Below are 115,343 nucleotides of genomic sequence, written 5' to 3'. Positions count from 1 at the left end.
TGGCTAAAAATCCCCTGAAGGGCTTTGTTGATATAACTTGCATGATTATAGGTAATCATACAAACACTTACCCTGCTAGTGGCCATTGCCCATGGGATTAATTTTACCTACCACCCTACCCGGGACGCCGATCACTTTGGAGAAGTCCGGAATATCCCGGGTCACAATCGAACCAGTGCCAATCACCACATGGTCCCCAATTGTGACATTCGGCAAGATGACTGCTCCACTTCCTACCAACGAAAAATTACCGATGCTTGCCCGACCGAGGACGATCGCACCGGGACTTATTTCACAAAATCTACCAACCACCGCCTCATGATGTACCTGCACACCAACATTTACCAGCGTCGCCGTACCGATTGACACCGAAGCCCCGATATAGGTAAAATGCAGAACATCACAATCTTCGTACCGACTGTGTTCACTCAGAACCGTGTTTTGACCGACGATGCCTCGGTACTGCCCACCGATGCCGGATAAAAAGGCGTGCAAGGCATGCCTGATTTTGGGGTTTCCGACACCCAAAACGAAATCAAAACGAGAACTGAATCTTGCCTGAATCTCGGCTGCCGATTTCAGGACCGGACGGTTGCGCAACAAACGCAGCTCCGGTTGAATGTTATCAAAAAAGAACAGCGAGGATTCCGGATGGTCAACAAGCAACGCGTCGTACACTTCCAGGGCATGCCCGCCTGCACCGGCAATAATCATCTTTCCTTCAGTTTAAATACGAATGGCACCCTGTATGAATAAAAATTCATTTGTTTCATACGCATCTTGCGCAAGTTTCGATTGATACCATTTCCGGGGCTGAATAATTACCCGGCCCTCATAGTCGTTCAGATAAGCCGCCCACCAGCTAAAGGTGCTATTGGATATGATATGGTGCTTGCAATACCTCATCAGATCAAATTCATGATAGTCTTCCAAATGCTCCTGCTCACTGACCAGAAAATACTCCTCTTCGAAGGAAAAAAAATTCTTTACCCAGGCAGGATCGTCCGAAAAAACGAAAAATCGGGGATGGTCGACTTTTCGTTTGATCCGTTCCACTCCGGCAAGGTAATATTCTAGGGGCAAGACACCGAACAGTTCGTTGAATTGTTTGTTCGATACATAATCTCCCCTGCGGATATGAATAGCTACCGCCTCCGTTTTTTGAATTCGCTCTCGTACCCTCAAATAGGGCTCGTTGAAAAAAACTTCCTTAACCCGATAGTTTGAAAGAAGTTCCCTCCGTATTTCATCAAAATAGCTATTAAACGACCAATAGCCTATCAAAACTAAGTTCGGCCTCCCAGTCAGTTCCAGGCGTTGCCATTTGGGGTCCCTGACAACGCTATGGTAAAAATTGCAACGAAGCCGTTTGGATAGGAAACGAATGACATCCGAGGAGAGGAATCGTAATTTAATTTTCGATACGGTATCGTACTCGCATTCAAAAAAGCGAAGTTTGGGCTTCCTGTTGCTCCGATGGAAGAGACTATTGTCTAAAAAAAGTGGGCTATTGCTTTTCCTGGATAGATGCAAACCTAGCGCATATTGGAATAGCTGGTTTCCGAGCCCACTTTTCAGCCTGACGATTATCAATGGATTTTTACTTTTAGAAAGCGCGGATGAACAAAAATGGAGTTTATGAAGGTATCGGAATGATGTATGTAGCCAAAACTCTTCAAATGTTCCACCAATACCAGGTCCTTCTGCCACTCCCCGGCGCCAAGTTTTTTGATGGTCTCTACGCATATGACCTTCGGAAGGCCGAATTCATCGCTTACGGAAAAAATAGCCTCCAAAATCTCTTTGTCCATACCTTCTGTATCCAAACTTAAAAAATCAGGGATCGCCGAAAATTGATGATGCCTCAGAACATTTGCAATGGTTTCCACCTGTACCTCTTCGGTAGCCACCACTCCGCCTTGTATGTGCGCAACCTCTCCATCAAACGTATTCAACATGGAATTCTCGAAAATATAAAACTTTTTCGTTTCCTTTTTACGACCGATGCCACAGTGGATATTAATATCGTTTTTTCGCTTTCTATTGAACGAATTAATGGATTCCTTATTGGGGTCGATGTTTATACCCCGACACCCATTCCTATAGAACCGAAACGTGTTATTAAATACAATTGGGTCGTTCGCACCAATATCTAAAAAGGTCGGCTTCTCTATTCTCAAAAGGTTTTTGAAAACAAAATCTATCAAAAGATCTTCGCCGCATTGAGAAAAACTGATCTTATTTTTCGGAAGTAAACTACTTAGTGAAAACATTCATTTAACAAAATGGAATTCAACGGATTATTTCTTGGAATAGTTGATGCCGGAAAGCACATGCTATTCCCCGTCAACCAAATCTGACATGCTGGCTCGTTGGATAATCAAAAAGGTTTGATGCAGGAAAAATTCCGGATGTCGCAACGTTCGCAGATTTGTTGTGTCTTTTGGGGAGGTTACTTGAAAATCGTACACCAAATGCTAGGGAGAGGAAACGTTTTCTAAAAACCCGTTCTCAGTGAAAAGCACGTCAACCTGTCGTAAACTACCATCGGTCGCATACGAATGATTGTAAATACCGTAGAGCGAATAGTTGAGATCTGCCAGATAGTGAAGTATATCCGGAAATTTGGCCTGCTCTTGATACGTAGGTTTTAAAAGTACTTCTAAGTAAATAATCTTAATTTTTCGAAGTTTTAGTGCCTGAAGGGCTCCCTTTAGTATTTGTAGCTCAGAACCTTGGGCATCAATTTTGAACAAATGCACAAGATCTATGCTTCCTCCCAAAGAAAAATCATCGAACGAGTACGTACGCACCTGCGTTTCTTCACAGTGTCTCAAGTTCGATGCAGGCCAACTCTTTTCTGTTTCGGCATCCAATGAGAGCAAGGAGTTGGTTCGAAAATTCTCATTGACAAAAAACCTGGCTGTTTCGCTTTTATCGCTCAATGCGGCATTGATCGTATGGATTTTGGAATCATTTTGAAACCTATTCTTTAAAATCGAATACGTTTTTTCGTAAGGTTCGAAGCAATAAATGCTTGAGCTCGGAAATAGTTTCCGATAGGATTCTGTGATGTCACCTATGTACGCGCCAATATCGACGATGACCGGGTGACTGACCTCCCGCAACAAGGTGCGTTTAATGTTAAACGGATCCTTACGTAAAACGTGCGGATTGTTTTTCGAAAGAATTTCGTAACCAAACGACGAAAATAACTTTTTTATGTTTCTGGTAAAATTCACCTGACGCCTTGACTTTTGTGTTTTTTCAGCTTCAAATCGTTACCTATTACGATTCCTATCCACTACCTATCGCTTCTTTTAAACAGAAGGGATGGAGAAAATGGTGTTCAAAAAAAATCTTCTACTCGTTTTTTCCCCGGTGCATCGGTAAGATCGTCCATCGAAAGTTCCAGCCGAACGAAAGATTCTTTAGTAAGCTTCAGACAGCCAACACCTTCCAGGGGGATTGACCGGGCATTTTTCGGATAGATATTATCGACCTCTATTCGTTAAGACGCTTTTCGATCAGTCAATAGTTTGTTGGATCTACACCGATTCAATGTCGCCGTACTGGTAATTGAAGACCCCTGACCGATTCGAGGATACAAGCCATTTTTGCCGGGGGGAACCGGTACTCGGCACCCGGAAAGGTACCGTTTCAACGACAGGCAGATAGCAGGAATCACAAAGCCAGCCCTTTCCTGAGTACGAATTCAGCCTTGATTAAATGGCTACATTTTCCCGAACCGTTACCCGACCATTTTTTATCGAAATCACCTTATTGCAGTTTTCAACGGTTGTCGGTCGATGCGTGGCAATAATCATGGTTACAGATCCTTTCAGGGATTCAATATTTTTCTGAATCAAGCTCTCCGCCTCTGCATCCAGAGAAGAAGTTGCCTCGTCCATCAAAAGGATTTCTATCTCCTTGAACAACTCCCGCGCAATTGCTATACGCTGTCTTTGTCCGCCACTTACCATCATTCCGTTATTTCCTAACCTACTCTCCTCCCGGAGTTCCAGCCCCAATACAAAGTCTTCAATCAAGGCCCTCCTACATGCCTCGTCGAACCTTCGCTTATTCTCTTCCGATTTTTCGGCCCAAAAGGTCACGTTATTGTAGACCGTATCGTCAAAAATAACCGGCTCCTGCGTGATGTACCCGATGCGGGAATTAAAGGTGTGAATATCAAACTCGCTTAGTCTTTTTCCATCCAACAAAATCTCCCCCTGATCTGGAGGAATCAATCCGGAAATCATATTCATCAGGGTTGATTTTCCACTTCCACTCGGACCTAATAGCGCCACATTGTCGTATTTATTGATCGAAAAGGTAAGGTCTTTAAACACCGTCTTTCCATTGAATCCGATACCTACGCTCTTAAAATCCATACTTCTCTGAAAACCACTAAAAACCAAGTCCCCCTGCTTCTCTTCTCCCCGCGACAATTCTCGATTAAAGGCCTTCATGTTTTCCAAAGAGCCATACGAAGCCATGTACAAATTCCAATAATTCTGAAGATTCATCAGATGGGTAAGCGCACGGTAAAAAAACAAAAGACTCAAAACAATCAAACTCAATTCACCGCCAAACAATTCAACTTCTATCAGTATCATCAGTACGATCACGAATACCACCAGAGGCTCCCTCAAGGCGTTAATGATGGCATTTAATTCGCCAATTTTCATCTGATTGACTTCTATTTCTGAAATCTTTTCGATCAATTTCTTTTTGTAGCTATTGATCGAGCCGGAAGCTTTGAGGTATTTAAACGAGGCCACGTGCTGAATCAACAAGCCCTGAAATTCGCTGGTCGATTGGGTAAAAGCGATAGAGTACTTTTTCGTTTTCCGATAGATTACTTTGTAAATAACGTTCGTGCACCATCCGCCAACTACCACCAAAAATGTAAATTGAAAATCTACGGAGAATGCTAAAGAAATGTAAACCAACACCACTAAAACACCGTGAATCGTCTGAAAATAGGCAGTGTAAGCGGTGAGAACACGATACACCTCACCACTAACGGTATTCTGAATTTTCCCACTATCTACGGCTACGAACGAACGGTAACTTACCTGACCTAGTAGCTCGACATGAGACAGCCTCAAGCTGGTAATGAACTGTCTTTGGAGGAGGGTCTTGTAGATACCCTCCCCGTATTTTACCAATCCCTTTACAACAAAAAAGAAAAGCATGATGGACAAAATTCCCATTAGGTTCATCGGGATGCGTAGCGTTTCCATCCAGGTTAGAATAAAACTCAGCTTGCCTAAACCAGCCATTTCCTGGGTACTACTGAAACTTTTCATCAGCGGCAAAAACATGGCGATTCCAAAACCATCCAGGATAGCAACTAAAATATTCAACAAAAAAGAAATGATCAGCTTATTTCCTAAGTAACCGTAGAAATAACTAAAATCTGATATATTTTTCTCCAATATTCTCTTCAAACTACTCATTCCCCGTAGATTTTTCTCCTGCCACCCGACTAAATCCTGAGCAATCTGGCATCGATCGCGTGCTACACCAACGGTCGGAGTAGCGATTCATCAAAAAATAGGAGTTGGTTTTTTGCCGTATTACCATTCCAAGCCTTTATTCAGGACCCGGCGCTTTCCTTCCAAAGGCGGTATTCACAAACCCGGGCTATACATTATTTTGCACCCGCAATAACAACCTCGCGACCATCCGTTGCTCTTCCTTTGTTAACGAATGGTACAGCGGCAAACAAAGAACCCGCTCGGAAATACGATCCGAAACAGGGCAAATTCCCTGAGTAAACCCAATGTTATTCAAAGCGGGAAAGAAATACCTTCTACTGCCAATACCATTCTCCTCCAGCACGTGCATGCATTTTTTTAATAAAGCGACCTCGTTGAAAATAATCGGAAAATAAGCGAAATTGTATCTTTCGATTTGATTCGTCTCCGGATACTTCACATCTAATCCTCGCAATAGCTCTTTGTAGTACACGAATTGATTTTGCTTCTTCTTCTGAATTTCGTCCAGATAAGGAATAACGGCCAGCCCCATTCCAGCATGGAATTCGGAATTTTTCCCATTGATGCCAATGCCATTAAATTTTTCAAATCCATCGTGCCCAAAGTTCCTTAAATAGGCCATTTTTTTAAGGGTTTCCGGACATTTGGTCATGACCGCCCCTCCCTCTATGGTATGAAAGAGCTTGGTAGCGTGAAAACTACAGGTGGAGATATCCCCGTATTCGAAAATGGATTTCCCCTTGACCTGCACACCAAAGGCATGTGCCCCATCGTAAATTACCTTCAACCCGTGCGCATCAGCTATCTGCTGTATCCGGTCAACCTCACACGGAATCCCATAGACATGAGTCGCCAATATCGCAGTTGTATCGGGGGTAATCGCCGCTTCGATCAAATCGGGATCCATGGTCAATCGGTCTCCCAGGATATCAACGAACACCGGCGTACAACCCTCCCAGATAATCGAGGTGGTCGTTGCCACGTACGAAAATGGAGTCGTGATGATTTCCCCCCCGAGACCCAGCGCTTTAATCGCCAGCTGAAGGGCAATGGTGCCGTTCGATACAAAAAGCAAATGATCCAGGTTCAAGTGTTCCTTGAGTTGGAGTTCCAGTTCATTGACAAGCGGACCATTATTGGTTAGCCAGTTTCTTTCCCAGATACCGTCCAGGTACCGGGCGTATTCCTCCTTTGGAGGTAAAAATGGTTTGGTAACAGGAATCATCGCTGTATTATCTTTTTAGCAACACTTACACTTTTATACGAGGCATGAACTATCCGTTTGGCTTCCAGTCCGGCGTTTTTTTTAAGCCGGATGTTTTTCAATAACCGCAGGTAATAAACCCTTCCAATTCGGCGAAACCGCCGGGACCGCCTCACGCTGGTTTCTAGCAGAAAGCTATCCAACGGGGGACTTGGTAGGGCAGGCAGCTTTCGTTTGGCAACCGTACTGAATTCGTTGGCACTCCGGTATCAGGCAATCCGGAAATCTTCACCGACTTTTCTCCCCGATTCCAGTCTCAGATCGCTCACCGAACCTCCCCCTTCCAGCCGCTATATACCCTCCCAAAACCTTTTACCATCGCAATGACATGCCTCGCCAACAGGGAGGGATTGGTATTCTCGCCCACAAACCTGCCCAAAAAATGCGCCATTCGTCCGGGGTGATGCCGGGCGATGTCTTCTGTAAGATGAGGCACTTTGTGCGGCGGCAGGAGTTCAACAAAACCAGCAGCAAGGCCCGTGGGGATAAGCATGTGGGAACCATGGACCCCCATTACCACCTGACTCCTTCCATAGATTTCATTCCACCTTCTCTCCACCGCGGGATCTATTCGCTCGACCCGTTCGTCTATCCAGCTTTCGGGAAGCCTGCCTTCCTTTCCCAGGCCCGTCACGTAAAAACGGGCCCCCGGGAGGGCGCTCCGGAGCCTTCGGATCAGACCTGCCAACAGCCTGCGCTGCCGGTAGCACAGCAAGCTCCTTACCAGAGGCTGGAACCCAAACTTAATGGAAGCCTTGTCGATCAGGTCTAGTAAGGGGCTGTCCAACCAAAACCGGTCGGAACGCCAGACAAACGTTAGCTGCAGCGGAAGCCGTGTAAAGTCCCCGAGGTCAAATGGCCTTGCCTGCAGGACTTCTTCAAGGTCCGATTCCTCGATAGTTGGATGTACCGGTACGGGACTCAATGCCACCGAACGAAATCGGCTGCATTGTTTCTTTACCCAGGCATCCAGTCCTTTAACTCCGTTGTCAAGCGCTTCCAAAGGTAAATCTATCGACCAAATCTCCACCCTCGGATCGGTCACCAGCCAGGAAAAGCGGGAGGGTAGCAAGACCGCCAGTGTTTTGGAGGGAAACTTCTTCTTCAGCAACATTACGTTCCATAGTTTGCTAAGCACATGTCCAAAACAACTGTCCAGACAGTTGACCAAAACCAGGTCTCCTCCGGGATTTGCCTGCAACAGCCGCATGCCGGCATCAACTTCCAAATTCCTCCGAAAGGAACGAATCAGGGGTAGGGCCATCCATGAACCTTCCTTTCTGTCAAACCGGGTATGTCTTCCGTCGCGGCTAAAGGCAACAGGAAACAAGGCAGCGTGACCAACGGGCAGGGTCGCAAAAAACTCCAGTCCACACGTGGAGCAAGCATGTACTGCCAGCACATGGGGGCCTTGAAAAAAGGGCGTTCTACCAGGTATTTCCTTCTCCCCACAACCGGGACAGTCTGAAGCAAATGAATCGGTACGAGGAAATAGCTCAATCACAGGTTACCATTTTCGGATTCCCCACCGATTGAGCAAATAGGCCAGTAGCGTTTTATGTCGGGACCAGGCAGCCGTGCTGCTTTCTACCAAAGAATAAGGCAATTCAGGCTGAAAAATCAGCGCTGCGTAGGATAAATTCGAGGGAGAAAGAATTAATTCTTGACAAAAAGACAGCGAAAGGCAGTCCAAAAGGGCCTGCTCGCCCAATAGTTTGCCATTCTTTTTGCCCCTAAAATCATGAACGGCTTGACTGGTCTCCGACCGACAAAAGTCATGCGCAATTACCCGACCGGGATACAACCGCTTCAGGCTTTCCAGAAAATACGCATCGTCCGTGGCCACAAACAAACGGTCAAATCCCTGCATTTTTTTCCGAATGCTCCTGAGAAGTGTCTCTTCGTCAGCGGCTGGTACTTCCAGATGGTGATCCGTTCGCCGGGCGTGCACGCCCAAAACCCGGAAAGGTTCTAATGCTTTCTTTATCGTTACTAGTTTACTGGCTAAATTTTTCTGAAAGCGTATTTCCGACCGGCATGTTTTATGTAAACTTCTTAAGAACCCACGATGCCAAATGCGGAGTGGATAGGTTTCATACTTAAGATTATATATCGGATTGAGTCCGGGAGGAATAACTTCCGACACCATCAAATCCTCCCAAAAATTGGTAAGGGCATCGTCTTTCGGCTCGCTGTAGGGATAGGAAACGTTTGAAAAATCGACCTTATAGGGCAACCCGTAGGACTTTGCAAAGCTCATTCCGTAAAGAGCCTGGATAAAAAGAGAAAAAAATCCTCTCCGACATTTTCCATCGGGATGATCGCCACAGTAAAATTCATCGTTATAACAGGTGATGTGGTAGTAGGAATTTTCCCGAAGCAGTTGCGCTAACCGTTCCCTGTCCGGTTGGGATCTTTTGGGCATTTTTAGCTTATGTTGAGGAAATCGGCATCTAGCTGCCTCCAGGCCGATGTTCGTAACCGATAGTTTACCTGAGGATAGGGTTTGGCACCAAAGCTCTGTTTCCACCGAAAAAGAGACCAATTGATCGCACCTCCTTCCGGCCAATGGGAATGACCGAAATCCAGGTACCGCTTTTCCCTGCCTACTTCGGTAGCCAGATGGTAGACAAGTAAATCCATTGCGTGCAACTCCCTTCCCCGTGAACTAGTGGCCAGGTATTGCGTGTGTAGGCAGTTGGGTGTCTCGTAGACTGTAGCACCGGCCACCGGATTTCCGTTCTCAAATGCGGTATATTGATGAATGCAGTTCGGATGCATGGATTTCAGGTAACGCATTTCTTCCCGGGTATGGGTAGGTTTTTTGCCGTAGCGGTTTTGCAAATTGGGCACCAGTAAAGCATCCCAAAACTCATCCACTTCCTCCTGTAATCGAATTTCCAGACCCGCTTCGCGCGCCCTACGAATGGCAGACCGTCTTCCTTTATGGCGTATAGCAAGTGGTAGCAATACGGCCTGCGTCAACTTCATCCCGACAGTCTCCGCTCCGGCCAGGTGCATCAGGTAGGGAAAAGGATCTCCAGGTTCACTCGTATACACCATCGGCATAGCGTTGATCGAAAGCAGGGAAAACCCCTGCTTCCAGTAATATTCAAGCAGATACCGGTACAATTGTAATGTTTGATGAAACGAGCAGCGACGGTGGATCAATCCGGCGTAACTCAGTCCTTGGTGAGAATAGACGTTGCTGCCTTTCTGGTGTGCGGGAAACACTGCCATCGGACGTTCGTTTGCAAAAATCACTACCGAAACGTCTCGAAACCGGTCCCTGTGGTATTCCAGATAGGAACGGCGGTGAAGAAGCGTAGCGTTTGGCGCGTCGCCCAGTACTTCCTCCCAGGCCTTGGCAAACCGGGAAGAATAGGGTACGACCCGAAATCCTGTATCGGTATTTGTAATCAACCAGGCAAGGTTTTTAGTGGGGAACATCCGGTCTCCAGTGGGCAATCAGGGTTTCTTTCATCGGCTGAAATCCCGCTTTTCGGTAAAACGTCATGGCTCGTTTGTTCGCTTTTTGCGTTGAAAGTCCGACTTGTACAAGCCCGCTGGCATACACCTCCCGAAAGACTTTTAGCATCAGTAGTCTACCGATCCCTTTTCCCTGTGAATTGCCTTCTACTGCGAAAAGGTCTACATAGCCACGCCCCCGCAGCAGGCGAAAGGTGATAAAACCCTGCAATCGGCCGTCTTTTCGTGCCACGATGACCCGGTGCTTTTGACGGGTGATGGTTTCCCACCAAGTACTGTAAAGCTTTTCGTATTCCTTGTTGGCAAGCAAGGGATCCTGCCGGAAACGGGAACACTGGCCGCTGGTGAAGACCAATTCCCGAAGTTGCTGTTGGTCCGCATCAGAAAGAGAGGCGGAAGATCCTGCTCCGCTACCTCCACATTCCCGGTGTTTTCGGAATCGATTTCCAGATCTGATTTCAAAATTGCTTTTACCAAATCCACCCGGGTACTGATCGGTGGCCAGCCCCCCAATTTTACCAGCCCAGGCTTTCCCATCACATAAATCAACCGATAACCGCAGGCCGCCGATTGGATACGTTCCATATCCGGAAGCGACTTCTCGAGCAAAAGCTTGCCTACCCGGTAGCCAAACAAGGAAGAGTCAAAAGGTAAAAACTGTATCATGTCATGTTTGCTGGGCTACTACATACAGGGGACGCTTTTTAACCCCTTCGAATATTTTTCCCACGTACAAACCAACCATTCCGACCGTCATCAGGATGATTCCCGACAAGATCCAGATAGAAACGATGAGGCTGGCATATCCCGGTACCACAATGCTTCCCGAGAAATACCGAACCAGGGTGAGCAGGGCAAAGATAAACCCGATGGAGGCAATTACAAAACCCAATTTTACCGTAAATCGCAAGGGTTTATCCGAAAAAGCCAGCAAAGCATTTACGGCGAGACGAACCTTTGACTGGAAAACATAGTTCGATTTCCCAGCGGAGGATTGCCCGTGTTCCACATCAAAGGTACCCTGCCGAAAGCCGATCCATTGAACCATCGCGGGGAAATACCGGATTGATTCCCGCATTTGCACCAATTCTTGAACCACCTTTTTGTGGTAAATACCAAAATTACCGACCGCCGGATCCTGAGGAAAACCACTCATGTAACGAAAAATTCGATGGAACAGGGCCGATAATAACTTTTTATGCCAGCTATCTGTCCTGCCGACCCGTCTCCCCCATACCACCTCGTACCCGTACTGCGCCTTGCTCAACAAATGTGGAATTTCTTCCGGTAGATCCTGCAAATCGGCGTCCATCACCACCGTCCATTCTCCACCGGAGGCATCCAATCCTGCAGCAATGGCATGGTGTTGCCCAAAATTCCTACTCAGGCGAAATCCCCGAATCCAGTCATTGCTGACGGCGGCCTTTTGGATCAAATCCCAACTCCCGTCCGAACTGCCATCGTCTACCAGAATTAGTTCCACCTGCCGGCTTATCCCTTTGAGTACCTCTCCCAAACGCCGGATCAGCTCCTCCAGACTGGAGGCCGACTGATATACCGGTATCACTACCGACAGAAAAATATCCGTTTTTTCGTTCATGGGCTTTCTCTTTCAAATACCACCAATCCGGAATTCGCTTCCTCTGGCACGTAGTTTTTTACTTCCACCCGTAATTTTCGCTGAATCTTTTCTTCGGTTTTCTTAATCAAAAACGCCAGGTAATCCGAATTGATCGCTTCCCCTACCAACAGCAACTCAATGGTCCCGGAATCTTTGCCCATGGCATAGTCTCCCATTATGATGGCCTTTTTGACATTTCCCAAATTGTGGACCACCTGTTCAATCAAATGATCAAATCCCAGATATTTGCTAACGATGCTCCGGATTTCCTTGTACAAAGGATGCGATTCATTGGCCTGGTATCGCTTGGTCTTTCCGTGGTTGTGCCAATGCAACAAGCCCGCTTCGGAAAGCCGGTTCAACTCGATACGAACCGAATTAGTGGATTCGTTGAACTCGTCCGCAAGGCCACGCAGGTATCCCCGGTTTCCTGCGTTGGAGAAAAACTTTACCAGTAATTTAATCCTCGTTTTGGAGGTGATGAGGGAATCAAGCAAGGGAAAGAATAGCTGCTTTGCTAAACATTTAACGGTGTGAAAAACAATAAATTAGACATGAAATTCATTAAAGTAGCGACTGGTGAAACAAGCTCGGAAATCCCTACACAGCTTCGCCAGGTGAGGCACAGTCTAAGAGTAACAAAATTACTCGACGAAGGGGAAAATGCAACTATTACGCATTTTAATTTACATTTAATGACTTTTCATATATATTCCACGCAGGTCCTTATCCGACATGTACCTGCGGTTTTCGCGAACTTCGCTTCTCCTACCGTGCTTTTGCAAGCGTCAGAGGAAAAACGCGCAGAGGGGGTATACCCAAGCCTGGATCCTAGCGTAAGAGAAGGGTTCAATCAACCAGTATCCACCGTTGGAAAAATCCAGCTAAAAAGCTATTGCTGCTTTTTGGAGAAGCAAATAGGACTTGCCGGAAGGCCGGGACCGTAGCGAAAAATCAGTGCCCTTTCAAAGCTTCCGCAGGTGAAAACCTCCGTCCACATTGATCACTTCGCCGGTGGAGTAGGGCAAAAATCCCTGAACGAGCGCCGAAACGGCTTTTGCCACATCGGCTGGAGTGCCCCACCTGGAAATAGGCAGACCTCCTTCCCCGATAAACCGGTTGTATTTTTCCCTGACAGCTGAAGTCATATCGGTTTGAATGATTCCTGGGCGTATTTCGTAGACCGCTATGCCATGCGGCGCCAGTCGGTGCGCAAAGAGCTGCGTCATCATGCTTACTCCTGATTTTGACAGACAATAGGGTGCCATGTGGACCGAAGCCGCATAGGAAGTCAGCGAGGCAATGTTGATAACGATTGGATTTCGATCAGGGAAGGCCTCCTTTTGCCTGATCATCCACCCAGCGATTTTCTGTGTAAGAAAAAACGGACCCCGTAAATTGGTGTCCATCACCCGATCGTATGCTTCCGCCTCTACTTCCAATAGATCTTTTCGTTCCTGAACGTTGATACCGGCATTATTTACGAGTACGTCTAGTCTGCCGACACGGGTACCAATGGTCTGCACCAAATCTTCTCGTTGGGCAGCATCACGAATGTCGCACCGAATGAACTCCGCTTCTGCTCCGAGCGCTTTGCATGCCTGCAGCGTTTCGTTCGCTTCGGTCGATAGGTCTGCAAGAAAAAGGTAAAAACCCTCCCCTGCCAAAATTCGGGCGATTTCCTGCCCAATCCCCCTGGCCGCACCGGTAACCAGTGCTGTTTTTCGGTCCGTATTCATGCGTCAAAAATAGACATTTCAACGCATGCCGGCGGCAAAAATTAGAAAAAATGACGGTACAGGAGCACCTTGCTGCACCTGCAACTGCGGGAAAACTACGGGAGCATTGAAAAATACAAAAGTACCTTCTATCTTTAAGGCTATCTTTTACAATAAACCAATCATTATGGAAAAAATACAAGTAGCGGTAGTTGGTACCGGATTCATTGGCCCTGCGCACATCGAAGCGCTGAGAAGAAACCCCAATATTGAAGTTGCCGCGCTTTGTGAGGTAAACGAGGAATTGGCGCGAACCAAAGCCGCCCAACTGGGCATTGAAAAAGCAATGGTATTTGAAGAGATGCTTCGGGATCCATCCATTTCCGCCGTGCATATTTGTACCCCAAACTTTCTGCATTACGCGCAGTCCAAGGCCGTACTGGAGGCGGGGAAACATGTAATCTGCGAAAAGCCACTGGCGACCAAAATCGAAGAAGCCGAAGAACTGGTGGCGCTGGCTAAAAAAACGGGACTGGTGAATGCCGTCCATTTTAACCTGCGCTATTATCCCATGGTACGGCAAATGAAAACCATGCGAGAAAACGGGGAACTTGGAGACATCTACTCGATCATGGGTTCTTACCTGCAAGACTGGCTATTTCTACAAACAGACTACAATTGGCGGCTGGAACCCGACAAATCGGGTGACTCCCGGGCCATCGCAGATATCGGTTCTCACTTACTCGACCTGACCGAATACGTCACCGGGTTGAAAGTAACGGAGGTAATGGCCGACTTTTCTACGGTACACAAAACCCGACTGAAGCCCCTGAAAGCCATTGAAACCTATAGCGGAAAAATGCTTCAGGAATCGGATTACGAAGAGGTTCCCATCAACACCGAAGACCACGCCACCGTGATGTTACGTTTTGACAACGGCAACAAGGGATCGGTCACCGTCAGCCAGGTAAATGCCGGGCGCAAAAACCGGCTTACTATCGAAATAGCGGGTTCTAAATCCAACTTCGAATGGTGTAGCGAAAAACCGAACGAACTCTGGATCGGGAAACGGGAAACCGCAAACCAACACCTGATGAAAGACCCCTCGCTGTTTAGCCCTGAGGCTGCTAAATTGATCGGCTTTCCGGGAGGCCATAACGAGGGATTTCCTGATACGTCCAAGCAAATGTTTAAAGAGGTCTATGCCGCCATTAGCGAAGGCAAACAACCTGAAAACCCCAGCTTCCCGACGTTTGAAGACGGATACCGGGAACTACTGATTTGCGAACGCATCATTGAAAGTCATAAAAAACAGGCCTGGGTGAAAATTTAAGGGAGAAAATACTAACCATCCCCTGCCAATTACCGTTACGTTATCCAAATTCTAACCAAAAATTTATAGTCAAAATGAAAACATCAACCTTAAAATTTTATGGTCTCACGGCAGTACTCATGCTGTCCATGGTCTTTTTTGCCAAGGCCCAGGAACGAGCCAGCCCGCCAAAAACGGCGGAAGGTACCATCAATGGCGCCAAAATAACAGTAAACTACAGTAGTCCCTCCGTCAAAGGAAGGCAGATATTTGGTGGCTTGGTGCCGCTGGGCAAAGTCTGGCGAGCCGGCGCGAACGAAGCGACCCTTTTTGAAACCAGCAAGGACATACAAATAGAGGGAAAAACACTGCCCGCCGGCAAGTACAGTTTTTTCATCATCCCGGATGAGTACAGCAGTACTTTTATTTTCAACAAACAAACCGGCCAATGGGGTACTCAATACGACGAAAGTCAGGACGCCCTTCGGGTACAAGTACCTTCCGGACAAACCCAAACCCTAACTGAAAGTCTCGTTTACGATATTGTTTCTGACGGGATGGAAGTGAAATGGGAATACGGACGTGCCAAAGCATCGATAAAATAAGCGCGCTCTCCTACAGCCGGTACTATCGGAAATACCGGCTGTAGGTTATTTTTAGCCCAAAATCTCCTTCTTTCCTTATCTTGAATTCACTCCCTTCCTTACCCATACTGGAAGTCATTCCGCAGCTGAAAGCTCTGCTGTTCGAGAAACCCTTCTTGCTGCTACACGCCCCTCCTGGTGCCGGAAAAAGTACCCTCCTTCCCCTCACGCTACTGGAAGAAACCTGGCTGGCTGGTAAAAAGATCTTACTTCTGGAGCCTAGGAAGCTCGCTGCAAAAAGTGTGGCGCAACGAATGGCACAACTCCTTGGCGAGCCCTTGGGTGAGCGGGTTGGCTACCGTGTTCGATTCGATACTTGTGTGGGGAAAAACACCCGCATCGAGGTCGTGACAGAAGGAATCCTTACCCGGATGATGCAAGCAGACAATTCCCTGTCCGATACCGGACTGGTAATTTTCGACGAATTTCATGAACGAAGCATTCACGCCGATTTGGGGCTAGCCCTATGCCGGGAGGTGCGGCAGGTACTCCGCCCAGACCTGAGAACTGTTGGTGATGTCGGCCACCCTGGATAGCCGCAAGCTGGCCGAAACGCTTCAGATTCCTTTACTAGAAAGCGTGGGAAGGCAGTATCCTGTGGACCTGCGTTACTGCGAAGGGACAGACCTGTATGCGCTGCCCTCCGCCATAAGTTCGGTGATTGGCGACGCTCTCGCTGGTGGAGACGGGGATATCCTGGCCTTTCTGCCAGGACAGGGAGAAATTAAAAAAACAGAAAAAATACTTCGGACGCGGTACCCGGACCTGGCAATTCTCCCTCTCTATGGGCAGCTACCGTTCGGCCGGCAGCAAGCAGTACTCCTTCCTCATCCGGAAGGAAAACGGAAAATAGTACTTGCCACCGCCATCGCCGAGACCAGTCTTACCATCGAAGGAATTCGCACGGTGGTGGACGGAGGCTTTATGCGTAGTTCCCGGTACAATCCGAATTCCGGACTCAATCGGCTGGAAACCCTACCCGTCACCCAAGATACCGCCACTCAACGAGCCGGTAGAGCAGGGCGATTGGGACCAGGCAGTTGTTACCGCTTATGGACCCGGGCCACCCAGGATAAGTTGCTTCCTTTCCGAGAACCAGAAATTTTGCAGACCGACCTTGCTTCCCTGGTCCTGGAATTGCATAAATGGGGGATTTCAGACCACCGGGAGCTGGACTGGATCACCCCTCCCCCTCAAGGACATTGGGAGGAAGCGGTCAGTACCCTGGAGCACCTGGGCGCTTTGGATTCCGGAAAAATCACACCGCACGGAAAAGCCATCCACGCTTTTCCCTGCCACCCCAGAATCGCTCACCTTCTGGTGTTCAGCCAGGAACTCAAACTAGCCGGTCTTGCCACCGACCTTGCAGCGGTATTGGAAGAAAAAGACCCCTTGCCGCCAGATAAGGGCCTGGATATCAACCTGCGTATCGAGGGCTTGCGACGCTTTCGACAAAGCAACGGGAAAAAGCAAGAATTCCGGAAAATTGAAAAAGCCGCACAGTCGTTCCGACAATTAATCGGCATTGAGCCTGTAAACGGGCCGGTAGATCCCTACCAAACGGGATTACTGCTTGCTCAGGCATTTCCAGAGAGAATCGCATTTGCAAAACCTGGAAATCCCGGCCTTTTCCAACTAGCCAATGGGAAAATGGCGCGTATGGAGCGCAGGGACGAACTGTCCCGGGAAAGCTGGTTGGCCATCGCTCAGGTGAACGAACGGGACCGTACAGGTAAAATATTTCTGGCATCTCCCCTCTCACCCACTGACCTGAGACCGATGGTCAAGGTGCGCCCCAAAATCTACTGGGATTCGCAGGAAGAGGCCGTGCAGGCAGTAGAAGAGTGGAAAATTGGCCAGATTCTGTTGCAAAAGAAGCCCATCCACTCTCCGGATCCCGAGGCCATTTGGCAAGCGCTACTGGAAGCCCTCTGCCAGTCGGGAGAGAAATGGTTGCCTTTTGACGAGACCGTTGTCCAATGGCAAAACCGTATCCTCAGCCTGCGGGCCTGGAACCCGGATGCCGGTTGGCCAGACGTGCGAACCGATTTACTCCTGGCCCGGATAGAAACCTGGCTGGGGCCTTACCTGCATGGGTTGCGTACCGCGAGTGACCTGAAAAAATTGCGCCTATTGGAAATACTCCAACAAAGCCTTAGCTATTCCCAGCAATCGGAAGCGGATAAACGGGCACCCGAACGGATCCAATTGCCAAGCGGGTCCTGGGTACGTATCCGTTATTTTTCCTCCGGGGAGCCCCCGGTATTGGCTGCCCGTTTGCAGGAGCTTTTTGGTTGGAAACGCACGCCTCGAATCAATGGAGGCAGCGTACCCCTACTGCTGCACCTCTTGTCTCCGGGCTACAAACCGGTCCAGGTTACCCAAGACCTGGAAAATTTCTGGAACCATACCTACCACGAAGTGAAAAAGGAATTAAAACGCAGGTATCCCAAGCACTTATGGCCTGAAAATCCCTGGGAAGCGGAGGCCATTACCGGAGTACCCCGAAGGAAATAGGGCTTCCCGTATATACACCGGAATCGGGTACTGAATTTTACCAAAACCCTCAAGTTTCTTCGCGAAATCCGCCTGCATTCGGTGCCAGGGCTGTTGTACAAAAGGCATGGGAAACAAAAAGGCACCGAAACGGTGCCTTTTTTTATCGGTTACAATCGATACCCTGGTCTGTAGGCCCGGTGCATGTGTTTTTCTGCCTCGGGATCGTTTACAAACTGTTCGGTATCCGGATCCCAATTCAGCGGCCGTCCAAGTTCATAGGCGATGTTGCCCAACGTACAGGTAACGCAGGTGCTGTGGCCAATTTCCACCGATGCGATGGGATCCTTTCTTCGCCTCACCGACTCGATAAAATCGATGTAATGATCTTTTGATCCACCTCCCTGTAGGCTTTCTCCTTCCTCTAGTACCGGATAGAGGGAAGGATCCGATGCCTCGTAGTGCGATCGGGAAACTTCGATCCAGCCATCTTTGCCAAAGAACTTGCAGCCTCTGGTTTCTTTCTTATCGAAAGGCTGCTCGGTCACGGTTATTCCGTTGGGGTACGTAAACGTCAGGTATTTCGTGTCCTGGTACCCTGCCGGGACGATGGAAACCGGGCCTTTTCGGTCCATTCCGATAGCCCATTGGGCGATATCAAACATGTGGGCACCCCAATCTGTGGTGAGTCCTCCTCCGGTTTCCTTGTACCAGCGCCATGCTGCCCACATTTTTTCGTTTTCCGGTGGGTCCAGCGAAATCGGTGGATTCAACTCGTGGTTGTAGTGGATGGGTGCTTTGAGCGGCCCTAGCCAAAGGTCCCAGTTCAAGTCTGCCGGCACTTCCTCTTTCGGAAGATCAAATGGCTTCGGCGGACCACCCACGCAGGCGTATACCTTACTTACCGGCCCAATTCTCCCTTTGTGCACCATTTTAACGGCATGCTGAAAATTAGCAAAGGAGCGCTGCATGCAACCCGTCGCCAATACAATGTTATTGGACCGGACCGCTTTGACCAATTCCTGTCCCTCTCGAATGGTATACGTTAGGGGCTTCTCCAGGTAAATATCTTTGCCCGCTTTGCATGCATCAATAGAAATCAGGGCATGCCAATGATCTGGCGTAGCGATGACCACGGCATCTATGTCTTTCCTGGCCAACAAATCGTGGTAATTCTCATAGACAGCAACGTCTACTTCCCGGTTCTGCTCCTGGTAATACGCCTTGGTCCGGTTTAGGAACCGTTGGCGTTTCGCTCCGTAAACGTCACATCCGGCAATAACATCGATTCCAGGTAAGGTAATGAAGTTGCTTAACAGCCCGTTTGCCTGGCGCCCGAGTCCGATAAAGCCCAGTCGCAGTGTGTCCACTGCCGCATTCCCCACCGAAAACTCCAGCGCACCGGCCTTCCCAGCTAGCGGCTCGGTGCCGTAGGAGGTCTGATGCAAGATTCCAATGCCTGCCGCTCCGAGCAGACCCGCTCCCATAAATTTTCTTCGGGAAAGTAGGTTCTTTTTTTTCTTGTTCATGATAGGCGATTTATTATTGCTTGTGATTCAATTTGAATGTAAACGTTTCCCTGTACGGTACAGAATGCCGGGAGCTCCGTAGCCGTACCGTGCATGCTGCCCAGACCCGCAGACATGTTGGAACACCATTTTTGGCGGGCAGTCCGGCGCGGTACAGACAACTCCCGATGTACAGGCAATTCAGTGTCGGTTCTCGAGCTTTCGCAAGCAGCCAGCTCCTGCGCAAAGGTTCGCTGCAACGACTCTCTAACCTGTACAATCCATGACCTGAATCTGACAGTAGGTCCGATAAAATGCTGACCAAAGTAACAACCACAAAAGGAAGTATTGGTTCGAGGCCCACCGCTACCGAAAAAAGAGCAAAGCAGAAGCGCTTTCCACTGGAAGGAAACTTTTTGGGATTTTCCGGCCTGAATATACTTGATCCAGGCTTTGGATATTGCCGTTAAACCACATGGGTATTTTTTGTCACCCCCATTCGATCGATCGTGTTCCCCAAAGAAAATACACCCGCTATCCGTGTCAAAAATGGTGAATACACACGGTTTGGACCGGCTGCTGGATACAAAATCAGCGCGTTCATTCGGTAGGCACATTTTTTTCTTCGAGAAAAACAGGTCGTACGTATTCGCTGAGTTTGGGGTGTTCAGAGTAAGCATCCGTATAAAGGTGTGCGTGAAGCAGGTACAAATAACAAAAAAAATATCAAACGAGCAGCCTACTGACCAAACAAAATCACGCTGCTTGCTCTGGTTCCGAAATCCTCTCTATCCATTCATCGAATGCTTTTTCACGTACAGCTTCCCAGGAACCTCGTATTTTTTGATCCGCATCTCCTGCCCCAAATGCATCAAATAGAACCTAGCCAGGGACCGTGCAAGGGTTGGACCCCAAGGTAGGAGGGAGCTCAACGGCACTCCATCCCCGGCTTTGAAGCGAATTAGCGCGCTAAAATCGGGATCAACCGGATGAAAAAGCTCCTCTCTGTTGGGAAAAAATCCAGTCACGACCTTTCGCCTTTCGTTGGGGTACCAGGCGTCTTGAGCGGATGGTAAAGACCGGCACGCGGCACGTTCTCCGGCCCTACATCGCTCCCTCCCAGGATGGGGGTACGCTGGGGACATTACGAACGGCCATCAAAACCACGCGAATGAACCACCGTCTTTTTCGAGAATCGTCTCCAACCAAACGTACTCCTGCCACGGTACCTTCTACCGGGAGAATAGTTGGTTTATTGCAGGTTACAGCAAAACTGACACGTCAGGTTCGCATCGATCATTTACCGATCGGAAAATGCAGCCAATGCGTCCAAACCAAGGCAAGAGGCATCAATTCTCAAAAGCAAATAGCCAGGCATCGCATGAAATACAAAAATAATACAACAAAATACTATTTTATATTTACAAAAAAAAACCCATAAAAACAACCAATTTTTATTAATTTTTGTAATTAAATTTTACTAATTTTGAAATACTAATCAATCATTCGGAACCCTTTAGGGAATCGGGGTTCCAAACGCTTCGGACGCGAGAAAAAAAGGCCTGATTTATAAATGATCGGAAATTATGGAAACCTACATCTTACTATCGGTGATACTTGCATTGAGTTTGGGTCTTTTGTACATCGTCATGGCGGTTCGCTCCGCAGCAGATGATCCCGAGACCTTCGACCATTTTCGTCAAGATGTGAAATTCCGCAAGCCGGCCAACTGGAAGGTAGGTAAGATGCCCGAAACCTTCGGAAAAAAAAAACCTTCAGGAAATTCTTCGGACAGACTTCAAGCTTGACTTTAGGCAACTGAGTCAAAACTAAGCACGCGCTGTAGATCCTTGATCTAAAAAGATTCGCCAATAAAGAAATAGAACCCGGACCCTTCTCCTGTAAAGGCATAATCCAAACGGGTATAGATATCTTTTTTTGGGAATAATAAAAATCGCAAGCCCCCGCCAGCGGACCATACCATTCGTTTCCAATCAAAGGCGCCGATTTCCGGAAAAACCTGCCCGGCACCGGCAAATAAGGCCCCGCCGATGCGATCGGTAAAGCCCAAAGCAAAAGGCAAAAACCGCATTTCTATCTGTCCTGCCACTTGATTTCGATCCCGGTACCTACCGGTGTAGTAACCCCTCATCAGGCTCTCCCCTCCCATTAACGAAAGCTGGTTGAAGGGCACGGTCCCGGACTGAAACTGACCAAATAGCTGCGCAGCCAACACGTTGTTTTTACCCATGGGCCTGTAAATCCGGTTATCTGACAGAATACTTGTAAAATTGAATTCACTTTCCCAGAAGGGATTGTAACGCATGATCGCCAATTCGGAGAAAAGTCCGTTCCGCACGTTCAATACATTGTGTCGTTCATCGTAAACCAACCCCAGTCCCAGCCCTACATTGGAACTACCCCTAAATCCTGCGGGAAGCACCAGTTCATCTCCTTCTCCGGAAGGGATAAATTCTACCTGCTGCATGCGTTGCCAGTCTACTTCCAGACCGAAAAATAAATTGTCCCGAACTTTTCGAAGCACGCGTTCTTTCACCCATACCTGATTGGCATCTACCCTGGCCAAAAAATCCGGAGGACTATCGTTACCTATACCGTAATACAACAGTGGAAAACTTTGCAGACGTATCCTACCCAGTAAAAACCACCGATCCCCCGGTCCGTAATTGGCGTGGTCCAACCATAACCCATATTGATTTTCCAGGGTAAAGAAAGTAAACGCATTGATTTCGCTCAGGCGATGGGTGGTGTCCCGGTTTGCATAGTATACGTACAAAGCGCTAAACCCGATTTCCCAACTCGTTTCCGGAGCATAAGCCAACGTGGGATAGAGTAGAAATTGCGGCCTTGAAATGTCGCTGGTATCGTTCAAAAAAGAATTAATGTACCGTTTAAGAAAGCTCTGAGCCCCAGCGGTACGTACCGTCAACAAGATTCCCAGCAAAAAAACCAATACCCAACACTTATTTTTCATGGCAGTAGCATGTTCATAATAAAAAAACAGATCTCCCCCGTTTTCCCTACTCTTCAGAAATCAATTTTTTCAACCGCTCTGTCAACGTTTCATGTGGGGGTAGTTGAATTAAAAAAATTTCTTCCAAGAGTTGTTTTAACTCCTGGTGACGCGTTATGGTTCGTTTTTGGCTTTCCTCGTTCTTTCGGTGAATGGTAAAACGCTCGTTGTAAAGTGCGTACCTTCCCCAGGGCATGCAGCGGGCAGCCATCAAATCCTTTACAAAAAGCGAAGAAGGATGGGTACACAGGTACCAGCTAACGACCTGGTAATCCGGCAATAACTGAGGTTCCAAGCCAAACCGGTACATCAGCTTCCACTCCTCTTTTATCCAAATTTCTACGTAATAAAAGTCTGCTTCCTTGAAAATTCGATACCGTTCGATGGGTGTTTCCTGCGGTTCGGGATGATCCAGGGATAGTGGAGCCGTAAAAGATGCTCCGCCAAACCCCACATCTGCAATGTATTTTCTACCGTCCACCTGTACCAGTAAGAGCATATGATCTCTGGGTTTGATTTCTCCCTCCGGTACTTCCCAGAAAACACGGGCAGACAAGCCCTTCACCAAAAAACCCATGGTCCTCAATACTTCTCCAAAAAGCAGGTTCTGTTCAAAGCAATAGCCTCCCCGTCCCTCCAACACCAACTTTTGCACCAAACCCGGCAAGGACAAGTCAACCGGAATTCCCAAAAAGGAATTGATATTCTCGAAGGGAATGGCCTGTGGGTGCAGGTAATGCAATTCCCGCAGAACTTCCAGGGTTGGTTCCCGGTCTCCCCCGTACCCAATCCGATTAAAATAGGCTTGCAGGGATTTTTCATCAAGCCTGCCCTGGAAAAGCTCTAAGCTTTTTGTCCCATCCGACATCTGTAGTTTTAACTTTGGTTGAATTAAATTTACTCTTTCCTATCCATTAGAAATAATTTGTAGTAAAAAAATATTTGATCGACCAGATTATCCGGGAAAAAACGCCCAAAAAAACGGTGATTGAACTGGGATTGCCGACCATTTAATGTATCTTAAAAGGCCTATTTCCTACAGCAGGCAAACCGATTCGAAAGAGATTATCTGGCAACTGTTTCCCAATTGCGCATGAAAAAAAAGCTTAACCCATCCCGAAGAAAATTTTTGCGAAATACCGGACTCGCCGCCGGATATTTTAGTCTTTCCTCCCCCCTGACCGGGCAAATACTACCGAACAAAGATCCTTCCACCCATTACACCGGTACCGACCAAGCCCCAAATCGGGTGAAAGCGGCCTTTGCAGAAGGGGACATCTCTCCCGAACTGGGGATGGAACAACCAGGAAATTACGGCAAGCAATACCATCGATCGTTTCACGACCCCTGTAAAGTTCGTATCGCTGCTTTTCAATCCGGGCAAAACAAGGTGCTGATCGTTTCCCTGGATGCCCTGGCAGTCTATCGACCCTGGGTGGATGAAGTAAAACGGAGCATTCAGGAAAAGGGAGGCATTGACGCTGAAAAAATCCTGGTGTCGGCTTCCCACTCCCATTCCTCCGGTCCTACGGCGATGGTGCAGCCAGGTCAATACGATCGATCTGATGCCTTCATTCAGCAGCTTGCCTACAGCCAATCTTCCTGTGCAGACCCTACCTACCTCAAGCAGGTGAAGGACATTACGCTAACCACCGCCCTGCGGGCCCTTGAAAACCTTAGGGACGCGAGCCTGGGGATCGGTAGTGGCCGAGAGGAAAAAGTGGCTTTCAACAGACGCTTCCGGATGAAAAACGGCAGAACCTTTACCCACCCGGGACAGCTGAATCCGGATATAGTGGATGTCGCTGGCCCGATTGATCCTGAAGTTGGCGTCATTGGCAGCTGGGATGCCGAGGGGAAATGCATGGGATGCCTGGTCAACTACGCCTGTCATACCACTACCAACCCTGGAGGTATTTCCGCAAATTGGGTGTACTACATGGAACAAACCATCCGGGGAGCCTTCGGTTCGGATTGCGTGGTGGTGTTTTTGCAGGGAGCAAGTGGTGACGTTACCCAGGTAAACAATCGAAATCCAAACGTGAACCCTTCCGGAGAAGAATGGGCTCGGCTGGTGGGTGCCAGCGTGGGAGCAGAGGTAGTCAAAACCTTACTGCTGCTGCCTAGGGCCAGCCATGTGAAGATCGAAAGCAAGCAGCTAATTTTACCCCTGAAACGCCGGGTACCGACCGAAGCAGGGGTTCGGGAATCCTTGCAACTGGCCCAACAGTCACCGGAGCAGGTAGGCAAAACGAATTGGATATTTGCCAAGGAGACCCTGCTGCTTGACAGCTGGGGCAGACAAAACCCCGTCCATGAGGTGCCATTACAGGTAATCCAACTTGGTCCGGCGGTATTAGCCGCCAACCCTGCTGAGTTTTTCTGCGAGCTGGGGCTACAAATCAAATCGGAAAGCCCCTTCCCAAGTACCTTTCCCGTGACCATGGCCAACGACTGCGTGGGCTACGTACCTACCCGGGAGGCATTTGGTCCGCAAGGCGGCGGCTACGAAACGCGTCTTACCTCTTACAGCAATCTGGAAATTGATGCCGGGCCCAAAATAGTCGCAGCCAGTTTGGAATTGATCCGGCAACTAGCACCCGGTCCAATTCCAGAAGCACCAAGAGCACCAAACTTCCAGGGTCGACCCTGGGATTATGGAAACGTCCCACCGGAAAGGGGGCAGGTGCTGTGATCCATTTCTCCACTACGTCGATTTATGCCATGATTTTGCGTTCCCCTACCCCTTGCATCCACCTGCTTCTCACGGCCCTGTTGATTGTACAAATTGGCTGCAAAGAAAAACCGGACAATGAAGAAATTGTACCGGTAGCCGCGCAGCAAGATAATGCGGTCAACTCCTACCTATACAGCTACGCAGACTCGCTTCCCCTTAAAGCCGCTTTGGCGGCCTTCCAGCTGGAACCCGGATTGCAAATTGAACTGCTGGCCGCAGAGCCATTGGTAGCTGACCCTGCGGCTTTTGCCTTCGATGAAACCGGAGCATTGTTTGTGGCAGAGAATACCGGTTATCCAGATCCGGTAGATGGCGAGGGAAAAGAAACCGAGGGAAAAATCGCCCGGTTGGAAGACCGGGATGGAGATGGAAAATTTGATTACCGAACCGATTTCGTAACGGGCCTTAGCTATCCCAATGGCATTTTACCTTGGAAAGGCGGGGTATTTGTCACCTGTGCGCCCCATCTGTATTACTTCAAAGATACCAACGGTAATGGAAAGGCCGATATCCGGAAAATTGTCCTGACCGGATTCGACGATAGTAAAACGGCCCAGATACGGGTTAGTCATCCCAGCTTAGGCTTGGACGGATGGATCTATCTCACCTCTGGATTGACGGGAGGAGCGGTACAGGCACCTGATCGCCCGGACAGGAAACCGGTGGTTTTCACGGCCTCGGATAGTCGGTTTCACCCCGAAACCCTGGAATTTGAACTTACCGCGGGACGTAGTCAGTTTGGGTTGGCATTTGATGCATTCGGGAGACGCTTTGGAAGCAGCAACCGGCATCCGCTACAACACCTGGTATTGGAACCCTGGCACCTGGAACGAAATCCGCATCTCCCATTTTCCAACACCATTCAAAATGTTTCGCCGGTCGAATCGGAGGCCTTGGTTTTCCCCATCAGCCGGTCCGTGACCACCGCCGACTACATCCCCCGACTAATGGGCCGCTCCCACCAGGGTACCTTCACCTCAGCCTGTGGTACCTTGGTGTCTCAGGGGGGCGGATTGTCAGCCTCCCATGTAGGAAATGTCTTTATTTGCGAACCGGCCCAAAACCTGGTACAACGGCAGCGATTACAAAAAAAAGGAGCCAGTTTTGAATCCGAACGGGTACACGAAGGATGGGAATTTTTGGCTTCATCCGATACCTGGTTCAATCCGGTATTTTTGGGCCACGGACCCAACGGAGCCTTGTATCTGGCCGACATGTACCGAAAAACCATCGATCACCCCGCCTACGTACCCGAAGAAACCCGTCCGATGCTGGACTTTAGCAGTGGTAAACACAAAGGAAGGATCTACCGTATCCGCAACAACGAACCGGAAACCTCGGTCAATTCCTTTGTCTTTCCGAAAAAGGATCCGGTGAGCCTTTCGGAAACATTGGAAGCCCTGGAAGACGAGGATGCCTGGTCGAGGGAAACTGCCTTCCGCTTGCTGCTCGAAGCCAGGCCAACCGAAAGCGTTTCTGCGCTACAAGAACTTGCTGCCAATGCTCCGCTTCCCGAAACCCGGGTTCGGGCACTTTGGTTGGTTTACCATATGAGCGGCATACGCCCGGAACTGCTTCATGCTGCCCTACAGGATCCCCATCCGGGAATCCGGGAACAGGCCTTGTGGTTGGCCCAATCAGAAAATCTCTTTTCCCAAGCGGAAGCGCAAATCTTTCAACGAGCGGAAGATACCGACCCCCGCGTCCGATTCGTGACGGCTTTGGTGCTAGGAGCGCGGGAGGAAGCTTCTAAATTAGCACCTCTGGCGCAAATTGCGCAACGGGATGCCGAAGATCCCTGGCTGCGGACAGCCGTGCTGGCTGGATTGAACAACCAAGCCCTGGAATTTCTTCAGGTACTCAGGAAAAGCATTGGCCCGCGCTCCTCGCCAGGATTGCGAGAACTTTTTTCCGATCTCGGAGAGCTTATCGGGACAAGTCTTCCCGTTGATACCTCCAAAAGCCTGATGACGTCCATCCGGGAAGAGGAGGCTACGCTCGAAGAAATTGCCCTTCTTGCCGGTCTTTGCGAAGGCCTGGAGGGAAATGACGCGCATTTCCAACACTTGGACCAATTGGGACTTACGGAAAATCGACTGGAGGCATGGAAGACCCAATTGACACAGCTGCTGCACGCAGCCTCAACGGAAGAAGGCGACCGTATCCGGGCCGTACGAATCTTGGGTTACTTTCCTCCAGACAAAACTGAAAGCTTACTTGGTAGTCTGCTCCGTCCAGAGCAACCTTTTGCTGTTCAATTGGAAACCGTGGCGGCACTGGCCCGACACAATCATTCCACGGCGGGGAAATTACTTACCCGGGGCGAGCAATGGAAGACCTTTACACCCCAAGTAAAAGCAGCCGTTATCCACCGGCTTATGTCCCAACCGGTACTGCTGGAGGAATTGATTCGGGCGCTGGAAACGGGAGCCATTCCACCTACAGACATTCCTTCAACGAGCCGGCAACGCTTAATGAAATCGACTAATCCGCGGGTGCAGGCAGCCGCCGTTTCCCTGTTTGATTTTCTGGAAGAAGGGGGAAGAATGGAGGTGTACAACCGCTACAAGGAAGTTTTGACATGGAAAGGTGATGGCCTCGCTGGAAAAGTCGTATTTCAAATACAATGTGCGATCTGCCACCGGCACTCCGGAGAAGGGGCCGAAGTGGGGCCGGATTTGACGGGCATTGGCAACCAGCCAGCGTCGGCCATCCTGTTGCATACCCTGGTACCCAATTACGAAATTTTGCCCGAATACCAGACCACTACCGTTGAAACCAACGATGGGCGACAGGTAAGTGGCCGGATACTATCCGAATCAGCCCATTCCATTCGTTTAAAAACGTCTTTCGGAACCGAAGAGACATTGCTTCGGTCACGGATCAAACGCATGGAGAGCCCGGGTACCTCCCTGATGCCAGACGGATTGGAACAAAACATGAGCCAGCAAGACCTTGCCGATTTATTGGCCTTCCTCAAAGGATCTTCCGCTCCCGGGTAATGAAACCAGCTACCGACGAAGAAGAACTATCGCCGTTTCGATCAGGTTATCTTCTCCCCTACGTACCGCAGCGGGATTTAAATCCAATCGCAGATCGGGAACCACACCATCTTCCAGTTGGCGACCGTCTGGGTCAACGGTCTGCGTGGCAGAAAAGCGGTAGGTCCACCCATTCGGCAATTCGCCAAAAACCGGGGTGCCTCCCCCTCCGCCCGTTTGGTCTCCCAATAAAGTGACATTGGGCAAGGCCTTCATCATCTGGGCAAAAAACGTGGTCGCGCTGTACGAGCGACGATTGGTCAGTACCATTACGTTGCCGGTAAATGTACCTTCCTCCCAGGGACTAACCGTCATGGACTCCCAGGGACCAAAGTCATCCGGAGCGGGGCCCGATTTGATCCGCTGTCTCGCGTATTCGGTTTCTGCCCCCGCAAAAGCGGACGCCAGTATCTCAGCATTGGATAGATTGCCTCCACCATTGTTTCGTACATCGATGATTACCCCCCTGCTTCGTCTTGCCCGTTCGACCACTACCTGTAAGTTGGCTTCCGAAATCCGCTGCCCGAAGGAGCGGTAATTGACGTACAACACTTCATCCAACACCTGATGTTGCAAGGGACCACTTATCCAATAATCACCACCGAGGTATTCCTGCTCAATCAGGTTTTCGTCGTAGTTCACCGGAAAATTTCGATACCATTCCCAGTTCCGGCTGCGGTTAAAACCCGTACTTAGGTTTACATGTCCGTCCCGAAGTTCAAAGAGCATCTCCGCCAAAACATCGTATAGCTCAAGTTGACCCATCTGCTCGTTTACCCTCGGGCGGTAGTCTGCCCGAACCTGCGCCCAATCTATATCCTTGTGGGTGAAAAACGAATACCTACGGTTTACGTCTTCCCATAGGACATCGAATACCGCTACAGGGTCCGACTCAGGATCGGGAGGCACCAGCCATTGCTCGCAGGAAAACAAAAAAAACAAAAGGATCCAACTATATGTTGCCGGTCTTACCATATGCGAAAATTTATCAATAAACTAACGGCATGTCCAACACGATGAACCGATTGGCCTCCATTCAAGATGGAAAAATCCGGTTGGTAACGTAAGGCCAGGTCGTTACCGCTAGGTAATGTCCAAACCAGTGTAGACTCCAGTCCAAGGTGCCAATCCTTTCCCAGGTAAAAAGGATCCATCGCCTGGAGTAAGTTTTCCAAGGGTTCCCCATCCTCGGAGAATCCTGCCGGGTCGGCTCCGATAAATCCGGATTTAATCTGGAAGCCTACTACCTGCCAATGGGCCAGGGTTTGCCAGGAAAACTGCTGCCCTTTCCACTGAAACGGATACCTGTACCGAAGCGCAGGGCCAACAGAAGTAAAATAATCGTAACGAAAACTGTAATTTGTAAATCCATTGTGCCGACGGAGATTCACCTGGTTTTGATTGGACCAGCCCAAATGCAGACCGCGGTTGGCATCCTTTTCCCGGTGATAAAAGGTACTGTTCCAAAACCCGGCAGACAGGGCGTTCAGTGTATTGCCAATACGGTTGCTTAGCGGCCCAATGCCAAATTCAAACCGTAAGATTTCCGATTTGTGTGGCCGTTGTAGTTCTAAAGCTACCGTGCTGAAGCTACGCGGACCATTGTACGCCAGGGAAGAAAACCCTTCGTCACGACTGGTAAATGTCTGAAAGCCAGTGGACAACCATAGATTTCCAGCGGACTGGGAAAAAGCATGATCGTGGGCCAGGCAGGCTATTAAAAAAAAGAAAACAAACCGACAAATGATCCCCTGCATCAGGTTCCGTATTTAGTGTATGGGTAACGATGCAGCAAAGTACTAAAATCTGAAAAAAATCTAACCATCTGATTCATTTTCCGGGTATTTTTGTTTTTATTTAATAGCCAATATTGGCTTATTTTTAACTGTGAAGATCGATGAAACCAGGAGTGTACCTTTTCCTTCTACTTTTTTTTCTGGCTGGGATTTGCCGGGCACAGGAGAGTTTTCTGGGCATACAGAATAGCCAGCGCAAAGGCATGGTCAATGCCCTGATGAATCCGGCCGAACTGAACCACCTGAACAAAAAAGTGGAGGTTTCATTTTTTGCGCTAGGGGAAACCCTGGATAACAATGTCTTGTCATTTCAAGACATGCTTTCCGATTTCAACCAATTTGAGAGCATCTTTGAACGTATTTCAGAGCCTGTAAACGTGCGTACAGACCTTACTCTAATGGGTCCCTCCGTCGGCATACGGTTGAACAAATGGTCAATCGGATTTACTTCTCAGGTTCGGGCAAAAGTAGATGTAATCGATTTTAATCCAAAACTGGGTGACGCCATCATCAACGAAACCAAGGCAGGCGGGGCCAGTCAAACCCAATTGGACCTTCCTTACAATCAACGTATCAATGCCGTGGGCTGGCTTGAACTGGGGCTAATGGCGGGAACAAGTATCTGGGAAACCAAAAACCAGTCCCTATCGCTGGGCGGGCATTTCAAAGTGCTCTTTCCCGGAACCTATGCCAACCTGGGAGTGGACCAGATCCAGGCTACCCTACTTACTGATCAGGATCGGATACGGCTTTCCAACGCGCGGGGTATATTGAACCTTTCCTACGACGAACGCTGGGATATCAATCGTACCGGTGGACTGGGCTTTGACACAGATCTTTGGACGGGTTTTTCTCCCCGTGGTTTCGCCGTGGATCTGGGAGCCAATTACCTTCTAAAACGGAACGGAAGACGTTTCCTGAACCTGGGGATGTCCCTGAAAAACCTGGGGGCAATGACCACAGCCAGCAGCCAGGTTACCCGAAACTACCAAATCAATATCGCCCCAACCGAATCCTTCCGCATAGACAACCTGGAAGGCAGCATCGAAGAAATCGAGCAGCAGTTGGTAGCTAGCGGATTCTTTACCGCTTCCCGCGAGGAAACAGCGACGCGTATCCACCTACCCCAACAAATCGCTGCTTATGTAGAATTCAGTCCCGTACGAAACTTTCAGGTGTCGGTATACGGGCAAAAAAGAATCGAGGACGAAAGCCGCAACCGGCAATTGAGTTCTCCCGACCTGCTGGTCGTCACGCCCCGATTTATTGCTGGGAAACTTGAGATTTACTCCCCCTGGATGCAGCATCAGGTATCGGGACTGGCGGGTGGTTTCGGGATACAATTCGGTGGCTTTTTTGTGGGTAGCCAGTCCGTTATTACCGGGCTTTTGGCGGATAGTAGCCGACTGGATGTACACGCGGGATTATCCTGGGGCTTTTGATTTCTGCTTGCGGCATCGGTCGGAACAATACCTGACTTGTTCCCAGTTTTTCTCCCATTTCTTTCGCCAAAAAAATGGCCTTCCACAAACCGCACAGGTTTTTTGCGGTAAATCTCTTTTCTTGATCATCGCGGCAATGCTTTCGCTTAAATAATACCAATTCTGGAAAAATTGTTTAACTGGACGATGCAATTGAGTTCGTAGTGAGGGGTGCAACCACAAGAAAATCAGGCTGCTTGGAGACTGAGTCCTGGCACCGGCATGGTGAAGTCGAAAATAGGAAATAGGAAGCTGATTTTGAAATAGTTACATCGTGCAAAGGAAGGTCTATCGCACATTTCGGCGTTGACAAAACCAGGAAAAGAATTCCGGCCAGCCCCGTAGATTGAAAAATCAATGGTACCTTAGTCCAGGTAGGGCTAAATTCCCGAAAAAATAGGGCCGTTCACGATTGAAATTACTATATTGGATCGTCAAAAAAATCTGATTAACCCGACATCTATTCATGTTATCCAACGAACAGAAGCAACAAATCAACGCCTTGGGAATGCCCCTGCAAACCGTAGAGGAGCAATTGCAAAACTTTGTGCAGGGCTTTCCATTTTTAGAAATCCAGCGTGCTGCCACCATTGGTGACGGCATACAGGTGTTGACGGAAGAGCAGTTAACAACCGCTGTAAAGGAATACGAAGCTGCAGCGCCAACCCAAGTGTTGGTAAAGTTTGTCCCCGCAAGCGGCGCTGCCAGCCGCATGTTTAAAAATTTATTCGGCTTTCTCGAAAAGGGAAGCCATTCACTGGAAGACGATGCCTTTGTGCGCCAGTTTTTCGAGTCCATCGACTCCTTTGCTTTTTACGAAGACCTGAACCGGGAACTTCAAAAAAGTGGTAGCGATTTACCCAAGGCTATAAAAGAAAAGAACTACGCACGTATCCTTACCGCCCTATTGGAAGATGAGGGACTTGGATACGGAAATCTTCCCAAGGGGCTATTAAAGTTCCATGCGTACGGCAGTGAAAACCGCACGCCGGTGGAAGAACATTTTGTAGAAGGAGCACAGTATGGCGTAGGTAAGGACCGCACGGTCCGACTCCATTTTACGGTGTCTCCGGAGCATCAGAAAAAATTTGAAGAAAAAATAGCACAGGTGCGGCCCGTTATGGAAAAAAAGTTCGGCGTCACGTTTGCTGTCGATTTTTCCCAGCAAAAAAAGACCACGGACACGATTGCGGTTGACCTGTCCAACCAACCTTTTGTCGAAGATAATGGTGACTTGCTTTTTCGCCCGGCGGGGCACGGGGCCTTGTTAGCCAACCTAAACGAAATCGATGCAGATGTGGTGTTTATAAAAAACATCGACAATGTGGTTCCGGATCGTCTGAAAGACACTACCACCACCTACAAAAAAGCCATCGGTGGCTTGCTTCTTCGGGCACAATCCCAGGCATTTCAGGCGCTGAAGGCCCTCGACAACGGTGTGACAGAAGCCACTGTGGAGCATGCAAAACAGGTGTTTACCCAAACTCTTGGGGGAAAGCTCCCGGATGCGTTTGAATCGCAGGGCTTGGAAGAGCAGGCCAGGTACCTGCACAACAAACTAAACCGTCCGATCCGGGTTTGTGGGATGGTAGAAAATACCGGAGAACCCGGAGGGGGCCCTTTTTGGGTGAAAGAACCGGATGGTTCACTTTCCTTGCAGATCGCGGAAACGGCCCAATTAAACCTCGATGATGCAGGTCAAAAAGGAATTTTTAAAGCATCCACCCATTTCAACCCGACCGATTTGGTTTGTGGCATAAAAGACTATACCGGTAAACCCTTTGACTTGATGGCCTTCCGGGATCCCAAGACCGGATTTATTACCCAGAAATCCAAAAGCGGAAGGGATTTAAAAGCCCAGGAACTTCCCGGATTGTGGAACGGATCCATGGCCGATTGGAATTCCCTATTCGTCGAGGTACCACTAATTACCTTCAATCCCGTAAAAACCGTCAACGATCTCCTGCGGGAGGTCCATCAATAAACCGACAGGCTTTTCAACGACTTCCTCATGATCCCAAACACGTTTACTTTCCCTCGTCCATTCTATTTCTACCCACCTGCCCTCTTCTTGCTGTTCCTACTGGTTCAATTGCCTGCATGGGCGCAGTTGGACGTAGGCGCCGCCGCTCCAAAAGGTGCAGAGCAACTGTTTAACGGAAAGAAGAAATCCCTGCATAAAAACTGGACCTATTGGGAAGGCCCCCGGCTTTCGGCCAAACTGCCCATCAAATGGGAAATTGTGCCGGACCCGGTGGACAAAGGGACTGCAGTTAGCTCCAACGACCCCGAGGGAGCCGGGGGAAAATACGGCGCGGCGGACATTGTGACGAAACAAAAATTTACTGATTTTCGCTTGCATGTGGAATTTTTAATCAAGGAACCCGGTGGTAACAGCGGCGTATACCTGCAAAATAGGTACGAGATACAGATTCTTGATGGAGACAGTACGGATCATGGCATGGCCGCGGTAATCAACGAAAAAGCCGCTCCCTACAGCATTTACCGAGGGGTGGGCAAATGGAACGCCTACGATATCCAATTCCGAAGTGCCCGGTTCGATGAGAATGGTAAATTGTCGGAAAAAGCCCTGACCACGATTTATTTTAATGGAGAGAAGGTTCACGAAAATGTGGCCATCCAACAGGTATGGGGTGGCCCAAACTCTGGTCTGGATGGCGGCAGGGATGGCGGAAAAGGCATTACGAACCGTCCCGGTGGGATCAAACTTCAGGCCGAGGGACACGAGGTACTGTTCCGCAACATTTGGATCCAACGGCTCAACCTGGAAGAACCAAATACCGACTTCTAATACCCAAACGTTCCGTTAAATTGGTCCTTGCCTCCGGTATTCGTTTGTAGTATGGCAGTGTTTTTGTGTCCTTACCGATAAAAACGGTATGAACTTTAAACGTATTTTTGCACCTTTCCTCAGCTTGATCGGCTTGGGTGCCCTGGTCTATGGAGCCTATGCATTTTTGGGCCCGAAGGAAGCCGACTGGAAAACGCTACTGGTGGTGTTTGTATTGGGCTTTGTGTTTTTCAGCTCGGGCCTGGGACTTTTAAAATCGATCAAAGACCGGAGTTAAAAAATTCTACGGAGCCGCGCACAACGCCTTTCGTGTAAAGGAAATACGCCCCGGTTGTATCTTTGGGGAATAAAGTGTATGTTAAGGGGTAGTTTACTACCTATATCCCCTATCGATTGATGAAAACCCAATACCCTACTGCTGGACTCCTCCTACTGCTACTCGTCTGTTGCCAGCAGCCCCGGCAGATCACCCATTCGGGCGACCTGCCGGAAGCCAGACCTTCTACTTACGTGGAGGAAGACCCGGACCCCATGTATGCTGCCCATGTGCGAACCAGTCCCTTTCAAACACCGGAGCAGGAAAAGGCCGATTTTATCCTTCCGCCAGGATTTGAAGTAACCCTTTTTGCATCCGAACCCGATATTACCAAACCGATCAACATGGCCTTTGATGAAAAAGGAAGGTTGTGGGTCAGCCAGTCCTCCGAATATCCCATCAAGGCCGGCGAGGGACAGGGAAGAGACCGAATAAGTATCCTGGAAGACACCAACAAGGACGGGAAGGCAGATAAAATCACGCATTTTGCCGAAGACCTGAACATCCCCATCGGCATACAGCCGGTGAAGGGAGGGGCTATTGGTTTTAGCATTCCCCACCTGTACCGCTTCTTCGATACCGACGGAGACGATAGGGCCGACCGGCGTGAAATCCTATTGGGCCCCTTTGAGACCCGTGATACACATGGAATGGTCAATAACCTGTTTCGTGGATTTGACGGATGGATCCATGCTTCCCACGGCTTTAGTAATATTTCCACAGTCGCCGGAAAAGACGGGGATTCCATCCGAATGGTTTCGGGAAACACCTTCCGCTTTACCGCAGATGGAAGCCGGGCAGAAAAAACCAGCGACGGGAGAATCAATCCCTTTGGTTCAGACCTGGACGAACTGGGCTATCATTATTCAGCCGATTGCCATACCTTGCCCATTTACCAATTGATCCGGGAGGGGAATTACACGCAATGGGGAAAAAAGGAACCCAATAGGGGCTTCGCCCCAACCATGATGGACTATGGGCTGAATTCCACGGCCCTGTCCGGCCTGGTGTATTACACGGATACCCAGTTTCCGGAGGCGTATCGAAACAGCTTTTATTCCGGAGACGTGGTCACCTGCCGCATCAGCAGGAGCACCATGAGCTTTAATGGCTCCACTCCCCGAGCCACCCGGCAGGCGGATTTTATGGTGAGTAAAGATCCCTGGTTCCGTCCTGTAGACATCAAGGTCGGCCCGGACGGTGCCCTGTATGTCGCGGATTTTTACAACCCCATTATTGGACATTACGAAGTGCCCCTGGATCACCCGGAACGGGACCGAAACAGCGGGCGCATTTGGAAAATCACCTACCGCGGGCAAGAAAAAACCGTTACTGACTGGTCAAGGGCCAGTATGGCACGGCTCATTGAAGCCATAGGAGATCCCGTGCTCCAAACCCGGCTGGTTGCTACGGACGAGCTGGTGGATCGGTACGGAAGCGAAGCGACCGCCGCCCTTCAAAAGATAGTCAACCACCGGCGTAGCCCTTCGCGTCAGCTGGTACATGCCCTATGGGCACTATCGCGTATGGACGCGCTGCCGCAAGAAACATTGGAAAAAACCCGCCTCCATCCCGATCCCCTGGTTCGGGTCCACGTGCATCGCATCCTTGGTGAAAAAACCGAATTTGGAGACACCTTTTTCGAATGGACCAAAGAAGCCCTGACAGACAATAGTCCCCACGTGCGACGCGTTTCCGCCGAAAATCTTATCCGGCATCCGGACAGAAAGATGGTCCGGCCGCTGATGCAGGCATTTTTGGCAACCCCGAAGAGCGACAGCCACCTGAAATATGCCTTGCAGCATGCCTTTTATCACCACGCAAACCATCCTGAGATCGCCAATACCGTTGCCAGTGAATCCTGGAACGAAGAGGAAGCAGCCGAAGTGGCCCTGGTTTTTTCGGACATCACCTCCCGCGTTTCAGCAGCCTTTCTGGTAGCCCACTTGCAAACCAACCCCGTTACGGAAGATCGCTTTTTACCTTATTTGACGGCTGCGGCACGAGCATTACCTGCTTCCAAAATACGTGGACTGATCCAGCTGGCCCAGCAAAAACAGCCAGGATTAGCCCCGTATCGGAAAGCCATCGCTATCAACACCGGGCTTACCCAGCAGGATGTGGAGTGGCCCGAAGAACTGATCGCCTGGAATCAATCTTTGTGTGAACAACTGCTGGAAAAACAGGCTGGACCATCCAATTCCGTCAGCCGCGAAGCAATCGACGAACTGCTTTATGCAACCCAAGTAGCCGGTAGTCTGAAGCTGCAAACACAAGTTCCCCAGCTTCGGCAATTAGTAAACCGGCTGTACCTTCAGGAAGAGATACGCGTAGCGGCTGCCAACGCCTTGATGGAAATTGACCCGCACACGCAATTGGCATTCCTGGAGCATTGGATGACTGATCCGGAAAGCGCTCTTGGATTTCGCCGTAGCATGGCCGAATCCATCTCCGTTGTCAAATCCCCCCAGGCTTTGGAGGCGCTGTCGGAAGGAATGCGCCATGCACCGTTTGAACTACAGGAAACCATCGCCGCATTGCTGGCCACAGCGCAAGAAGGCAAAGACCGACTGGTCAGACTCATTCGGGAGGGCATGGCCCCTGCAAGAATCTTACAGAACCGAAAAGTGGAAGAAAATTTCCTTTCCGGTGCCAGTAGCGTGCAGCGGGAGGCCTTCCTTTCGCTTACTGAAAACCTTCTACCCATCAGTCGGGAACGGGAACAGTTGATTGCCGAGCGTGTGGAGAATTTTGAACAGTCCGCAGCACAGGTGCTAACCGGTAGATCCCTTTACGAACAGCATTGCAGCATGTGCCACCGCATTGAAGAAGGAGGAGGCATGATTGGGCCCCAGCTGGATGGGATTGGAAATTGGGGACTGAATGCCCTGGCGACGAAGGTATTGGATCCGAATCGAAACATATCCGAAAACTTCCGCACCTATACCCTAACACTGAAAAATGGGCAAACCCGCTCCGGTCTTTACCGAAGGGAAGAAGGACAGCTGCTGGTAATGGCGGACCAGAGTGGAAAGGAGTTTTCCGTTCCCAAAAACGATATTGCCGAACAAACCGCCTCTACCATTACGCTGATGCCGGATTACTTCAGCACCGCACTGAATCAGGAACAGTTCAATGATCTGATGAATTACCTACTTAGCCTTCGATAAGATGTTACGCCAAATCGCCCTTGATGTCACCTTTCCGGTCGCTTTCATCGCCCTGATGGGGATCCTTTGCTTCGATCCTTGCTTTGCACAGGAAAACGGGAAAGAAACCCCTGCATTTTCCATTACTTTTACCAAACACCGGCTTAGCAGGACCTTCCTGGCGGAAGGGGCTGCCATCGGCGATGTGAACCGGGATGGCTTGATGGACGTAATGGCCGGGGCCTATTGGTTTGAAGCACCTGACTGGACCGCCCACGAATTGGAAACGCCACAGGAATTTTTCTACGACAAAGGATACAGCAATGCGTTTATCAGCTATGGCATGGATGTCAATCGGGACGGCTGGGTAGATTTTGTGCGCATAGGCTTTCCCGGGAAGGAGGTTCAGTGGTTTGAAAACCCAAAAAACCAGGCCGGACACTGGAAGACACATCTCATTTCCGGATCGCTGGGCAACGAGTCGGCAGGCTTTTTTGACATGGATAAGGACGGCATCAAGGATATTGTCGGCAGCATTCCCGAGACGGGTGAAATGGTCTGGTTCAAAGCCCCCGGGGATCCGGATGATCTGGCGTGGGAAAAATACCCGATCAGTGAAAAGGAGAGTCCGGGCACGGCCCGGTTTGCCCACGGTATGGGCATGGGAGATATCAACGGGGATGGAAGAATGGACCTGATCATCACCGAGGGCTGGTGGGAAGGCCCGGAAGACCCTCGCCAGGGGCCCTGGAAATTTCATCCCGCCGACCTGGGTGAACCGGCAGCACAGATGTACGTGTACGATTTTAATGCCGACGGTTTAGCGGATGTGGTTTCTTCCTCTGCCCATCAATTGGGAGTCTGGTGGCACGAGCAAAAAAAAACCGGGCAATGGGAAACCCACCTTATTGATGACTCCTTTACGCAAACGCACGGACTGGAACTGGTGGACATCAATGGGGACGGACACCCGGATCTGGTTACCGGCAAACGCTATTTCGCCCATATGGGCAATGATCCCGGCGAATACGACACGCCCTATTTGTCCTGGTACGAATTTGTTCCCGGAACTGCACCCCAATGGACCCAGCATGTAATCGATACCGATTCCGGTGTGGGAGTCCATGTGGTTACGGAGGATTTTACCGGCAACGGGCTGGTGGATATCGTAGTCGCCAACAAGAAGGGGGTTTTTGTATTTGAGCAAGTGAGAGAGTAAGGGCAAGAGTAAAACCCGATAAACTCCGGGGATGATTGAAGGCATTGAACTGGGAACAAAAAATCGACTACCGTACCCGGCTTTATTATCACACATAGGGATCACTTCAGCTTGGCCTCCTAATCCGCTTTGCTTTTTGGGAAAGGCATTAATCTACCTCAAAATAAGACACACCCTATCTACACCAAATACCATAATCACCGATATGGTAAATGCTGTCCAACTCAGTACGACCATCCATAGCCAATCCACACGGAAAATAGTCCGTGGTGCTGATGGCTGAGATCCTAGTGCTGTCCGCGAGCAGATGAATAGTGTCACCTACGACAGCAAGGACGTTACCAAGGTGCTTTGTCAATTCGTACTTCTTACCTCCCAGTGTTTGGTAGGCAGTCTGATAAGCGTGGTTAATAAGATCAAATCGGGAACTGCCATAGATAGGAGATACAGAACCAAAGTCCAGCTTATCAAAAGACCGAAAAGTAAACAATCCTATGTGAATTTTCAGGCAGCCCTTCCTTGCGCAGACAATGGAGTTCACTGCCGGTGAAGAGGTTGAAAGGCTCAATGACGACCATCAACAGCTGGTGTTAGGAAGAAGTGATGCCGCTGTGGAAGCGCACAAAAAAACCTCAAGACAAAACCAAGCTAACATCAATACCTGATGCCATAGGTTGACTTCCAAATCCATTGTTTGCCTAACATTATTTTACTACTTAGGATGACCTAATTTTTTTGTTGTTAAAATTTAGGAGTGAATTCACTATAGATTTTTAACACATTCCAACTCATAAATTTTCTTTTAGGGGATTAACTAATATATTTAGATATGAATCCATTGTTGATTTTTTTACAATGTATAAGAAAGGCCTAAGCGAAAGGGACATTTGCACTAAATTCATCACTCCGGCACTGAAAAAAGCAGGTTGGGATATCCAAAAGCAAATTCGTGAAGAAGTGTTTTTTACCGACGGACGAATCATCGTTCAAGGTGCGCTTCAAACTCGTGGAATAAGAAAAAGGGCTGACTACATTCTCTATTACAAAAACAATATCCCTCTTGCCATTATAGAGGCCAAGGACAATAAGAAAGGAGTAGGTTCCGGGATGCAGCAAGCACTGGAATATTCCGAAATACTTCAATTGCCCTTTGTCTTTACTTCAAACGGTGATGCTTTTGTTTTTCATGACAAAACCAACACCGAGATAAGAGAAAAGGAAATCCCTTTAGATGAATTCCCCTCTCCCAATACCCTTTGGGAAAAATACCTGAAATTCAAAAATATTGAAAAGCCAAAGGAGCGTGAAATCGTTGAGCAAGATTATTATGCCGACGATTCCGGCAAGAATTTAAGGTACTATCAGGCCAATGCGGTCAACAGAACGATTGAATCCATTGCTAAAGGACAAAATAGAATTCTGCTGGTCATGGCTACCGGAACAGGAAAAACCTACACCGCTTTCAACTTGATCTGGAGACTTTGGAAAACAGGGATCAAAAAACGAATTCTTTTTCTGGCAGATCGAAATGCCTTACTCACCCAGACCAAAAACGGGGACTTCTCCCCTTTTGGAAATGATATCATGCATATCATCAAAAACCGCAAAATTGACAAATCGTATCAAATATACTTTGCGCTGTATCAAGGATTGACCAGCAATGAAGAAGAGAAAAACGCCTACAAAGAATTCAGTAGGGACTTTTTTGACCTGATTATAGTGGATGAGTGCCACCGGGGTTCGGCCTCTGAGGCCTCCGCATGGCGAGAAATCCTGGACTACTTCCAGGGAGCCACGCAGATTGGGATGACTGCCACTCCCAAGGAAACCAAAGACATCTCCAATATGGACTATTACGGAGAACCTGTCTACACCTATTCGCTCAAGCAAGGGATTATGGATGGTTTTCTGGCTCCTTATAAGGTCGTAAGAATCACCACCAATCTGGATGAAGGTTGGAGACCATCTTCGGGAATGTTGGACAAATTTGGCCATGAAATCAAAGACCGGATTTACAACCTGAAAGATTACGACCGTAAAATGGTCATTGATCAGCGGACACAACTCATCGCAAATAAGGTGACGGAATTCTTAAAAGCAACCGATAGGTTTGCCAAAACTATTGTCTTTTGCATTGATATAGAACATGCCCAACGCATGCGACAGGCTTTGATCAATGCCAATGCTGATTTAGTAACAAAGTACCCTTACTATGTGGTCAAAATCACGGGAGATGATGAGGTAGGGAAAGGCGAGTTGGATAACTTTTTGGATGTGGAAGAACGCTTCCCCGTCATCGCTACCACATCCAAAATGCTAACTACGGGTATGGATACCAAAATGGTCAAACTGATCGTACTTGAAGCGAATATTGCTTCGATGACGGAATTCAAGCAGATCGTAGGTAGAGGTACAAGAATCCGGGAAGCCGAGGGAAAGCTGTTTTTCACCATTATGGATTTCCGAAAAGCCACCAACCTTTTTGCCGATCCCGATTTCGATGGGGAACCCGTTCAGATCTACGAACCTGGAATAGAAGATTCTCCGGTACCGCCCGTGTATCCGGAAAACGAAGAAGAAGAAAATGCTGATTCAATTGAAGATACTGATCCTCCCGGATTAGAGACTCCCCCTCCTGGTATCGGGATACCTGACCCTGACCCGGAGGCAGAACCTAAAAAGTACTATGTCAACGACGTAGAAGTAGCTGTCATCAATCAGCGAATCCAATATTTTGGAGCAGATGGTCGATTGATCACCGAATCGTTAAAAGATTATACCCGAAAAAACATAGATCAACATTTCGGGTCTTTGGATGCCTTTATTCAGCGCTGGACAGCCGCAGAGAAGAAGGAAATTCTATTGGCAGAATTGGCTGAGCAGGGCATTTTACTGGAGGCACTTCGGGAAGAAATTGGGAAAGAAATGGACGATTTTGACCTGATCTGTCATATTGCCTTTGACCAGCCCGCACTTACCCGAAAAGAACGCGCCGAGCAGGTACGCAAAAGCAACTACTTTGTCAAATACAGTGAAAAAGCCCAGGCCGTGCTGAATGCGCTCCTGGACAAATACGAACAAGAGGGAATCACGACCATCGAACAGGGAGCTATTCTTAAAATACAACCCATCAACCAATTGGGATCTCCGGTGGAATTGGTCAGGGCATTTGGCAAGGGAAAAGATTTTGAGCAAGCAATTAAAGAATTGGAAAATGAAATTTATCAGATAGCTTAAAAGATTCATTTAATAATTTGGTCGGCTTATGAGCACCTACTCACAAATTTATATACAGGTGATATTCGCTGTTAAAGGGCGAACTAGTTTGATTGGCGCGTCATGGGAGGAGGAATTTTTTAAATACATCACAGGAATCATCACCAATAAGGATCAGAAACTGCTTGCAATAAACGGCATGCCGGACCATATTCATATCCTAATCGGAATGAAGCCCGCATGCTGCCTGTCCGATCTTGTAAGGGAGGTTAAAAAGGCATCCAATGCTTTTGTCAAAGAAAAGAAATTTGTCAAGTATAAATTTGATTGGCAAGAGGGTTATGGGGCGTTTTCTTATTCCCATTCCGCTTTAGATAATGTGATTGCCTACATCCAAAATCAAAAAGAGCATCATAAGAAAAAATCATTCAAACAAGAATACATTGGGTTTTTGAAAAAGTTTCAAGTGGAATACGAAGAAAAATATTTATTTGAATGGATAGATGATATAGAAAATTAAGTCATTCCAATCCATTTAATAATTAAACGGATTGGTAATAAATCAGACCTCGAAGAGGTAATATGTGTATAGAAATGGCGTTTACGCCCGAACAAATGCGACCCCGACGGGGTCGTCTCGTTCATTAATATCTTGTTGCTATAAACATGCGATCCCCTTGGGATCGGAATGAGACAGAAAATGAAGAACAAGACCTCAGAGAGGTCAAATGTTTATAGGATTCGTGTAATGTACGAATCAATCCGACCCCGTAGGGGTCGTACCGTTCGATGATGCAATGCGTCTATAAACATGTGATCCCGCTGGGATCGATTGGGCATTTTTGGAATTGATTACCATAACCAATGCAAAACTGGCCTCAAAGAGGTCACATGTTTATAGAAATAACGTTTGCCTCCGAATAAATGCGACCCCGTAGGGGTCGTACCGTTCGATGCTGTAATTTATCTATAAACATACGATCCCGCTGGGATCGATAGTGACGTAAACGAATCAGTTGACCTCAAAGAGGTAACATGTTTATAGCAAGGTGGTCTTGTGCGAATTAATCCGACCCTGACAGGGTCGTACCTTTCGATGGCGTAACGTATCTATAAACTATGATCTCGCTGGGATCGATTGGGCATCTTTGGAATTGATTACCATAACCAATGGAAAACTGGCCTCAAAGAGGTCACATGTTTATAGAAATAACGTTTGCCTCCGAATAAATGCGACCCCGTAGGGGTCGTACCGTTCGATGCTGTAATTTATCTATAAACATACGATCCCGCTGGGATCGATAGTGACGTAAACGAATCAGTTGACCTCAAAGAGGTCACATGTTTATAGCAAGGTGGTCTTGTGCGAATTAATCCGACCCTGACAGGGTCGTACCTTTCGATGGCGTAACGTATCTATAAACTATGATCTCGCTGGGATCGATTGGGCATCTTTGGAATTGATTACCATAACCAATGGAAAACTGACCTCAAAGAGGTCACATGTTTATAGAAATAACGTTTGCCTCCGAATAAATGCGACCCCGTAGGGGTCGTACCGTTCGATGCTGTAATTTATCTATAAACATACGATCCCGCTGGGATCGATAGTGACGTAAACGAATCAGTTGACCTCGAAGAGGTCACATGTTTATAGCAAGGTGGTCTTGTGCGAATTAATCCGACCCTGACAGGGTCGTACCTTTCGATGGCGTAACGTATCTATAAACATGTGATCCCGCTGGGATCGATTGGGCATTTTTGGAATTGATTTACCATAACCAATGCAAAACTGGCCTCAAAGAGGTCACATGTTTATAGAAATAACGTTCGCCTCCGAATAAATGCGACCCCGTAGGGGTCGTACCGTCCGATGCTGTAATTTATCTATAAACATACGATCCCGCTGGGATCGATAGTGACGTAAACGAATCAGTTGACCTCGAAGAGGTCACATGTTTATAGCAAGGTGGTCTTGTGCGAATTAATCCGACCCCGTCGGGGTCGTACCGTTCGGTGATGTAATACGTCTATAAACATGTGATCCCGTTTGAATCAAACATTAACAAAAAAGAATACAAAAAAATAAATGACTACAATCACCACCAATATCAAAGGCATCCGCGACATCATGCGGAAAGACACAGGAGTAGACGGGGATGCACAGCGCATCTCGCAGATGGTCTGGATGCTCTTTATGAAGATTTTTGCAGATAAAGAAGAAGAATGGGAAATCACCATAGAAAATTACCAAAGCCCCATCCCGGACCCATTCAAATGGCAAAACTGGGCAGCCAATGAAGAAGGACTGACCGGCGATGCCCTGATGGACTTTGTCAACAATGCGCTGTTTCCAGCTCTCAAAGAACTGGATTTCACCGTCAGTCCCCAGGCAAAAATTATCCGGTCCGTTTTTGAAGATACCTACAATTACATGAAAAACGGAACGCTCTTCCGTCAGGTGATCAATCAGATCAACAAAATCGACTTCAACAGTTCCAAAGACCGGCACCTGTTCAACGACCTCTACGAAACGATATTGAAGGAATTGCAGTCGGCGGGTTCATCGGGCGAATACTATACGCCTAGGGCCGTGACGCAATTTATGGTGGATATCATCAATCCCCAACTCAAGGAAACCGTTCTAGACCCTGCTTGCGGGACGGGTGGCTTCCTGACCTGCACCATAGACCATAAGAAAAAACTGGTCCAAAACGAGCAGGACGAACGTGACCTGCAGGCAACCATTCGAGGAATAGAGAAAAAGCCCCTGCCCCATTTGCTTTGTACCACCAACCTGATGCTACATGGCTTTGATGTGCCGGCGGTGCGGAGAGATAATCTCCTCAGCAAGCCTTATGCGGATTGGGGAGCAAGTGATAAGGTCGATATTATCCTGACTAATCCTCCCTTTGGCGGTGTGGAAGAAGATGGTACCGAAACCAATTTCCCACAGAAGTTCCGAACCAAGGAAACTGCCGATCTATTCCTGGCCTTGATCATTCGCTTGCTGAAAAATGGGGGTAGATGTGCCGTAGTCTTACCGGATGGAACGCTCTTTGGCGAAGGCGTGAAAACACGCATCAAGGAAGAACTGATGGCACGCTGCAACCTGCACACCATCGTTCGCCTTCCCAATGGCGTGTTCAATCCCTATACCGGCATCAAAACCAATTTGCTTTTCTTCGAAAAAGGAAGCCCTACCAAAGACATTTGGTACTTTGAGCATCCTTATCCGGATGGCGTCAAGAGCTATAATAAGGGCAAACCGATTCATATCACCGAATTTGACTTGGAAAAAGCCTGGTGGAATGACCGGGAAAATGAAGCCTATAGCAAATATGCCTGGAAAGTCTCCGCGGAGGAGATCAAAAACCGGGGATACAACCTGGACATCAAAAACCCCCATCAGGCCGCGGATGAGCTGGAAAGTCCGGAAGTCCTGCTGAAGCAATATCAAGCCACCGAAAAAAAGATCTCCGAGATTCAGGAGGAGATTATTAAGGTATTAACAGAAGCGCTCAGGTAGATGAACCAATTACTCGAACATTTTAAAGAACTGACCCTCTATCCCAAAAATGCGGAAGAATTGAAAGGGTTGATTTTGCAACTCGCTATAGAAGGGAACCTGACAAAAAAATGGAGGGAGGAAAACCCTGATGTGGATTCTGCTGAGATTTTGTTGGACCAACTAGAGCTTGAAAAAAAGGAGTTAATTAAAAGAAAACAGATTAAAAAAGAAAAACCTTTAGAGCCCATAAATGAAAATGAAAAAATCCCTTCACCGCCTACTTCATGGGAATTAATTAGACTTGGAGAAATTGGAGATTGGGGCGCAGGTGCAACACCGTCCAGATCACGCTCTGATTTTTATGGGGGAAATATTAATTGGTATAAATCTGGGGAATTAAATAATGGAATCATTGATTATAACTCCAAAGAAACCATAAACGAATTAGCACTTAAAAATTCTTCCCTGAGACTAAATAAAATTGGTGATGTACTAATTGCCATGTATGGAGCGACTATTGGGAAAACAGCCATCTTAGCAGTTGAGGGGGCAACAAATCAAGCTGTTTGTGCCTGCACCCCATTTTCATGCATTTCTAATGTTTATTTACATTTATTGCTAAAAGCACTAAAGGGAAATTTTATTGACCAAGGAGAAGGCGGTGCTCAACCAAATATTTCAAGAGTAAAAATCAGAAACCAAGTATTTGCACTCCCTCCTCTTGAAGAACAAAAAGCCATAGTAGCAATCGTCAATCAACTCATTGCCGAGGTAGAGCAATTGGAAGCCTTGACCAAGAAGCGGATAAAATTAAAGACTGACTTTGTGACTTCAGCCTTGAATCAGTTGAGCCAAGCGGCGGACCAGGATGTGGCAAGCCGTTGGGCATTTATACAAGAACAGTTTGGCACCTTCTTTACCGAAAAATCAACCATCAAAAAACTTCGGGAAAGCATTTTGCAATTGGCGGTGCAGGGGAAGCTGACGCATCATTGGAGAACTGATGGGAGACTGAGCGGAGTCGAAGTCGAACCCGCTTCCGATCTCCTGGAAAAAATAAAAGTAAAAAAAGCATCACTAATCAAAGCTGGAAAGATCAAAAAGGAAAAGCCTCTTCCTGAGGTTTCGGAAGAGGAGATTCCATATGAATTGCCGGAGGGGTGGGTTTGGTGTAGGTTTGGGGAATTAATTATTGATATTGAAGCTGGAAAGAGCCCAAAATGTCTTCCAGAAACTGCGAATTTCGATGAATGGGGAGTAATAAAAATGAGTGCTATCTCATGGGGCGCTTTTAACGGAAAAGAAAACAAAGCACTTCCGAAGGATGAAACACCTTTTGAAGACAAGGAGGTAAAACCAGGCGATTTCATTTTAACCAGAGCCAATACGAGTGATTTAATTGCGAAAAGTGTCATTGTGCCAGATAGCGTTAGAGCAAAATTGTTGTTAAATGATAAAACTTTAAGGATTAGATTTTCAAATTTAATTTCTCCCGAATTTTTAAACCTTTATAACAATGGTGGACAAGCCCGGGAACACTATAAAAAAGTCTCATCAGGCACGAGTGATTCAATGCAAAATATTTCAAGGGAAAACATAAAACTATTGATTTTGCCGCTTCCACGTTTAGAAGAGCAAAAAGCCATTGTTGAAAAAGTCAATGCCTTAATGACCCTGTGCGATAAACTAGAACAAGAAATAGATATCCATCAAAACACCCAAAAACAATGGATGCAGGGTTGCTTGAGGGAGGTGGTGAAAGCGAAGGCTCCTGATGAACTTCCCTGAAATATGGCCGCAGAGCCTATCCCAAGGTACGGAAATAAATAAGGACTTTGGAACGATTTTGTAAACTTATAGGTTGACAATATGAAAGTTGTTTGTATATTTGAGCATTCAAAAAATTGCCTTTATGCAGTAAAGTATGAAGGGAGTGAGCAGGATGCGCTGGATATACTGCAGGAAAAATGGGCAGATCCGGAAGATTTGCGTCTGTTTTTCAAACAATACAAAAGAGACTATGAATCGTATTATGGTAAAGCTACACTTAGCCAAATCGTCGAGAAAGCAATCGAAGATGCAGATGCTTTATTTGAAACCCTATTCAAATTGGCCGAAGATGTATCAGGAAAGCATCTAAGCGAATTTTTTAAACCATTACACAAAAAGGAAGCTGGATCAGCTTATGAACTACAACAACTTAAAGCTTACGGTACTCACAGCAACTCGTTCCTGAGGATTTACGCCATCCGGTATGCTAACTCGTTTGTCATCACAGGTGGTGCGATCAAGTTGACCGATCAGATGAAGGATCGGAAGCACACAAAGAAGGAACTATATAAGCTTAATATGGTGAGGGAGTACCTGCAGGAGAAAGGTGAAGAAGGGGAGTTCGTTTACTTAGATATTTAAAACCATGAGCAAGACAGAAGAAAAGATAAAAATTCTGGCGGCAGAGAATGCTGCTTCCGGTTGGAAGGAAAAAGTTGCTTTTAGATTAGCAAATAAAGCATGGCTCAAAAAGTCAACCCGGATTTCCTTGCGGATTTTGGATGCCCTTGACGATAAAAGCTGGAATCAAACTGACCTTGCCAATGCTTTGGGTGTCAGTCGGCAACAGGTGAGCAAATTGGTAAAGGGGGCGAATGATTTCAAGCTTTCAACAATTGCAAAGCTGGAAGAAGTCCTAGAGATACGGTTACAGGTTATTTTGGCAGAAAACGAACAAGTAGTAACTGAAGAAATGATCTGTGACCGAGTGAACCAAGAAATCATGGATTACCATCGTAAATGGGCCCTAACTCAGCAATATTTTAGTTTAAAACAACAAAAAACCAATCCTCAATTAGTAATGGCCGTAGAGCCCTCAAGTGAGGATGATTATGCCAAAGCAGGATGAAAGCAAAATTTTCTCCGTTACAGTTATTGGATTTCAAACTACTTCAATCTCACTATGGATATGAAGTAACTGAACAGGACAACCTGGATTTGCAGGAACTATTTTCCACCTATTCGGTAGAAATAAATTTTGAAATGGCCAAAAGTGAGGAAAGTGAGGAGATACAGCTTCTTACCACCATTGAAGTTAACCAAGACAAAGAAAATCCAAAACCTGGGTACCAAATTATGGTAGAAGGAGGAGCAACATTTAAACTCAAAGACGCTGAAAATATCGAGGAGAGGTTAAGAAATAACTTATCTCAGTTTTCTACCCTGAATATGATAATCAATAACCTTCGAAATATCATTTTTCAAATTACCAATCTGGGTCCGATGGGCGGATATTTACTTCCTCCAATCGACATCACTAAGCTTTTACAGGATAAAGCAGATTTGCAGGATAAAAAGCAATAGTTTATTCTATTTGAATTTGGAATATATTGGTGAAAATTCTGAGTGTTGTAAGATAGATTAATTATTATATTGGATATTCTGAAACTCCCCATCAGGCATCTCGTCATGGATTTGCCCATTTAGTTCCCTGCCAGGTTTTTTCTTATTTTTACCACCCCACAGTTTGAAGAAGAAAGCCACTTTTTCTGTTTGGCATTGCTCTTGAATATCCCAAACCCATTTTTGATCCATCGGTCTGGCCTTGTGACCGATTCCTCCTCCTAGAATGACCCAGTCGATGCCGCTTAACCGGAGGATTTTGATTTCTTTTTTCTAAAGAATGATCTCCAGCTATTTTCTCTACTTCTTCCTGTCTGTAGAAGGCTCCCCTCTCCATATCAGCCTCAGTTTCATCCAATTCTTGCTTGTATTGCTCAATACTGAATGGGCCTTCCAAGAACTTGTGCAAAAACCTAACTCAGCCTACTGATTTTTTATTTCCTCCAGCTGCGATTTCAGCTGTTCCACCATACGGGGATAAGCGGCAAACAGGTTATCTCTCTCATAAGTGTCCTCCGCTATTCGATACAACTGCCCCCTGGGCCCACCCTTTTCAGGTTCCAGTCTGCCGGGGTAGGTAAATCCGCCCGAACCCAGCCCATCAATGAATTTCCATTCCGATGTCCGGATCGCAAACATACCCGAAGAGGAATGATGCACCATCTCGGTACGAGCCTGGTATTCCATGTCTCCCTGCACTACCGGTAAAAAACTGTAGCTGTCCATGGCCGCACCGTCGGGGATCTTTTGATCCAGCAAGCCGGCAACCGTAGCGAAAAGATCGGTCAGACTGACTAGCCCTGGGTAGCTTGCTTTTTCTCGTATGCCCTTCGGCCAGGATAGCAGTAGGGGAACCCGGTGGCCCCCGTCCCAAACATCGCCCTTCTGGCCACGCAGGCCCCGGTTCGAATCGTGACCGTACAACAAAATTTCTTCTTCCGGCCAGTAAGCTCCATTATCGCTGGAAAAAATCAACAAGGTGTTTTCGAGCAAGCCCTGATGCCGGAGTTGCTCCTGTATGCGCGCTACCACCTGATCAATATCCATGACAAAATCTCCGTAAAGCCCCGCTCCGGATTTTCCTTTGTGCGCTTCCGAGGGCAGCCAGGGTGTATGGGGGCCGGTCAGCGGCAAATAGAGAAAAAACGGGGTATCCGCCGACTGCCGCTCGATAAAAGCCAGGCCCTGAGCGGTGATTTCATCCAGACAATCCGCTACCCGAAACGAAGGAGCCATCTCTCCCTGCCGCCACCATACGCCTTTTTCCCAGTACACGGCCTGATCGTTGCTGTGCTTTTTATCCCAGGAAAATTCCGTGTTTTCCTTGCGCCGGGGATACACGTCTGTCGTTAAGATCACTTCCGGATCCAAAGTCCGGTGATTTTCCAAAAAAACGTAGGGAGGGATATCCAAAGATGCCGGGTGGATAAACGAATAATCGAAACCAAAGTCGTTGGGTCCGGTCTGAACCGGCCGGCTGTAATCCACATTGGAATAGCCGCTCGCGGCATCCAATACGGCAGCGTTGCCGTCCTTAGTGACCCATTCCAAACCCAAGTGCCACTTACCGACGATACCGGTGCGGTACCCGGCTTTTTGAAGAAATGTAGCCATAGTTACGCGGTTGGTATCCATCACCGGGGGAGTAAATCCTCCGATCCCACGTGCCGCTGCCGGCGTTCGGAAGGCGTATTCCCCGGTAAGCAGACCGAAACGAGAGGGGGTACACACGGAGGCACTCGCATGTGCGTTGGAAAACGAAATCCCCCCTTCGACCAATGCATCCAGGGCTGGGGTTTCTATTTTGGACAAGGGATTCAGGGCTTTGATATCCCCGTATCCCATATCGTCTGCAAAAATGATAACAATATTAGGGGGACTCGCCTTCTCCTCCACAGCTTGGGCAAGGAGATCCTTTCCAGGGAAAAGGATAAGGTAAAGGAACATGCTAAAATTCAACCAATTTATCATGGGTTTTTACTTTAAAGGAATAGAGGTGGCAAGCGCAATCACCCTACCCTGATTTCCAACGGCATTGTAAAAATGATAGGTAACTCCCTCCCAACGAATCACCCAGGGTTTGTGGGCATAGACGGCATCGTAGGGCTCAGAGGGCGCCACCAGGTCCTCCCCTGCCCAATCCGTCCAATGGAGCAGATCGTAGGAGCAGGCAAAGCGCTCAAAAGCCCCGGGTTTCCAAAAGGCACCAAAATAAAACATCACATACAGGTCGTCCAGTTTTACCACCTGCGCATCCCCGCAAATACCTGCTCCGCGTGTAATTACTGGTTCTTCGCCTATCCGGTTCCAATGTACCATATCCTCAGAACCGGCCATGCCAATGCTTTCGTAGGAGGCGGTGTCTCCTTTGGCATTGTAATACATGACAAACCGGTACCCGGTCAATCGATCTTCATCACGGATGACGTGGGACTTGTAGATTTTATCGGTTTCGAACCATCGGGCGGACGAGTCGTCAGGCAACAGTACCGGGCTAGTGATCCGCTCCCATTCTTTGGTCGAGACCAGATTTTCCGATTTGGCCATACCCACACCCAGCGTACCGGCTTCATACCCTGCGGTGGCTCCTCCGAGATACGACATCCAGTAGGTACCTGCATGGCGATGCACCTCGTTACCGGCACCCCAATCGGTGTCCACGAGCGCCAGGTACCCGGCCTTTTGATTTGCATCCCAGGTATCTTCCGTAAAGGAAAGCAGCTTACCCAGCTCTTCCCAATCCAGCAAATTACTGCTTTTGGCCAGCCAGGTTTCGTAGCCCGTTCCGTCAAAGACGATGTAGCTCATGTACCACTGATCTTCGTACCGGAAGATCGTAGGGCTATCTACCAGTTTGGTGGTATCGCTGTGCTGAAAAACTACCCCGTATTTATGGGGAGTCTTGATTCGCTCGTAAACTTGCTGCATGCGTTCCGCCGAAACTTCCATGGGAAGCTGGGGGGCGGGCTTGCAGCAAACCCATCCCCAGCAGCCTAGCGTAAGCAGCAGAAATTGCTGAAAACGATTCATCTACAAGCCATTTACAGCTTGTAATACTCTTCCCAGCCTTTTCGTGGCGGAACGCCCGCCAGCAATTGATTGGCCAGCGCATGGTTCGTGATTTGTTTGGACTCACGGTCAAACTTCAAGTGGGCCTTGAGTCGCTGGGAAAGAACACCCAGGGTAAATACCTGACTCAAGGGTCCGGCGATATCAAAGGAAGACCGGCATTTTTCCTCTCCCTTGCAGGCTTTGAGGAAATTGGCAAAGTGATTGGAGGGGCTTTCCATGACTTCGGGGAGCTGCGAAGCCATGTCTTTGGCTGCTTCCTCGGGAATAATGGATAGGGTGCTGCCGTGCGATCCTCCCTTAAAGGTTAGGTCTTTCCCATAAATAATTTTTCCTGGGTTGAGCTTGGCCGGCTGCAGTTGTCCGTCACTTGGGGGCGGGATGTTCGGGTCCAATTCGGATACCCCATACCCTTCCGGTACCGGTGGAATGTTTTTTTGTCCGTCGTACCAGGTGATGGTCATGGCCGGCATATCGTTTCTCTTCGGAAATTTAAACTCAAGGGTAGTTTCCATCGGAAAAAAGAAGGTATTGTGCCCATCCAGCCGGGTAGGAATGACTTCCTCGGGAAGACCCAATTCCAGAAATTCATGTGCCGTATCCATGATATGGGCGCCCCAGTCTCCCAAAGCACCCATGCCGAAATCGTACCAGCAGCGCCATTGGCCGTTTACCAGGTCCTGGTGGTAGTCGTGCTCCTGTGCCGTGGTGTGCCAGGTATCCCAATCCATGGTGTCGGGAATGGGCTGCTTTTCGGGAAAGGAGATGATATTGGTGTCCCACCCGTGCCACCTCCGGCGACCGTTCATGTGGGCGGTCATGTGGGTCACGTCTTTGATGATCCCTGCCTCTTTCCAGGCCTTAAACTGGAAATAATTGGCTTCCGAATGGCCTTGATTTCCCATTTGGGTAGCCACCTTGTATTTTTTGGCACCATCCATCATCAGCTGCACTTCCTGAAAGGTACGGGCCATGGGCTTTTCTACGTACACGTGCTTGCCAAGGGACATGGCCAGCATGGTAATAGGAAAGTGGGAAAAATCAGGCGTTCCAACACTGACGGCTTCGATATCCTTTCCCATCCTGTCAAACATTTCTCGAAAGTCCTTGAACCGGGGAACGTTCGGAAACATTTTCATCACCTCCTCCGTGTGAGGCGCTCCCATGTCCACATCGCACAAGGCCACAATATTGGCCAGTCCTGTTTGGTACAACGACTTGGTAATGCTACCGCCCCGATGGCCAATTCCGCAACAGGCCAGGTTTACTTTTTCGCTGGGTGCGATGTGTCCCAGGGGCTTACCCAAAACAAAGGATGGAAGAATGGACACACCGGCAGCGCCAAGGAGACCGGACTTAATAAATTGTCTACGTTTATCGTTCATTTAATTGATTGGTTATTTTTGATCCAATTGCGTCTTTTGATCCTGGTACCGCTTCGCAAAGAAACAGGAAAAGGACCCGTTAAGATAACCGTTTTGTAGCGAATATCAGATAAAAATCACCGATTAGTTTATCCGAAATGTTTGAAAAGGCTAAAAAATGAACTTAACTTTCGCCATGATTTCGATGCGTTCCTTTATCGTGCTTGGGTTGGTCGCCACCCTTTTCAACGCCTGCGGGCCCGGAGATTTCGAAAGAAAATCCCGGTATACGCTGGCCGTTCTGGATACCCTCACCATTCCCTTTACAGGAGAAATCCATGCCGCAGACTTTTTGAATAACCGAGGAGTCCTCTACAACTATCGGTCCGGAACCTACCTGGCCTTTGACAGTACCGGAGCCGTGCTGACCAGCAATTCACTACCCACGCAGGGAAACAACGGGCTGTTTTATGTCAACGGAATAAAACTACTACCCGATGGAGAACTTTTTGCCCATTCGATCAAAGGCGAAATCGGACTGCTGGATGAAGATCTTCGGCTTCGCGAAAAGCGCCTGATGCCCTTTCCAAATGGAGTTGTGGATTTGAAACGGAACGTGCAGATCATGGAGAAGTGGAACGATGAACTGTTACTGTTTATTCCCGGAAGAGGAAATAAAAGCCCGTATGCGAAAGGATACTACCGGGACAACTACTTGTTGGAAAAATTGAATTTGGTCACGGGTGAGACGGAACCATTTTTGCGCCTATCCCCGGAAAGCCAATACCAACAAGACCTTCATTTTGAGCCCCCCACTCCGCTAATCAGCCGGGCAGGCAACCGCCTGTACTTTGCCTTCAATAAAGAGCCCCTGATTCACCGGTACAACCTCGGAGCGGGTGGCGCCTGGGAAGAAAGTATATCGCTGGAAGCCAAATCCTTTGCGCAAATTAAAGGCCAGGTGCTACCCCTCGGTAACGATGGCTCCATTCTTTCCGAAGGAGAGATTACGGGCCTTTTTGCGATGGAAAATGGCTTTGCAGTAAGTTATTTCGAAGGCATTTACAAAGACAGCCTGCCTTCGGCACCCGCCATGCCCGGGCGATTGCTGAAGTGGTATTCTCCCGGGAGCGGATGGTCCGAGCCCCTTGCCCTGCCAAAAGAGCTGTTATTTTTGCTAAACTTTGAAGGGCCGGACAAACCCTTTTACCTGCTTCTTGATCCGAGTTATTTTCCGGATCAAGTGAATGAAGTAAAGATTCTTAAATTACATGTACAACCCAGCTCCTGAAGCGTTGAATTCACCATTATGACACCTACAAACACCAAGAACCAATTGCTGGCATTTCTCTTTGCCGGTAGCCTTTTGCTGGCCTGTTCACCAGGCACCGAAAAAAAAGAAAGTATTGATATCTCATCCGGCTGGCGATCCCTCTTTAACGGGAAAGATATGGAAAACTGGCGAATAAAAATAGCCAAACACGAACTCGATGAGAACTATGCCAATACCTTTCGGGTAGAGGACGGTTTGCTCAAAGTCCGTTACGATGGCTACGAAGCGTTTGACAGGCAATACGGGCATATTTTTTACGACGAGTCTTTTTCCCATTACCTGTACCGGGTGGAATACCGTTTTGTGGGCGAGCAAGCTCCAGAGGGAGAAGGTTGGGCACTACGAAACTCCGGCGTGATGTTGCACGGTCAGGATCCGGAGACCATGACGCGGGATCAGGATTTTCCGATTTCCATCGAGGGACAGTTGCTCGGTGGAGACGGTGAAAATCCGCGTACCACGAGCAACTTGTGCACCCCGGGTACCAACGTGGTCATGAACGGAGAACTATTTACTCCGCATTGCACCAGTTCCTCCTCCAAAACCTACCATGGAGAGCAGTGGGTGACGGCCGATTTTCTGGTCCTGGGAGACTCCGTCATTCACCATATTCTCGAAGGCGATACGGTACTTACCTACTACCAGCCCCAGATAGGGGGAGGAAACGTGAGCAACCACAACCCCGAGATAAAGAAAGATGGCCAATTGATTTCGGAAGGATTCATTTCGCTCCAGAGCGAAAGCCACCCCATTGATTTCAGACGCGTGGAAATTTTTGATTTGGCTCCCTACAAGGAGGATCAACAAAAATTGATGGAGGTTTTACAGCTACTGAAATCAACGGAATAAAAAAGCGAAAGCGGCTGTCTTTTTATGGGAGGCAGCCGCTTTGGTTTGGATTTGCTTTCGGTAGCTACACCGCTTCCGAAGTCATTTTTTTTAATTGGAGGCGTTGCTTGCGTTTATGCCTTACCGACTAGGTTTTTTTGGAGAAAAGCATTGAGAAACTTCCCGGATGGATCCATCCGCTTCACCATGGCGCGAAAGTCATCCATGCGTTCATACTGTTCCCGAAGGTACCCGGGATGCAGGGTAAATAATTTTCCCCAATGTGGCCGAACCTGAAACCGCTTTAATTTATCCTCAATCCGGGGAAGGAGCTTCCGGACGTTTTCCCAGTCCCGTTTCCAGGTAAAATGCAAGGCAATACTATCGCGTTCGTAGGCGGGACTCAACCACAGGGAGTCTTTTTGTATGGACCGAATCTCGGAAATCAGCAGAAGGGGAAAAATGGCTTCTCCCATCGCAAACAGCTCTCCGATCGCCTCTACCGCCTGCTCCCTCGGAACAAAAAATTCCGACTGTAGTTCCTCTCCACTGCTGGGAGTAAAGTCCATTTTGAAGTGGGGCAAGCGCTCGTGCCAAGGTCCTGCCAGACCCATTTGCTCTGTACAGTTTATGGCAGCGATATCCTTGATTGGATGCAAATGGTCCCTGGCGGCAGTTGCTCCAAAAAGTTCCTCCGGCATGGCGCTGTCTCCCCCTGCATCGTCCATTCGTTTTTTGATCCAGAGTTGATTAAAACGCATTTCTTGCCAATCTGTAAACAAACTCACGCTGTATCCGGCAGAAAACACGGCATCGAAATTTTGCGCTAGCTCCGTAAAAGGCAGGTTTTCAAAGACGTACTGCCGAACGGAAAAAGTGGGCTGAACCGATAGCGAGATTTGGGTAACGATCCCCAAGGCACCCAAATGCACAACGGCTGCTTTAAATTCCTCCGGATTGTTTTCCCGGCTCAGCAGTACCTGTTTGCCGTCGGCTCTCATCAGGCGCATGGCAGTGACGGCCGTAGACAAATTGCCATTGGAATCTCCGGAACCGTGCGTGCCGGTTGCACAGGCACCGGCTACCGAAATATGCGGTAGAGAAGCCAGGTTGTGCAGCGCAAAACCTTGCTGTTCAAGTGTTCGGGCCAACAAGCCGTAAGGCACCCCTGCATTCATGCTAACGGTATTTTGCGCGGGGTCCAAGCGAATGTCCGGATCCATTTTGTCCAGCGTTACTTGTCGGTGCTTGCTATCTGCAATCGAATTAAACGAGTGCGTCGTTCCCAATACCTTCAGATTCGGGGCGTTAGGAACGATTTTCCGAAGAGCTTCCGAATCTTCCGGATGGTCCAGAATATCGGTACTATACCGAAGGTTTCCCGACCAATTGAACCGGGCGGGAACCGACTGTATCTGTGTGTGAGTAGTGCAGGCGACCATGGGCATAATCAGGTTGGTTCCAATGATTCGAGAGGTGTGTTTTAAGAATTGCCTTTTTTTCATCGTGCAAATCTTAGGGAAAAATTCCCAAATCCATGTAGGAAATGGCGATACGTTCCAGGGCGAGGATAAAACCGGCGGTTCGCAAGTCTTTAATATTTTTTTCTTTGCGGACACGATTCATCTCATGGTAGGCCGTTACCATGGTTTCTTCCAGCCCGGAATTAACCAGATCCCGCTCACTGGCTCCCCGAACGATTAGTTCTTTTTGTTGCTCGCTAAAGGAATCTCCGGTCGCCTTTTCTATGGTTTCCAACAGCGCATCGTACTTTTTCATGTCGTATCTTTTCTCAAGTTTGCCAAACGAGACCCGGGACAGGTTTTTCAACCATTCGAAATAAGAGACGGTCACCCCTCCCGCATTCAAGTACATATCCGGAATGATCATAATTCCTTTTTTCAGAAGAATTTTATCGGCATCCTGGGTGACCGGACCATTTGCGGCTTCACCGATGATTTTAGCCTGAATCTTGTCGGCGTTATCCAAGGTTATCTGGTTTTCAAGCGCGGCAGGTATCAAAATATCGCAGGGATAGGTTAGCAGGGATTTGGCATCCTCGATAAAAGTACCCTTTTCGTACCCTAAAAACCCCTTGTTCACCAGCTGATAGGTTTTGATATCTTCCACGTCTATGCCATCCTCGTTCCAAATACCGCCGTTGTATTCGGCGATTCCGACAATTTTAGCTCCCGCTTCCTGCAAGTATTTTGCTGAATAATACCCGACATTACCTAAGCCCTGTACGATGACTTTCTTTCCTGCCAGTCCCACATCCAATCCCAGCGCTTCCATGTCTTCGCGAACGCCTACCGCTTCCCGGATTCCAATAAAGACGCCCATACCGGTAGCCTCGGTTCGCCCCTCGATTCCATGTTGTGAAAGGGGTTTTCCCGTCACACAGCCTTTCGCGTTGATCACCTCAGGATTAAACGCCTCGAAGGTATCCACGATCCAGGCCATTTCGCGGCTGCTGGTTCCATAATCCGGCGCCGGAACATCGATGGCCGGGCCAATGAATTTCTTTTTTATCAATTCTGACGTATACCTGCGCGTGATTTTTTCTAGTTGCTCTGTGGTGTATTTTGTCGGGTCAATGGTAACCCCTCCTTTGGCACCGCCATACGGGATATTGACGAGTGCACATTTATAGGTCATTAGGGCTGCCAGGCCCTTTACTTCTTCTTCGTTTACAAAACTACTGTAGCGAATCCCTCCTTTTACCGGTAATTTGTGATGGGAGTGCTGCACCCGGTATCCTTCGATCACCTGGTAGGTCCCATCCGCATTTCGCAGCGGAAAATTAAATTTGTACACGCTATTGCATTGTTTGATCTGATCCAATAGCCCTGGGTGAATGTCCATGTGACTGGCGGCGAAGTCCACCACTTTGCAAACATCTTCAAAAAGACTGTACTCCTGCTTTTTTACCATAAATTTTTGTTCGTTTTAGGTTTCTCTTAATTTCCTGGCTATCCGGCTGCAATAGATGTGCCCAAACGCCAACCTGGGAAGCCTACTCATCTTTTATTCGTTGGTCACACCCAGTCTACCGGGCAAGCGGTTATTCGCTCCCTCCCGATCTTGAAGCGCATCGCCCATATCTTCCCTCGCACGTTCGGCAAGTTTTATCATTTCTTCTACGACTTCGGGATGCTGATCGGCCAGATTCAGGCTTTCACCCGGGTCTTTGGAAAGATCAAATAACGCAGGCTCCTCCAGCGCCACCATTTCATAGCGGATCGGCGTGCCGTCGTTGGGCAATTCACTGTTTTTGGGAAGGGATCGGTAGCGATGAGGAAGCACCAGTTTCCAATTATTCATAAGAAGCGCCTGCAGTTCGTTTCGGTTGTAATAAATATAATACGCGTCGTGAGGAGAACGCGCCCCCGCTTCTTGCGCAAGCAAAGGCCAAATATTTTTTCCGTCAATTTTCTTTACCGGTAAGTCTGCCCCGGTAAGATGGGCCAGGGTGGGAAGCAAATCAATGGTCATCACCGGCTGATCCATCACCGTTCCGGCGGGGATTTTGCCCGGCCACTTCATGATACCCGGTACCCGCACCCCTCCTTCCCAGGAGGTACCCTTGCCTTCTTTTAGTTTCCCGGTGCTTCCGGCATGGCTTCCATAGGAAAGCCAGGGACCATTGTCCGAGGCAAAAATCACCAGTGTATTTTCTGCCAGGCCCGGCTGCTCCAGGGCCTCCATTACCCGACCCACCGACCAGTCAATTTCCATGATGACATCTCCATACAATCCGTTTTCCGATTTCCCGCGAAATTTATCGGAAACGAACAACGGTACGTGGGGCATGCTATGGGCAAGGTACAGGAAAAAGGGGCCATCCTTCTCGCGTTTAATAAAATCCACCGCCCGTTCGGTATACCAAGTGGTAAGCATGCGTTGATCTTCCAAGGTGTCGATAACCACTTCGTTCTCGTACAGCGGCAGCGGAGGATAAAAATTCGGTCGCTCCGGATGATAGGGCCACATATCGTTGGAGTAGGGCAGCCCATAAAATTCGTCGAATCCCTGCTTTGTGGGCAGAAAGGGGGACTTGTGCCCCAAGTGCCACTTGCCAACGATCCCCGTCGCGTAACCCAGTGGCTTCAATACCTCGGCGATGGTCTCCTCCGCCGGATTTAAACCGTGTTCACTCTCGTGGGAAAGCGCCCCAAAAATTCCCAGCCGGTTTGAATAACAACCGGTGAGCAAGGAGGCCCGGGAAGCAGAACAAACCGCATTGGCCACATGAAAATTGGTCAACTGCACCCCTTCCCGGGCCAGCTGATCCAGGTGAGGAGTCTCGTATCCCTTGGCCCCAAAAACACCCACATCGGCATACCCCTGATCGTCGGTAAAAATCAGTACAATATTGGGTAGTGGAGCTGCTGTTTCCGTATCCGGATTACGATCGGTGCAGGACAGTACCAGACTGGAGAATAGGATTCCCAAAACGAGTTCTGTAAATGCGGCTTTTTTCATGGGCGTGTCGTTGGTTGACAAAATTTAACAATCTGAGACGATTAAACAAAATAGTACGCTTCCAGCGACACGCTTGTATCTGGCCCTATACCGACGGCAAACTGGCAATGTTGAGCCAAAATTGCTCGATCGTCGTAACTGCCTTTAAAAAACCCCCGACCTCTACCGGTTTGGTAATGTAGCAGTTGGCATGATTCTCGTAAGATAAATCGATATCCTTTTTGGAGGAAGAGGTGGTGAGCATGATTACCGGTATTTTCTTGTATACCTGGTGTTTTTTTAATTCTTCGAGGACCTCATGCCCGCTTTTTTTCGGTAGGTTTACATCGAGAAGTATTAGATCAGGAGTCAAATTCTCTTCAAAACCCTGGTTTTTATACACAAAATCAAGCGCCTCCTGCCCGTCTCGGGCGATGCTTAACTTTTCGATAAATTTGCTCTCTTCCAACGCCTCGGTCGTCAAAAAAATATCCCCTTCGTTATCTTCTACCAATAAAACGTGCACTAATCTCATAACGTGTTCAAATTGAAGTAAGTCATTTTTTTAAATGACGCTTAAGTTGCTGCCCCATGAGACAAACCGTCCCTGTTACAAATCTATTAAAAATAAGGTATTTCACTTACAGACAGCGCCAAAATCTCATGTATTCCCTGCTCCCACCGAAGTAATCTATCAAAGAGCGTTTGTACGTTGGCTCCTTTATCCGGTAACCCTCAGCGTTTTGGAAAAAAGTGCCCCACGCTTTCTCCCTCTGCCTCACCGAAATGAATGCGGCCGACATCCCTCTTCCCGACCAAGCCAGCCACTATAAATAGGTGGATGCCGTTTTTATGCAACCTAGGCTTTGATTCAATCCGTAAAGACCAAAAAAAGCACCCACCCCAAAGGTGGGTGCGAGGCAGGGAAAGCCCCGAACAGCTTCTTCTTGGTATGGATTCCAGGATTTGACTGCTAGTTGGTTGGAATCAAAGGGACTCCCAAAGATCCGACTGATGGTACGGACTACCTGGAACTTCCGTAAAAAACGTTCCGTCGATGTAGCGGTGGCGCTCTAAAATTGCCGCGACGGCCTGCATATCAGCTGCATCCAACTGCAGCGAAGCCGCTTGCAGGTTTTGGTGGATCCGTTCTTTATTTACTGACTTGGGAATCACCACTATATCTCGATGCATCGACCAGGCGATCAATACCTGGGCTACGGTTGCTTCGTGCTTTTCTGCCAATTTGCGAAACAGGGGATGCTCCAGTAACACGGGGTCATCTGCCTTCTTTCTTGCTTTGGGTCGATCCGCTGAACCCAGGGGAGAGTAGGCCGTCACCTGTATGCCATTTTCTTTGCAAAATGTCACCAGCTCGTTCTGAGGTAAATAAGGATGGAGTTCGATCTGGTTCATTTCGGGCTTCATTTGGCAGGATTTCAATACTTCATTGATCTTTGCCTGGTTAAAGTTTGATACCCCGATGTGCCTGACTTTTCCTGCTTGGTTCAATGCCTCCATGCCTGCCCAGGTGTCGGAAAGAGGTACTTGATCGTAAGTAAAAAAATCCTCGCCCTTTTCGGGAAACATAACATGGGGCTTGAGGGAAACCGGCCAATGAACCAGGTACAGGTCCAGGTAGTCCAGTTGCAAATCGCTCAGGCTGCGCTTCAATCCTTCGCCTACCTGATCCCTTTCGTTCGCATTGTTCCACAATTTGGAGGTCACAAATACTTCCTCACGTTTGACCAAACCGTCCGCAAATGCTTTATTGAGAGCATTTCCGACTTCCTTTTCGTTTTGGTATACGGCGGCACAGTCGATGTGCCGGTAGCCGGCTTCGATTGCCCACAACACCGCCTGGTATACTTCTCCAGGGGCTGATTTCCAGGTTCCCAGTCCCAGCAGGGGCATCTGATCGCCGTTTTCAAAAGTTATGTATTTCATGTTTTCTCGATTTAGATAAGTTGCTTTACAATTACAAATATTCTTCCCAAAGATCGGCATAGGTAAAGGGGCTGCCGTTGCTTACCCAGGCCGGCCCGGGAGTATACCGGTAGGGGCCTTCCAGTTGGTTGATCTTTTCCATATCCACTTCATCCAACTGCAGTCGGGTGGCTTCAAAGTTTTCCGCAATACGGACAGGATTGACCGACTTGGGTACCACGGAAGTATTCCGCTCCAAAGCCCATGCCAAAGCTACCTGCGCCACTGTTGCCTGATGTTTAGAAGCGATCTCCTTTAGGGTGCTATCCTCGAGTAGAATGGGGAAATCTACCTCCTTGGCGGCTACCCGATAGGCAGCTCCCAGCGGACCGTAGCCGGTAAGCAAAATGGAATGCGCTTCACAATAGGCCTTTAGTTTGTTTTGGGGCAGATAGGGATGCAGTTCCACCTGACTCAATTCGGGCTGATTGTTGGCCGCTTCCCGGATTTCGCTCAGCTTTTGGGTGTTAAAATTTGAAACACCGATATGCCGGGTAAGGCCTTTTCCAAACACTTCTTCCAGACCCTTCCAGGTCTCGGTAAGAGGCGCTTCCGCATAGCTCAGAAAATCTTCCTTTTTAGACGGGAAATCCACACCTTTTCGAACTGCCACCGGCCAATGCAACAGGTACAAATCCAGGTATTCCAATTGCAGGTCGGCGAGCGTTTGTTCGATGGCAGGCCGCACATCGCTCTTCAGGTGGCAGTCGTTCCAAAGTTTTGAGGTAACCCAAACTTCCTCCCGGCTTACCCAGCCTTCAGCGAATGCGGTTGACAAGGCATCCCCGATTTCCTTTTCATTTTTGTAAATGGAGGCACAATCAATGTGCCGGTACCCCACTTTCAGGGCCTGCAACACGGCTTCGTAAACCTCATTCGGTTTGGATCTCCAGGTGCCTAATCCCAACGCAGGCATGGCATCGCCATTCGCAAACAATAGTTTTTTCATAAAATGAATGAGTTGGTTATCTGAAAATTAACAGATTAATTGATTTCTAAGGCGGAAAATGCAGCTTTTTTCAGGCAATCCCAAATCCGGCCTGCCTGTTTTTTCGCTCAAAACTGCGGGTCGGATGGTAGACACGGCACCCCGGCACCTCCGAATAGTTAGGCCAGAATACCTGGAACGACCTTCCCCGAAACATCTGTCAATCGGAACTTCCGTCCCAGGTGCCTGTAGACCAACCGTTCGTGGTCCAAACCCATAAGGTGCAGCACCGTTGCTTGAAAATCGTGCACGTGTACCGGATCTTCGGTAATGTTGTATCCAAACTCATCGGTGGCTCCGTAGACCATGCCCGGCTTTACTCCGCCCCCTGCCATCCAGATACTAAAGCACCTCGGGTGATGGTCTCTCCCGTAATTGTATTTGGTAAGTTTCCCTTGAGAATAGTTGGTACGGCCAAATTCTCCACCCCAGATGACCAGTGTTTCGTCCAGAAGGCCTCGTTGTTTCAAATCTTTGATTAAGGCTGCAGAAGGCTGATCCACGTCTTTTGCTTGCACGGTCATCTCGGAAGGAAGGTTTCCGTGCTGGTCCCAACCCTGATGGTAGAGTTGCACAAATCTTACGCCGTTTTCTGACAATTTTCTGGCCAGCAGGCAATTGGCTGCGAAAGTTCCGGGTTTCCGGCTATCTTCACCATACATTTCGAAAATGTGTTCCGGTTCTTTCGATAGATCAGTGGCTTCGGGCACGGCAGTCTGCATGCGAAAGGCCATTTCGTATTGGGCCACCCGGGCCTGAATCTCAGGATCACCGCTGCGCTGAAAAGCCATTTGATTCAGCTCGGACAGATGATCCAGCATTTTTCTACGCTCGGAGGACCGCATTCCCTCCGGGTCACTCAGGTAAAGCACGGGATCCTCTCCATTGCTGAACTGCACTCCCTGGTGGGTGGCTGGCAAAAAACCATTGTTCCAAAGCTTGGAATATACACCCTGTCCATTGCCTCTGCCTTTAGAAAGCAACACGGTAAATGCCGGCAGGTTGCTGTTTTCACTTCCCAGCCCGTAACTCAACCAGGAGCCCATGCTTGGCCGATTGCCCTGCTGGGCCCCTGTCTGAAAGAAGGTAAGCGCAGGGTCGTGGTTAATGGCCTCCGTATGCATGGATTTGATGATACAAATATCGTCTACAATGCCTGCGGTGTGAGGAAATAACTCACTAATCCAGGCCCTTGCTTCGCCATATTGCTGAAAATTGGTGAAAGACCCCACCAAAGGAAAGGAGTTTTGACTGGAAGTCATGCCCGTCAAGCGTTGTCCCATGCGGATGGACTCGGGCAACTCTTCTCCCCACATTTCGCGGAGTTTGGGTTTGTAGTCAAAGGACTCCAACTGCGAAGGCGCACCGTTTTGAAAGAGATAGATGACCCGCTTCGCTTTGGGCGCAAAATGAGGTATTCCCAGCGAACCTGGAGTTTCGCTGCTCCCCAGGTTGCCCCGGAACAAATCCGGGATCAAGAGTGAACCCAGGGCGGCACTTCCCAATCCAAGACTCATTTTTGAAAGAAAGTGCCTGCGATTTATATGAAGACGGTGTTCCAATAATTCTTTTTCCATAACTCAGGATTTGGTAATGGTTTCCTCCAAATTGTAAAGCAGGGAAATAACCTGCATCAAGGCGGCTCGTTCAGCTATTGGCAGCGCTGAATTTAGCGGATACTCCCCGACCGAGAGCAGCTGCTCCGCACGGTGGGTATCCTTTTCCAAGGCATTGAAAAACGACTGGTAATTTTTCTCAAGAACGGCTTTCTCTGCAGTTTCCGGCTTCCGGCCGAGAATGCGGTAAAAAGCTTTATCGATCAGTAAAGGAATGGCTTGCTCGGTCTCTAGCAATCGTTCGGCAAATACGCGGGATGCTTCCAGGACGACCGGATCATTCATCATCACCAGCGCCTGCAAGGGGGTATTGGTCTTCAATCGTTCTACTTCGCAGGCATCCCGATTGCTGGCGTCGAACAGCATCATGCTGGGAGGAGGCACGGTTCGTTTGATAAAGGTGTACAATCCCCTTCTATACAGGTATTTTCCGGTATCCTGTTGGTACCTGGATAAATTTCCCCTACCCGAAGTGGCCGCTTCCCAAAGGCCTTCGGGCTGGTAGGGCTTTACGCTTGGTCCGCCAATTTCGGGTACTAACAACCCACTGCTAGCGAGTACCAGATCCCGAATTCCTTCCGCAGGCAATCGCTGACGGGGAAAGCGGGCAAGGAAGCGATTTTCCGGATCTCGTTCCAATTTTTCAGGGCTGACTTGAGAGGACTGTTGGTAGGTTGCCGAAAGAACAATCGTTCGGAGCAGTGCTTGTATGTCCCAGCCACTTTCCATAAAGTCTACTGCCAGCCAATCCAACAGCGGCTGATTGACCGGAAGATCTCCCTGCATGCCAAAATCACCCGGAGTGCTTACCAGGCCCTGCCCGAATAGCTCCTGCCAGATACGATTGACGAACACTCTGGCTGTTAATGGATTTTTGGGATCAAAAAGCCATTTGGCCAAACCCAGCCTGTTTTTTGGCAAGTGTTCCGGAAAGGGAAGAATCGCTGCGGGTACTCCTGCAGATACTTTTTCCAAGGGTGCATTGTACATGCCCCGGTCCAGCACATAGGTCTGCCGCGTGCTGTCGGGCTCCCCCATAACCGAGACTTTTAAGACATTGGACTCCGCAAGCAGGGAATTGTAATTGGCCCCTTTTCCCATATTGGCCAGCAAGACCTGCACCCGTCGGCTGCTGTCGGGCAGGTTGACAAAGTCCAGGATGTCGGTAACATCCGTTTCCGTAATCTCCATCATGGGCAATTTCGCAGGACTTTTTTTGGAGAAGCCCGGGGTAGACTCTTCCATGCCCCATTCGGCAATGGTATTAAAAAACGCGTACGTTTGGTAGTATTCCTTTTGGGAAATGGGATCGTATTTGTGATCGTGGCACTGAGCACATTCCAGAGTAATTCCCAGTAAAGCTTTACCCAATGTATTGGTCCGGTCCACTGCATACATTACCCGGTATTCCTCGTCAATGGCTCCCGATTCCTCGGTGATCTTGTGGTTCCGGTTAAATGCGGTGGCGAGCAACTGTTCCTTCCCGGCATCCGGCAATAGGTCCCCGGCCAATTGCCAGGTAACGAAACGGTCGTAAGGCATGTTTTGATTAAAGGCATGGATCACCCAATCCCTCCAGGGCCATTGGGTACGGTAATAGTCGTCCTGATACCCGTGGGAATCCGCATAGCGGGAAAGGTCCATCCAATGGACGGCCATTTTTTCCCCAAACGCAGATTGAGCAAACAGGCTATCAAGTACTGTGTCCAGGTCCGGTTCGGCCCTTGCAAACCGATCCAGGACTTCCGGTGGTGGAGGTAATCCAATAATATCCAAATACACCCTCCGCAGCAAACTCAAGTTATCTGCACGTGGATTCGGAGTCAAGCCCCGCTCCCGCATGGCTTTCAATACAAAATGATCGATTTCACTTTTCGCCCATCCCGACTCGTCGGAAGGCAAGCCTGCCTTAACCGGAGGAACGAAGGCCCAATGCGGTTCGTAAGCGGCACCTTGACGAATCCATTTTTCAATCAACTTTACCTGCTGGTCCGACAGACTCAGGTTGGAGGAAGGTGGTGGCATGCGTTCGGTCGCATCGGTGCTTATCACACGCAAATACGCTTCCGAAGCCTGCGGATTACCCGGCACCAGCGCATGCCGCTCCGGATGCTCTTTCAGCGCGGCAAAAGCATCGGTTTCCAAATCCAGTCTCAAGCCTGCTTCCCGTTTGTTGGCATCCGGCCCGTGACAGGCAAAACAGTTTTCAGACAAAATAGGGCGAATGTGTAGGTTGTAACTAACCGTGTCTGGAATTTCGGCAAGAGGCTGGCCCGAATCGCTGCCACAGCCCAGTATCCAAAAGGCCAACCCAAACCAAGCGACCGTACGTGTAATCCTTCCAATCATGTGTTTAAAATTAGGCAATTACCTCTGAATTACAAATATAAGGAAATCGTCCCATCGCTGTCCGCTCGCCCTTCAAGTACTCCATCGCATCTTTCTTGCCGTTCAGTGGGTTGGGTAACCACGTATCCGTACACCTCTTGTTCATAAATGAACACCACCAGGGAGATTACACCGGTAAAAAAAGCGATAATTTTTTTTGTGAAGAAAAATTTTTTTCGCGCCTGGAAAACTGATAGGCGTTCGGGGGCCGTATTTCTGCTCGCTGGCGGACAGGTTTGGTCAAATCTACCCAAAAACCGGACAGTCGGTCTCTCGCTTCCGGCATGCCAGACATGTTGCGGGCAGTGCAGTACCCTACATTGCATTCCTTGATCCCGTTCTGGCCGAAAATTCGCAACCAAATCAACTGACTATAAGAAACTATCCATTGATCATGCAACTTCAAACAACTTATCCCATGAAAACGCTCCTCTCACTTCTTCTCAGCGGTACCCTGTCTTTCGCTTCGTTGGCCAGTCCGACCGTGGAAATGTTAAAAGAAAACACCCGCATCGAAACCAACGGGCAATTGGTCCAGGTCTATTTCAAATCCGCCATCGATGACGTTGTCCTTCGGCTTACCGATGATTCGGGAAGGACCCTTTTCAAAAACAGCTACACCACCGAAGAGCCCGTGGTTATTCCCATCAATCTATCGCAGGTTGCGGAAGGAAACTACGTGCTGCACATAATCGGAGATGACGGCAGCAATCAGTATGAATTGGAAAACCGGAAAAAAGCCTCCCTGCCACTTATGGCGTATGGCAAAAAAATTGGATACAATACCCTTTCCCTCTTGGTTGTGGGATTGGAGAAACCTGGAACCACGGTGAAATTCTACGACGCCTCCAACCGATTGGTGCTAAGCGAAACCATCGACCAACCCAATGGCTTCCGCAAAAACTATGTGTTTGAGCAACTGCCTGTGGACGACCTTTCACTGAAGGTTATCGATGCCCAGGGCAGGGAAAAGTACATACGTTTTGTAGACTGATTCGGACGCAATAACCGCAACAATCCCCGGGTCCCACAATGGGACCCTTTTTTTCCTTTCGGGTTTCTCGTTTTGTCAGGGGTGGCCCAACCCCACATTGATCGGGTAAGTGCAAGGGGAGAAATCGGATGGGGCCAGGAAAGAAATCCTCTATTTTGCCATTGCAGCGAGCATTCGGCCCCGCGAGCGACTGTCTGCTCACAGCGTAGGCAAGCGGTAAAAACTTTTTTTTTGCGGATACCTTTTTTTAAAAAAATTGGCACACAATTTATATGGTACCCATTGTCTTTCAGACATAAAAAAGGAAAAGAAAAAAATGAAAACAAGCATCTTAATTTCAATGTGCTGCCTCGCAGGCATCTTGGTTTCCTGTGGTAAAAAACCCGCCGAAACCGCCCTTCCCGCTGCTTCGGAACAAATGGAGTCGGTTCCAGAAACGGAGGCTGTAGAGGAAATGCCAATGAGCACAGATTCCCTGCAGCTGGAACAAGAGCCAGCGTCGATCGAACTCTAACATGGCTTAGCACCGAGAGCTGCTGTTCAAAACAGCAGCTCTTACTTTTAGTATTGAATTGCCTGTGGCATCCGGATTTAGTAAAAAAGCAGGTAACCAAGATAAACCAGATACAACAACAGAAAGATCCCTCCTTCCCATCGTTCCAACATTCTTCCTTTTCCGGAAAAAATAAATACGAACAAAAGCAAGCCCGCCACACCATTCATCAAAATGTCCAAAAAAGTCCCAGCGGTAACGTCGACGGGATAAATCGTGGAAGAAAGTCCGAGAATGAAAAAGACATTGAAGATATTGGAACCAACCACGTTTCCTATCGCAATATCCACTTTCTTCTTTTTCACAGCAGCTAGTGAAGTAGCCAGCTCGGGAAGCGAGGTTCCGATGGAAACGATGGTTAGACCTATCACGCGCTCGGATAATCCAAAAGACTGGGCGAGGAAAATTGCATTGGTGACAATGAAATTTCCACCGATAACCAAACCTGCCAGCCCGATGATCAACCAAAATACAGCCCTTATCGGCTTCATTTTCAGGACCGGAACTTCGTCTGGGAGAGCTTCGGCGTTTTTAGCTACCGCGATGCTGTAGCCCAGAAAAATGATGAAAAAAAGTAATAATACCAAACCCTCGCTTCTACTCACGAGATCAATGGCAGCTCCGTCCAACCATCGGTCGCTGCCAACAATCCAAACCAAGGAGGCAGCTAAAAAACTAAGCGGTACCTCTATCCAGGTGGTCAGGGATTTTACCGTCAAAGGAACTACCAACGCACACAATCCCAGGATGACCAGTCCATTAAAAATGTTGCTCCCCAGCACGTTTGCCATCACCATTTCTCCGGATCCTTCCACGGCAGCCATCACGTTTACGGATAGTTCCGGGGCCGAGGTACCGAAAGCCACCACGGTAAGTCCGATCACGCTATTTGGGATGGAAAGCCCGGCCGCGATACTGGAGGCCGCCTCCACCAACTTGTCTGCACCATACACCAACAAAACAAAGCCAAGCAAGAGCAATACAAGGGAGAATACCATAACAATCCAAAAATGGGCTGAAAGTAAAGGTATAAAGAATTGCCTGGGAGAACATTTTAATTGGTAAGAAAATAAAAAAACCAACCGTTTGGAAGAAAAATCCGTCGTTAGTTCGCTTCTCCTGTTATACATGAAACCGAAAAATTCCGCACGGACGCTATCATTGATTCTCCACTTTGGCATAGTTGCAACGGCAGTGTTTGCGGGCAACAGGGGTACTGGCGATGAATTCAATCCAATTCGTCCGGGTCAGATTTCTTTAACCAGGAAATCAGGCCAGCCTTGACCCGATTTACCTGACAGTTCGACCGAAGGTACAGACAGCTAATCAACCATCGATAGCCATCCTGGAGTATCTTACCGAGCGATCGGAAAATCGCTTTGGCAGGTATGGATCTATCCGAATAAAAATAAAGGCTTTCGTTGTTCAGGAAAACGCTCTTTTCCTGTTGCTTGTATTTCCCTACCATTTTACACCGATCAGCCGATGCGCAGGTCAGCACGATTGCTACCCATCTGCTTCCTGTCGGAGAAATCTCCAGCAAGACTCCAAAACATGGGTACGCTACCAAATATTTCAAGTACCTATTATGCTTATCGACCGGGTTCGAAGGAGAATTTCCCTGGTGCCCATCTGTGCATTCATCTTCCCAATTTTTAAAAGCGTATTATCGAAGAAAAAAATTATCGGGATAGGCAACGCAAGGCGTTTTTTCACCAGGTGGAAAGGTGCGGCCTCTCTCTAGACCAAACGGATTTTTGCCGAGGACAACAGAGAATCGGCCTGAATTCAACGAATCAAACGGTGGCCTATTTTTACCGGGCATCCGGATCAACTATCCGATACATTCCGCTGCATGACATCCGGCTGGAACAGGTGTAAAAAATAACTCATTTTACACGTAGACGGAGACCTCGGGAAGAAACAGCAGACCGTCTTGAACGCCAATTGTTAGGAAAAGCCGGGGTTTTTCCATCCTTCAATTTGGTTTTTTTTGACGGGGATAGACCTTCCGACCTGTGCGGAACGTGGCCCCTCGCAAAAAAACGGGAGCACCTTTTACCGCGAAACCAAGCCAATTGAGTAGCTATTTTTGGAAATGACCGGTAAATCCCCCTGCCGGCCCGCTTTCCCTATATCCCGGTTCAGCCCCCAAAGCAACGATCCCGGTGCCCGTTCGAGCTTATTCAACTGAAAACAAGCGCATTGAAGCAACCACTGAAAAATCATTCATTGTTTTGGGCATAAATTAAAAATCCAGAGGAATAGTTGAATTTCTAATACTTTTTTTTGTATTTTGTAGGATCAAAAAAGAATTCTGGTTTTTGACACCCTACTCCAGACTTCAATTCATTTTTAAAACTTTAGCTCACTAAAAATGACCAACATTCAAAATTCACTGGCATTGGCCTTTCTTCCTGGCTATTTGTTCTCAAGTCAATATGAGAAACAAAAGCAAGCTTCGGAAGATGGTCTGCCGCCGGTAACGACGAACCCAAAAGAGAACTCCGATCAGAAATTAATCCGGAGGTATCTGGAAAGTCTTCAGCTGGAAAGCTACGACTACATAAAGGAATTCATTCACTCAGACTTTAAATGCATCAATACCAACACCGATTCAATCCGGGACTGTATGGAGGAGTTGGCTCATTGGAAAGCCCAACATAAAAAGTTAAGTCACCTTTCCTTTAGCGACCCCGTATTGAAAAGTATCCGGGTAAATCGCGGTATTTTGAAAGGCGATTGGACGCTGGTTTGGACAACTTTTACCGCGTTGGACGGTATCACGCTGAAGTCGGTAAAATACGAATACCACATGGCCGTCAAAACAGAAAACGATACCATCCTGGAAATACAAACCTGGCATCAGGAAGATCCCACTGAGCCAGAACTGCATTGAGGCCAGACCCGGGTGATTTCCTGCTTTTTGTTTCGCGTATGCTCCATTTTTCGATTTTTGCGTCTATTTTTACGGGTCAGACACATTCTTTGACGAGTTTTTTTAACTCAAACTAGACGAACACATGGACAAATACGTTTTGGGAATTGATTTCGGGACAGACTCCGTAAGGGCTTTGTTGGTAAACAGCCGGGATGGGAGCACCTTGGGTAGTGAGGTATTTTATTATCCCCGCTGGAAAAACGGTAAGTACTGCGATCCGGAAAAAAACCAATTTCGGCAGCATCCCCTGGACCATTTGGAGGGCCTGGAACATACCGTTCGCGCGGTAGTCGCAAACACCGGTCTGCCAAAAACCCGTATACACGGCATCTGCATCGATACAACGGGTTCTTCCCCACTACCCGTAGACCGGAAAGGCGAGGCGCTCGCTCTCTCAGAACCTTTTTCGGAAAATCCAAACGCTCAAATGATCCTATGGAAAGACCATACGGCGGTGGCAGAAGCAGATGAGATCAACCAATTGGCCAGGTCTTGGGGTGGAGAGGATTTCACTCGATACGAAGGTGGCATCTATTCATCGGAGTGGTTTTGGGCCAAAATCCTGCATGTCCTTCGAAAAGATCCGGAGGTAGCCGAAGCGGCCTTTTCCTGGATGGAGCATTGTGACTACCTGACCTACCTGCTAACCGGCGGTAAAGATGTACACAAAGCCCGGAGGAGTCGCTGTGCCGCCGGGCATAAAGCGCTCTGGCACGAAAGCTGGGGAGGACTTCCGGACACACAATTCCTGAGCCAGTTAGACCCTCGACTCGCAGACTTGAAGACAAATCTCTACACAGAGACTTACACGTCGGATAAGGTCGCGGGATACCTCTCTGCCGATTGGGCAGAAAAACTTGGATTGGAGGAAGGAATTGTGGTGGCTGTAGGTACCTTCGATGCCCATGCCGGTGCAGTCGGAGGAGAAGTCGCTCCGGGGACGCTGGTAAAAGTCATGGGAACCTCTACCTGCGATATCATGGTCACTCCCCACACCGCACTTGGAGACAAGACGGTACAAGGAATCTGCGGACAGGTGGATGGCTCCGTATTACCGGGACAAATCGGTTTGGAAGCAGGGCAATCGGGCTTTGGAGACGTACTTGCATGGTTTGTCCAATTGATTCAAAAACCCCTTTTGGATACCCTTTCCAGCTCGGGTATCCGTCCGGAAGTACTTTCAGAAATCCGCCTTCACCTGGAGGAAAACCTGATCCAGACCCTTTCCCATCAAGCCGAAGGTGTATCCCCGGAGTCCACACAGGTACTGGCCATCGATTGGATCAACGGCCGGCGAACTCCAGATGCCAACCAAAATCTAAAAGGTGCCCTAACCGGGCTGGAAATGGGAACCGATGCCGCTAAAATCTTTAAAGCGCTGGTTGAGTCAATTTGCTTTGGTTCCAAGCGAATCATTGAACGGTTTCAGGAAGAAGGGGTTTCCATCCAACAAGTGATTGGACTGGGAGGCGTGGCAAAAAAATCTCCTTTGGTGATGCAAACCATGGCCGATGTATTGGACATGCCCATAAAAGTAGCCAAATCCGAACAAGCACCCGCACTCGGCGCAGCCATGTATGCGGCTACGGCAGCGGGCATTTACCCAAGTGTCGCAGACGCCATTGCGCATATGGGCAACGGTTTCGACCAGGTGTATCAGCCAAGGCCTGAAAACCGAAGCAACTACCAAAGAAAATACCAAAAATACCTGCAATTGGGAGGCTTTATTGAATCCAATCTTAGCCAGGCTGAGGGCGCAGACCTGTAGGGAACCAGACAGTTTCGGCAATGGCTGCCATTCCTGGCAGCCATTGCTTCAATGAAAAAACTGCACCAGGCCCTATTCGAATCGACTAAACATATCTCTCTTAAATTCAGGTAAATAAGTTTTATTTATTTCCCTGGTAATTTTTGGAAATCGATTTGAAAATCACTAACATTAAATTGATTTCGATCAGATCCCCGGCAAACAAAAATTTTATTTTGATGTTTACAAGTTATACGGTGTAATTCTTTTTTGTGAAATCAAAAAAAATTTTCACCTGGTATGCTTTAAACTTCAAACGTAATCACCAACAAATACAAAACAAAACAGTATGAAAAACCTGAACTACTTCATCTTTGTTTTGCTGATCATCAATTCAGCCTGTTTATCCCAAAAAGATTTCATCGCAGAGTACGATTACAATTACAAAGGGGCATTTAAGAAATACAAAACCTTTGGCTTTGTTGAAGAAGAAGGGAAAAACGATGCCGAGTTCACAGACATCATTGAAAAATCCATCAGCTCCCGGTTAGGATCACAAGGTTTCCGACAGAAGGACAGTAACCCCGATTTGTTGGTCATCCACAAACTATACATGAGCGAAGTTCGATACAGGGGATACAACCAACCCAACTTCGACTATTGGCTAAAGAAACAGGGTATTGAACTGGTAGAGGAATCGGTAATGGACAGCTTGGAGCGGCAAAAGCGGGGAGAGAACTACAACGCGGTCAAGTATACACAAAATGATGGAATGCTCGTCGTATTGGTGATTGATCATAAAAAGGGAAATACCATTTGGCAGGGATATACTTCTGCTTATTTTGATTACGCCTCTCCCAACATTCATATCGATCTGACCCGTGCTACCTATAAAGTGATGGATCAGTTTAAAATTTTAACCAGAAATTAGAACAATACGTTTACAAACATTTCCAGACACCCGATCCCTACAGATCGGGTGTCTTTTTTTGCCTGCCGGCAAGGAAAGAATTGCGGACAGGCTAGCGAAATAAAATGAATTATTTCCGGATGCAGGATATGGGACCCGCAGTGCGTACCTTTGCCTCATGACTACTGCTGATCCTAACGATTACCATCGCTTTTTGGAAAACATCCCTTTTTCCACCTTCAACGAAATGCAACTACGTTTTTTCAGAAAGGCAGCATCCTGCGATGGGTTGATGCTGTTGGCCCCCACAGGCACCGGCAAAACCTTCGCCTATCTCCTACCGCTCGTTCAACAATTACAAAAGATGGATACCGCCGATAGGGCCTTGGTTGTCGTACCCTCCCGGGAACTTGCCCTGCAGATCGAACAGGTATTCAAATCCCTAAGAACGGGTATTTCTTCTTGCACATGCTACGGCGGGCACGACATGAAGATGGAAACCAATCGACTAAAAGAAAATCCAGGTCTTGTTTTGGGGACTCCTGGAAGGCTTTCCGACCATGTACTGAATGGAAATCTGAAGCCCGGTGATTTTTCATTGATTGTTCTTGACGAATTTGACAAATCCCTTCAGCTGGGCTTTCATGCCCAATTGAATGCCTTGTTTGAACAACTCAACCGGGACTGCCGGTTTTTCCTTACCTCGGCAACCCCGCTGACCTCCCTACCGGACCTGCTGCCGCATCGGGAATGGGAGACCTTGGATTTTTTGACCGATACCGCCTCCCCAGGCCTGGATCTCAAACTCGTGAGAACATCCAGCGTAGAAAAGGCCACGACCCTATTCAGTCTACTGACATTTCTAAGTCCGGACAGCACACTGGTCTTTTGCAACCACCGCGACGCGGTAAACCGTATCAGCCAGTTGCTCACAGAAAACAACTTCGAACACGCCTTGCTACATGGGGGAATGGAACAGATCGAACGGGAAAAAAACCTCATTCGCTTTCGGAATACCAGTCGGCTGGTTCTCATCGCGACAGATTTGGCGTCCAGAGGCCTCGATATTCCCGAAATTAAGCAAGTGGTGCATTACCAACTTCCCGCCTCAGAGCAAGCGTACATTCACCGAAACGGCCGAACTGCCCGAATGAATGCCTCAGGTACCGGGTACCTGGTGCTGGCCCATGACGAACAGCTTCCGGAATACCTGAATAGGGACCTACCCGAATACGATATTCCGAAGAATTTCTCTTTACCGGAACCCTCCTCCATGGAATGTCTGTATATCAGTGGAGGGAAAAAAGATAAGATCAGCAAGGGAGATGTTTTGGGTTTTTTGACCAAAACGGGTGGATTGACCGGTCATGAAATTGGTCTGATTAGTATTCTGGAAACGGCCACCTATGTAGCAGTACCCCGTCAAAAAGTTTCGGCCTTGCTCAAAAAAACTACCGAAAAAAAACTAAAGCGCATAAAGGTAAAACTGGCGGTAGCCAATTAATCCGTTGATCCCTTCCTAAAGGACGACTGAGCCTGGACCTGCTACCAGAAGCTAAGAACCTTTGGGAGTGATACGACGGAGCTTACCGGACAGTATTTTTCTCCTTAGGGGATCACCGTATACCCCCGCATACCTTTTTCAAGAAACACATCGAAAAGACCTACTCAACCGGCGCCACCCGCCTACCTTCGTATGAAGGAGCTTGGATTTTCCGGTTTTTACCGGACCTAACCGCAAGAAATCGGATCCTTTAGTGCCAATCCTCGATTAGTTGTCGTTACGAATCTGCACCTCCGATTCCCATCCTGTATTTTTCAGTGCCGGATCGTTTTCTTTTTTAAGGAAATCAGCTTCCGAGAGCGAGGCTGCTTCCCAGTCCAGAATTGCTTCGTCCGGAACTTGTACGATCGGCTCCTTCCACGCGCTGGAGGGCTCGTTATAGGCAATGTTAGATTGGGAATTAAAGCAGGAAATGATGCTCCACCTGGGCTTATCGGATAGGTTGGCCGCGGAGCGGTGAAGCAGGTTGCTATGAAAGAACAAAGCATCGCCAGGCTGCAGCTCGCAATACACCAATTCCATGGTTTTTAATGCGTTATCCACCATCACCTGATCTGCCCCCACTTGTTCGCCCGCGAAGCCATGATTGACCCTACCCAATTTGTGGGAGCCCTTAATTACCTGCAAACAACCGTTTTCCTTGTTTGCAGGCGTCAGTGCCACCATTACACTGAGCAATTGGTCTGGAAACATGAATTGATTTTTATACCAATAGCCATAGTCCTGATGCCATTCCCAAGCTCCTCCGACCTTGGGCTCCTTTTGCATGAGTTTGGAATGGAAATGGCAAACGGGAGCATCCCCCTCCAATAGGGAGGCGACGGACTGCACCATTTTTTGGCTTCTCGTCAGGTAGCCAAACACGTCGTTACCTGGTTTAAACCACAGGGACAATCGGGTCTTCTTTCCCGATTGGTCGTTCAAGTCCATTGCATTTTTTCTCATGGCCTGGTCCTCAATGGCTACACGGTACAGACGATCGGTTTCCTCTTCGGTACAAAATCCCGGAATCAATAGGTATCCGTCCCGGTTATATTTCTGAATTTGCTGTTCCGTAAACTTATCCATAAAGGGAAATTACTCATATAATCTCAAAATTAAAAGCCAGTATTTAATCTTGTTAGAAAAGGCGGCTCCCCATTTCGTGTGCGAAAATGCAACCAGCGCTCCTGGTATCGGTAGACCTTCCTCAAGACCCTTTCATGGCTTGTGTTGAAAAGGCCTTGCACCAGATTCCGCCTTTCGCGGATTTTCGGGCCTGGATACATATCCTCTCCCACAAAAAACACCCGTAGGAGGAGTGGACCGCAGAAGAGGCCTCGCTTCCGGCACCTGTGATTGAGTCGTGCGCTCTCCCGTTTACAGGGGGCCCGTATGCACGGGTCGCCCCTATGGGCCGTCCAATTCAGTCGCTTCTTGGGTTTCATCAATTCGAATACTGAGAAATCATTCCTATTTGTATCTCTGCTACAAAGACAGACAAAAAAAGCAGGCACCGGGGCGCAGCATTTTTTCTGAGAGCTCCCCCCATTGTTGCATTTTTTTCAATTTTTTGACTAGCTTGGCAGGTGGCCTGCGGCTGGAGATACCGGTTCGGGCGCTACCGACACAAAAAAAACGATTCAACCCATGACACAGGTTTCGCAATCTTTTCACTGGTACCTACCAGCATTCGCCCTGCTTTTACTTGCCTCCTCTTTTAATTGTCAGGCACGACAGGAAGCAGCACCGAATTCCATCCTTTCCTACCTGTATCAGGAATCTGCTGCGCTGAGTGCCGACTTTCCTCCCGCCGACCTTTCCTCCTCATCCTGGGAACGGGAGCGGCCAGAACGGCACCGGCAGTTTTTGGAAATGATGGGTTTTTCACTGGAACAGCCACGCGATGCTCCAATTGTCCGGCATACCGGCACGGTGGTGGAAGAAGGCTTCCGCATCGAAAAATTTTTCTTTGAGTCCATGCCCGGACTGTACGTGCCTGCAAATTTGTACCTTCCTGAAACCAGCGGTACGCCGGTTCCCCTGGTTTTGTACCTTTGCGGGCATGCTCCAGGGCAAAAGGCGCACTACCAGGCCCATCCCAGAAAACTCGCCCAGTTGGGCTTCGCCTCTCTGATTTTTGATACCGTCCAATTTGGCGAAGTAGCAGGCCATCATTGGGGACCGTACAACCAAGGGTGGTTTCACTGGTACTCCAGGGGGTACAACCCAGCGGCCGTGGAGTTGTGGAATGCCATCCGCGCCTTGGATTATCTCGCTGAAAGGAAGGAAATCGATATGGAAAACGTGGGTGTCACCGGTATTTCAGGCGGAGGTTCGCAAACCTGGTACCTGGCTGCGGCGGACTCCCGTATCAAAGCAGCGGCCCCCGTTTGTGGAGCCGGAACCCTTGATTCGCAGGTTGGCGACAGACGGATCGATGGGCACTGTGATTGCATGATGCCGCACAATGCTTTTCAATGGGACTTTACGGACATTGGTGCGTTGATTGCTCCCCGTCCACTGTTAATCGCCCAATCGGATCGGGACGAATTGTATGGCATCGAATCGACCCGCGCCTTTCACAAAAAACTAGCCTCCTTTTACGAAAGCCTGGGAGCCGCAGGGCAAGTCCGATTGGTAGAGACCCCGGGAGGGCACTCCTACCACAAAAAATCACGTACTGCCATTTTTTCATTTTTCCTTGAACACTTGATGGGCAAAGATATCTCACCCGAAGAATTAACCGATATTGAAACGGATCCAGCGGCGTTACTCACCGCTGAAAAACTTCAGGTGTATACCGAAGGAGCGCCTGAGGAGGACCTGACCCCCATCATTCAGGACCATTTTCTCGAAATCGCTCCAGCCCCGGTAATTCTAAATGAGGCCGACCTGTTGTTAGCGCAAAGAAAAACAAAGGACTACCTGCAACGGTATACCTTTGGTGCATTCCCCGATCAAGCGGCGAGTTTTGATGGGAAAGAAATCTACCGGACGGACGACCTCGCACCCTATGGAAACAAAACTTTCTCATTTACCAGTGAGAAGGGTTGGCGGTTGAAACTCAATGTATTCTACCGTCAAAACCCAGAGGAAGCGCATCCGCTTTTAATTGTTCTGCGAAGTCCTGGAGAATTACGATGGGATTCGGAAAGTTTTGCTCAAAAAATTGCCCGAGGACAAAACGTCGCCTACCTGGAGGTTCGGGGCACCGGGGAAGTCGGTTGGACTCCTGAATTAAACTGGCATGTTCGAAGAGCAGCGGCCTGGACGGGTAGAACACTGCCTTCTATGCAAGTATACGATGCCCTGCGGGCCATTGCATTCGCCCGCGAATTACCGGGAGTAGATCCAAAAAAAATCAGCATTGCTGCCCGAGAAGGAATGGGCCTGGCTGCCATGTATGCGGCATTGCTGGATGGATCCTGCGAAAAACTAATCCTGTCCAATCCACCCGAAACCCACAATCGGCCCAGTCCGGTGCACGGCATGGATACTGCGTTGGAACTGCTGGGAGTCTTAAAACGCACGGATATGTACCAGATTCCTGCCTTGCTTTATTCTACTCAAACCATCTTTTTGGGGGCGGTACCGGAGGCATACCTCTGGTCCGAAAAAAGCCTGAAAGCAGCCGGGAAAAACGGGTTTATTCGGCTCTGATCGGCTTTTAGCCGCTGCGGGTGTACCGGTTTTTCACAAACATCGTCCAGGGGCTGACCGTCCTATCCGATCGGTAAGAGCGATTGAACTACAATCAAAAACCTCCCGGCTAATTCCTCCGGAAGGAATACCAATCGATCGCGGAAAAAAAACGTGCGTCCCGTCCTGATGCGATCGGCCATTTACCCACCTTGCAGGTTTGGATGGCTTATAACCGGGCCTTGATTTCTTTGATTCGTGCCCTGATGCTTGTGTTCTCGATGTCGATTTTTTCGGAGACCGCCATCAAAAAGTCTTTTACCGAGCCGGTATGTTCGGTCGATCTTCCTTCCGCCATGTCAACGTACCGCATGGTCGTCCATAGCAAGGTTTTCAATTCTTCCTTATTGTCGTCGGTCATGTAATATTCAATAACCACGGTCTGATGGTCGTGCCAAATGACCCGACTCATGATGCGAACCCATTCACCGACACGTGCAGGCCGAATGTAAGAGATGTTGTGGTTATACACCACCCAGGCCGCTTTGTATTTACGGATAAAATCGATCATTTCGACACCGTACAACTTGGGTACCTGATCCTCGCGGGCATTAAAAAAATAATCGAAATACTTGGCGTTATTCAGATGTTGGAGCGGATCACAATCCTGGAACCGGACCACTACCCGGCTTTCCGTTTCCTTTGGATAATGTTTCTTCGGATCAAATTCAAACATACGCAGGCAACTCGTTTCTGATGAATTGCAAAGATATATGATTTTAATCATTGCGGCGAATCGATTAAAATTACCTATATTAAGCCTTGTAAATACCAGCTACTATGAAAATCTTGGTCCCCACCGATTTGTCAGAAAATGCAGCCAATGCATTCGCCTTCGCCAGGTCGTATGCCCGGCAGCAGGATGCCAGCATTACGTTAATGTATTCCTACTATGCCGTATATGACTTTGCTGCGCAGGCGGCAGAGATCATTCAGGCAATCGAAACGGATGCCAAAACGGCATTAAAAAAGGCCATCAGCGAAAGCGGTGATTCCCTTAAAATCGATTATAAAATCATCCAGGGAACCGTTTCCACCGCCATTTTTGCCACGGTGGCCAATGGAGATTACGACTTGATCATCATGGGTACGCAAGGAGCCAGCGGGATCAAGAAAAACCTCATTGGGTCCAACACCGCGACGGTCGTTAAAGAAAGCGAGGTTCCGGTCCTCGCTGTTCCTTTTGGTGCCGGATTTGATACCCTAAAATCAATTAAAGTGGCACTCGAGCTCGAAAACGAAAACGAGTCCATGTTTCGAAAGTTAGTCGAATTAACGGAAACCTGGAACCTGCCCTATGAGGTAATTCACGTATCTTCGGATGCCGATTTCAACAAAGAAATAAGCTTCAAAGGGATAGAAACCTACCTGGATGAGCATTTTCCTGATTGCGACTTTTCCTTTCAAATACTCCGCGGAAAGGATGCAAACCAGGGATTGAGCCAGTACCTGCAAAACCAACCGGATAGCCTATTGGTCATGTTTTCCAAGGAAAAAAGCTTTTTCTACTCTCTTTTTAAATCCAGTCACAGCGTGGAAATGGCCTACCATACCCATATCCCCTTGCTGGTAATCAAATAAGCATGAAGGCAGTCGTCATCAGACAGCCCGGCCCACCAGAGGTCATGGAACTTAGCGAGCGCCCGCTGCCCCTGCCCGGAGACAACGAAGTACGGATACGGGTTCGTGCGGCGGGTGTCAACCGTCCGGACCTGGCGCAACGTATGGGGAAATATCCCGCTCCGGCTGGAGTTCCGGCCGATATTCCCGGCCTTGAAGTCTCTGGCTGGGTGGAACAATTGGGGAAAACCGTGAAATCTTTTGAAATCGGGGATCCCGTTTGCGCGCTGCTGGCAGGAGGAGGCTATGCCGAGTACGCAATAGCTCCGGCTGATCAATGCCTTACCATCCCGGAAGGCGTCAGTCTGGAAGAAGCCGCCGGCCTTCCAGAAACATTTTTCACGGTATGGAACAACATTTTTTCCATAGGCAGCTTTCGGGCTGGAGAGAAGGTATTGGTCCATGGAGGGAGTAGCGGAATAGGCGTAGCAGCCATCCAACTGGTCCGTGCACTTGGAGGCGAAGTTTACACGACCGCTGGCACGGATGAAAAATGTCAAATCTGCGAGGATTTGGGTGCCAGCCTTGCCATCAATTACCGAAAGGATGACTTTGAGGAAACGTTGAAAAAACGACTGCAGGGAGCCAATATTGACCTGATCCTCGACATGGTAGGCGGTGCCTATACGCTAAAAAACATTCGATTGCTCGCTCCCAAAGGACGATTGATCCTTATCAATGCCATGAGTGGACAGCTGGGTGAGGTGGACCTTTTCCGAATAATGAAAAGGGAACTCGTCCTCACGGGTTCTACCCTGCGACCACAATCGGTTGCCTACAAGGGAAAAATTGCTACCCAACTCATGGCACAGGTATGGCCGTTGTTCCCGGATTTTATCCGTCCAGTTGTTCATACTGCCTTTCCATTGGCGAAAGCCCACGAGGCGCATCGGCTGATGGAAAGCTCCACACATGTGGGGAAAATCCTGCTTCTGGTCTAATCCAGACAGGTACCCCCCTTTGCACGTTCAATAAACTCGATCGCCCATGAACTATCTATTTTCCCTACTTTCGATCGGTCTGCTGCTGCTTTCCTGCGGACCAAAAACCAAAACCTACCGGCTACATGCAGACTACATCGTGCTGGAGAACGTTTTCTTGGTTGACGTGGCCGATGGAACGATCAAAAAATCCCACGTGGTGGTCACGGATCGGCTGATTGATCGAATTCTCCCTGCCGACCACCCGGTAGATTGGGGGGAAGGCACGGTCATTCCCTGCGAGGGAAAATACCTCTTACCCGGCCTCACCGAAATGCACGCCCACATACCGGCGGCGCCCTGGGACGACCCTCTGGTCAAAGAGACGCTTTTTCTCTACCTATCCAATGGCATTACCACCATCCGCGGAATGCTGGGAAATCCGGTACATTTGCCTCTGCGGGAAAAAGCGGAACAGGGACTACTTCTGTCACCCAGGATATTCACTTCCAGTCCCTCCTTGAATGGAAATACCGTCCGAACTCCCGAAGAGGCGCGTGAAAAAGTGATGGCGTATGCCAGGGATGGCTACGATTTTCTGAAGCTACACCCTGGAATCCGGCTGCATGTATTCGACACCTTGGTTCGTGCCGCCCGCGAGGCAGGGATCCCGTTTGCCGGTCACGTTTCCAACCTGGTACGCATCCGCCATGCCCTGGAGAGCGGGTATCAGACCGTGGACCATGTGGACGGTTTCCTGGAAGGTCTGGTGCCCGAAACAGCCAATGTCAACCCCATAGAAAACGGTTTTTTCGGCTACAATTTTACCGATTTGGCCGATACTTCGAAAATTTCCGAACTGGCCGCATTGAGTAAAGCCAACCAAGTCTGGGTAGTGCCCACGCAGGCGCTGTTTGACCGTTGGTTTTCTCCAAGATCGGCTACCGAGCTTGCAAGCGAGCCGGAAATGAAATACATGAACCCGGAGACCCTGCAATCCTGGATAGCCAGTAAAAATAATCTGACTACCGGGGAGCAGTACGACCCGGAGCAATGGCAGCGCTTCAATAAAATCCGCCACCAACTGATCAAGGCGCTACACGATCAAGGGCAGGGCCTGCTGCTCGGTTCGGATGCACCTCAGGTTTTCAACGTTCCCGGTTTCTCTATTCACCACGAGTTACAGGGATTGTTGGATGCCGGATTGACTCCTCTGGAAGCCCTACAGATCGGCACCCTCCAACCGGCGACCTTCTTCAATGGGAATTTTGGGGAAGTAAAAAAAGGAAAGTCTGCGGACCTGATTTTGGTTAATAAAAACCCGCTGGAAGACTTGGGAAATCTCCGACATCCGGCGGGCGTGATGGTTCGGGGAACCTGGCTGGACGGAAAAACCATCAACGAAAAGCTTGCTGCCATTGCCGAAAAGTACGAGAGTCGGGCACAGGAATAGTCCCGCGATTTTAGGGTTGGCCTACTTCTGAAAACATCTCCTGAAGGCAGCAATTCCAGCCCTGTATACTATGTGATTCGGTTCCTGCCAAAGTATGTAAGGCTCCAAATCGTTTTTACGTTCGTTTGCGTCTCAGGCAAGGGATGCCGGCCGTGCCAACAGATGGATTACCGACGAACCGAATGCGGAGAAATTTTCACGGGGATGGAGGAAAAATGGCGGGATATGCGGGGAGGCTGCCAAAAATTGAGATGGGATTTAAAAAAAAATATGGTTTATTTACACCTTGGAAGCACATTTCGCTACTAAAGAAAGCAATTATGAGACCTTACATACTGGCTGAAACCAACTGGAAAGCACTAAAGGACGAACGCATCGAACTGGCTGTACTGCCCTGGGCCGCCACAGAAGCCCACAATTACCACTTGCCCTACGGAACAGATTGTTACGAGGCGGACGCCATCGCGGCAGCTGCGGGGGAGATAGCCTGGAAAGCCGGCGCTAAAATCATGATCCTACCCACCATCCCTTTTGGGGTGAATACGGGGCAATCGGACATCTACCTGGACATGAACCTCAATCCGTCCACCCAAATGGCCATCATTCGAGACCTGGCAACCGTGTTGCAGCGACAAGGAATTCCCAAGTTGCTGATCCTTAACAGCCATGGAGGCAATGATTTCAAAGCCATTTTACGAGAAATCGGTCTTGCTTTTCCTGAAATGTTTTTCAGTACCTGTAATTGGTTTCAGGCCATGGACAAACCGGCCTATTTTGAGCACATGGGAGACCATGCGGATGAAATGGAAACCAGCCTGATCCTTCACCTGCAGCCCCATTTGGTAGGACCATTGGAGGAAGCTGGCGACGGGGCCGAAAAGAAATCCCGCATCAAAGCGCTCCGGGAAGGATGGGCCTGGGCCGAGCGCAAATGGTCCATGGTGACTGCGGACACCGGTATTGGTAATCCAAAAGCCTCCTCCAAAGAAAAAGGTGAACGTTTTTTTACCGATGTTACCCATAAGGTAGCGGAATTTATGATTGATTTGGAAAAGCTTGACCTGGCAGACCGCTACGAATAAATGAACTTCCTACGCATGCATCAACTCGCTTACCGAAATCGAAAAATTCGCTTCCTGGCTCTTTTTGTTTCCGCTTGGTGTACCCTCACTACCGGCCCCATGCAGGCACAGCAGGCAGGCGTACCCTATTCCCGACAGGATAGTTTACGAGGAAGTATCACTCCCGAAAGGGCCTGGTGGGATTTGGTATATTACCACCTGGACATAGAAGTTGATCCCAAACATAAATCCATTCAGGGCAAAAATACGGTGCACTACCAAGTGCTCCAACCCTTTCAAACGCTCCAGATAGACCTGCAAGAACCCATGGAAATCCAAGGTTTCTTCCAGGAAGGCAGGGAATTGCCCTATCGGCAAGAGGGCCCGGTGTATTTTGTAGAGTTGGCGTTGCCACAGAAAATCGGGGAAGTCAATCAATTGCAGATCGAGTATGGAGGTAATCCACGAATCAGTCCGAACCCTCCCTGGAGTGGCGGTCTGACCTGGGAAAAAGATAAGAAAGGTCGTCCCTTCATCGCAAATTCCAATCAGGGCGATGGCGCCAGCCTATGGTGGCCCTGTAAAGACCACATGTACGACGAGCCGGACAGCATGCTGATCAGTGTAACCGTTCCCGATCCACTCATGAACGTGTCCAACGGTAGGCTCCGAAAGGTGGAAAAATCCAGTGCTGGAAAAACTACCTTCCACTGGTTTGTTAGCAGTCCTATCGCCAATTATGGAGTCAATATCAGCATTGCCGATTATGCCCACTTTTCCGAAGAATACCTGGGAGAAAAGGGACCGCTCACGTTGGATTATTATGTTTTAAAAGAAAATCTCGAAAAGGCCAGGGTACAATTCAGGGACGCCCCCCGGCTGATGCGTGCCTTCGAGCATTGGTTTGGGCCTTATCCGTTTTACGAGGACGGGTTTAAACTGATCGAAGTTCCCTATCTTGGCATGGAGCACCAATCGGCCGTTACCTATGGCAACGGGTACCAGCAAGGTTACAAGGGCAAGGACTTTAGTGAAACCGGATGGGGACTCACCTTTGATTACATCATCGTTCACGAAGCAGGACACGAGTGGTTTGCGAACAACATTACGTACCGCGATATCGCCGATATGTGGATTCACGAGAGTTTTACTACCTATTCAGAAAGTCTTTTCCTCGATTACCATTACGGGGTAAATGCCGGAAACGCCTACCTTCGGGGAGCTCGTCAGGTAATCAAGAACGACATCCCTATCATCGGTGACTACGACGTAAATCAGCGAGGGTCTGGTGACATGTACTTCAAGGGAGCCAATATCCTTCATACCCTTCGTCAGTGGATTCATCAAGATGAAAAGTGGCGGGCCATTCTTCGAAAAATGAATGCCATCTTCTACCACCAAACCGTATCGACACAGGATATAGAGGAGTTTTTGGCACGTGAAACAGGTCTGCCGCTAAAGCCTTTTTTCGACCAATACCTTCGAACCGCCCAGGTACCCGTTTTCCAGCATTATTGGAAGGACCACCGGCTTTTTTACCGATGGCAGGGCGTAGTGGATGGCTTCTCCATGCCGGTCAGAATCAGGCAAAACGAAGTAACCCATGTCCTGTACCCGACGAGTTCCTGGGAATCCACGGAGGCGCTGGTACCGAATAAACGATTCGAAACGGATCCGGACATATATATCTTCACGCAACAAATTCAGGCCCCATAGTACTAGCACCGGTGCTATTTTTCGAAAAATAATTGACTAATTTTACTGCTACATCTAAAATAAAAAACCAACAATGGAAACCAACAGCAAAATTGCCATTATAGGTTGTGGAAACCTGGGACTTTCCATCGTTAACGGATTATTGGGAAGCAAAGGATTCGATGGAAAAAACCTAACCGTTACCAAACGTCACCCCGAAAGCCTTTTCTACCTTCAATCCCAGGGTGTTCGGGTATTGGCGGATAATAAGGAGGCCGTGCGGGATGCCGATTTTGTAATCATGGGCGTAAAACCCTACAATATCGTGCCCATACTTCAGGAAATTCGACCGTTTCTTGTCAAAGAGAATGTGGTCATCGCTTCATTGGCTGCAGGAATCACCCTTTCTACCTTAAAAAAGGAACTGGCTCCCGGCACCACCGTTTTTCGCGTGATGCCAAACATCGCAGCGGACATCAAAGAGTCCATCACCTGCATTTGTGGAGAAGATTTCAGCCCCGAATCGGAAGATTTGGTAAAAGCCATTTTCAACAGCGTCGGTATCTCCATTACCATTGAAGAACACCTAATGGAAGCAGCTACTGTCTTGGGGGCCTGCGGTACTGCCTTTGTGCTGCGCTTTATGCGTGCCATGACGCAGGGTGGAATTCAGATCGGGTTCGACGCCAAAACGGCCAATAAGATCGTGAACCAAACGGTAAAGGGTGCGGCGGAGCTAATCATTCAGAAAGGTATCCATCCCGAGGCAGCCATTGACAAAGTTACCACCCCAAAAGGATCCACCATCAAAGGCCTTAATGAAATGGAACACCATGGCTTTAGTTCAGCGATGGTACGCGGAGTGGTTGCTTCCTACGAGGACATAAAAAAATAAACCATGAAAAAATTCATCCCCTGGCTCATGGGTACGGCCATTGTACTGGTTATCTTGTACATGGCGGGCCCAAAGGAAAGTGTTCAGGACCTCGCTGGAAGCTATCCTGAGGTGCCGGAAAATTTAGGCGCATTGGAAACCTATGTTCAGAACAAGGAAGATACGGTAATCGGGCTGAAGCCAGGCAACCGGGCAACCATCGTCTGGGCAGATAGTACCCGAAAAGAGAAAACGCCCTACAGCATTCTCTACGTGCACGGCTTTGGTGCTAGCCAGATGGAGGGCGATCCGGTACACCGAAAGATCGCCGCGTATTTCGGCGCCAATCTGTACCTGAGCCGCTTGCCCGAACATGGAATCAACCGGCCAAATGCCTTCGAGTACCTGAGTGCACCGGACTTAGTCCAGGGCGCGCGAGAAGCCTATATGATCAGCAAACAATTGGGGGAAAAAGTAATCGTACTCGGAACCTCAATGGGTGGCGCATTGTCCCTGATTCTAGCGGAGGAGCGTCCGGAAATCGCAGCCGTCCTGTTGTATTCCCCCTGTATCGCCATCTATGGCGACCGACTGGATCCACTTTTCCAGCCCTGGATGAAGCAATTGATGCAACTGACCATGACCGAATCGGGAATCATGGAGGTACCTCGGGAGCCGGAAGAAGGGAAATACTGGTCCAAACGCCTACACATCAATGCCTATACCAGCCTGGCCGTTCTCGTGAAAAGCAAAATGAATGCTGAGACCTTTAAAAATGTCAGACAACCTCTTTTTATGGGGTATTTTTACAAAAACGAAGAAATTCAGGATAAGGTCGTATCCATTCCAGCCATGTTGACAATGTATGAGCAACTTGGTACACCGGAACCTGACAAACGAAAAATACCATTCCCCGAGGCAGGTGACCACGTGATCACCTCCCCTATCAAAACCGAACAGTGGAAACCGGTCCTGGATGCCTCCATTTCATTTCTGGAGGAAGTGGTAGGCGTAACGCCTCAAGAAATCCCCGTTGCGTCGGAAGAATAATCGGTTGGTATTAGAAAAACGGAACGCCCGGCGCAGGTAATCAGCGGGCGTTCCGTTGGTAGTTAAAAGCCGTTCAAGGCGCCCGCGATCAGGCCAATGACCAAAAGAACCAGAAACAAATAAAATATAATTTTAGCAATCGACGCGAGGCCCGATGCAAGTCCGGAAAAGCCCAATACCGCGGCGATCAATGCCACAACGAGAAATACGATTACCCAGGTTAACATAAGAGTACAGTTTTTTAGTAGAATAGTTTAAAATATATTCTTCGTTCTAATGCAAAAAGCAAACCAAACTCATCTACTACCAAAAAAAGCATTCTTTGTACCCGGTTTTACACCGCTGGTATCCTATACATTACTACCCGTCAATAAGCACTCCCAGTTCGGCAAAACTTGCCGGATTTTCGTCTTGCTTGTCCAGGGCTCGTAATTGAATGTATCTGCCGGTCACGGCAGGGAAGGTAATCCGTTGTTCGATCGGGCTGTTGACGATGTTTCCAAATTCTCCTTCACTTACCGGTGTCCATTGTTTTCCATCTTTGCTAATAGAAAATGCATACCGGGTGATCAAGCCGGATAGGTACCTGTTTTGCATGGGGAAATAGGTGAAACCGGTCAAGGTATAACTATTTCCCAGATCAATGGAAACGACGTCTGTGTCTGTAAAATAGTTTGTTGTCGGGTCTTCGTCGATCAGGTGATCGGGATGCTCTCCCTCACCTAATACGGTCCAGTTTTTACGGGCCAATTGCAATGCCGTGACGGCCACCTCGCTGATATCTCCGGTTCCCGGATCTTTTGAAAGAACGCGAATCTCAGTTGGTTCCAAAATGGGAAAGGGTTCGGCGTACCGTTTACCATCCTGCGCCGGGTCCGATCCATCCAGGGTGTACCAGATTTCCAGCCCCTTCTCCGGTGCATTTAGCCGTACCATGCCCGATTTATCCCGGGTGATGGTGGGAGGAAGCAGTAATTTGGGCGCCAGGTAAAACGCCATGTGTTGCACCGTGGGGTTTGCTTTTGCATCCGTAATGGCGAAGCGGATGGCTCGGGTTTCCGTATCCGGCAAGCGTAAGATCCGCTTATAGCCTATTGTGGTGCCCGAGGCAAGGGGAGTCCAGTTGCCATCCTCGGTCTTGACTTCAAGATCAAACGCCTTAATTCGTTGCCCCAGCTCAATATTTTCCTGTACAAGGAAACGGTTGAACCGCACCGGATCAGGAAAATCAAGTTGAATGGTGGCTGAGACTGTGCCCGTTGCTGCTGCCCAATAGGCGCCTTTTTCTTCCTGTATGGCTGCTACTTCGTACCCCTTACCCAAGGTAGAAGTTGCCGTTATACTCGCCTTGTCCAACGGTACGGCTGAGGAAAAATCCTCCTGAATCTTGTGCACCAGTTTCATCAGTTGGGCCTGATCGTTTTCGTGGATCAAACCCCGCCTATCGATCGGGAAATTCAATAAAAGGGAACTGTTTCTACCGATACTTTGGTAGTAAATGTCCAGCAACTGTGGCAGGGATTTCACCTTATGGTCTTCGTACGGATGGTAGTACCAGCCCGGCCGGATGGAAACATCCGCTTCTGCTGGCACCCAGTGGGTTCCATTTTCTTGTCCCGGGGCGTATTCGGAGGCATATTCCGGCATGCCACCATATACCGAATCCCGCATCAGGTTGGACCAGGTGGTCTCGTAGGCAAAACCGTGTTCGTTCCCCACCCAACGTACGTCCGGTCCCGCGTCCCCAAAAATAACGGCATTGGGCTGCAGTTCCCGAATCAGTTCAATGGTCGTTGGCCAGTCGTAGTAGCTTCTCTTATCGACCCGGCGTTCTTCATTGGCTCCACCATAATATCCTGTCCCCCCGTTTGCCCCGTCAAACCAAACTTCAAAAATCTCCCCGTAGTCGGTGAGCAATTCACGAAGCTGCTGACGAAAGACATCGATGTATTCAGGCTTTCCATAATCGGGGTGATTTCTGTCCCATGGGGAAAGGTACACGCCAAACTTGAGACCTTCTGCGCGAAAGGCTTCCGCAACCTCCCGGACGATATCTCCTTTTCCCTGCTTCCAGGTAGCATTTTTCACCGAATGGGAGGTGGTTTCGGTAGGCCAGAGACAAAACCCGTCGTGGTGTTTGGCCGTCAGGATGATCCCTTTCATTCCAGCCTCCTTACAAATCTTCGCCCATTGTGAAGGATCAAAATCCGTGGGATTGAACAAGGCAGGATCCTCATCACCCATACCCCATTCCCGATTGGTAAAGGTATTCATGTTAAAATGAGCAAATGCATAAAACTCCAGGTCCTGCCATGCCAGTTGACGGTTATGGGGGACGGGCATCACCGGTTCCGGTGGGGCCGCCGAAGGCTCGGAACAGGCACCTGACCATAGAATGCCTAACAGGAGGGAGTAGTACACGCTAGTTATCCTCTTTTTCTTTTTGGTATTGAGAGGGAATTTTTCCATAATTGGCTTTAAAGTGTTTGGAGAAATACTTGGCATTATTATAGCCCACCTTGTAGGCTACCTCGGATACGGTGAATTGATTGGTACCCAACAGTTGAGCCGCTCGCTGCAAACGAATGGAACGTATAAATTCAAGCGGCGTTTGCCCGGTAAGGGAATTGATTTTCTTGTACAAATGCACGCGACTCATCCCGAGTTGCGTACTCAGCCTCTCCACCGAAAAGTCAGGATTATCCATCTCCTGTTCGACCAGCATCACTGCATTTCGAATCAGGCGATCATCCAGCGACTCCAACTCTGCCTCGCTTGTTTTCACTGTAATCAGTTTGCGGTAATGCTGTTGTTGTCGTTCCTTGTCCCTCAAGAGATTGGACAAAGACGAACGCAAAATTTCCAGATGGAAAGGTTTTTCCAGGTACAGGTTACAGCCCGATCGAAGGCCAAGCAAATGATCCTCTTCGGCTGTTTTGGCCGTGAGCAACACGACCGGTACATGGGATGTCTTGATGGTGGATTTGATGGCCTGGCAGAAAGCCACCCCGTCCATCTCCGGCATCAGTACGTCGGAAAGGATGATGTCGGGGATTTTGTGGAGTGCCAGGGAAAGCGCCTCCCGGCCATTGGCCGCCTGATCGATCTCATACGCGTCCTGCAGCACTTCTGCCAGGTATTCTCGCAAGTCCTGATTATCCTCGACCAATAACAAGCTGGGCCGGTCCTTGGCAAATCTACCGGACCCGGCAGAAATCACCTCTTCCTTTCCGGTATCGAGGAAAAATTCTTCCCATACCAGGTAGTCCTCCCTTAGCACGAGCGGAAGGGAAACAAAAAAACGGGCTCCTTCGCCCAGCCTACTTTCCGCTCTGGAGGTGCCGCCGTGCAATTTTGCATATTCCAGCACCAGGGATAGTCCGATACCCGTCCCCTGGTACTCCGTTGCGTTCAGCGTTACGTACCGCTCAAAGATTCGCTCCAATTGATCCGAAGCAATACCGGGCCCCGAATCCTGTACACATATTTCCGCCCAACCTCTGGTCAGGCTTTGTTGTTTAAAATCCAGGCTTACATTGATTTCTCCATCCATGGGAGTAAACTTGAAAGCATTGGAGAGCAAATTATACAGGATTCGCTCCATCTTGTCTTGGTCAAAAAGGGTTGGAACACTCCTTACGTTGGAACTGAACGTCAGACCAATCTGCTTTTGAAAAGCCAAACTTTGGAAAGAGCGAACCTGCTCTTCCAAAAAATTGACCAAGTCCGCGTAGGTGGCGGACAATACCAGCTGATCGCTTTCGACCTTACGGATCTCCAGGAGTTGGTTGACCATGTTTAGGAGCTTTTTGGCATTCTTCTGCACGGTTTGAAGCTGAAACCGCACCGGCCCATCGGGAGTATCGGTTACCAGCTTCTCCACCGGCGCCAGAATAAGCGTCAACGGCGTACGAAACTCGTGACTGACGTTCGTAAAAAACTTGCTCTTCATCTGGTCCAGTTCGGCAAGCCGTTTATTCTCTTTTAATTCCTCCAGCCTGCCAAGGCGGCGCCGCTCTCGGTATACAAACCATTGCCAGGAAGCAGCAATCGCCACGAACAATAGTAGCCCATACAGAAGAAAGGCCCATGGTGTTTGCCAGAAAGGTGCCAAAATCTCTATGTCAAGGCTGGCTACCTGAGTTCCCCAGGTTCCGTCAATGGAGGATGCTTTTACCTGTAAGGTGTAATTCCCCGGATCAAGATTTGTGAAGGATACCTCAAACGGGGGCCTCTCCACGCTTGCCCACTCTTTACTAAACCCCTCCAGCCGGTACAAAAAGCTGCTTTTTTCCGGGTTCAGGTAATTCAAGGAGGAAAACGAGACCGAAAAAATATTTTCATGGTGTTTTAGCTGTACCGAACGGGTGGCCTCCAGTGGCTTTTCCAGCAAAACCCTACCGTTTACCGCTTCGTTCACCGCAACCGTTTGGTTGAACAAGCGAAAATCAGAAAAAACCACATGGGGCTCTTCGTCAAAAAAAGGAAAAGTCTCAGGATCTAAGTAGTTAATCCCGTCCAAACCGCCGAAATAAACCCTCCCCGACCTGGATACAAAAGCGGCATTTTTGTTGAAATTATTTCCTTGCAACCCGTCTCCACTGTTGAAAAAACGAAACGAAAGGGACAACTTGCTCGATTTGCGGTCTACATCGGCATGTATCAACCCATCCTTCGAACTCAACCAAAGGTTCCCTTTGGTATCCGGAACGATCCCAACCAGGAAATCATTTTTCAAGCCATTGGATCGATCGAATACACGAAAGGAATCGGAGGCTTCATCGATGTAAAACAATCCCTGACCGGTAGTTACCCAAATGATTCCGTACTGATCCCGATACATGTCCGAAGCGTTCGAATGGCTAAACCCGGATGGATCTGTAGAATTTCCGGGAAAATATCGCTGGTACCCCTTTTCAGGATGAAAAACATCTATACCAAGGCTTCCCGCCACCCAAATATTGCCCTTATCGTCTTCTGTGATGCCCGTAATGTATTGGTTATTCAATGCTATCCCCATTTGTTCCGGGGTACAATGCGTAAAGGTGCCCGACGCTTTGTCCAGCAAAAAAAGCCCCTGACGCAGCGTCCCCACCCAGAATCTTCCGGAACGATCTTCAAAAATCTTCCATACGTTATTATCCTGCAATGCCTTCGGATTCCCTACCTCAGCTGCGTAATGGGTGAAATTCTTTCCATCGTAGGCGTATAAGCCGCGTTGGTAGGTACCAATCCACAAGGTGCCGGACCGGTCGGTGTATAAATCCACTACGACCAAATCTGCGGCAGGTATGGGGCCTGTGTCGTTTGTCCACTGCGATACATCCAGGAAACTGTCAGATTTGGAATCGTACCTCCACAAGCCTCCGCCATTGGATCCCACAATTAATGCACCCTTGGAATCTTCTTCCATCGCATTCACATCGTTGATGGGGAGGGGGTTTTCCAGATCAATTTCCCTTCGTATCAGACCAAAGCGATCCAAATTAGGATGATACAGGTCTACCCCTCTTTTGTGGGTGCCCACCCAAACCACTCCGGATCCGTCCAAAAAAAGCGCGTAGACCGCATTGTGAGATAAGGCCAGGTTACTTTCCGGCCGGTTCACCACGTAGTGAATTTCATTTCTTTTGGTGTCGATAATGTTGATCCCGCCATGGTCGGTACCCACCCAAATTTCTCCCGGAGCGTATTCCATCACGGTTTTTACCAGCGGATTGTTCAAACGTATCCTCTCTGAATCTTCGCGAATTACCTCCACCCGTTGGGTTTTTCCAGAAACGTGAAAAAGGCCAAGCGGAAAGTCCGGGCAGAATACCCAGGCATCCCCGGAGCGATCGACTACCATTTTGAAGAAGTGATCTCGGATAGGTGCGGAATTTTCCATCAAAGCTATCCGTTTCTCTACCCGAAAGGTCTTTCCCGAAAGAATGTCTAGGGAACCATCCGCATGAACCAGCCAAAAATTTCCCGCTGGATCTTCCTGAATATCCGTCACGAGATTGCTGGCAATCGTGCCATCGGCGGAAGCTTTGGAAAAAAAATACTGCGTCTCCCGAAGACTGCTATCCAGTAGACTAATGCCCTCGTAAGGATGTAAAAACCAGTACCTTTTCTTGGAGTCTTCGTAAACCTTTGTTACTGTCGCACTTCTCAGACGGTATCGGGATGCAAAGAAGTCCATGTTCCGGTCAAAGATCTCTTTGTCCTTAAGGTACACGTTTGTGATTTTTTCACCGTCCTTGAACCACAAATTTCCTTCGGGGCCCTGATATATGTCACTGATAGAATTACTGCTGATGGTCGTGGAATCGTGTTCATCTGCAAAATAGCCCCTCAGCCTGGAACCGTCAAATCGGTTAAGCCCGTTGTCGGTACCGAGCCACATGTACCCATCCCTATCCTGAAAAATCGCCTGCACATTTCCACTGGCAAGGCTTTGCCGGGTCTCCAGTTTTTTAAACCGAAACGAAAAAGCATCCTGCGCCCGAAGCACCGGAAGGAAGCCGATCACGGCGGCTACCAAACTAAAAAAAAGGAACCTTTTTTTCATGGGCTACTTCATTGCATACGTGTCCGTTCCCCCCATTCCCCACCAATACGCTGGTATTCGTTCAGTATAAAAGATTCCTACAGCGTCTATGCACATGCTACAGGAGGGGTTTATTTGCTGATCAACTCCTCAAAGTCGTCCCGAATGTAGATCACGTTTCTGCCCAGTTCGATCCACTTTTTCTTTTCGAGTTGCTTGAGTAACCTGGAAATCACTTCGCGGGAAGTCCCCAGTTCCGAGGCAATTTCCTGATGGGTCGTGTGAAGCTCGTTTGCTTTTGCCTGCTTCATCTTGGTCACGATGTACCGCATGAGCCGTTCATCCATACGCTTAAAGGCCACAGCGTCAAGCGTCTCAAGCATTTCCTGAAACCTGGATTGATAGGTAGTGGACACATAGTCTTTCCACTGTTTGAATTCGTCCGACCATTGCTCATGGATATGCACCGGAATAGCCAAAATCATGGTATACTCTTCGGCTACTGCCTTGATTTCGCTGGGTTTGGAAGCCGAGCAACAGGTTAGGGACAATGCACAGGTTTCACCGGGCTCCAGGTAGTACAAAAACAACTCCCGGCCCTCTTCGTCCATGCGCAACACCTTGATGCTCCCCTCCAAAACGATCGGTACCATTTTCACAAACTGCCCGGGCTCCATGATGGCCTTTCCTTTCGGAATTTCCATGACCCGTCCCTCTTTGGCCAGCGCTTCCCGCAAGCGGGAATCCGTAATAAATGGCAGATTCGTTTTTAAGGTTTCTATATCAATTTTTTCGATCATCGGAATTTATTTAGCGGGTGGATTGGACGCGTCCAATGAAAAGGTATTTACCTGGTGAAACTCATGCACCAACACAAAAAATAGCAGATGAATCATTTGTGAGGGTAGGGCCGACCAGTTTTCAATCATTGAGGTACCAAACATAAGCAAAAGCATCAACAAAGCACCACCGATACCTGCAATCCGTGTCTTCCAACCCAGCAGCAGTGCGATTCCCAAAAATAATTCCAGAAAGGGAAGCACCAGGCTGAAGGGCGTCACCAGCTGTGTAGGCAAATAAGATTGACTGAAATTGCCAACCATCCCTTCGCTAAAGGAGTTGAGCTTGGGTATTCTCACCAAGCCATGACCGAACATACTGATGCCGATGGCTAAGCGGATAAAAACAAAGGATAAGGGTTTCATATAGTTCTGATCGTTTCTTAATGGTCCTGCAGCCTGCCCCGATGTGAAACCGGCAAAATCTCCCGTGCACGCCCCGATGGTTTCGGGGACGCCCCTGTTAGTCAGTTTCCATTTGCCTGACTGCACCGGCTTTGATTTCAACTGACTGATTCTTCGATTACGACTGATCCCCTGCCGCTGACATGCTTGCCTGAACCAAACAGGGTTCGGGCGAATGACTGCACTCCCGAGCATTGTCAAAAAACCCGATGCCTTTCGAAAAGACAGTACAGCTGAGGGTTATTTTATCAGGAGCACGTTTTCGACCGCAGGTAAACTTTTTTTACAGGCTAAAATTAATCGTTCCTGGGGTTCCCACCAAGTGTTTGTCTGCCAATATGTCCCCTTTCTATTTTTTTTCTGCTTTTTGGATATTCTTAATCCCTGCAAGTAAGGCGTCGGCGTTGAACGAAATGCTATCTATTCCGAGGCCCACAAGAAAGCTGGCAAACTCCGGGTAGTCACTCGGAGCCTGACCGCACAGCCCAATTTTCTTTCCTTTTTTCTTTATGGCCCGAATGACCTGTGTCAGCATTTCCTTCACAGCGGGGTTATTTTCATCAAATAAGCCGCTCACCAGTGCGGAATCCCGATCCACCCCAAGCACTAGCTGGGTCAGGTCATTGGACCCGATGGAGAATCCGTCAAAAATATCAGCAAAGGATTCCGCAAGAATGACGTTGCTGGGAATTTCCACCATCATATAGATTTCCAGCCCGTTTTTCCCCCGGCGCAAACCAAATGATTCCATGCACTCCAGGACGCGAATGCCCTCCTCCACGGTCCGGCAAAAGGGTATCATCAGCTTGACATTATCCAATCCCATCTCTTCCCTTACCCGTTTCATGGCCTTGCATTCCAGGCCAAACCCCTCCCGGTACAAGTCGTGGGAATACCTGGATGCGCCCCGAAAACCCAACATGGGATTTTCCTCGTCAGGTTCAAAATGGTTGCCACCGATCAGCTCCCGGTATTCGTTGGATTTAAAGTCGCTCATGCGCACAATAACCTCCTTGGGGTAAAAAGCTGCGGCTACCATTCCAACCGATGTAGCCAATTTTTCCACAAAATACTGCTGTTTATCCGCATAATCCGCAGTGATGGCCTGTATCGCTTTCTTTTCGTGGCTCTCCACCATTTCATGGTACTTCACCAAAGCCATGGGATGAATCCGAATGGCGGTAGATATAATGAATTCCATGCGTAGCAAACCCACTCCCTGCTGGGGATACATGGACAGCTGGAACGCCCGACCCGGGTCCGCAAGAATCAGCATGGCTGCGGTTTTGGTCGCCCGAAGTCCTTTCAGTGACACCGTTTTTTCTTCCCAATCCAGCTTTCCTTCGAATACGCGGCCCTCGTCACCTTCTGCACAGGATACCGTCACCAGCTGCCCATCCTGTATTTTTTCGGTGGCATCGCCGGTACCCACCACGGCATGAATGCCCAATTCCCTGGCGACAATGGATGCATGGCTGGTCCGGCCACCTTTATTTGTCACGATACAAACTGCTTTTCGGAGCAGTGCATTCCAATCGGGATTTGTGCTGTCTGCCACAATAATGTCCCCGGCCCTCACCTTGGGACCGTCCGCCAGGGACTTTACGATAGACACCCTTCCACTTGCGATCGCCTTTCCAACGGCTTTTCCCGTACAAATGGGTCGAGCTGAGCCAGACAGATGGTAGGTCTTCAGTGTGAGTGCCTTTTGCTGGTGCACCGTCTCCGGTCGGGCCTGCACAATGCTCAATTCCCCCGTTTTCCCATCTTTGGCCCATTCGATATCCATCGGGCATTGGTACAGCTTTTCTATTTCCAAACACCATTTAGCCAGCTGTATTACCTCCGGTTCGTTCAGGGACGGTTCCTTTTTCTCCCTGATGCTGGTGGGAACTCGTTTTACCGGGTTTTTCGGGTCCTTGGTGTAAACCATTTTGTGTTGCTTTTCCCCGATTTTTTTCTCCAATAAAGGCGCAGGTAATCCTTTCTCCAATGCAGGTTTGAAAAGGTAAAACTCATCTGGATTAACCGCACCTTGTACCACCAATTCTCCAAGACCCCAAGCGGAGGTAAGGTATACCACATTGCCTGAGCCGGATTCCGGGTCCAGCGTAAACGCCACCCCCGCACTACCCTTATCCGAACGAACCATGTATTGCACCCCCACGGATAGGGCTACTTCCAGGTGATCAAACCCATTATCCAACCGGTATTTAATGGCCCGGTCGTTGAAAAGGGAAGCATAGCAATTCCGGATGGAATCCAACAGGGCGGCAGTGCCACGTATATTCAAAAAACTGTCATGCTGTCCGGCAAAACTGGCTGTGGGAAGGTCTTCGGCAGTCGCACTGCTCCGGACCGCAACGGCCTTCTTTTCCCCCATCTGTCGGTAGCATGTCTCTACTTCCTTTTGTACGGCGTCCGGAATCTCACCCGATAACACCAACTTTCGGCACCGACTTCCCACCTCAGCCAAATTCTTCAGCGATTTCCTATCCAGGGAGTCCAGGCTCTCTTTCAACGGTTCGAGCAAATGGGATGCTTGGATATACTCCCGGTACGCCGCGGCACTCACCGCAAAGCCCCCGGGCACCCGAATTCCAAGAGGTGTCATTTTTCGGATCATCTCTCCGAGAGAAGCATTTTTTCCTCCCACCCGGGGAAGGTCCGTATGCCGAATCTTGTCAAAGGAAATACAATAATTGGTCATCTTTGGGCTGATTTGTTTATAAAAAGTAAGATACCCAATTTTAGCAAATACAATCATACTTTTTCTTGCTACCAAAAAGGAAATTCGCCCGGTACAGGTATTGATACCTTGTTTCAGGCCGGCTTGGTTGCCAAAAGGGGTAAAAAAAACCCGGACCAGAGGTCCGGGCTGTCTTAAAAGTCCTAAATAATTTCCCGGTAATTAATACCGGTAATAATCCGGCTTGTACGGTCCTTGCTGTTGAACACCGATATAGGCGGCCTGATCGGCCGACAATTCGTCCAATTCCACACCGAGCTTTTTGAGGTGCAGGGCTGCTACCTTTTCGTCCAAATGCTTGGGGAGCATGTAGACACCCGCTTCGTATTGATCGGTATTGTTCCACAGTTCCATTTGGGCCAGGGTTTGGTTGGTAAAAGAGTTTGACATCACAAAGGACGGATGACCAGTCGCGCATCCAAGGTTTACTAACCTACCTTCTGCGAGCAGGATAATGTCCTTACCATCCAGGTGGTACAGATCTACCTGTGGTTTGATCTCGTCTTTGGTATGACCATATTTTTGATTCAGCCAAGCCATGTCAATTTCGTTGTCAAAATGACCGATATTGCAGACGATGGCTTTGTCTTTCATGGCTCGGAAATGTGCTTCACCGATGATGTCTTTATTGCCGGTAGCGGTCACCACAATATCCGCTTCCTTTACCGCATCCATCATTTTTTTCACCTCAAACCCATCCATTGCGGCCTGAAGCGCACATATGGGATCGATTTCGGAAATAATTACACGAGCTCCGGCACCTCTAAGGGAGGCAGCGGACCCTTTACCTACATCTCCATACCCGGCGACGGCAGCCACCTTGCCCGCCATCATGATATCTGTGGCGCGGCGGATTGCATCGACCAGAGACTCCTTGCATCCGTACTTGTTATCAAATTTTGATTTGGTAACCGAATCGTTGACATTGATCGCGGGGATCGTGAGGGTGCCATTTTTCATTCGCTCATACAGCCGGTGAACGCCTGTGGTGGTCTCCTCTGAAAGTCCCTTGATGCCGGAAACCAATTCGGGGTACTGGTCCAATACCATGTTTGTAAGATCTCCTCCGTCATCGAGGATCATGTTTAGCGGCTTGCGGTCTTCTCCAAAAAAAAGTGTTTGCTCGATGCACCAGTCAAATTCCTCGGCAGTCAACCCTTTCCACGCGTACACGCTGATCCCGGCCGCAGCCACCGCCGCAGCGGCGTGATCTTGCGTAGAGAAGATATTGCAGGAAGACCAGGTAACCTCCGCACCCAGGGCAACCAGCGTCTCAATGAGTACGGCAGTTTGGATGGTCATGTGCAGACAGCCTGCGATTCGTGCTCCTTTGAGCGGCTGAGAAGCACCGTACTCTTCCCTCAGGGCCATTAACCCCGGCATCTCACTTTCCGCCAATCGGATTTCTTTCCTTCCGTAGGCGGCCAATGAAATGTCCTTTACCTTGTATTGAATATATTTCTGTGATTTGGTTGTTGACATTGTAATGAAGCTATGGTTTAAACTGATTTTTTGACAAATTTAGGGATTCAGGGACACAAAAGAAAATGCTGGATCAAAGGAAGGTGATTTGTTTCAGATCGTAACAGGCTTCCTCACCGTTTTGTTTGCGCACCAGCAACCGGCCGTCCTCGCCTACCCCGGTAATCATTCCCGTGAATTGGTCTCCATCATGGTAGCTAGCCCAGCGTTCAAACTGGTACAAATGACGGAGGTATTCGGCACGAATGGCATTCCCTTCGCCAGCCTTCAACCGGAGGTAGTAATCCTCTACCGATAGCAAGATAGCCGTCAGAACTTCATCCAGGGAAAAGCTGCTACCAGATATCGCTGCCAGCGATATCGCCTGCGGTACCGGAAACTTCAGTTGATTGACGTTGATACCTATTCCTGCCACCTGCAGTTCAAGCTGCCGTCCCCGCACCCGATTTTCCAGGAGCATGCCACCCAACTTTCTTCTCCCCTCGTACAGGAAGTCATTGGGCCATTTGATGGCAATTCCCGATACGAATCGGGATAGCCCTTGATACACCCCCAGGGCGATGGCCATATTCAATACAAACTGCTGATTTACAGGAATAAATGTAGGCATTAAAATAAAAGAAAATGTAAGATTCATGCCAGCTGCTGCATGCCACTGCCTGCCCCGTTGTCCCTTCCCTCCGCTCTGGTTTAGGGCAAGTACGACTGTTCCCTCGGTGGCTTTCCCGGAACGAACCAATGAAAGCGCCGTTTCGTTGGTAGAGTGACAGTCTGTCAGTATTTGCAAATCTTTTCCTAAAAAAACCGTATTGGCAAGGATTTTATGCATCTATTATTAGCTATTTTATTCGATAATCTGGATATTTAAAATCAGGTTAAAAGTAAGGATAAAATGAAATTTAACTAATAAACCACAGAAAAAACACCTATGACGGCAGAGGAGTTGAGCAAAGTGATCGTGACCGGGATGGAAGACAAAAAAGCATCCGATATTGTTGTAATGGATTTGCGGGACATCACGAGTACGATGACCGATTTTTTTGTGATTTGTTCGGGCTCCTCTGACACGCAGGTAGAGGGAATTTCGAATGCTGTTGAAGAAGTTGTCTACCAACAAAGCAAGGAACGTCCCTGGAGAAGCGAGGGAAAAAATAATCGGCAGTGGGTACTGATGGACTACGTTAATGTGGTGGTACACATATTTTTGAAAGAGAAACGGGAATTTTATCAGTTAGAGGAGCTTTGGGGAGATGCCAAAGTAACCAAAATAAACAGTTACTAAATCAACTGGATTTAAACTTTCATTTTTTAATTTCGTTGTACAAAAAGTTTATAGAAATAAAAAAACAAGATGAGTGATAAAAATAAATCGAAAAAATTTGTTCCAAAACCACCTCAGAAACCCAATTTTCAACTCTGGTTGATCATAACAGCGGTTATAGTCCTGATTGGTGTCACTTGGTTCAACCAAAATTCCGCGACGGTAGAAATTACGATGAAGCGATTCGAGGACATGGTTCTGAGTAGCGATGTTCGGAAAGTTACCGTCATTTACAATCAAAACTACGTAGAGGTTACCCTCCGGGAAGAAGCCCTGCAAAATCAGCGATACAAAGACGAGTTAGAAGCTCAAAACCGATTCTACAACCCTACCGGACCTCATTACCGGATCAATATTGCTTCTGTGGATAATTTCATTGAAAATTATACCCGACTGGAGGAGCAATTACCGGAAGAGGAGCGCATCGGGTATACAGCCAAGGAGCAGGAAAGTTGGGGCAATTGGATTTCGAGCTTTGGCTTTCTGATTTTAATATTCTTTCTTTTCTGGATGATGATGCGACGCATGTCCGGCCCCAGTGGTCCGGGCGGACAGATATTCAACGTGGGCAAATCCAAAGCGCAACTTTTTGACGCGGAAAACAAGGTCAAGATTACGTTCGACAACGTGGCTGGGCTGGACGAGGCCAAAGAGGAGGTGGAAGAGATCGTGGAGTTTCTTAAAAATCCCGGAAAATTCACCAAACTCGGCGGTAAAATTCCGAAAGGCGCGCTATTGATTGGCCCTCCCGGTACCGGTAAAACGCTGCTTGCCAAGGCAGTGGCCGGAGAGGCTGGCGTACCGTTTTTCACGCTGTCTGGTTCGGACTTCGTGGAGATGTTTGTTGGTGTAGGAGCCGCTCGCGTCCGGGATTTGTTCAAGCAGGCGAAAGAAAAAGCCCCTTGTATCATATTTATTGACGAAATAGATGCCATAGGCCGATCCAGGGGCAAAGGGCAGATGCCTGGTTCGAATGACGAACGCGAAAATACCCTCAATTCCCTGCTGGTAGAAATGGACGGGTTTGGAACGGACTCCGGAGTGATTGTATTGGCAGCAACCAACCGCCCCGACGTATTGGACAGTGCCTTGCTTAGAGCCGGTAGATTTGACCGTCAAATCAGTATAGATAAGCCAGATATTGTGGGGCGGGAAGCTATTTTCAAGGTCCACCTGGAGCCCATCAAAACGGCCGATGACGTGGAACCAAAAAAATTGGCTGCTCAAACCCCCGGTTTTGCTGGAGCAGAGATTGCCAACGTATGCAATGAAGCCGCCCTGATTGCCGCGAGAAGAAATAAAAATGCGGTGGACATGCAGGACTTTCAGGACGCCGTAGATCGGGTCATTGGAGGCTTGGAAAAGAAAAATAAAATTATTTCTCCGGAAGAGAAGAAAATTGTCGCCTACCACGAAGCAGGACACGCGGTAGCTGGTTGGTTCTTGGAGCATGCCGATCCTTTGGTGAAAGTAAGTATTGTACCCAGAGGAATTGCAGCGCTGGGGTATGCACAGTACCTCCCCAAGGAACAGTTTCTTTACCAGACCGAACAGTTAATCGATGAGATGTGCATGGCCCTTGGCGGACGGGCCGCAGAAGAGATCATCTTTGGAAAAATCTCAACCGGTGCCTTAAGTGATTTGGAACGCATCACTAAGATGGCCTATTCGATTGTCTCGATTTATGGCATGAACGAAAAAATAGGAAACGTATCGTTCTACGATAGCAAAGGAAGCGAATACAAATTTGACAAGCCTTATTCGGAAAGTACTGCCCAAACCATTGATGAGGAAGTACGAAAGTTGATTGAGTTTTCCTACGTCAAAACGATTAATTTACTGAAAGAAAGAAGAAAAGAACTGGAGATCATTGCGAAGGAATTATTGGAGAAAGAGATCCTTTTCCAATCTGATCTGGAAAACCTGATCGGAAAACGTCCCTTTGACAAAGAAACTACCTATGAAAAATTCACCAAGGTGGTCGACGGTAAAAAAATAGAAACAGTAGTTAAAAAAGAGGCAGAAGCGTCCTCCGAGGAGCCAGAGGAGACCAAGGAAGACGTGGTAGAGAACAAGGACTGATGCAGCCTTGAGTGGTACGTTCATTTCCAGAGTAAACGGGGACATGTCCTCGATTACTCTGGATTTCGTTTTGAAGGGACCAGCTTTGCAGTAGCCAACTAGTGCCGCAAGTTGTCGTTGCTTAGGGGAGTTTTATTATCGTGTCCCCATCACTTTTCGGAACATTTGCCCGGGCGCAGCCGATCCGGAAGGTTCAACTCCCTACCCCTGATCGAATCGCCTTTAGGCTTCTCTAGGTTTATTTCGGTGCCTAAAAATGTAATCCTGATATGCCATTTTCTGAAAAAAACATGCCTGTTGCTACAAAAATGAAAATTCGGTTATCAGACCACCAGAAAGTATATTTTGTCTCTGACTTTCACCTGGGAACCCCCGATCCACAATCCAGCAGAACCCGTGAAAAGAAGATCATCAACTGGCTGAATGAAATTGAAGCCGATGCTGCTGCGGTATTCTTTGTAGGTGATATTTTTGATTTCTGGTTTGAGTACGACAAAGTCATCCCCAAAGGATTTGTTCGGTTCATTTCCAAAATTACGGCCATGAGAGAAAATGGCATTCCCCTTTTCTTCTTTACAGGAAACCATGACTTGTGGATGAAAGACTATTTCACTCGTGAGCTTGACATCCCGGTGTTTCACCATCCCCTGGAAATGGAAATCAATGAGAAAAAATTTTTGGTGGGCCATGGAGACGGCCTGGGCCCGGGTGACCGGACGTACAAAGTACTCAAGCGATTGTTCACCAATAAAACCTGCCAATGGCTTTTTAAATGGATTCACCCGGATATTGGTATGGCACTCGCCCATCGTTGGTCCCGTAGCAGTCGCCTGACAAATGATCAAAAAAACGAAGGGGAATTCAAAGGGAAGGAAAACGAGTGGCTTTACCAATATTGTCTGGAGATGGAAAAAAAGATGCACTTTGACTATTATATTTTTGGCCACAGGCACCTGCCCTTACACCTTCCCCTGTCCGGAGACTCCACCTATTTTAACCTGGGAGAATGGGTAAACCAGTGCCATTATGGGGAATTCGACGGAATGGCATTTCAACTCAAATCGTACAACGGATATGCGATCAAATCCGATTAAACCCCTCCTGATCCTGTTCTTTCTAATCGCCCCCCTGAGAGGCTTTACTCAAAATCTACAGCTTCCGGAAGAGCGGTGGCAACGGGACATGAAACAGGCTTCCCGCCTATCCGTGGACCAAAACGGAGCGGTTTTTGTCAGCAATCAGAATGGCTATCTTTGGCAATTTGATCAAAAGGGGGATTCTGTAAACCTGTATGCACCAGCCATCAGCACTGAACTCAACCATTTAGACGCCTACTGGACGGTAACTATATTTCTGTTTTCCGCCAGCCAGCAGGTAATGGAAATCCTGGACCGCTTCTTGAACCCACTCAGTAGAAATTCGATGGCAGACCTTGGATTGGGGGGGTATATCAGCCAGGCAACCTTGGGCAATAACCACGGCCTATGGCTGTATGACGAAACGGATCTACGCCTGAAAAAATTAAATTTTTCTACGGGACAGGTGTTGCAGGAGCAGCCGTTGAACATCCTGCTGGCGACGAGTAGCTTACGCGTACTGCAATTATTGGAGCGGAAAAACCTGCTGTTTTTACAAGTGGAAAACGAGGGTATCTACATTTTTGACAACCAGGGAAACCCGATCAAAAAACTTCCGGTTCCTGGAAGCATTCCCGCATTTGTGGACAACGAAAATGTATACCACCTGGAAAATCAGGAGTTAGTTAAAACCAATTATCTGAACGGGGACCGTAGCAGCCTTGCTCTACCTCTGCTATCCGAAATCATTGGAGTGGCCTTGACACGAAGCCAGATTCTATTGTTGACCTCATCCAGCCTGCATGCCTTTGACCGCCCGGATAACTATTGATGGGAAAGCAGGGGGTGCCCTACCACTTACATAAAACAGCGCGATTTGATATAGATCGGCACATTGTATTCAGAAATAAATTATAATTTTGTTAAATAATAGTAATTAAAGGTGAAAAAGTAAAATTTTTCAATTCGATTTTTGCAATTTGCACATCAATGGATGAAGAGACGCGTACCCACAAGTTCCTATTGCAGCTCATTCTGCTGATGGCCTTTTTTTACATGGGTAGCCTACTGGTTAAGGCACAAATTGTCGGGCGACCGATCGAAACGACGATTTCTTTTCCGAAAGACCTCAATACTCCAACCACTGATTTTAGTCTTCAGTCCCTGGGCAATAAAAAGTTTAAACTGCTTTTGGAAAAGCCCAATAACCAACTGACGGATGTGAAGATTTACGACATTCTCGGGAACCTAATCCTTCATGACCGCCTTAGTCCCGAAGATGGCAAACAAAAAAATTACGATTTCACCCATTTGAACAGCAAAATTTTTGTGGTTGAGGTGGGTAACGCAAAATACAATAAAACCAAAAGTATTTACGCCAATCCGCAGGGTAACATGGAAAAAAGCGCAGCGCTGGAAGAATAAAAAAGGGAGACCCGCACGACACTTGGTCCCCCTTCTTTTCCAAAGGTGTAATCGCTTACTTTACCTCAACAAGCTTGATATCAAATACCAGATCCTGCCCTGCCAGGGGATGATTGGCATCCAGCGTGATTTTCGCCTCGTCTACATGCACCACCTTTACAGGAGTGGGTTGTCCCTGTTGGTTTTGGATGGAAAGATCCATGCCTACCTCCGGTTTGATGTCAGCAGGGACTTGTTCCATGGGAACGTCCAGCATCATGTCCTCTCTTTTTTGGCCGTAGGCCTCATCCGCCGGTATGGTCACACTTTTATCGTCTCCTACCTGCATGCCCTGAACGGCAACATCGAATCCTTTGATCATTTTCCCATCGCCCAGAATAAATTCCAACGGTTCTCTGTCCTGCGAAGAGTCGAATATTGTTCCGTCTTTTAGTTTTCCTGTGTAGTGTACCTTTACGGTATTTCCTTTAGTTGCTACAGACATAAATATATTTTTTTGTTTAACTACCAAAGATAACACTTTTATCAAGGGATTAAAACCCAATCGACTATCTATCCAGGCTTGTTCATTTTCGTACTAAAAATGTCCAAAAACGGACAATATATTTAGGGAAATCCTCGTTTTATTCGTAAATTCGCATCATTTCACATTGGCATTATTTCAGCAGTAACTGGTTAAAAAAGGATGGAAGAAACGAATCTGGGCAAACTATTGATAGTAGATGACAACGAAGATCTTTTGTTTGCCGCGAAAATGTTGCTTAAAAAGCATGCAAAAGAAGTGCACATCGAAAAGGATCCCAGAAGGATTCCCTTTTTGGTAAACAATAATAACTTTGACGTCATTCTTCTCGATATGAACTTCACGGAGGATACTACCTCCGGAAAAGAAGGCTTTCACTGGCTACGTCAGATCAGGGAAATCGACCCGAAGGCAGTGGTCATTCTGATTACGGCCTTTGGCGATGTAGAAATGGCCGTGCAGGCACTTAAGGAAGGAGCTACCGACTTCATCTTAAAGCCCTGGCAAAACGAAAAATTGCTCGCCACCTTATCTGCTGCGATCAAGTTAAAAGAAAGCTACAACCAGGTAGACAAGTTATCCAACAAGCAGCGGCAGTTGCAGGCCGATTTAAAGAAGCCTTTCTCCGACATCATCGGGGAGAGTGCCTCCATGAAAAACGTGTTTTCAATCATCGAGAAAGTTGCCCGAACGGATGCCAATGTCTTGATTCTTGGAGAAAATGGTACCGGAAAGGAGTTGATTGCCCGGGCAATTCACGACCGTTCCGAACGGAAAGACGAGATTTTTGTTGGCGTGGACATGGGTGCCATCACCGAGAGTCTGTTCGAGAGCGAGCTATTCGGACACAAACGGGGCGCCTATACCGACGCCAAGGAAGACCGGGCGGGAAGATTTGAAGTTGCGGACAAAGGCACTTTGTTTTTGGACGAAATCGGAAACCTCAGCATGCCGCTGCAATCCAAGCTGCTCACCGTACTGCAGAAGCGAGAAGTGACCCGAATCGGAACCAATAAATCAATACCGGTGGACATTCGGCTCATATGCGCGACCAACATGCCGGTGCACGAAATGATCCTGGAAAACAGCTTCCGACAGGATCTTTTGTACCGGATCAATACGGTCGAGATTTTTCTTCCTCCGTTACGGGACAGGCAAGACGACATCCCTATACTGGCTGCCCATTTTCTAAAAATATATTCGGCCAAATACCGGAAACAATTTAAAGGTTTCAAGCAAAACGCATTGCAGTTGTTGCAACGGTACAACTGGCCGGGAAACATCCGGGAACTGCAGCACGCCATCGAGCGTGCCATCATTATGGCAGAAGGAGCCGAGTTGGATAGCCGGGATTTTTTCTTTCTTTCCGGCAAGCCGTCCAGCGATAAGGTCAGCACGAATTCGTACAATTTGGACGAGGTCGAAAAAAGCCTGATTCAAAAAGCCATAGACAAAAACGGGGGCAATATATCCAAAGCAGCAAAAGCGCTTGGCTTGACACGGGCCTCCCTGTACCGAAGGTTGGAAAAGTATGGATTATAAAATCGGCTTGCTGGGTAGGATTTTTGTACTCACGTTGTCTTTGTTTTTTTTGGCGTATATGATCCTAACAGAGGCAGGGGTATTCGCCATCTCGCTATTCATTATCCTGACATTTGTACAGCTGGTGCTTTTAATCCGCTATGCTGAAAGCAGTTTTAATAAGGTGCGTCAGTTTTTGGACAACATCAAACAAAACAATTATTCGACGGTCTATCCGGTAAAATTTGACGGAACCGAAACCGACGACCTGCACATCGAATTCAATGCCATTCTCGCAAAACTCAAGGAAGACCAGATTGAGAAGGAAGCTAACTTTCACTACTTTCGAACCGTATTCCAACACTTAAGCATCGGCCTGATTACTTTTGAAGCGGATGGAAGCGTGCAAATTCTGAATACAGCGGCCAAGCGCATGCTGAACATAGAAAAGCTTTCGCATATCCAGGAAATCGCCTCTATCAACAAGGAGCTCCACCATGCCATCGAAAACCTCCGCACTGGAGGCAGCGAATTGATAAAAATTGCGCATCCGGACGGGATCATGCAGCTCTCGGTCTATGCCATTGAATTGGTACTGCGGGACGTCAAATTCAAACTGGTTTCCCTGCAAAATATCCAAAGTGAGTTGGAGGAAAAAGAAATGGAAGCCTGGCAAAACCTTATTCGGGTGCTGACCCATGAAATCATGAACTCCATCGCTCCCATATCCTCCTTGGCAGCGACCATCAGCATGGATATCAACCAGAAATTGAAGCAAGGGGCCGCCGTGGATACCGATGAGCTTCAAGATTACCAAATGGGACTTGCTACCATTGAAAAACGCAGCGAGGGGCTAATCAACTTTGTGAGTGATTTTCGTAGCCTGGCCCATATTCCGGCCCCCAAGTTTTCAGCGATAAACATCCGCGAATTGTTTGACCAAATGGACATGCTTCTGCAAAATCAGCTTGAAACACAGGAAGTTCACCTGCACAAGGAAATCACCCCCGAGGACCTGCTGCTGTTTGCGGATTGCTCGCAGATCGAACAGGTACTGATCAACCTTACCCAGAATGCAATCCATGCCGTTGAGAATGTCCCCGAGAAAAATATTTTTCTACGAGGCTTTATCGACGATCATGGGAAGATCATTATTGAAGTTGAGGACAATGGCAAAGGCATTGAAGAGGAGGCCTTAAATAAAATTTTTATTCCATTTTTCACTACTAAAAAGAAAGGATCGGGGATCGGATTGAGTCTTTCCAAGCAAATCATGCGCCGGCACAAAGGAAACATACAAGTGAAATCCGTTCTGAACGAGGGAACCGTATTTAAGTTGATCTTCAATGCCTGAGCCAGGCCAACACGTTTGTAACCGATAGGTAACAATTCATTCACACCCATGGGTAGAACAAGTACTTTAATAGCATTTTGTTAAACCCATCTTCATCACTAGTTTACCTGGCCCATCTACCTTGTTACCAAAACAACGACGTTTTGGAAACAAACTTTAAAACCATTGTTCTCTCCGATATTCATCTGGGAACCAAAGGCTCCAAAGCCAAGGAGGTGGTGCGCTTTCTCAAGCAATACCAATGCGAAAACCTCATCCTCAACGGAGACATTATCGACGGGTGGCAGTTGAAAAAATCCGGTAGCTGGAAACGAAAACATACGCGGGTATTCAACCGGGTACTAAAAATGATTGACTGCGACCGAACGCGGGTTTTTTACCTCCGGGGAAATCACGACGACTTTTTGGACCAGGTGCTGCCACTGGAAATTGGCAATCTGTCCATTCGAAAAGACCTGGTGTATGAAAGTATGGGCAAAAAATATTTCATAACCCATGGAGACGTATTTGACAACATTACCACCAACCTGCGCTGGATTGCCTACCTTGGCGATATGGGCTATACCTTTCTACTTTGGCTCAATACCCGCGTCAATCATTACCGGCGAAAGCGAGGCCTTCCGTACTACTCCCTCTCCCAATACCTGAAATCCAAAGTAAAATCTGCAGTTTCCTATATTGACGGATTTGAAACGGAGCTCTGCAAAATCGCCCGTTCGAAAGGCTGCGATGGCATTATTTGCGGACACATCCATAAGGCCGAGATGCGCACCATAGACGGAATCGAGTACCTGAACTCCGGCGATTGGGTAGAATCCCTCAGCGCCCTCGCCGAGGACCACGCGGGCAATTGGCAGCTGATCTATTACAACGAACTGGACTTCAGAAAAGACCGGCAGCAGGAGAGTAAGGTGGTGCCGCTTCAAAAGCCGGCCTTTTCCCAAATGGATACATTTTCCTAATCGGCATGAGATTTCTATTCATCGTTCAGGGAGAAGGCAGGGGACACATGACCCAGGCCATGGTAATCAGCGACCTGCTTCACAAGCACGGCATGGAAGTAGTGGCCGTGGTGATCGGCGCAAGCGGGCGGAGAACCCCCCCCGACTACTTTCTTGATGCCTTTTCCTGCCCCGTTTACCGGGTACAAAGTCCAAATTTTGTCGCCGATAAGGAACAGAAAGCCATAAAGATGGGCGCAACGGTACTCGAAAACCTCAAAAAACTGCCCCGATTTATCCGCAGCCTTCAACAACTGGATCATTGGGTACAGGTACATCGGCCGGACTGCATTTTGAATTTTTACGACATGCTTGGAGGGATTTATGCCATGTGCTATCCGTTCCGCGCCACCTACCTGGCGATCGGACACCAATACCTGATGTTTCATCCTGATTTTACCTTTGCAAAGCCGGGAGGGCTACAAAAGGTGCTTTTTAAGTTGAATACCGCCATTACCTGTGCAAATGCGTCCAAAATCATTGCGCTCTCCCTCTGGAAACCCCAGCGGGCAATGAAGAACGAGAATCATCTCGTTTGGCCTCCGCTCATTCGGGAAAGGGTACGACGGGCCGAACCCAGTACCGGGGATTTTTTTCTGGTCTATATTGTCAATTCAGGTTATGCGGAGGAAATCTATCGGCTTGCAAAAAACCGGCCCCAAATTACCATAGAGGCATTTTGGGATGCCCAGCAGGTGCCTGCCCGTTACCTCACACTGCCCAATCTGACCTTTCACCGAATCGATGACGAACGTTTCGTAGAAAAGTTGCGTCAATGCAAAGCCTACCTTTCCACAGCAGGCTTTGAATCCATCGCAGAAGCCATGTTCCTGGGGAAAAAAACCCTCATGGTACCGGTGAAAGGACAATACGAACAACGGTGCAATGCCTGCGATGCAGAACAGGCAGGCGCAGGTAGGACTGCGGATCGCTTTGCCGCTGAAATGTTGGAAAAACTTCTGGAGGAGGAAAAAAACTGCACGGCGTCAGCCACTGCATTTTCCGATTGGCAGCAAAGCCTGGACGCCGCATTTTTGGCCTTCCTGACGAGCATCCCTTCGCCTATCGGGAAGAGGATCCTAGTCGATTGAAATCAAAGAATTAAAGAAGCGCAATGGAATTTCATTACAGAAGAAAAAACCGGTTAAAATAATCATCCCACCTGAGAGCTTGTCCGCCACGCGGGATTCCAGCGCCTGTAAAACTCACCGATTTTTCAAAAAAATTAGAAATACATCCGGGGTAAGTTGATAATTAGAACCGTAAATGGTTTAAATTCGCTCCTTATAAGGACGGCCAACTGTACCCATGGATAAAGAGTTAGAACGATTAAAGGAAAACCGCGAAAAAATCCGTCACTGGAAAAAATGGGGCCCCTACCTCACCGAACGCCAATGGGGTACCGTGAGGGAGGATTACAGTCCCGATGGATCTGCCTGGGAGAACGTCACTCACGACGATGCGCGCAGCAAAGCATACCGATGGGGCGAAGAAGGAATAGGCGGAATAAGTGATCACAAACAAAAGCTCTGCCTTGCCTGGGCATTTTGGAATGGAAAAGATCCGCTCATCAAGGAGCGCTTGTATGGGCTCACCGGAAACGAGGGCAACCATGGAGAAGACGTGAAGGAGTTGTATTACTACCTGGACTCCTCCCCCACCCATAGCTACATGAAAATGCTGTACAAGTATCCGCAGCAGGCATTTCCTTACCAGGAACTTCTTGAGCAAAATCAATTGCGGGGAAAAAGTGAAAAAGAATTTGAGATACTGGATACCGGTGTCTTCGACAACGATGCCTATTTTGATATTTTTCTTGAATACGCAAAAGCCGATATAGAGGATATTTTTGCCAAAGCCACCGTTCACAACCGGGGGACAGAAGATGCGGTGCTGTGGGTGATGCCCACCATCTGGTTCAGAAAAACCTGGTTCACGGGTGATGAACCATTTATGCCTAGTTTAAGTAAAGCGGGCCCGGCGAAAATGACTGCTTTTTCTCCGAAATCCGGAAATTATACCTTCACTTTCTCCGGTGAACCGGATTTGCAATTTTGCGACAACGAAACCAACCGGGAGCGATTGTACCACATCGGCAATCAAAAGAAATACCTGAAAGACGCTATCAACGACTACGTTATACTGGGAGATAAAAAACACCTCAATCCCAAATTTACCGGAACCAAAGCAGCAGCCATTTATAAACTCTTTATTCCAGCGGGAGAAAAAGCGGAAGTTGTTTTTCGAATGCAGCACGCAGCCACGGAAACGCCCCTGGAATCTGCAGAAAAAACGTTCCAGGATCGAATTGAAGATACTGAATCCTTCTATGCGAGTCTGCAGGAACGAGTGAAGGACCCGGAAATGAAATTGATTCAACGGCAGGCCTACGCAGGCATGTTGTGGAGCAAACAATTTTATTACTACAATGTGGAGCGCTGGCTGGAAGGTGATCCGGGAAGGTACCAACCCCCACAGGAACGGAAATCAGGAAGAAACAGCAATTGGCGCCATTTGCAAAACTACGACATTATTTCCATGCCCGACAAATGGGAATACCCCTGGTACGCGGCCTGGGATCTGGCCTTTCACTGTATACCGTTGGCAAGGCTGGACCCCGATTTTGCTAAAGATCAGCTTTTGGTCCTGTTGAATGACTGGTACATGCATCCAAACGGGCAAATGCCCGCCTACGAATGGAATTTCAACGATGTGAACCCACCCGTACATGCCTATGCGGTTCAACGGGTCTATCAAATTGACAAAAAGTACAACGGAAAAAATAAAGGCGATCAAGAGTTTTTAGAACGTGCCTTTCACAAATTACTACTCAACTTCACCTGGTGGGTCAATCAAAAAGACGAAGAGGGAAAAAATATTTTCGAAGGAGGCTTTCTGGGACTCGATAATATCAGCGTTTTTGATAGAAGTCACGTGGATAAACTCTTCGGGAAACTGGAACAGGCAGACGCCACCTCCTGGATGGCCATGTTTTGTTTAAACATGCTGCGGATCTCCCTGGATTTGTGTGAATTCAACAAGGTGTACCAACATACCGCCACCAAATTTCTAGAGCACTTTTTATACATTGCGGGGGCGATGAGCAATATTTCAAAAGAAAATATCAGCCTCTGGGACGAAGAAGACAACTTCTTTTTTGACGTACTGCACCTTTCCGGAGAGGAACCCAAATTAATGAAGGTTAAATCCATTGTAGGCATCATACCGCTATTTGCGGTGGAACCTATCCGGGAGGAGCTTTTTGACGATCTTCCCGAATTCAAAAAACGACTGGACTTCTTCTTCAAGGAAAAGCCTAAACTGGCCGCCCTGGTTTCCAATTGGATTCACCCCGGTCAGGAAAAGCGAAGGCTATTTTCACTCCTTCGTGGACACCGCATGAAAAGCATCCTACATAAGATGCTGGATGAAACCGAGTTCCTTTCCGAATTCGGCATCCGCTCGCTTTCAAAAGCCCACCTGACCCAGCCCTACTCCATACAGATCAATGGCAGCCGGTTTTCCGTTAGCTATGCCCCTGGTGAATCGGAAACCACCATGTTTGGCGGCAACAGTAACTGGAGAGGACCCATTTGGTTTCCCATCAATTACCTCATTATTGAATCTCTAAAAAAGTTTGATTTTTACTACGGAGGTACCTTTTCCATAGAATACCCCACCGGTTCCGGAAAATACATCACCCTGGATTTGATCGCCAAAGAACTTTCCCTGCGACTGATCAACCTATTTCGAAAAGATGCCAGGGGCTACCGTCCTATCTATGCAGACAATAAAAAAATGCAGGAAGATCCACATTTTCAGGATTTGATTCTGTTTTATGAGTATTTCCATGGCGATAATGGCCGGGGCCTGGGAGCCTCGCATCAAACCGGCTGGACCGGTTTGGTAGCCGAGTTGATCCACAAATACTACAAGGAAAAAGACTTTTATCCCAATGCTGCGACCTTATTTAAAAGCTAACCGAAAAGAGGCCGGCTGCGACGAGGTGGGTAGGGGATGTTTGTGTGGACCAGTGGTGGCAGCCGCGGTGATTCTCTCTCCGGAGTACGCAAACGAATGGATCGATGACTCCAAAAAAATCATCAAATCCCGCCGGGAAACGCTGGCCCGGGAAATCAAATCTCATGCCTTGAGCTGGGCCATTGGCAGTGCCACGGTGGCGGAAATTGATCGGCTGAATATTTTGAATGCCTCCTTTCTGGCCATGAACCGGGCAATAGATGCGTTGGACCTACGTCCGGATCATCTGCTGATCGACGGCAACCGGTTTAACCCCGCACACAACATTAGCTTTGATTGTGTGATAAAGGGAGACGGAATATTTGCAAGCATCGCAGCGGCCTCCATACTGGCAAAAACGTACCGGGACGAACTAATGGTTCGGCTTTCCCAAGACTATCCCGGCTACGGATGGGAACGAAACATGGGGTATCCCACACGAGCACATCGGGAGGGCATTCGGAAACTAGGACCAAGTCCCCTGCATCGGAAATCCTTTCGGTTGCTACCCGAACAATTAAAAATCGATCTGTAAGCGATGAACACATCCGGGAGGGAACGAATACGCCTCCGGGAGAGTTAAAAAAAAGAAAAAACGATACGCATATGAACCCGAAACATGTTTTTTATTTTGTCCTTTGGCTCTGCCT

General features: G+C 48.4%; 93 protein-coding genes (2 of these 93 only partly in view). 49 read left to right on the top strand and 44 right to left on the bottom strand.

Annotated features, from left to right (window positions below; genetic code table 11):
• The 13 genes from ABWH99_RS10420 to ABWH99_RS10360 form a co-directional block, all read right to left on the bottom strand.
• On the bottom strand, window positions 1-86 hold the start of the coding sequence (locus ABWH99_RS10420) for a glycosyltransferase (protein ID WP_375586215.1). 820 nt of this gene lie to the left of the window's left edge; 86 of the gene's 906 nt are visible here — the first part of the coding sequence; it begins with the start codon at window positions 84-86; its stop codon lies beyond the left edge, outside the window.
• Window positions 76-714, bottom strand: a complete 639-nt coding sequence (locus ABWH99_RS10415) for an acetyltransferase (protein ID WP_375586214.1) — start codon at window positions 712-714, stop codon at window positions 76-78. Before ABWH99_RS10415 ends, ABWH99_RS10420 begins: the two co-directional genes overlap by 11 nt.
• A gap of 12 nt (window positions 715-726) precedes the next feature.
• Entirely contained in the window at window positions 727-1,593 is an 867-nt protein-coding gene (locus tag ABWH99_RS10410; protein WP_375586213.1) for an alpha-1,2-fucosyltransferase, read from the bottom strand.
• Entirely contained in the window at window positions 1,590-2,273 is a 684-nt protein-coding gene (locus ABWH99_RS10405) for an FkbM family methyltransferase (protein WP_375586212.1), read from the bottom strand. Before ABWH99_RS10405 ends, ABWH99_RS10410 begins: the two co-directional genes overlap by 4 nt.
• Before the next feature lie 204 nt (window positions 2,274-2,477).
• The gene (locus tag ABWH99_RS10400; protein ID WP_375586211.1) at window positions 2,478-3,242 is read right to left on the bottom strand and encodes an FkbM family methyltransferase; all 765 of its coding nucleotides are present in this window, start codon (window positions 3,240-3,242) and stop codon (window positions 2,478-2,480) included.
• A 483-nt stretch (window positions 3,243-3,725) separates the two neighbouring features.
• Window positions 3,726-5,465, bottom strand: coding sequence for an ABC transporter ATP-binding protein (locus ABWH99_RS10395; protein ID WP_375586210.1), 1,740 nt, complete (start codon window positions 5,463-5,465; stop codon window positions 3,726-3,728).
• Between the two features lie 187 nt (window positions 5,466-5,652).
• Window positions 5,653-6,732, bottom strand: coding sequence for a DegT/DnrJ/EryC1/StrS family aminotransferase (locus tag ABWH99_RS10390; protein ID WP_375586209.1), 1,080 nt, complete (start codon window positions 6,730-6,732; stop codon window positions 5,653-5,655).
• Between the two features lie 304 nt (window positions 6,733-7,036).
• The gene (locus ABWH99_RS10385) at window positions 7,037-8,275 is read right to left on the bottom strand and encodes a hypothetical protein (RefSeq protein ID WP_375586208.1); all 1,239 of its coding nucleotides are present in this window, start codon (window positions 8,273-8,275) and stop codon (window positions 7,037-7,039) included.
• A 3-nt stretch (window positions 8,276-8,278) separates the two neighbouring features.
• Window positions 8,279-9,196 carry a hypothetical protein gene (locus ABWH99_RS10380; protein ID WP_375586207.1) on the bottom strand — a complete coding sequence of 306 codons (918 nt, stop codon included), beginning with the start codon at window positions 9,194-9,196 and terminating at the stop codon, window positions 8,279-8,281.
• Window positions 9,197-9,198: 2 nt separating this feature from the next.
• Complete coding sequence (locus ABWH99_RS10375; protein WP_375586206.1) at window positions 9,199-10,194, bottom strand: GNAT family N-acetyltransferase; 996 nt, start codon at window positions 10,192-10,194, stop codon at window positions 9,199-9,201.
• Between the two features lie 13 nt (window positions 10,195-10,207).
• A complete protein-coding gene (locus ABWH99_RS10370) occupies window positions 10,208-10,615 on the bottom strand; it encodes a GNAT family N-acetyltransferase (RefSeq protein WP_375586205.1) in 408 nt (135 codons plus the stop codon).
• Window positions 10,616-10,927: 312 nt separating this feature from the next.
• Window positions 10,928-11,860 (bottom strand): glycosyltransferase family 2 protein, encoded by a 933-nt coding sequence (locus tag ABWH99_RS10365; RefSeq protein WP_375586204.1) that lies wholly within the window; start codon window positions 11,858-11,860, stop codon window positions 10,928-10,930.
• Entirely contained in the window at window positions 11,857-12,378 is a 522-nt protein-coding gene (locus ABWH99_RS10360; RefSeq protein ID WP_375586203.1) for an ArsR family transcriptional regulator, read from the bottom strand. The genes ABWH99_RS10365 and ABWH99_RS10360 overlap by 4 nt, the downstream gene beginning before the upstream one ends.
• A gap of 36 nt (window positions 12,379-12,414) precedes the next feature.
• On the opposite strand from ABWH99_RS10360, the gene ABWH99_RS10355 reads away from it, so the two are divergent.
• Complete coding sequence (locus ABWH99_RS10355; RefSeq protein WP_375586202.1) at window positions 12,415-12,828, top strand: hypothetical protein; 414 nt, start codon at window positions 12,415-12,417, stop codon at window positions 12,826-12,828.
• 18 nt (window positions 12,829-12,846) lie between these two features.
• Here ABWH99_RS10355 and ABWH99_RS10350 read toward each other — a convergent pair whose 3' ends face one another.
• Window positions 12,847-13,620 (bottom strand): 3-ketoacyl-ACP reductase, encoded by a 774-nt coding sequence (locus ABWH99_RS10350; protein ID WP_375586201.1) that lies wholly within the window; start codon window positions 13,618-13,620, stop codon window positions 12,847-12,849.
• Window positions 13,621-13,786: 166 nt separating this feature from the next.
• Between ABWH99_RS10350 and ABWH99_RS10345 the strand changes: the two genes are divergently transcribed.
• The 4 genes from ABWH99_RS10345 to hrpB all read left to right on the top strand — a co-directional run bounded on the left by ABWH99_RS10345 (window position 13,787) and on the right by hrpB (window position 18,072).
• Window positions 13,787-14,932 carry a Gfo/Idh/MocA family protein gene (locus ABWH99_RS10345; protein ID WP_375586200.1) on the top strand — a complete coding sequence of 382 codons (1,146 nt, stop codon included), beginning with the start codon at window positions 13,787-13,789 and terminating at the stop codon, window positions 14,930-14,932.
• Window positions 14,933-15,006: 74 nt separating this feature from the next.
• Entirely contained in the window at window positions 15,007-15,516 is a 510-nt protein-coding gene (locus tag ABWH99_RS10340) for a DUF2911 domain-containing protein (RefSeq protein ID WP_375586199.1), read from the top strand.
• Window positions 15,517-15,596: 80 nt separating this feature from the next.
• Entirely contained in the window at window positions 15,597-16,091 is a 495-nt protein-coding gene (locus ABWH99_RS10335) for a DEAD/DEAH box helicase (protein ID WP_375586198.1), read from the top strand.
• Window positions 16,072-18,072 (top strand): ATP-dependent helicase HrpB, encoded by a 2,001-nt coding sequence (gene hrpB, locus ABWH99_RS10330; RefSeq protein WP_375586197.1) that lies wholly within the window; start codon window positions 16,072-16,074, stop codon window positions 18,070-18,072. The genes ABWH99_RS10335 and hrpB overlap by 20 nt, the downstream gene beginning before the upstream one ends.
• 149 nt (window positions 18,073-18,221) lie before the next feature.
• Here hrpB and ABWH99_RS10325 read toward each other — a convergent pair whose 3' ends face one another.
• A complete protein-coding gene (locus ABWH99_RS10325) occupies window positions 18,222-19,580 on the bottom strand; it encodes a Gfo/Idh/MocA family protein (protein ID WP_375586196.1) in 1,359 nt (452 codons plus the stop codon).
• Between the two features lie 1,565 nt (window positions 19,581-21,145).
• On the opposite strand from ABWH99_RS10325, the gene ABWH99_RS10320 reads away from it, so the two are divergent.
• Window positions 21,146-21,367: a hypothetical protein gene (locus tag ABWH99_RS10320; RefSeq protein WP_375586195.1), complete on the top strand. Its 222-nt coding sequence runs from the start codon at window positions 21,146-21,148 to the stop codon at window positions 21,365-21,367.
• A gap of 47 nt (window positions 21,368-21,414) precedes the next feature.
• Here the strand turns inward: ABWH99_RS10320 and ABWH99_RS10315 are convergent, their stop codons facing one another.
• Both ABWH99_RS10315 and ABWH99_RS10310 read right to left on the bottom strand, forming a co-directional pair.
• A complete protein-coding gene (locus tag ABWH99_RS10315) occupies window positions 21,415-22,554 on the bottom strand; it encodes a BamA/TamA family outer membrane protein (RefSeq protein ID WP_375586194.1) in 1,140 nt (379 codons plus the stop codon).
• 46 nt (window positions 22,555-22,600) lie between these two features.
• Window positions 22,601-23,461, bottom strand: coding sequence for an arylamine N-acetyltransferase (locus ABWH99_RS10310; RefSeq protein ID WP_375586193.1), 861 nt, complete (start codon window positions 23,459-23,461; stop codon window positions 22,601-22,603).
• A 225-nt stretch (window positions 23,462-23,686) separates the two neighbouring features.
• Here ABWH99_RS10310 and ABWH99_RS10305 point away from each other — a divergent pair, with 225 nt between their 5' ends.
• Complete coding sequence (locus ABWH99_RS10305; protein WP_375586192.1) at window positions 23,687-25,288, top strand: hypothetical protein; 1,602 nt, start codon at window positions 23,687-23,689, stop codon at window positions 25,286-25,288.
• On the top strand, window positions 25,285-28,332 hold the full coding sequence (locus ABWH99_RS10300) for a PVC-type heme-binding CxxCH protein (protein WP_375586191.1): 3,048 nt from the start codon (window positions 25,285-25,287) through the stop codon (window positions 28,330-28,332). Before ABWH99_RS10305 ends, ABWH99_RS10300 begins: the two co-directional genes overlap by 4 nt.
• Before the next feature lie 9 nt (window positions 28,333-28,341).
• On the opposite strand, the gene ABWH99_RS10295 is transcribed toward ABWH99_RS10300, so the two are convergent.
• Window positions 28,342-29,313, bottom strand: coding sequence for a S41 family peptidase (locus ABWH99_RS10295; protein WP_375586190.1), 972 nt, complete (start codon window positions 29,311-29,313; stop codon window positions 28,342-28,344).
• A 26-nt stretch (window positions 29,314-29,339) separates the two neighbouring features.
• Window positions 29,340-30,128 carry a hypothetical protein gene (locus tag ABWH99_RS10290; RefSeq protein ID WP_375586189.1) on the bottom strand — a complete coding sequence of 263 codons (789 nt, stop codon included), beginning with the start codon at window positions 30,126-30,128 and terminating at the stop codon, window positions 29,340-29,342.
• A 140-nt stretch (window positions 30,129-30,268) separates the two neighbouring features.
• Here ABWH99_RS10290 and ABWH99_RS10285 point away from each other — a divergent pair, with 140 nt between their 5' ends.
• Window positions 30,269-31,609, top strand: a complete 1,341-nt coding sequence (locus ABWH99_RS10285; RefSeq protein WP_375586188.1) for a DUF5723 family protein — start codon at window positions 30,269-30,271, stop codon at window positions 31,607-31,609.
• Here ABWH99_RS10285 and ABWH99_RS10280 read toward each other — a convergent pair.
• Complete coding sequence (locus ABWH99_RS10280) at window positions 31,592-31,738, bottom strand: DUF2256 domain-containing protein (RefSeq protein WP_375586187.1); 147 nt, start codon at window positions 31,736-31,738, stop codon at window positions 31,592-31,594. The two genes, ABWH99_RS10285 and ABWH99_RS10280, sit on opposite strands and share 18 nt — an antisense overlap.
• Window positions 31,739-32,114: 376 nt before the next feature.
• Here ABWH99_RS10280 and ABWH99_RS10275 point away from each other — a divergent pair, with 376 nt between their 5' ends.
• The 12 genes from ABWH99_RS10275 to ABWH99_RS10220 all read left to right on the top strand — a co-directional run bounded on the left by ABWH99_RS10275 (window position 32,115) and on the right by ABWH99_RS10220 (window position 49,225).
• Window positions 32,115-33,632 (top strand): DUF4301 family protein, encoded by a 1,518-nt coding sequence (locus tag ABWH99_RS10275; RefSeq protein WP_375586186.1) that lies wholly within the window; start codon window positions 32,115-32,117, stop codon window positions 33,630-33,632.
• Window positions 33,633-33,659: 27 nt separating this feature from the next.
• Entirely contained in the window at window positions 33,660-34,460 is an 801-nt protein-coding gene (locus tag ABWH99_RS10270) for a DUF1080 domain-containing protein (RefSeq protein WP_375586185.1), read from the top strand.
• An 88-nt stretch (window positions 34,461-34,548) separates the two neighbouring features.
• On the top strand, window positions 34,549-34,737 hold the full coding sequence (locus tag ABWH99_RS10265) for a hypothetical protein (RefSeq protein ID WP_375586184.1): 189 nt from the start codon (window positions 34,549-34,551) through the stop codon (window positions 34,735-34,737).
• A gap of 119 nt (window positions 34,738-34,856) precedes the next feature.
• Window positions 34,857-37,946 carry a PVC-type heme-binding CxxCH protein gene (locus tag ABWH99_RS10260; RefSeq protein ID WP_375586183.1) on the top strand — a complete coding sequence of 1,030 codons (3,090 nt, stop codon included), beginning with the start codon at window positions 34,857-34,859 and terminating at the stop codon, window positions 37,944-37,946.
• Between the two features lies 1 nt (window position 37,947).
• Window positions 37,948-39,144: an FG-GAP repeat domain-containing protein gene (locus tag ABWH99_RS10255; protein WP_375586182.1), complete on the top strand. Its 1,197-nt coding sequence runs from the start codon at window positions 37,948-37,950 to the stop codon at window positions 39,142-39,144.
• Window positions 39,145-39,999: 855 nt separating this feature from the next.
• On the top strand, window positions 40,000-42,381 hold the full coding sequence (gene hsdR / locus ABWH99_RS10250) for an EcoAI/FtnUII family type I restriction enzme subunit R (RefSeq protein ID WP_375586181.1): 2,382 nt from the start codon (window positions 40,000-40,002) through the stop codon (window positions 42,379-42,381).
• A 28-nt stretch (window positions 42,382-42,409) separates the two neighbouring features.
• Window positions 42,410-42,880, top strand: a complete 471-nt coding sequence (gene tnpA / locus ABWH99_RS10245; RefSeq protein WP_375586180.1) for an IS200/IS605 family transposase — start codon at window positions 42,410-42,412, stop codon at window positions 42,878-42,880.
• Window positions 42,881-44,449: 1,569 nt separating this feature from the next.
• Window positions 44,450-45,889 (top strand): N-6 DNA methylase, encoded by a 1,440-nt coding sequence (locus tag ABWH99_RS10240; protein WP_375586179.1) that lies wholly within the window; start codon window positions 44,450-44,452, stop codon window positions 45,887-45,889.
• A complete protein-coding gene (locus ABWH99_RS10235; RefSeq protein WP_375586178.1) occupies window positions 45,890-47,659 on the top strand; it encodes a restriction endonuclease subunit S in 1,770 nt (589 codons plus the stop codon).
• 81 nt (window positions 47,660-47,740) lie between these two features.
• Window positions 47,741-48,283 carry a hypothetical protein gene (locus tag ABWH99_RS10230; RefSeq protein ID WP_375586177.1) on the top strand — a complete coding sequence of 181 codons (543 nt, stop codon included), beginning with the start codon at window positions 47,741-47,743 and terminating at the stop codon, window positions 48,281-48,283.
• 4 nt (window positions 48,284-48,287) lie between these two features.
• Entirely contained in the window at window positions 48,288-48,770 is a 483-nt protein-coding gene (locus tag ABWH99_RS10225) for a helix-turn-helix transcriptional regulator (protein WP_375586176.1), read from the top strand.
• Window positions 48,767-49,225 (top strand): preprotein translocase subunit SecB, encoded by a 459-nt coding sequence (locus ABWH99_RS10220; protein WP_375586175.1) that lies wholly within the window; start codon window positions 48,767-48,769, stop codon window positions 49,223-49,225. The genes ABWH99_RS10225 and ABWH99_RS10220 overlap by 4 nt, the downstream gene beginning before the upstream one ends.
• A 57-nt stretch (window positions 49,226-49,282) precedes the next feature.
• On the opposite strand, the gene ABWH99_RS10215 is transcribed toward ABWH99_RS10220, so the two are convergent.
• The 4 genes from ABWH99_RS10215 to ABWH99_RS10200 form a co-directional block, all read right to left on the bottom strand.
• On the bottom strand, window positions 49,283-49,522 hold the full coding sequence (locus ABWH99_RS10215; protein WP_375586566.1) for a DUF5131 family protein: 240 nt from the start codon (window positions 49,520-49,522) through the stop codon (window positions 49,283-49,285).
• A gap of 165 nt (window positions 49,523-49,687) precedes the next feature.
• Window positions 49,688-51,235: an arylsulfatase gene (locus ABWH99_RS10210; protein WP_375586174.1), complete on the bottom strand. Its 1,548-nt coding sequence runs from the start codon at window positions 51,233-51,235 to the stop codon at window positions 49,688-49,690.
• A 6-nt stretch (window positions 51,236-51,241) separates the two neighbouring features.
• The gene (locus ABWH99_RS10205) at window positions 51,242-52,294 is read right to left on the bottom strand and encodes a glycosylase (protein ID WP_375586173.1); all 1,053 of its coding nucleotides are present in this window, start codon (window positions 52,292-52,294) and stop codon (window positions 51,242-51,244) included.
• 11 nt (window positions 52,295-52,305) lie between these two features.
• Window positions 52,306-53,718 carry a Gfo/Idh/MocA family protein gene (locus ABWH99_RS10200; RefSeq protein ID WP_375586172.1) on the bottom strand — a complete coding sequence of 471 codons (1,413 nt, stop codon included), beginning with the start codon at window positions 53,716-53,718 and terminating at the stop codon, window positions 52,306-52,308.
• 157 nt (window positions 53,719-53,875) lie between these two features.
• Here ABWH99_RS10200 and ABWH99_RS10195 point away from each other — a divergent pair, with 157 nt between their 5' ends.
• Window positions 53,876-54,988 (top strand): hypothetical protein, encoded by a 1,113-nt coding sequence (locus ABWH99_RS10195; RefSeq protein ID WP_375586171.1) that lies wholly within the window; start codon window positions 53,876-53,878, stop codon window positions 54,986-54,988.
• A gap of 18 nt (window positions 54,989-55,006) precedes the next feature.
• Entirely contained in the window at window positions 55,007-55,879 is an 873-nt protein-coding gene (locus ABWH99_RS10190; protein WP_375586170.1) for a DUF1080 domain-containing protein, read from the top strand.
• Between the two features lie 113 nt (window positions 55,880-55,992).
• Here ABWH99_RS10190 and ABWH99_RS10185 read toward each other — a convergent pair whose 3' ends face one another.
• The 8 genes from ABWH99_RS10185 to ABWH99_RS10150 all read right to left on the bottom strand — a co-directional run bounded on the left by ABWH99_RS10185 (window position 55,993) and on the right by ABWH99_RS10150 (window position 67,261).
• A complete protein-coding gene (locus ABWH99_RS10185; protein WP_375586169.1) occupies window positions 55,993-57,363 on the bottom strand; it encodes a D-arabinono-1,4-lactone oxidase in 1,371 nt (456 codons plus the stop codon).
• Window positions 57,364-57,373: 10 nt separating this feature from the next.
• Entirely contained in the window at window positions 57,374-58,792 is a 1,419-nt protein-coding gene (locus ABWH99_RS10180) for a Glu/Leu/Phe/Val dehydrogenase (protein ID WP_375586168.1), read from the bottom strand.
• A gap of 93 nt (window positions 58,793-58,885) precedes the next feature.
• Entirely contained in the window at window positions 58,886-60,343 is a 1,458-nt protein-coding gene (locus tag ABWH99_RS10175; protein ID WP_375586167.1) for a sulfatase, read from the bottom strand.
• A gap of 85 nt (window positions 60,344-60,428) precedes the next feature.
• Window positions 60,429-60,857, bottom strand: a complete 429-nt coding sequence (locus ABWH99_RS10170) for a response regulator (RefSeq protein ID WP_375586166.1) — start codon at window positions 60,855-60,857, stop codon at window positions 60,429-60,431.
• Between the two features lie 452 nt (window positions 60,858-61,309).
• On the bottom strand, window positions 61,310-62,269 hold the full coding sequence (locus tag ABWH99_RS10165; protein ID WP_375586165.1) for an aldo/keto reductase: 960 nt from the start codon (window positions 62,267-62,269) through the stop codon (window positions 61,310-61,312).
• A gap of 31 nt (window positions 62,270-62,300) precedes the next feature.
• Window positions 62,301-63,257, bottom strand: a complete 957-nt coding sequence (locus ABWH99_RS10160) for an aldo/keto reductase (RefSeq protein WP_375586164.1) — start codon at window positions 63,255-63,257, stop codon at window positions 62,301-62,303.
• 158 nt (window positions 63,258-63,415) lie between these two features.
• The gene (locus tag ABWH99_RS10155) at window positions 63,416-64,873 is read right to left on the bottom strand and encodes a DUF1501 domain-containing protein (RefSeq protein ID WP_375586163.1); all 1,458 of its coding nucleotides are present in this window, start codon (window positions 64,871-64,873) and stop codon (window positions 63,416-63,418) included.
• A 3-nt stretch (window positions 64,874-64,876) separates the two neighbouring features.
• A complete protein-coding gene (locus ABWH99_RS10150) occupies window positions 64,877-67,261 on the bottom strand; it encodes a PSD1 and planctomycete cytochrome C domain-containing protein (protein ID WP_375586162.1) in 2,385 nt (794 codons plus the stop codon).
• Window positions 67,262-67,718: 457 nt separating this feature from the next.
• On the opposite strand from ABWH99_RS10150, the gene ABWH99_RS10145 reads away from it, so the two are divergent.
• Together ABWH99_RS10145 and ABWH99_RS10140 are read left to right on the top strand one after the other, a co-directional pair.
• Window positions 67,719-68,294: a DUF3244 domain-containing protein gene (locus ABWH99_RS10145; RefSeq protein WP_375586161.1), complete on the top strand. Its 576-nt coding sequence runs from the start codon at window positions 67,719-67,721 to the stop codon at window positions 68,292-68,294.
• Between the two features lie 316 nt (window positions 68,295-68,610).
• Entirely contained in the window at window positions 68,611-68,808 is a 198-nt protein-coding gene (locus ABWH99_RS10140; protein ID WP_375586160.1) for a hypothetical protein, read from the top strand.
• A 77-nt stretch (window positions 68,809-68,885) separates the two neighbouring features.
• Here the strand turns inward: ABWH99_RS10140 and ABWH99_RS10135 are convergent, their stop codons facing one another.
• Window positions 68,886-69,845, bottom strand: a complete 960-nt coding sequence (locus tag ABWH99_RS10135) for a calcium/sodium antiporter (RefSeq protein WP_375586159.1) — start codon at window positions 69,843-69,845, stop codon at window positions 68,886-68,888.
• Between the two features lie 1,379 nt (window positions 69,846-71,224).
• Between ABWH99_RS10135 and ABWH99_RS10130 the strand changes: the two genes are divergently transcribed.
• The 4 genes from ABWH99_RS10130 to ABWH99_RS10115 all read left to right on the top strand — a co-directional run bounded on the left by ABWH99_RS10130 (window position 71,225) and on the right by ABWH99_RS10115 (window position 75,949).
• A complete protein-coding gene (locus ABWH99_RS10130; RefSeq protein WP_375586158.1) occupies window positions 71,225-71,746 on the top strand; it encodes a hypothetical protein in 522 nt (173 codons plus the stop codon).
• A gap of 124 nt (window positions 71,747-71,870) precedes the next feature.
• On the top strand, window positions 71,871-73,556 hold the full coding sequence (locus ABWH99_RS10125) for a ribulokinase (RefSeq protein WP_375586157.1): 1,686 nt from the start codon (window positions 71,871-71,873) through the stop codon (window positions 73,554-73,556).
• 328 nt (window positions 73,557-73,884) lie between these two features.
• A complete protein-coding gene (locus ABWH99_RS10120) occupies window positions 73,885-74,466 on the top strand; it encodes a DUF4136 domain-containing protein (protein WP_375586156.1) in 582 nt (193 codons plus the stop codon).
• Between the two features lie 157 nt (window positions 74,467-74,623).
• Window positions 74,624-75,949, top strand: a complete 1,326-nt coding sequence (locus ABWH99_RS10115; protein WP_375586155.1) for a DEAD/DEAH box helicase — start codon at window positions 74,624-74,626, stop codon at window positions 75,947-75,949.
• Between the two features lie 267 nt (window positions 75,950-76,216).
• Here the strand turns inward: ABWH99_RS10115 and ABWH99_RS10110 are convergent, their stop codons facing one another.
• Window positions 76,217-77,077 carry a phytanoyl-CoA dioxygenase family protein gene (locus ABWH99_RS10110; RefSeq protein WP_375586154.1) on the bottom strand — a complete coding sequence of 287 codons (861 nt, stop codon included), beginning with the start codon at window positions 77,075-77,077 and terminating at the stop codon, window positions 76,217-76,219.
• Window positions 77,078-77,638: 561 nt separating this feature from the next.
• On the opposite strand from ABWH99_RS10110, the gene ABWH99_RS10105 reads away from it, so the two are divergent.
• Complete coding sequence (locus ABWH99_RS10105) at window positions 77,639-79,651, top strand: hypothetical protein (RefSeq protein WP_375586153.1); 2,013 nt, start codon at window positions 77,639-77,641, stop codon at window positions 79,649-79,651.
• 208 nt (window positions 79,652-79,859) lie between these two features.
• Here ABWH99_RS10105 and ABWH99_RS10100 read toward each other — a convergent pair whose 3' ends face one another.
• Window positions 79,860-80,366 (bottom strand): acyl-CoA thioesterase, encoded by a 507-nt coding sequence (locus ABWH99_RS10100; protein WP_375586152.1) that lies wholly within the window; start codon window positions 80,364-80,366, stop codon window positions 79,860-79,862.
• Window positions 80,367-80,470: 104 nt separating this feature from the next.
• Here ABWH99_RS10100 and ABWH99_RS10095 point away from each other — a divergent pair, with 104 nt between their 5' ends.
• The 7 genes from ABWH99_RS10095 to ABWH99_RS10065 all read left to right on the top strand — a co-directional run bounded on the left by ABWH99_RS10095 (window position 80,471) and on the right by ABWH99_RS10065 (window position 88,363).
• The gene (locus ABWH99_RS10095; RefSeq protein ID WP_375586151.1) at window positions 80,471-81,271 is read left to right on the top strand and encodes a universal stress protein; all 801 of its coding nucleotides are present in this window, start codon (window positions 80,471-80,473) and stop codon (window positions 81,269-81,271) included.
• Window positions 81,272-81,273: 2 nt separating this feature from the next.
• Window positions 81,274-82,251 carry an NAD(P)H-quinone oxidoreductase gene (locus ABWH99_RS10090; protein ID WP_375586150.1) on the top strand — a complete coding sequence of 326 codons (978 nt, stop codon included), beginning with the start codon at window positions 81,274-81,276 and terminating at the stop codon, window positions 82,249-82,251.
• Window positions 82,252-82,297: 46 nt separating this feature from the next.
• On the top strand, window positions 82,298-83,683 hold the full coding sequence (locus ABWH99_RS10085; RefSeq protein WP_375586149.1) for an amidohydrolase family protein: 1,386 nt from the start codon (window positions 82,298-82,300) through the stop codon (window positions 83,681-83,683).
• 320 nt (window positions 83,684-84,003) lie between these two features.
• Window positions 84,004-84,765, top strand: a complete 762-nt coding sequence (locus ABWH99_RS10080) for a creatininase family protein (RefSeq protein ID WP_375586148.1) — start codon at window positions 84,004-84,006, stop codon at window positions 84,763-84,765.
• A 15-nt stretch (window positions 84,766-84,780) separates the two neighbouring features.
• The gene (locus ABWH99_RS10075; protein ID WP_375586147.1) at window positions 84,781-86,460 is read left to right on the top strand and encodes a M1 family metallopeptidase; all 1,680 of its coding nucleotides are present in this window, start codon (window positions 84,781-84,783) and stop codon (window positions 86,458-86,460) included.
• A gap of 73 nt (window positions 86,461-86,533) precedes the next feature.
• Entirely contained in the window at window positions 86,534-87,334 is an 801-nt protein-coding gene (gene proC, locus ABWH99_RS10070; RefSeq protein WP_375586146.1) for a pyrroline-5-carboxylate reductase, read from the top strand.
• Window positions 87,335-87,337: 3 nt separating this feature from the next.
• Window positions 87,338-88,363 carry an alpha/beta hydrolase gene (locus ABWH99_RS10065; protein WP_375586145.1) on the top strand — a complete coding sequence of 342 codons (1,026 nt, stop codon included), beginning with the start codon at window positions 87,338-87,340 and terminating at the stop codon, window positions 88,361-88,363.
• 62 nt (window positions 88,364-88,425) lie between these two features.
• Here ABWH99_RS10065 and ABWH99_RS10060 read toward each other — a convergent pair whose 3' ends face one another.
• The 8 genes from ABWH99_RS10060 to ABWH99_RS10025 all read right to left on the bottom strand — a co-directional run bounded on the left by ABWH99_RS10060 (window position 88,426) and on the right by ABWH99_RS10025 (window position 101,199).
• On the bottom strand, window positions 88,426-88,590 hold the full coding sequence (locus ABWH99_RS10060) for a DUF1328 domain-containing protein (protein ID WP_375586144.1): 165 nt from the start codon (window positions 88,588-88,590) through the stop codon (window positions 88,426-88,428).
• A 133-nt stretch (window positions 88,591-88,723) separates the two neighbouring features.
• Window positions 88,724-90,832 (bottom strand): alpha-L-fucosidase, encoded by a 2,109-nt coding sequence (locus ABWH99_RS10055; RefSeq protein WP_375586143.1) that lies wholly within the window; start codon window positions 90,830-90,832, stop codon window positions 88,724-88,726.
• The gene (locus ABWH99_RS10050) at window positions 90,786-94,916 is read right to left on the bottom strand and encodes a two-component regulator propeller domain-containing protein (protein ID WP_375586142.1); all 4,131 of its coding nucleotides are present in this window, start codon (window positions 94,914-94,916) and stop codon (window positions 90,786-90,788) included. Before ABWH99_RS10050 ends, ABWH99_RS10055 begins: the two co-directional genes overlap by 47 nt.
• Before the next feature lie 110 nt (window positions 94,917-95,026).
• Window positions 95,027-95,683 (bottom strand): Crp/Fnr family transcriptional regulator, encoded by a 657-nt coding sequence (locus ABWH99_RS10045; RefSeq protein WP_375586565.1) that lies wholly within the window; start codon window positions 95,681-95,683, stop codon window positions 95,027-95,029.
• An 18-nt stretch (window positions 95,684-95,701) separates the two neighbouring features.
• Window positions 95,702-96,100 carry a DoxX family protein gene (locus tag ABWH99_RS10040; protein ID WP_375586141.1) on the bottom strand — a complete coding sequence of 133 codons (399 nt, stop codon included), beginning with the start codon at window positions 96,098-96,100 and terminating at the stop codon, window positions 95,702-95,704.
• Between the two features lie 388 nt (window positions 96,101-96,488).
• Window positions 96,489-98,849 (bottom strand): phosphoenolpyruvate synthase, encoded by a 2,361-nt coding sequence (gene ppsA / locus ABWH99_RS10035; RefSeq protein WP_375586140.1) that lies wholly within the window; start codon window positions 98,847-98,849, stop codon window positions 96,489-96,491.
• A gap of 201 nt (window positions 98,850-99,050) precedes the next feature.
• Window positions 99,051-100,370: an adenosylhomocysteinase gene (gene ahcY, locus ABWH99_RS10030; protein ID WP_375586139.1), complete on the bottom strand. Its 1,320-nt coding sequence runs from the start codon at window positions 100,368-100,370 to the stop codon at window positions 99,051-99,053.
• 73 nt (window positions 100,371-100,443) lie between these two features.
• Window positions 100,444-101,199 (bottom strand): biotin--[acetyl-CoA-carboxylase] ligase, encoded by a 756-nt coding sequence (locus ABWH99_RS10025; protein WP_375586138.1) that lies wholly within the window; start codon window positions 101,197-101,199, stop codon window positions 100,444-100,446.
• Window positions 101,200-101,298: 99 nt separating this feature from the next.
• Between ABWH99_RS10025 and rsfS the strand changes: the two genes are divergently transcribed.
• From rsfS to ABWH99_RS10000, 5 genes are all read left to right on the top strand, one after another.
• Complete coding sequence (gene rsfS, locus ABWH99_RS10020) at window positions 101,299-101,652, top strand: ribosome silencing factor (protein ID WP_375586137.1); 354 nt, start codon at window positions 101,299-101,301, stop codon at window positions 101,650-101,652.
• A 69-nt stretch (window positions 101,653-101,721) separates the two neighbouring features.
• Entirely contained in the window at window positions 101,722-103,773 is a 2,052-nt protein-coding gene (gene ftsH, locus ABWH99_RS10015; protein WP_375586136.1) for an ATP-dependent zinc metalloprotease FtsH, read from the top strand.
• A 308-nt stretch (window positions 103,774-104,081) separates the two neighbouring features.
• Window positions 104,082-104,867: a UDP-2,3-diacylglucosamine diphosphatase gene (locus tag ABWH99_RS10010; protein ID WP_375586135.1), complete on the top strand. Its 786-nt coding sequence runs from the start codon at window positions 104,082-104,084 to the stop codon at window positions 104,865-104,867.
• Window positions 104,848-105,681 (top strand): hypothetical protein, encoded by an 834-nt coding sequence (locus ABWH99_RS10005; RefSeq protein WP_375586134.1) that lies wholly within the window; start codon window positions 104,848-104,850, stop codon window positions 105,679-105,681. The genes ABWH99_RS10010 and ABWH99_RS10005 overlap by 20 nt, the downstream gene beginning before the upstream one ends.
• A gap of 158 nt (window positions 105,682-105,839) precedes the next feature.
• Entirely contained in the window at window positions 105,840-106,274 is a 435-nt protein-coding gene (locus ABWH99_RS10000; RefSeq protein WP_375586133.1) for a hypothetical protein, read from the top strand.
• 55 nt (window positions 106,275-106,329) lie between these two features.
• Here the strand turns inward: ABWH99_RS10000 and ABWH99_RS09995 are convergent, their stop codons facing one another.
• On the bottom strand, window positions 106,330-106,758 hold the full coding sequence (locus tag ABWH99_RS09995) for a peptidylprolyl isomerase (RefSeq protein ID WP_375586132.1): 429 nt from the start codon (window positions 106,756-106,758) through the stop codon (window positions 106,330-106,332).
• Window positions 106,759-106,959: 201 nt separating this feature from the next.
• Between ABWH99_RS09995 and ABWH99_RS09990 the strand changes: the two genes are divergently transcribed.
• The 7 genes from ABWH99_RS09990 to ABWH99_RS09960 form a co-directional block, all read left to right on the top strand.
• Complete coding sequence (locus tag ABWH99_RS09990) at window positions 106,960-108,339, top strand: sigma-54-dependent transcriptional regulator (protein WP_375586131.1); 1,380 nt, start codon at window positions 106,960-106,962, stop codon at window positions 108,337-108,339.
• Window positions 108,329-109,672: a PAS domain-containing sensor histidine kinase gene (locus ABWH99_RS09985; protein ID WP_375586130.1), complete on the top strand. Its 1,344-nt coding sequence runs from the start codon at window positions 108,329-108,331 to the stop codon at window positions 109,670-109,672. The genes ABWH99_RS09990 and ABWH99_RS09985 overlap by 11 nt, the downstream gene beginning before the upstream one ends.
• Window positions 109,673-109,815: 143 nt before the next feature.
• The gene (locus tag ABWH99_RS09980) at window positions 109,816-110,634 is read left to right on the top strand and encodes a UDP-2,3-diacylglucosamine diphosphatase (protein ID WP_375586129.1); all 819 of its coding nucleotides are present in this window, start codon (window positions 109,816-109,818) and stop codon (window positions 110,632-110,634) included.
• 5 nt (window positions 110,635-110,639) lie between these two features.
• Window positions 110,640-111,764 (top strand): glycosyltransferase family protein, encoded by a 1,125-nt coding sequence (locus ABWH99_RS09975; RefSeq protein WP_375586128.1) that lies wholly within the window; start codon window positions 110,640-110,642, stop codon window positions 111,762-111,764.
• Between the two features lie 217 nt (window positions 111,765-111,981).
• Window positions 111,982-114,654: a glucosidase gene (locus ABWH99_RS09970; RefSeq protein WP_375586127.1), complete on the top strand. Its 2,673-nt coding sequence runs from the start codon at window positions 111,982-111,984 to the stop codon at window positions 114,652-114,654.
• Window positions 114,629-115,228 (top strand): ribonuclease HII, encoded by a 600-nt coding sequence (locus tag ABWH99_RS09965; protein WP_375586126.1) that lies wholly within the window; start codon window positions 114,629-114,631, stop codon window positions 115,226-115,228. Before ABWH99_RS09970 ends, ABWH99_RS09965 begins: the two co-directional genes overlap by 26 nt.
• A 71-nt stretch (window positions 115,229-115,299) precedes the next feature.
• Window positions 115,300-115,343: the beginning of a PQQ-dependent sugar dehydrogenase gene (locus tag ABWH99_RS09960; RefSeq protein ID WP_375586125.1), read on the top strand. 1,132 nt of this gene lie beyond the right edge of the window; only the first 44 of its 1,176 coding nucleotides appear in the window; the start codon lies at window positions 115,300-115,302; its stop codon lies beyond the right edge, outside the window.

The sequence above is a fragment of the Cyclobacterium xiamenense genome (genome assembly GCF_042140265.1).
Lineage (GTDB): Bacteria > Bacteroidota > Bacteroidia > Cytophagales > Cyclobacteriaceae > Cyclobacterium > Cyclobacterium xiamenense_A.
Note: the sequence above shows the minus strand (reverse complement) of the source record. Positions and strands in the feature narration are given on the sequence as shown.

Coding starts and splice junctions, on each gene's coding strand:
- ABWH99_RS10415 (WP_375586214.1), bottom strand. CDS start 714: ATGATTATTGCCGGTGCAGGCGGGCATGCCCTGGAAGTGTACGACGCG.
- ABWH99_RS10405 (WP_375586212.1), bottom strand. CDS start 2,273: ATGTTTTCACTAAGTAGTTTACTTCCGAAAAATAAGATCAGTTTTTCT.
- ABWH99_RS10395 (WP_375586210.1), bottom strand. CDS start 5,465: ATGAGTAGTTTGAAGAGAATATTGGAGAAAAATATATCAGATTTTAGT.
- ABWH99_RS10390 (WP_375586209.1), bottom strand. CDS start 6,732: ATGATTCCTGTTACCAAACCATTTTTACCTCCAAAGGAGGAATACGCC.
- ABWH99_RS10380 (WP_375586207.1), bottom strand. CDS start 9,196: ATGCCCAAAAGATCCCAACCGGACAGGGAACGGTTAGCGCAACTGCTT.
- ABWH99_RS10365 (WP_375586204.1), bottom strand. CDS start 11,860: ATGAACGAAAAAACGGATATTTTTCTGTCGGTAGTGATACCGGTATAT.
- ABWH99_RS10350 (WP_375586201.1), bottom strand. CDS start 13,620: ATGAATACGGACCGAAAAACAGCACTGGTTACCGGTGCGGCCAGGGGG.
- ABWH99_RS10345 (WP_375586200.1), top strand. CDS start 13,787: ATGGAAAAAATACAAGTAGCGGTAGTTGGTACCGGATTCATTGGCCCT.
- ABWH99_RS10340 (WP_375586199.1), top strand. CDS start 15,007: ATGAAAACATCAACCTTAAAATTTTATGGTCTCACGGCAGTACTCATG.
- hrpB (WP_375586197.1), top strand. CDS start 16,072: ATGTCGGCCACCCTGGATAGCCGCAAGCTGGCCGAAACGCTTCAGATT.
- ABWH99_RS10325 (WP_375586196.1), bottom strand. CDS start 19,580: ATGAACAAGAAAAAAAAGAACCTACTTTCCCGAAGAAAATTTATGGGA.
- ABWH99_RS10320 (WP_375586195.1), top strand. CDS start 21,146: ATGGAAACCTACATCTTACTATCGGTGATACTTGCATTGAGTTTGGGT.
- ABWH99_RS10315 (WP_375586194.1), bottom strand. CDS start 22,554: ATGAAAAATAAGTGTTGGGTATTGGTTTTTTTGCTGGGAATCTTGTTG.
- ABWH99_RS10310 (WP_375586193.1), bottom strand. CDS start 23,461: ATGTCGGATGGGACAAAAAGCTTAGAGCTTTTCCAGGGCAGGCTTGAT.
- ABWH99_RS10305 (WP_375586192.1), top strand. CDS start 23,687: ATGAAAAAAAAGCTTAACCCATCCCGAAGAAAATTTTTGCGAAATACC.
- ABWH99_RS10290 (WP_375586189.1), bottom strand. CDS start 30,128: ATGCAGGGGATCATTTGTCGGTTTGTTTTCTTTTTTTTAATAGCCTGC.
- ABWH99_RS10285 (WP_375586188.1), top strand. CDS start 30,269: ATGAAACCAGGAGTGTACCTTTTCCTTCTACTTTTTTTTCTGGCTGGG.
- ABWH99_RS10280 (WP_375586187.1), bottom strand. CDS start 31,738: ATGATCAAGAAAAGAGATTTACCGCAAAAAACCTGTGCGGTTTGTGGA.
- ABWH99_RS10275 (WP_375586186.1), top strand. CDS start 32,115: ATGTTATCCAACGAACAGAAGCAACAAATCAACGCCTTGGGAATGCCC.
- ABWH99_RS10270 (WP_375586185.1), top strand. CDS start 33,660: ATGATCCCAAACACGTTTACTTTCCCTCGTCCATTCTATTTCTACCCA.
- ABWH99_RS10265 (WP_375586184.1), top strand. CDS start 34,549: ATGAACTTTAAACGTATTTTTGCACCTTTCCTCAGCTTGATCGGCTTG.
- ABWH99_RS10260 (WP_375586183.1), top strand. CDS start 34,857: ATGAAAACCCAATACCCTACTGCTGGACTCCTCCTACTGCTACTCGTC.
- ABWH99_RS10255 (WP_375586182.1), top strand. CDS start 37,948: ATGTTACGCCAAATCGCCCTTGATGTCACCTTTCCGGTCGCTTTCATC.
- hsdR (WP_375586181.1), top strand. CDS start 40,000: ATGTATAAGAAAGGCCTAAGCGAAAGGGACATTTGCACTAAATTCATC.
- tnpA (WP_375586180.1), top strand. CDS start 42,410: ATGAGCACCTACTCACAAATTTATATACAGGTGATATTCGCTGTTAAA.
- ABWH99_RS10240 (WP_375586179.1), top strand. CDS start 44,450: ATGACTACAATCACCACCAATATCAAAGGCATCCGCGACATCATGCGG.
- ABWH99_RS10235 (WP_375586178.1), top strand. CDS start 45,890: ATGAACCAATTACTCGAACATTTTAAAGAACTGACCCTCTATCCCAAA.
- ABWH99_RS10230 (WP_375586177.1), top strand. CDS start 47,741: ATGAAAGTTGTTTGTATATTTGAGCATTCAAAAAATTGCCTTTATGCA.
- ABWH99_RS10225 (WP_375586176.1), top strand. CDS start 48,288: ATGAGCAAGACAGAAGAAAAGATAAAAATTCTGGCGGCAGAGAATGCT.
- ABWH99_RS10220 (WP_375586175.1), top strand. CDS start 48,767: ATGAAAGCAAAATTTTCTCCGTTACAGTTATTGGATTTCAAACTACTT.
- ABWH99_RS10210 (WP_375586174.1), bottom strand. CDS start 51,235: ATGATAAATTGGTTGAATTTTAGCATGTTCCTTTACCTTATCCTTTTC.
- ABWH99_RS10205 (WP_375586173.1), bottom strand. CDS start 52,294: ATGAATCGTTTTCAGCAATTTCTGCTGCTTACGCTAGGCTGCTGGGGA.
- ABWH99_RS10200 (WP_375586172.1), bottom strand. CDS start 53,718: ATGAACGATAAACGTAGACAATTTATTAAGTCCGGTCTCCTTGGCGCT.
- ABWH99_RS10195 (WP_375586171.1), top strand. CDS start 53,876: ATGAACTTAACTTTCGCCATGATTTCGATGCGTTCCTTTATCGTGCTT.
- ABWH99_RS10190 (WP_375586170.1), top strand. CDS start 55,007: ATGACACCTACAAACACCAAGAACCAATTGCTGGCATTTCTCTTTGCC.
- ABWH99_RS10185 (WP_375586169.1), bottom strand. CDS start 57,363: ATGAAAAAAAGGCAATTCTTAAAACACACCTCTCGAATCATTGGAACC.
- ABWH99_RS10180 (WP_375586168.1), bottom strand. CDS start 58,792: ATGGTAAAAAAGCAGGAGTACAGTCTTTTTGAAGATGTTTGCAAAGTG.
- ABWH99_RS10175 (WP_375586167.1), bottom strand. CDS start 60,343: ATGAAAAAAGCCGCATTTACAGAACTCGTTTTGGGAATCCTATTCTCC.
- ABWH99_RS10170 (WP_375586166.1), bottom strand. CDS start 60,857: ATGAGATTAGTGCACGTTTTATTGGTAGAAGATAACGAAGGGGATATT.
- ABWH99_RS10165 (WP_375586165.1), bottom strand. CDS start 62,269: ATGAAATACATAACTTTTGAAAACGGCGATCAGATGCCCCTGCTGGGA.
- ABWH99_RS10160 (WP_375586164.1), bottom strand. CDS start 63,257: ATGAAAAAACTATTGTTTGCGAATGGCGATGCCATGCCTGCGTTGGGA.
- ABWH99_RS10155 (WP_375586163.1), bottom strand. CDS start 64,873: ATGGAAAAAGAATTATTGGAACACCGTCTTCATATAAATCGCAGGCAC.
- ABWH99_RS10150 (WP_375586162.1), bottom strand. CDS start 67,261: ATGATTGGAAGGATTACACGTACGGTCGCTTGGTTTGGGTTGGCCTTT.
- ABWH99_RS10145 (WP_375586161.1), top strand. CDS start 67,719: ATGAAAACGCTCCTCTCACTTCTTCTCAGCGGTACCCTGTCTTTCGCT.
- ABWH99_RS10140 (WP_375586160.1), top strand. CDS start 68,611: ATGAAAACAAGCATCTTAATTTCAATGTGCTGCCTCGCAGGCATCTTG.
- ABWH99_RS10135 (WP_375586159.1), bottom strand. CDS start 69,845: ATGGTATTCTCCCTTGTATTGCTCTTGCTTGGCTTTGTTTTGTTGGTG.
- ABWH99_RS10130 (WP_375586158.1), top strand. CDS start 71,225: ATGACCAACATTCAAAATTCACTGGCATTGGCCTTTCTTCCTGGCTAT.
- ABWH99_RS10125 (WP_375586157.1), top strand. CDS start 71,871: ATGGACAAATACGTTTTGGGAATTGATTTCGGGACAGACTCCGTAAGG.
- ABWH99_RS10120 (WP_375586156.1), top strand. CDS start 73,885: ATGAAAAACCTGAACTACTTCATCTTTGTTTTGCTGATCATCAATTCA.
- ABWH99_RS10115 (WP_375586155.1), top strand. CDS start 74,624: ATGACTACTGCTGATCCTAACGATTACCATCGCTTTTTGGAAAACATC.
- ABWH99_RS10110 (WP_375586154.1), bottom strand. CDS start 77,077: ATGGATAAGTTTACGGAACAGCAAATTCAGAAATATAACCGGGACGGA.
- ABWH99_RS10105 (WP_375586153.1), top strand. CDS start 77,639: ATGACACAGGTTTCGCAATCTTTTCACTGGTACCTACCAGCATTCGCC.
- ABWH99_RS10100 (WP_375586152.1), bottom strand. CDS start 80,366: ATGTTTGAATTTGATCCGAAGAAACATTATCCAAAGGAAACGGAAAGC.
- ABWH99_RS10095 (WP_375586151.1), top strand. CDS start 80,471: ATGAAAATCTTGGTCCCCACCGATTTGTCAGAAAATGCAGCCAATGCA.
- ABWH99_RS10090 (WP_375586150.1), top strand. CDS start 81,274: ATGAAGGCAGTCGTCATCAGACAGCCCGGCCCACCAGAGGTCATGGAA.
- ABWH99_RS10085 (WP_375586149.1), top strand. CDS start 82,298: ATGAACTATCTATTTTCCCTACTTTCGATCGGTCTGCTGCTGCTTTCC.
- ABWH99_RS10080 (WP_375586148.1), top strand. CDS start 84,004: ATGAGACCTTACATACTGGCTGAAACCAACTGGAAAGCACTAAAGGAC.
- ABWH99_RS10075 (WP_375586147.1), top strand. CDS start 84,781: ATGCATCAACTCGCTTACCGAAATCGAAAAATTCGCTTCCTGGCTCTT.
- proC (WP_375586146.1), top strand. CDS start 86,534: ATGGAAACCAACAGCAAAATTGCCATTATAGGTTGTGGAAACCTGGGA.
- ABWH99_RS10065 (WP_375586145.1), top strand. CDS start 87,338: ATGAAAAAATTCATCCCCTGGCTCATGGGTACGGCCATTGTACTGGTT.
- ABWH99_RS10060 (WP_375586144.1), bottom strand. CDS start 88,590: ATGTTAACCTGGGTAATCGTATTTCTCGTTGTGGCATTGATCGCCGCG.
- ABWH99_RS10055 (WP_375586143.1), bottom strand. CDS start 90,832: ATGGAAAAATTCCCTCTCAATACCAAAAAGAAAAAGAGGATAACTAGC.
- ABWH99_RS10050 (WP_375586142.1), bottom strand. CDS start 94,916: ATGAAAAAAAGGTTCCTTTTTTTTAGTTTGGTAGCCGCCGTGATCGGC.
- ABWH99_RS10040 (WP_375586141.1), bottom strand. CDS start 96,100: ATGAAACCCTTATCCTTTGTTTTTATCCGCTTAGCCATCGGCATCAGT.
- ppsA (WP_375586140.1), bottom strand. CDS start 98,849: ATGACCAATTATTGTATTTCCTTTGACAAGATTCGGCATACGGACCTT.
- ahcY (WP_375586139.1), bottom strand. CDS start 100,370: ATGTCAACAACCAAATCACAGAAATATATTCAATACAAGGTAAAGGAC.
- ABWH99_RS10025 (WP_375586138.1), bottom strand. CDS start 101,199: ATGCATAAAATCCTTGCCAATACGGTTTTTTTAGGAAAAGATTTGCAA.
- rsfS (WP_375586137.1), top strand. CDS start 101,299: ATGACGGCAGAGGAGTTGAGCAAAGTGATCGTGACCGGGATGGAAGAC.
- ftsH (WP_375586136.1), top strand. CDS start 101,722: ATGAGTGATAAAAATAAATCGAAAAAATTTGTTCCAAAACCACCTCAG.
- ABWH99_RS10010 (WP_375586135.1), top strand. CDS start 104,082: ATGAAAATTCGGTTATCAGACCACCAGAAAGTATATTTTGTCTCTGAC.
- ABWH99_RS10005 (WP_375586134.1), top strand. CDS start 104,848: ATGCGATCAAATCCGATTAAACCCCTCCTGATCCTGTTCTTTCTAATC.
- ABWH99_RS10000 (WP_375586133.1), top strand. CDS start 105,840: ATGGATGAAGAGACGCGTACCCACAAGTTCCTATTGCAGCTCATTCTG.
- ABWH99_RS09995 (WP_375586132.1), bottom strand. CDS start 106,758: ATGTCTGTAGCAACTAAAGGAAATACCGTAAAGGTACACTACACAGGA.
- ABWH99_RS09990 (WP_375586131.1), top strand. CDS start 106,960: ATGGAAGAAACGAATCTGGGCAAACTATTGATAGTAGATGACAACGAA.
- ABWH99_RS09985 (WP_375586130.1), top strand. CDS start 108,329: ATGGATTATAAAATCGGCTTGCTGGGTAGGATTTTTGTACTCACGTTG.
- ABWH99_RS09975 (WP_375586128.1), top strand. CDS start 110,640: ATGAGATTTCTATTCATCGTTCAGGGAGAAGGCAGGGGACACATGACC.
- ABWH99_RS09970 (WP_375586127.1), top strand. CDS start 111,982: ATGGATAAAGAGTTAGAACGATTAAAGGAAAACCGCGAAAAAATCCGT.
- ABWH99_RS09965 (WP_375586126.1), top strand. CDS start 114,629: ATGCTGCGACCTTATTTAAAAGCTAACCGAAAAGAGGCCGGCTGCGAC.